This is a genomic window from Halomonas hibernica (genome assembly GCF_013183775.1).
Classification (GTDB): Bacteria; Pseudomonadota; Gammaproteobacteria; order Pseudomonadales; family Halomonadaceae; genus Vreelandella; species Vreelandella citrativorans.
Window position 1 is genome coordinate 1 of sequence record NZ_VIFN01000009.1, and the last position, 114,445, is coordinate 114,445.

General features: G+C 53.2%; 108 protein-coding genes, 2 tRNA genes and 2 pseudogenes (1 of these 112 cut by a window edge). 80 read left to right on the top strand and 32 right to left on the bottom strand.

What is annotated here, in order from left to right:
* Positions 1–12: 12 nt before the first annotated feature.
* Positions 13–402, bottom strand: a complete 390-nt coding sequence (locus FKN99_RS13365; protein ID WP_172118472.1) for a glutaredoxin family protein — start codon at positions 400–402, stop codon at positions 13–15.
* A 290-nt stretch (positions 403–692) separates the two neighbouring features.
* On the opposite strand from FKN99_RS13365, the gene mpl reads away from it, so the two are divergent.
* The 3 genes from mpl to FKN99_RS13380 are packed head-to-tail and all read left to right on the top strand — an operon-like array spanning position 693 to position 3,345.
* Positions 693–2,078 (top strand): UDP-N-acetylmuramate:L-alanyl-gamma-D-glutamyl-meso-diaminopimelate ligase, encoded by a 1,386-nt coding sequence (gene mpl / locus FKN99_RS13370; RefSeq protein ID WP_172118357.1) that lies wholly within the window; start codon positions 693–695, stop codon positions 2,076–2,078.
* On the top strand, positions 2,075–2,728 hold the full coding sequence (locus FKN99_RS13375) for a flavin prenyltransferase UbiX (RefSeq protein ID WP_172118358.1): 654 nt from the start codon (positions 2,075–2,077) through the stop codon (positions 2,726–2,728). Before mpl ends, FKN99_RS13375 begins: the two co-directional genes overlap by 4 nt.
* Positions 2,725–3,345 (top strand): LysE family translocator, encoded by a 621-nt coding sequence (locus FKN99_RS13380; protein ID WP_172118359.1) that lies wholly within the window; start codon positions 2,725–2,727, stop codon positions 3,343–3,345. Before FKN99_RS13375 ends, FKN99_RS13380 begins: the two co-directional genes overlap by 4 nt.
* 5 nt (positions 3,346–3,350) lie before the next feature.
* Here FKN99_RS13380 and FKN99_RS13385 read toward each other — a convergent pair whose 3' ends face one another.
* From FKN99_RS13385 to FKN99_RS13395, 3 genes are read right to left on the bottom strand one after another with little or no spacing between them, the layout of a single operon-like run.
* Positions 3,351–4,748, bottom strand: coding sequence for a bifunctional DedA family/phosphatase PAP2 family protein (locus tag FKN99_RS13385; RefSeq protein ID WP_172118360.1), 1,398 nt, complete (start codon positions 4,746–4,748; stop codon positions 3,351–3,353).
* A 28-nt stretch (positions 4,749–4,776) separates the two neighbouring features.
* The gene (locus tag FKN99_RS13390) at positions 4,777–5,703 is read right to left on the bottom strand and encodes a diguanylate cyclase (protein WP_172118361.1); all 927 of its coding nucleotides are present in this window, start codon (positions 5,701–5,703) and stop codon (positions 4,777–4,779) included.
* Entirely contained in the window at positions 5,700–6,548 is an 849-nt protein-coding gene (locus FKN99_RS13395) for a hypothetical protein (RefSeq protein WP_172118362.1), read from the bottom strand. Before FKN99_RS13395 ends, FKN99_RS13390 begins: the two co-directional genes overlap by 4 nt.
* A 198-nt stretch (positions 6,549–6,746) precedes the next feature.
* Here FKN99_RS13395 and FKN99_RS13400 point away from each other — a divergent pair, with 198 nt between their 5' ends.
* The 11 genes from FKN99_RS13400 to lipB all read left to right on the top strand — a co-directional run bounded on the left by FKN99_RS13400 (position 6,747) and on the right by lipB (position 17,158).
* A complete protein-coding gene (locus FKN99_RS13400; RefSeq protein WP_172118363.1) occupies positions 6,747–8,054 on the top strand; it encodes a glutamate-5-semialdehyde dehydrogenase in 1,308 nt (435 codons plus the stop codon).
* A gap of 46 nt (positions 8,055–8,100) precedes the next feature.
* Positions 8,101–8,760: a nicotinate-nucleotide adenylyltransferase gene (gene nadD, locus FKN99_RS13405; RefSeq protein WP_172118364.1), complete on the top strand. Its 660-nt coding sequence runs from the start codon at positions 8,101–8,103 to the stop codon at positions 8,758–8,760.
* Between the two features lie 86 nt (positions 8,761–8,846).
* Positions 8,847–9,233: a ribosome silencing factor gene (rsfS, locus tag FKN99_RS13410; protein ID WP_172118365.1), complete on the top strand. Its 387-nt coding sequence runs from the start codon at positions 8,847–8,849 to the stop codon at positions 9,231–9,233.
* On the top strand, positions 9,230–9,697 hold the full coding sequence (gene rlmH / locus FKN99_RS13415; RefSeq protein WP_172118366.1) for a 23S rRNA (pseudouridine(1915)-N(3))-methyltransferase RlmH: 468 nt from the start codon (positions 9,230–9,232) through the stop codon (positions 9,695–9,697). Before rsfS ends, rlmH begins: the two co-directional genes overlap by 4 nt.
* 70 nt (positions 9,698–9,767) lie before the next feature.
* The gene (mrdA, locus tag FKN99_RS13420; RefSeq protein WP_172118367.1) at positions 9,768–11,675 is read left to right on the top strand and encodes a penicillin-binding protein 2; all 1,908 of its coding nucleotides are present in this window, start codon (positions 9,768–9,770) and stop codon (positions 11,673–11,675) included.
* 3 nt (positions 11,676–11,678) lie between these two features.
* Positions 11,679–12,839 (top strand): rod shape-determining protein RodA, encoded by a 1,161-nt coding sequence (gene rodA / locus FKN99_RS13425; RefSeq protein ID WP_172118368.1) that lies wholly within the window; start codon positions 11,679–11,681, stop codon positions 12,837–12,839.
* A 103-nt stretch (positions 12,840–12,942) separates the two neighbouring features.
* A complete protein-coding gene (mltB, locus tag FKN99_RS13430) occupies positions 12,943–13,911 on the top strand; it encodes a lytic murein transglycosylase B (RefSeq protein ID WP_172118369.1) in 969 nt (322 codons plus the stop codon).
* Entirely contained in the window at positions 13,908–14,882 is a 975-nt protein-coding gene (locus FKN99_RS13435; RefSeq protein WP_172118370.1) for a septal ring lytic transglycosylase RlpA family protein, read from the top strand. The genes mltB and FKN99_RS13435 overlap by 4 nt, the downstream gene beginning before the upstream one ends.
* 58 nt (positions 14,883–14,940) lie before the next feature.
* Positions 14,941–16,140 carry a D-alanyl-D-alanine carboxypeptidase family protein gene (locus tag FKN99_RS13440; protein WP_172118473.1) on the top strand — a complete coding sequence of 400 codons (1,200 nt, stop codon included), beginning with the start codon at positions 14,941–14,943 and terminating at the stop codon, positions 16,138–16,140.
* 55 nt (positions 16,141–16,195) lie between these two features.
* A complete protein-coding gene (locus tag FKN99_RS13445; RefSeq protein WP_172118371.1) occupies positions 16,196–16,507 on the top strand; it encodes an HP0495 family protein in 312 nt (103 codons plus the stop codon).
* Complete coding sequence (gene lipB, locus FKN99_RS13450; protein ID WP_172118372.1) at positions 16,508–17,158, top strand: lipoyl(octanoyl) transferase LipB; 651 nt, start codon at positions 16,508–16,510, stop codon at positions 17,156–17,158.
* 122 nt (positions 17,159–17,280) lie between these two features.
* Here lipB and lipA read toward each other — a convergent pair whose 3' ends face one another.
* Positions 17,281–18,333, bottom strand: a complete 1,053-nt coding sequence (lipA, locus tag FKN99_RS13455; RefSeq protein WP_172118373.1) for a lipoyl synthase — start codon at positions 18,331–18,333, stop codon at positions 17,281–17,283.
* Positions 18,334–18,500: 167 nt separating this feature from the next.
* A complete protein-coding gene (locus tag FKN99_RS13460; protein ID WP_172118374.1) occupies positions 18,501–19,487 on the bottom strand; it encodes a LysR family transcriptional regulator in 987 nt (328 codons plus the stop codon).
* 237 nt (positions 19,488–19,724) lie between these two features.
* Here FKN99_RS13460 and FKN99_RS13465 point away from each other — a divergent pair, with 237 nt between their 5' ends.
* From FKN99_RS13465 to FKN99_RS13480, 4 genes and pseudogenes are all read left to right on the top strand, one after another.
* Positions 19,725–21,413, top strand: a complete 1,689-nt coding sequence (locus FKN99_RS13465; protein WP_264757787.1) for a DUF3141 domain-containing protein — start codon at positions 19,725–19,727, stop codon at positions 21,411–21,413.
* 78 nt (positions 21,414–21,491) lie between these two features.
* On the top strand, positions 21,492–22,871 hold the full coding sequence (locus FKN99_RS13470) for an IS1380 family transposase (RefSeq protein WP_172118375.1): 1,380 nt from the start codon (positions 21,492–21,494) through the stop codon (positions 22,869–22,871).
* Positions 22,872–23,589: 718 nt separating this feature from the next.
* The gene (gene mgtE / locus FKN99_RS13475; protein WP_081138486.1) at positions 23,590–24,939 is read left to right on the top strand and encodes a magnesium transporter; all 1,350 of its coding nucleotides are present in this window, start codon (positions 23,590–23,592) and stop codon (positions 24,937–24,939) included.
* Between the two features lie 88 nt (positions 24,940–25,027).
* A pseudogene (locus FKN99_RS13480) lies at positions 25,028–25,669 on the top strand (cation diffusion facilitator family transporter); the annotation flags it as partial.
* A 69-nt stretch (positions 25,670–25,738) separates the two neighbouring features.
* On the opposite strand, the pseudogene glmU reads toward FKN99_RS13480, so the two are convergent.
* The 3 genes and pseudogenes from glmU to FKN99_RS13495 all read right to left on the bottom strand — a co-directional run.
* Positions 25,739–26,695 (bottom strand): annotated as a pseudogene (gene glmU, locus FKN99_RS13485) (bifunctional UDP-N-acetylglucosamine diphosphorylase/glucosamine-1-phosphate N-acetyltransferase GlmU); the annotation flags it as partial.
* A 15-nt stretch (positions 26,696–26,710) separates the two neighbouring features.
* A complete protein-coding gene (locus FKN99_RS13490; protein WP_172118376.1) occupies positions 26,711–27,808 on the bottom strand; it encodes an FAD:protein FMN transferase in 1,098 nt (365 codons plus the stop codon).
* A gap of 27 nt (positions 27,809–27,835) precedes the next feature.
* Positions 27,836–28,636 (bottom strand): undecaprenyl-diphosphate phosphatase, encoded by an 801-nt coding sequence (locus tag FKN99_RS13495; RefSeq protein ID WP_081138487.1) that lies wholly within the window; start codon positions 28,634–28,636, stop codon positions 27,836–27,838.
* 192 nt (positions 28,637–28,828) lie between these two features.
* On the opposite strand from FKN99_RS13495, the gene FKN99_RS13500 reads away from it, so the two are divergent.
* The 7 genes from FKN99_RS13500 (at position 28,829) to FKN99_RS13530 (ending at position 36,364) form a co-directional block, all read left to right on the top strand.
* Positions 28,829–30,208 carry an IS1380 family transposase gene (locus FKN99_RS13500; RefSeq protein WP_172118375.1) on the top strand — a complete coding sequence of 460 codons (1,380 nt, stop codon included), beginning with the start codon at positions 28,829–28,831 and terminating at the stop codon, positions 30,206–30,208.
* Between the two features lie 259 nt (positions 30,209–30,467).
* Positions 30,468–31,157, top strand: a complete 690-nt coding sequence (locus FKN99_RS13505) for a DUF3141 domain-containing protein (RefSeq protein ID WP_406565431.1) — start codon at positions 30,468–30,470, stop codon at positions 31,155–31,157.
* A 304-nt stretch (positions 31,158–31,461) separates the two neighbouring features.
* The gene (gene topA / locus FKN99_RS13510) at positions 31,462–34,089 is read left to right on the top strand and encodes a type I DNA topoisomerase (protein ID WP_172118377.1); all 2,628 of its coding nucleotides are present in this window, start codon (positions 31,462–31,464) and stop codon (positions 34,087–34,089) included.
* Positions 34,086–34,547, top strand: a complete 462-nt coding sequence (locus FKN99_RS13515) for a DUF6586 family protein (RefSeq protein WP_172118378.1) — start codon at positions 34,086–34,088, stop codon at positions 34,545–34,547. Before topA ends, FKN99_RS13515 begins: the two co-directional genes overlap by 4 nt.
* A gap of 91 nt (positions 34,548–34,638) precedes the next feature.
* Positions 34,639–35,103, top strand: a complete 465-nt coding sequence (locus FKN99_RS13520) for a ferritin family protein (RefSeq protein ID WP_172118379.1) — start codon at positions 34,639–34,641, stop codon at positions 35,101–35,103.
* Positions 35,104–35,261: 158 nt separating this feature from the next.
* Entirely contained in the window at positions 35,262–35,891 is a 630-nt protein-coding gene (locus FKN99_RS13525) for a L,D-transpeptidase family protein (RefSeq protein WP_172118380.1), read from the top strand.
* A 209-nt stretch (positions 35,892–36,100) separates the two neighbouring features.
* On the top strand, positions 36,101–36,364 hold the full coding sequence (locus tag FKN99_RS13530) for an Lpp/OprI family alanine-zipper lipoprotein (protein WP_087107516.1): 264 nt from the start codon (positions 36,101–36,103) through the stop codon (positions 36,362–36,364).
* 99 nt (positions 36,365–36,463) lie between these two features.
* On the opposite strand, the gene FKN99_RS13535 is transcribed toward FKN99_RS13530, so the two are convergent.
* Both FKN99_RS13535 and mfd read right to left on the bottom strand, forming a co-directional pair.
* Entirely contained in the window at positions 36,464–37,585 is a 1,122-nt protein-coding gene (locus tag FKN99_RS13535; protein ID WP_172118381.1) for a L,D-transpeptidase family protein, read from the bottom strand.
* 82 nt (positions 37,586–37,667) lie between these two features.
* Entirely contained in the window at positions 37,668–41,117 is a 3,450-nt protein-coding gene (mfd, locus tag FKN99_RS13540; protein WP_172118382.1) for a transcription-repair coupling factor, read from the bottom strand.
* Between the two features lie 241 nt (positions 41,118–41,358).
* Between mfd and FKN99_RS13545 the strand changes: the two genes are divergently transcribed.
* From FKN99_RS13545 to sthA, 9 genes are all read left to right on the top strand, one after another.
* Positions 41,359–42,819: a glyceraldehyde-3-phosphate dehydrogenase gene (locus FKN99_RS13545; RefSeq protein WP_172118383.1), complete on the top strand. Its 1,461-nt coding sequence runs from the start codon at positions 41,359–41,361 to the stop codon at positions 42,817–42,819.
* Between the two features lie 311 nt (positions 42,820–43,130).
* Complete coding sequence (locus FKN99_RS13550) at positions 43,131–44,480, top strand: Na(+)-translocating NADH-quinone reductase subunit A (RefSeq protein ID WP_172118384.1); 1,350 nt, start codon at positions 43,131–43,133, stop codon at positions 44,478–44,480.
* A gap of 2 nt (positions 44,481–44,482) precedes the next feature.
* Positions 44,483–45,706, top strand: a complete 1,224-nt coding sequence (locus tag FKN99_RS13555) for an NADH:ubiquinone reductase (Na(+)-transporting) subunit B (protein WP_172118385.1) — start codon at positions 44,483–44,485, stop codon at positions 45,704–45,706.
* Positions 45,706–46,524, top strand: coding sequence for a Na(+)-translocating NADH-quinone reductase subunit C (locus tag FKN99_RS13560; RefSeq protein ID WP_087107504.1), 819 nt, complete (start codon positions 45,706–45,708; stop codon positions 46,522–46,524). The genes FKN99_RS13555 and FKN99_RS13560 overlap by 1 nt, the downstream gene beginning before the upstream one ends.
* Positions 46,525–46,526: 2 nt before the next feature.
* The gene (locus FKN99_RS13565) at positions 46,527–47,195 is read left to right on the top strand and encodes an NADH:ubiquinone reductase (Na(+)-transporting) subunit D (RefSeq protein WP_087107502.1); all 669 of its coding nucleotides are present in this window, start codon (positions 46,527–46,529) and stop codon (positions 47,193–47,195) included.
* Between the two features lies 1 nt (position 47,196).
* Positions 47,197–47,814 (top strand): NADH:ubiquinone reductase (Na(+)-transporting) subunit E, encoded by a 618-nt coding sequence (gene nqrE / locus FKN99_RS13570; RefSeq protein ID WP_087107500.1) that lies wholly within the window; start codon positions 47,197–47,199, stop codon positions 47,812–47,814.
* 71 nt (positions 47,815–47,885) lie between these two features.
* Entirely contained in the window at positions 47,886–49,118 is a 1,233-nt protein-coding gene (gene nqrF / locus FKN99_RS13575; RefSeq protein WP_172118386.1) for an NADH:ubiquinone reductase (Na(+)-transporting) subunit F, read from the top strand.
* 267 nt (positions 49,119–49,385) lie between these two features.
* Positions 49,386–49,640, top strand: a complete 255-nt coding sequence (nqrM, locus tag FKN99_RS13580) for a (Na+)-NQR maturation NqrM (RefSeq protein WP_087107496.1) — start codon at positions 49,386–49,388, stop codon at positions 49,638–49,640.
* Between the two features lie 96 nt (positions 49,641–49,736).
* The gene (sthA, locus tag FKN99_RS13585) at positions 49,737–51,128 is read left to right on the top strand and encodes a Si-specific NAD(P)(+) transhydrogenase (RefSeq protein WP_172118387.1); all 1,392 of its coding nucleotides are present in this window, start codon (positions 49,737–49,739) and stop codon (positions 51,126–51,128) included.
* Between the two features lie 91 nt (positions 51,129–51,219).
* On the opposite strand, the gene FKN99_RS13590 is transcribed toward sthA, so the two are convergent.
* The 5 genes from FKN99_RS13590 to leuS form a co-directional block, all read right to left on the bottom strand.
* Positions 51,220–52,149: a PA2778 family cysteine peptidase gene (locus FKN99_RS13590; RefSeq protein WP_087107492.1), complete on the bottom strand. Its 930-nt coding sequence runs from the start codon at positions 52,147–52,149 to the stop codon at positions 51,220–51,222.
* Between the two features lie 10 nt (positions 52,150–52,159).
* On the bottom strand, positions 52,160–52,564 hold the full coding sequence (locus FKN99_RS13595) for a PA2779 family protein (protein ID WP_087107490.1): 405 nt from the start codon (positions 52,562–52,564) through the stop codon (positions 52,160–52,162).
* Between the two features lie 103 nt (positions 52,565–52,667).
* The gene (gene holA / locus FKN99_RS13600; protein WP_172118388.1) at positions 52,668–53,735 is read right to left on the bottom strand and encodes a DNA polymerase III subunit delta; all 1,068 of its coding nucleotides are present in this window, start codon (positions 53,733–53,735) and stop codon (positions 52,668–52,670) included.
* Entirely contained in the window at positions 53,732–54,226 is a 495-nt protein-coding gene (locus FKN99_RS13605; protein WP_172118389.1) for an LPS-assembly lipoprotein LptE, read from the bottom strand. Before FKN99_RS13605 ends, holA begins: the two co-directional genes overlap by 4 nt.
* Positions 54,223–56,808: a leucine--tRNA ligase gene (gene leuS / locus FKN99_RS13610; protein WP_172118390.1), complete on the bottom strand. Its 2,586-nt coding sequence runs from the start codon at positions 56,806–56,808 to the stop codon at positions 54,223–54,225. The genes FKN99_RS13605 and leuS overlap by 4 nt, the downstream gene beginning before the upstream one ends.
* 160 nt (positions 56,809–56,968) lie before the next feature.
* Here leuS and FKN99_RS13615 point away from each other — a divergent pair, with 160 nt between their 5' ends.
* Positions 56,969–57,490, top strand: coding sequence for a zinc ribbon-containing protein (locus tag FKN99_RS13615; RefSeq protein WP_172118391.1), 522 nt, complete (start codon positions 56,969–56,971; stop codon positions 57,488–57,490).
* Positions 57,491–57,633: 143 nt separating this feature from the next.
* On the opposite strand, the gene FKN99_RS13620 is transcribed toward FKN99_RS13615, so the two are convergent.
* Positions 57,634–58,950, bottom strand: coding sequence for a hypothetical protein (locus FKN99_RS13620; RefSeq protein ID WP_172118392.1), 1,317 nt, complete (start codon positions 58,948–58,950; stop codon positions 57,634–57,636).
* Positions 58,951–59,058: 108 nt separating this feature from the next.
* Here FKN99_RS13620 and FKN99_RS13625 point away from each other — a divergent pair, with 108 nt between their 5' ends.
* From FKN99_RS13625 to FKN99_RS13635, 3 genes are all read left to right on the top strand, one after another.
* Complete coding sequence (locus tag FKN99_RS13625) at positions 59,059–59,517, top strand: GNAT family N-acetyltransferase (protein WP_172118393.1); 459 nt, start codon at positions 59,059–59,061, stop codon at positions 59,515–59,517.
* 13 nt (positions 59,518–59,530) lie between these two features.
* A complete protein-coding gene (locus tag FKN99_RS13630; RefSeq protein WP_172118394.1) occupies positions 59,531–60,037 on the top strand; it encodes a GNAT family N-acetyltransferase in 507 nt (168 codons plus the stop codon).
* Positions 60,038–60,198: 161 nt separating this feature from the next.
* Entirely contained in the window at positions 60,199–60,690 is a 492-nt protein-coding gene (locus tag FKN99_RS13635; RefSeq protein WP_253927053.1) for a nucleotidyltransferase family protein, read from the top strand.
* A 51-nt stretch (positions 60,691–60,741) separates the two neighbouring features.
* On the opposite strand, the gene FKN99_RS13640 is transcribed toward FKN99_RS13635, so the two are convergent.
* The gene (locus FKN99_RS13640) at positions 60,742–61,644 is read right to left on the bottom strand and encodes a LysR family transcriptional regulator (protein WP_172118396.1); all 903 of its coding nucleotides are present in this window, start codon (positions 61,642–61,644) and stop codon (positions 60,742–60,744) included.
* A gap of 174 nt (positions 61,645–61,818) precedes the next feature.
* Here FKN99_RS13640 and leuC point away from each other — a divergent pair, with 174 nt between their 5' ends.
* The 15 genes from leuC (at position 61,819) to FKN99_RS13715 (ending at position 78,584) form a co-directional block, all read left to right on the top strand.
* The gene (gene leuC, locus FKN99_RS13645) at positions 61,819–63,270 is read left to right on the top strand and encodes a 3-isopropylmalate dehydratase large subunit (RefSeq protein WP_172118397.1); all 1,452 of its coding nucleotides are present in this window, start codon (positions 61,819–61,821) and stop codon (positions 63,268–63,270) included.
* Positions 63,271–63,273: 3 nt separating this feature from the next.
* Entirely contained in the window at positions 63,274–63,921 is a 648-nt protein-coding gene (gene leuD, locus FKN99_RS13650; RefSeq protein ID WP_172118398.1) for a 3-isopropylmalate dehydratase small subunit, read from the top strand.
* 116 nt (positions 63,922–64,037) lie between these two features.
* Positions 64,038–65,117: a 3-isopropylmalate dehydrogenase gene (gene leuB / locus FKN99_RS13655; RefSeq protein ID WP_172118399.1), complete on the top strand. Its 1,080-nt coding sequence runs from the start codon at positions 64,038–64,040 to the stop codon at positions 65,115–65,117.
* 127 nt (positions 65,118–65,244) lie between these two features.
* Positions 65,245–66,357: an aspartate-semialdehyde dehydrogenase gene (gene asd, locus FKN99_RS13660; RefSeq protein ID WP_172118400.1), complete on the top strand. Its 1,113-nt coding sequence runs from the start codon at positions 65,245–65,247 to the stop codon at positions 66,355–66,357.
* Between the two features lie 223 nt (positions 66,358–66,580).
* Entirely contained in the window at positions 66,581–68,161 is a 1,581-nt protein-coding gene (locus FKN99_RS13665) for a type IV pilus assembly protein FimV (RefSeq protein WP_172118401.1), read from the top strand.
* A gap of 26 nt (positions 68,162–68,187) precedes the next feature.
* Positions 68,188–69,135, top strand: a complete 948-nt coding sequence (gene truA / locus FKN99_RS13670; RefSeq protein ID WP_172118402.1) for a tRNA pseudouridine(38-40) synthase TruA — start codon at positions 68,188–68,190, stop codon at positions 69,133–69,135.
* Positions 69,122–69,760 carry a phosphoribosylanthranilate isomerase gene (locus FKN99_RS13675; protein ID WP_172118403.1) on the top strand — a complete coding sequence of 213 codons (639 nt, stop codon included), beginning with the start codon at positions 69,122–69,124 and terminating at the stop codon, positions 69,758–69,760. Before truA ends, FKN99_RS13675 begins: the two co-directional genes overlap by 14 nt.
* Positions 69,761–69,940: 180 nt before the next feature.
* A complete protein-coding gene (gene trpB / locus FKN99_RS13680; protein ID WP_172118474.1) occupies positions 69,941–71,128 on the top strand; it encodes a tryptophan synthase subunit beta in 1,188 nt (395 codons plus the stop codon).
* Positions 71,129–71,149: 21 nt separating this feature from the next.
* Positions 71,150–71,953: a tryptophan synthase subunit alpha gene (gene trpA / locus FKN99_RS13685; RefSeq protein ID WP_172118404.1), complete on the top strand. Its 804-nt coding sequence runs from the start codon at positions 71,150–71,152 to the stop codon at positions 71,951–71,953.
* Between the two features lie 92 nt (positions 71,954–72,045).
* Complete coding sequence (gene accD / locus FKN99_RS13690) at positions 72,046–73,050, top strand: acetyl-CoA carboxylase, carboxyltransferase subunit beta (protein WP_172118405.1); 1,005 nt, start codon at positions 72,046–72,048, stop codon at positions 73,048–73,050.
* Positions 73,043–74,329, top strand: a complete 1,287-nt coding sequence (gene folC / locus FKN99_RS13695) for a bifunctional tetrahydrofolate synthase/dihydrofolate synthase (RefSeq protein WP_172118406.1) — start codon at positions 73,043–73,045, stop codon at positions 74,327–74,329. Before accD ends, folC begins: the two co-directional genes overlap by 8 nt.
* Before the next feature lie 27 nt (positions 74,330–74,356).
* Positions 74,357–75,109, top strand: a complete 753-nt coding sequence (locus tag FKN99_RS13700) for an SPOR domain-containing protein (RefSeq protein WP_172118407.1) — start codon at positions 74,357–74,359, stop codon at positions 75,107–75,109.
* Positions 75,110–75,112: 3 nt separating this feature from the next.
* Positions 75,113–75,685: a CvpA family protein gene (locus tag FKN99_RS13705; protein WP_172118408.1), complete on the top strand. Its 573-nt coding sequence runs from the start codon at positions 75,113–75,115 to the stop codon at positions 75,683–75,685.
* A 131-nt stretch (positions 75,686–75,816) separates the two neighbouring features.
* Positions 75,817–77,337, top strand: a complete 1,521-nt coding sequence (gene purF, locus FKN99_RS13710; protein ID WP_172118409.1) for an amidophosphoribosyltransferase — start codon at positions 75,817–75,819, stop codon at positions 77,335–77,337.
* A gap of 41 nt (positions 77,338–77,378) precedes the next feature.
* The gene (locus FKN99_RS13715; protein ID WP_172118410.1) at positions 77,379–78,584 is read left to right on the top strand and encodes an O-succinylhomoserine sulfhydrylase; all 1,206 of its coding nucleotides are present in this window, start codon (positions 77,379–77,381) and stop codon (positions 78,582–78,584) included.
* A gap of 112 nt (positions 78,585–78,696) precedes the next feature.
* Here the strand turns inward: FKN99_RS13715 and FKN99_RS13720 are convergent, their stop codons facing one another.
* Positions 78,697–78,984 (bottom strand): hypothetical protein, encoded by a 288-nt coding sequence (locus tag FKN99_RS13720; RefSeq protein ID WP_172118411.1) that lies wholly within the window; start codon positions 78,982–78,984, stop codon positions 78,697–78,699.
* Between the two features lie 618 nt (positions 78,985–79,602).
* Here FKN99_RS13720 and FKN99_RS13725 point away from each other — a divergent pair.
* The 3 genes from FKN99_RS13725 (at position 79,603) to FKN99_RS13735 (ending at position 82,336) form a co-directional block, all read left to right on the top strand.
* The gene (locus FKN99_RS13725) at positions 79,603–80,160 is read left to right on the top strand and encodes a cytochrome b (protein ID WP_172118412.1); all 558 of its coding nucleotides are present in this window, start codon (positions 79,603–79,605) and stop codon (positions 80,158–80,160) included.
* 161 nt (positions 80,161–80,321) lie between these two features.
* On the top strand, positions 80,322–80,906 hold the full coding sequence (locus tag FKN99_RS13730) for a YceI family protein (RefSeq protein WP_172118475.1): 585 nt from the start codon (positions 80,322–80,324) through the stop codon (positions 80,904–80,906).
* A 143-nt stretch (positions 80,907–81,049) separates the two neighbouring features.
* Positions 81,050–82,336: an MATE family efflux transporter gene (locus tag FKN99_RS13735; protein WP_406565433.1), complete on the top strand. Its 1,287-nt coding sequence runs from the start codon at positions 81,050–81,052 to the stop codon at positions 82,334–82,336.
* Between the two features lie 36 nt (positions 82,337–82,372).
* Here the strand turns inward: FKN99_RS13735 and FKN99_RS13740 are convergent, their stop codons facing one another.
* The 3 genes from FKN99_RS13740 to FKN99_RS13750 all read right to left on the bottom strand — a co-directional run bounded on the left by FKN99_RS13740 (position 82,373) and on the right by FKN99_RS13750 (position 85,608).
* On the bottom strand, positions 82,373–83,857 hold the full coding sequence (locus FKN99_RS13740) for an NCS2 family permease (protein ID WP_172118414.1): 1,485 nt from the start codon (positions 83,855–83,857) through the stop codon (positions 82,373–82,375).
* 221 nt (positions 83,858–84,078) lie between these two features.
* Positions 84,079–85,269, bottom strand: a complete 1,191-nt coding sequence (locus FKN99_RS13745) for an amino acid aminotransferase (protein WP_172118415.1) — start codon at positions 85,267–85,269, stop codon at positions 84,079–84,081.
* Positions 85,270–85,608 carry a 4a-hydroxytetrahydrobiopterin dehydratase gene (locus FKN99_RS13750; protein ID WP_172118416.1) on the bottom strand — a complete coding sequence of 113 codons (339 nt, stop codon included), beginning with the start codon at positions 85,606–85,608 and terminating at the stop codon, positions 85,270–85,272.
* Between the two features lie 126 nt (positions 85,609–85,734).
* On the opposite strand from FKN99_RS13750, the gene cobA reads away from it, so the two are divergent.
* The 4 genes from cobA (at position 85,735) to dcd (ending at position 89,440) form a co-directional block, all read left to right on the top strand.
* On the top strand, positions 85,735–86,514 hold the full coding sequence (gene cobA / locus FKN99_RS13755) for a uroporphyrinogen-III C-methyltransferase (RefSeq protein WP_172118417.1): 780 nt from the start codon (positions 85,735–85,737) through the stop codon (positions 86,512–86,514).
* 286 nt (positions 86,515–86,800) lie between these two features.
* A complete protein-coding gene (locus tag FKN99_RS13760; protein WP_172118418.1) occupies positions 86,801–87,910 on the top strand; it encodes a coiled-coil domain-containing protein in 1,110 nt (369 codons plus the stop codon).
* A gap of 151 nt (positions 87,911–88,061) precedes the next feature.
* Positions 88,062–88,862: an iron-sulfur cluster carrier protein ApbC gene (gene apbC, locus FKN99_RS13765; protein ID WP_172118419.1), complete on the top strand. Its 801-nt coding sequence runs from the start codon at positions 88,062–88,064 to the stop codon at positions 88,860–88,862.
* A gap of 11 nt (positions 88,863–88,873) precedes the next feature.
* On the top strand, positions 88,874–89,440 hold the full coding sequence (gene dcd / locus FKN99_RS13770) for a dCTP deaminase (protein WP_172118420.1): 567 nt from the start codon (positions 88,874–88,876) through the stop codon (positions 89,438–89,440).
* A 111-nt stretch (positions 89,441–89,551) separates the two neighbouring features.
* On the opposite strand, the gene purN is transcribed toward dcd, so the two are convergent.
* Both purN and purM read right to left on the bottom strand, forming a co-directional pair.
* Positions 89,552–90,304, bottom strand: coding sequence for a phosphoribosylglycinamide formyltransferase (purN, locus tag FKN99_RS13775; RefSeq protein WP_172118421.1), 753 nt, complete (start codon positions 90,302–90,304; stop codon positions 89,552–89,554).
* A complete protein-coding gene (gene purM, locus FKN99_RS13780) occupies positions 90,301–91,368 on the bottom strand; it encodes a phosphoribosylformylglycinamidine cyclo-ligase (RefSeq protein ID WP_172118422.1) in 1,068 nt (355 codons plus the stop codon). The genes purN and purM overlap by 4 nt, the downstream gene beginning before the upstream one ends.
* A 199-nt stretch (positions 91,369–91,567) precedes the next feature.
* On the opposite strand from purM, the gene FKN99_RS13785 reads away from it, so the two are divergent.
* The gene (locus FKN99_RS13785) at positions 91,568–92,680 is read left to right on the top strand and encodes an AI-2E family transporter (protein ID WP_172118423.1); all 1,113 of its coding nucleotides are present in this window, start codon (positions 91,568–91,570) and stop codon (positions 92,678–92,680) included.
* Positions 92,677–93,381, top strand: coding sequence for a DnaA regulatory inactivator Hda (gene hda / locus FKN99_RS13790; RefSeq protein ID WP_172118424.1), 705 nt, complete (start codon positions 92,677–92,679; stop codon positions 93,379–93,381). Before FKN99_RS13785 ends, hda begins: the two co-directional genes overlap by 4 nt.
* Positions 93,382–93,443: 62 nt before the next feature.
* Here hda and FKN99_RS13795 read toward each other — a convergent pair whose 3' ends face one another.
* Positions 93,444–93,818 (bottom strand): phasin family protein, encoded by a 375-nt coding sequence (locus FKN99_RS13795; RefSeq protein WP_172118425.1) that lies wholly within the window; start codon positions 93,816–93,818, stop codon positions 93,444–93,446.
* Positions 93,819–94,058: 240 nt separating this feature from the next.
* On the opposite strand from FKN99_RS13795, the gene FKN99_RS13800 reads away from it, so the two are divergent.
* Complete coding sequence (locus FKN99_RS13800) at positions 94,059–95,435, top strand: class II fumarate hydratase (protein ID WP_172118426.1); 1,377 nt, start codon at positions 94,059–94,061, stop codon at positions 95,433–95,435.
* 8 nt (positions 95,436–95,443) lie between these two features.
* On the opposite strand, the gene FKN99_RS13805 is transcribed toward FKN99_RS13800, so the two are convergent.
* Positions 95,444–96,529, bottom strand: a complete 1,086-nt coding sequence (locus FKN99_RS13805; RefSeq protein ID WP_172118427.1) for an endonuclease/exonuclease/phosphatase family protein — start codon at positions 96,527–96,529, stop codon at positions 95,444–95,446.
* Between the two features lie 171 nt (positions 96,530–96,700).
* Here FKN99_RS13805 and FKN99_RS13810 point away from each other — a divergent pair.
* The 3 genes from FKN99_RS13810 to FKN99_RS13820 all read left to right on the top strand — a co-directional run bounded on the left by FKN99_RS13810 (position 96,701) and on the right by FKN99_RS13820 (position 97,445).
* Positions 96,701–96,777: transfer RNA gene (locus FKN99_RS13810), tRNA-Val, on the top strand.
* A 21-nt stretch (positions 96,778–96,798) separates the two neighbouring features.
* Positions 96,799–96,875, top strand: a tRNA-Val gene (locus FKN99_RS13815).
* Positions 96,876–97,169: 294 nt separating this feature from the next.
* Positions 97,170–97,445, top strand: a complete 276-nt coding sequence (locus FKN99_RS13820) for a hypothetical protein (protein WP_172118428.1) — start codon at positions 97,170–97,172, stop codon at positions 97,443–97,445.
* Here the strand turns inward: FKN99_RS13820 and FKN99_RS13825 are convergent.
* The 4 genes from FKN99_RS13825 to FKN99_RS13840 form a co-directional block, all read right to left on the bottom strand.
* The gene (locus FKN99_RS13825) at positions 97,442–97,909 is read right to left on the bottom strand and encodes a GAF domain-containing protein (RefSeq protein ID WP_172118429.1); all 468 of its coding nucleotides are present in this window, start codon (positions 97,907–97,909) and stop codon (positions 97,442–97,444) included. The genes FKN99_RS13820 and FKN99_RS13825 overlap by 4 nt on opposite strands.
* A gap of 67 nt (positions 97,910–97,976) precedes the next feature.
* Entirely contained in the window at positions 97,977–98,768 is a 792-nt protein-coding gene (locus FKN99_RS13830; RefSeq protein ID WP_172118430.1) for a MetQ/NlpA family ABC transporter substrate-binding protein, read from the bottom strand.
* A gap of 105 nt (positions 98,769–98,873) precedes the next feature.
* Positions 98,874–99,527: a methionine ABC transporter permease gene (locus FKN99_RS13835; RefSeq protein WP_087107396.1), complete on the bottom strand. Its 654-nt coding sequence runs from the start codon at positions 99,525–99,527 to the stop codon at positions 98,874–98,876.
* Positions 99,508–100,551 carry a methionine ABC transporter ATP-binding protein gene (locus FKN99_RS13840; RefSeq protein WP_172118431.1) on the bottom strand — a complete coding sequence of 348 codons (1,044 nt, stop codon included), beginning with the start codon at positions 100,549–100,551 and terminating at the stop codon, positions 99,508–99,510. The genes FKN99_RS13835 and FKN99_RS13840 overlap by 20 nt, the downstream gene beginning before the upstream one ends.
* Positions 100,552–101,013: 462 nt before the next feature.
* Between FKN99_RS13840 and FKN99_RS13845 the strand changes: the two genes are divergently transcribed.
* From FKN99_RS13845 to moaE, 10 genes are all read left to right on the top strand, one after another.
* Positions 101,014–101,640, top strand: coding sequence for a riboflavin synthase subunit alpha (locus FKN99_RS13845; RefSeq protein WP_172118432.1), 627 nt, complete (start codon positions 101,014–101,016; stop codon positions 101,638–101,640).
* Between the two features lie 197 nt (positions 101,641–101,837).
* Positions 101,838–103,136 carry an NCS2 family permease gene (locus FKN99_RS13850; RefSeq protein ID WP_172118433.1) on the top strand — a complete coding sequence of 433 codons (1,299 nt, stop codon included), beginning with the start codon at positions 101,838–101,840 and terminating at the stop codon, positions 103,134–103,136.
* Positions 103,137–103,174: 38 nt separating this feature from the next.
* Positions 103,175–103,720, top strand: coding sequence for an adenine phosphoribosyltransferase (locus FKN99_RS13855; RefSeq protein ID WP_172118434.1), 546 nt, complete (start codon positions 103,175–103,177; stop codon positions 103,718–103,720).
* Positions 103,721–103,728: 8 nt separating this feature from the next.
* Positions 103,729–104,217 (top strand): xanthine phosphoribosyltransferase, encoded by a 489-nt coding sequence (gpt, locus tag FKN99_RS13860; RefSeq protein WP_172118435.1) that lies wholly within the window; start codon positions 103,729–103,731, stop codon positions 104,215–104,217.
* Entirely contained in the window at positions 104,210–104,893 is a 684-nt protein-coding gene (gene ung / locus FKN99_RS13865) for a uracil-DNA glycosylase (protein ID WP_172118436.1), read from the top strand. The genes gpt and ung overlap by 8 nt, the downstream gene beginning before the upstream one ends.
* Before the next feature lie 98 nt (positions 104,894–104,991).
* Complete coding sequence (gene upp / locus FKN99_RS13870) at positions 104,992–105,621, top strand: uracil phosphoribosyltransferase (RefSeq protein ID WP_087107382.1); 630 nt, start codon at positions 104,992–104,994, stop codon at positions 105,619–105,621.
* Between the two features lie 87 nt (positions 105,622–105,708).
* Positions 105,709–106,941, top strand: coding sequence for a uracil-xanthine permease family protein (locus FKN99_RS13875; protein ID WP_172118437.1), 1,233 nt, complete (start codon positions 105,709–105,711; stop codon positions 106,939–106,941).
* A 50-nt stretch (positions 106,942–106,991) separates the two neighbouring features.
* Complete coding sequence (gene mobB, locus FKN99_RS13880; RefSeq protein WP_172118438.1) at positions 106,992–107,552, top strand: molybdopterin-guanine dinucleotide biosynthesis protein B; 561 nt, start codon at positions 106,992–106,994, stop codon at positions 107,550–107,552.
* A 5-nt stretch (positions 107,553–107,557) separates the two neighbouring features.
* Positions 107,558–108,358 (top strand): cyclic pyranopterin monophosphate synthase MoaC, encoded by an 801-nt coding sequence (moaC, locus tag FKN99_RS13885; RefSeq protein WP_172118439.1) that lies wholly within the window; start codon positions 107,558–107,560, stop codon positions 108,356–108,358.
* Positions 108,359–108,361: 3 nt separating this feature from the next.
* A complete protein-coding gene (gene moaE / locus FKN99_RS13890; protein ID WP_172118440.1) occupies positions 108,362–108,817 on the top strand; it encodes a molybdopterin synthase catalytic subunit MoaE in 456 nt (151 codons plus the stop codon).
* A 66-nt stretch (positions 108,818–108,883) separates the two neighbouring features.
* On the opposite strand, the gene FKN99_RS13895 is transcribed toward moaE, so the two are convergent.
* A complete protein-coding gene (locus FKN99_RS13895; RefSeq protein ID WP_172118476.1) occupies positions 108,884–110,461 on the bottom strand; it encodes a ribonuclease J in 1,578 nt (525 codons plus the stop codon).
* Between the two features lie 320 nt (positions 110,462–110,781).
* Here FKN99_RS13895 and purU point away from each other — a divergent pair, with 320 nt between their 5' ends.
* Positions 110,782–111,636, top strand: a complete 855-nt coding sequence (gene purU / locus FKN99_RS13900) for a formyltetrahydrofolate deformylase (protein WP_172118441.1) — start codon at positions 110,782–110,784, stop codon at positions 111,634–111,636.
* A gap of 107 nt (positions 111,637–111,743) precedes the next feature.
* On the opposite strand, the gene lexA is transcribed toward purU, so the two are convergent.
* Complete coding sequence (gene lexA, locus FKN99_RS13905; protein WP_172118442.1) at positions 111,744–112,421, bottom strand: transcriptional repressor LexA; 678 nt, start codon at positions 112,419–112,421, stop codon at positions 111,744–111,746.
* Positions 112,422–112,686: 265 nt separating this feature from the next.
* Here lexA and FKN99_RS13910 point away from each other — a divergent pair, with 265 nt between their 5' ends.
* The 3 genes from FKN99_RS13910 to nagZ all read left to right on the top strand — a co-directional run.
* Positions 112,687–113,364 carry a TetR/AcrR family transcriptional regulator gene (locus FKN99_RS13910; protein WP_172118443.1) on the top strand — a complete coding sequence of 226 codons (678 nt, stop codon included), beginning with the start codon at positions 112,687–112,689 and terminating at the stop codon, positions 113,362–113,364.
* Positions 113,342–113,869 carry a L,D-transpeptidase gene (locus FKN99_RS13915; RefSeq protein ID WP_172118444.1) on the top strand — a complete coding sequence of 176 codons (528 nt, stop codon included), beginning with the start codon at positions 113,342–113,344 and terminating at the stop codon, positions 113,867–113,869. Before FKN99_RS13910 ends, FKN99_RS13915 begins: the two co-directional genes overlap by 23 nt.
* 77 nt (positions 113,870–113,946) lie before the next feature.
* On the top strand, positions 113,947–114,445 hold the beginning of the coding sequence (nagZ, locus tag FKN99_RS13920; RefSeq protein ID WP_172118445.1) for a beta-N-acetylhexosaminidase. Its footprint extends 527 nt past the window's final position; 499 of the gene's 1,026 nt are visible here — the first part of the coding sequence; the start codon lies at positions 113,947–113,949; the stop codon falls past the right edge of the window.

Below are 114,445 nucleotides of genomic sequence, written 5' to 3' on the forward strand. Positions count from 1 at the left end.
ACAAGCACGGTTTTAAGCTCCAAATTGCTGATGCAGCCATGCATTAATATCATCAGACTCATACAGCCACTCTTCGCGACCATCTTCGTAGTGAATCTTTAAGCAAGGCACTTTGGTTTTGCCGCCGCCTTCAAGGAGGTCCTGCTTATGTGTGGGGTCATGCTGAACATCGCGCAGCTCAATGGTTAGTCCTAAGCGGGCAATTTCTTTACGCACCTTAATGCAGAAAGGGCAGGTACGGAATTGATAAAGGGCCAGGCGTTGGCAAGCCTGGTCGACGCGCGCTTGATCGGCGGGGGCACGCTCAATCGCGTTAGGCGTTGAGAGTTTTTCACTGATAAGCATGACCGGTGCCAGCACCAAGCGAACACCACGGAAAAAATAGCGAATTAATACACGCATAATAAACTCCATCGCTAACCCTGGGGCATGGGTCAGCGTTCTTAGAAAAAGTACGTCATTGTAAACAGCGATGCGACGCGCCAACAGGTAGGCTTTAAATAAGCGTGCGCGCATCCTGCAATAATCGAACGCATTTGTCACTTGGCTACGCTCGCTATACGTATATTGGGGCATTTTCTAACCACCACGTGTGCTTAAACCCTTGCTTCTGGGTGAGTAAACAAGCCGAGCATGCTAGTCTTTTCAGCTATTTTAAGCTGTGTTTATTACGTTGTTCAGGGACAGAAACCATGCATCTCCATATTATCGGTATCTGCGGCACCTTTATGGGTAGTCTTGCGCTGCTCGCGCGCGAGCAGGGCCATCAGGTTAGCGGGTCAGATGCAAACGTCTATCCTCCGATGAGCACTCAGCTTGCTGAAGCAGGCATTACGTTAATGGAAGGTTATCGAGCAGAGCACCTTGGTGCTTCGATTGACCTGGTGGTAGTGGGGAATGCGCTGTCACGCGGAAATCCTGAAGTAGAGGCGCTCCTTAATAGCGGTTTGCCGTATACCTCAGGAGCGCAGTGGCTTGCTGAGCATGTGTTACCAGGGCGGCGGGTAATTGCTATCGCCGGTACCCATGGTAAAACCACCACCGCCAGTTTACTGGCCTGGCTATTGGAGAGCGCGGGCCAAGTACCGGGCTTTTTAATTGGCGGTGTGCCGCGTAACTTTGGTGTTTCCGCTCGGCTGGGTGATCCTCAGGGGCCTTTTATTGTTGAAGCAGATGAGTACGATACGGCCTTTTTTGATAAACGCTCCAAATTTGTACACTATCGCCCCGATATTGCTGTGCTCAATAATCTTGAGTTTGATCATGCGGATATCTTTCCGGATTTAGCTGCTATTGAACGCCAGTTCCATCACCTTGTGCGCACCGTACCCAGCCAAGGGTGCCTGCTAGTAGCCGATGAACAGCCAGCGCTAGAGCGCGTCATAGCGATGGGAGCCTGGACACCCATTAAGCACTTTGGTGAGCAGTCCCAAAGTGCGTGGCAGCTCTGCCTTGAGCGCCCTGATGCCAGCCGTTTTCAGGTGATTCACCGCACAGACCGGGGCGAAGAGGATAGCGTCGTCGAGTGGTTGTTAAGCGGCGTTCACAACGCGCGAAATGCCTTGGCAGCGTTGGCGGCTGCCCACGAGTGCGGAGTTGATTTAGCCCGGGCGTGCGCAGCACTAGCGCGTTTCGAAACGCCACGCCGACGCCAGGAAGTGCGTGGAGAAGTGGGGGGCGTTCAAGTCATTGACGACTTTGCCCATCACCCCACGGCGATTGCGGCGACCTTGCAAGGCTTGCGTGCCACAACGACCAAAGGGCGCTTGCTGGCGGTCATTGAGCCTCGCTCCAACACCATGCGGTTAGGTGCGCTACGTGATCGACTCAACGACAGCATCGCTGATGCGGATCAGGTGTATTGGTATCAACCTGCCGGTATTGATTGGTCGATGGAGGCGCTGGTAGCTGAGCAAGGTGCTAAAGCTCATCTTTATCAGCAGATTGAAACGCTGGTAGAGGCGGTTGTTCGCCATGCCGAACCACTGGATCGGATTGTGGTGATGTCCAACGGTGGCTTTGAGGGCGTACATGAACGTCTACTAAATGCCTTAACGGCCAAGGAATTGAACGCGTGAGTACAGATTCTCTGTTCAAAAAGCCGATCACCGTGGCATTAACGGGCGCTTCTGGGGCGCAGTATGGCCTGCGGCTGATAGACGTATTGGTAGAGGCAGGCTATGAAGTGTGGGTCATGATCTCCAAAGCGTCACACATGGTGATTGCCACGGAAACCGACATTAGCCTGCCTGCTCAGCCAGAACGGCTGGCTGCTGCATTGAGAGAGCGTAGCGGCGCCGCGCCTGGCCAAATCCGCTGCTTTGGGCGAGAGGACTGGATGGCGCCTGTTGCCTCCGGGTCTGGAGCGGCCTCGGCTATGGTGGTGTGCCCATGCTCGACGGGAACGCTCTCGGCTATTGCCACTGGGGCAAGTAACAACCTGATTGAGCGGGCGGCCGATGTCGCGATTAAAGAGCGTCGAACGCTAGTGCTGGTGCCCCGAGAGAGTCCATTTTCGCCTATCCATTTGGAACATATGCTGGGGCTAAGCCGCATGGGGGTTGTCATTTTACCTGCCGCCCCCGGATTTTATCACCGCCCGCAATCCATTGATGATCTCATTGATTTTATTGTGGCACGCATTCTTAATCAGTTGGGCATTCAGCATACCTTGATGCCTCGCTGGGGCGAGGATGAAGCCGATAACATGTCTAAGGATAAGCAATGAACTGGGCCACGCTCTCTATATTTGTACCCACGTTTTTATTTGTGTCACTCACGCCGGGTATGTGCATGACGCTTGCCATGGTGCTGGGCATGACCCAAGGCGTGAAACGTACGCTGTGGATGATGATGGGAGAGCTGGTTGGCGTAGGGCTGGTAGCTGCAGCAGCAGGCGCTGGGGTAGCCGCCTTAATGCTCCGTCAGCCTGAACTCTTCACGGTGTTCAAGTGGGTGGGCGGCGCTTATTTGGCCTATTTGGGCATTATGATGTGGCGCTCTCGTGGGCGTATGGCGATACCCAGTGAACTAAATGCGGGGCCTGCCGCCGGGCGGCTAACACTTGCCATGCAAGGGTTTGTCACCGCTGTGGCTAACCCGAAGGGGTGGGCATTTTTTATGGTGCTGCTGCCCCCCTTTTTGGATAGCAGTCGCCCGCTGGGTAGCCAACTGGTTCTGCTGATTGTGGTTATTTTGTTGATCGAGTTTGCCAGCCTGTTGGTGTATGCCGTCGGCGGTAAAACGCTGCGTAAAACGCTGGGAAAAAGCGGCAATGTTCGTTTACTTAACCGCATTGCCGGCACGTTAATGATGGGCGTTGGATTATGGCTGGCGCTAGGCTAGGCCGCCTACACTGGTGGGAAGAAAACCACACGAAGGCTGATTAATACCAGCGAGGCCGACCCCAACAGCAGCCAAGGGCAGGGCGTTAATGGCTTTCGAGGATAGCGCTGCCAGCTTAGACAAACCAGCGCACAGATCATCAGCCCAAGCAGAGCGCCGCCGACCAGGTCACTAAACCAGTGCACGCCAATAACGAGCCGTGACAGTGCCATTGGCACCGCCAAAGCAATCGCCACCCAATAGATCCAGATACGTTTTTGGAGAGGTAGCTCCGAGGCAATAAACGCGGCGGCCAGGCCCAATACGACAACCGAGGTTGACGTATGGGCACTCGGATAAGAGAGCGAGCCGGTCAGGTAATCGGGGGTGTCAGGTCGAGCACGCCCGAAAATGGCTTTACCCAGCGTGTTAAGAAGCGCTACGCCTCCCACCGCCGCTCCCCAATGCAGCAAGGCATCCCATCTTCTATAAAAAATCATCCATAGTGCCCACGGCAGCAACAGGACAGCAATGCCCAACTTGTCGCCAATCTTGGCAAATACGGCACCAATAGCGATAAGGGTGTCGCTTTGCAGCCAGCTAAAGAGCCGTTGGATATAGAGGTCGAGCGTCAGTGGACCGTTGTGATGCACAACCAGCAGTGTCCAACCCGAAAGGCAGGTTAAGGCAATAATAAATAGCAGCAGCGAAGCGAGAGGAACTTCGCCAGATTGGCTCATGACAAGCCAGGGGCGGCGCATAAACGGAATACGACGTGCTAAACGGGCGGTAGCAAGGTAGAGGCGTCCATGACGGCCCACCTGTGCTCGCCCCCAGGAGAACACTACCGCGAGTACCACCACGCTGGCGGCTATTATGAGCAATGCTGTTTCAATGCCCGGGGGTAAATCAAGGTGTTCTTGCCATGTTCGTCCGAGCAAATAGCCTGGCAGTACATAGGCAGGTGCCCACAGTGCGGCAGATGTGATATTTGCCCATAAAAAATTACGGGGTGGCATCCGCATCATGCCCGCTATGAGCGGAATGACGGGTCTTACCGGGCCAACAAATCGGCCAATAAAGACCGAGTAAAGACCATAACGATCAAAAAAGCGGGAGCCTCTGCCTAGCCATTCCGGATGTAGGGAAAGTGGCCAGCGTTGAGTGATTTGTGCATGGTGGCGATAACCAAGCCTGAAACTAATGCCGTCGCCGATCACCGCGCCTAAAAAGGCGGCCATTACTAACCACACTATCCCGATCGACTCATGCCCCGCGAGGGAGGCCACTGCCGTAATCAGCACCACGCCGGGCACCAACAGGCCCACTAATGCTAACGATTCTGCAAGCGAAATGAGCAGCATTAGCAGAAGAAGCATGAAAGGCGAGAGCGAGAGCTGTTGAAAGATTTCGACTAAAGACACGAGGGACTCCTTGAAGGGCGATACGCTGTCATCCGTTTGCCAGCGCATGAGCACGGGCGTGCAGGCGTTGTATATAGCGCTCGAAGCTCTCTTTATGAGGCAAACAAGCTGCAATGCGGGCTTCAAGATGACCGGTTTCAACCAATACACACTGGGAAAGTGCATGCTGTAGCCGCTCACGAACCAGCAGCGCACCGCTTTCACTGGTGTCGGGCAGCACCAGCCAGAAGGTGGCCTCGCCAGCGCGCCCCAATATGTCATGATCACGGCAGCGACCTATCACTTCGCTACACAGTGTATCAAGTAGCGCGATTTTAGCTCGAGAGCCGAACTGCTCTTCGGCCATATCCAGCTGTGGCAGGTGAATGACCAGTACCGCTAAGCGCTTGTTAAGCATGGCAGCACGCTGAAATTCGTTGTTTAAGCGCTCCTTTAGCGTTTCGTAGTTGTAGGCGCGACAGTGACAATCACAGGGGTCGGTGGCCTGTAATAATGCGCGGCGGCGAGCATGCTCCCATCGAGGGAGAGCCAGCAGTAAAAGCAAAATAACATAGCCGAGATAGAAGGGTGGCTCAGGTGTCGGGTGAGAGATAAACAACCAGACAAGGGGGCCAAGCCCCCCTGTAAGCACCAAGGCAAGCCAAAGGGGTAAGAGTATAAAAGCAGAGGTGATGGGTAGGCCAAGCCAGATGGCTGATGCGTTAGAGATAGAAAGCGTACTTAATACCGTGAGGTAGGTGCTGCCTACCAGCAGTATTTGAGATATGTATCCCTTTAATCCCTGCCCTAAATGCATCAGTAGGGCCGCTAATAGCACCAGGGTAACAAACGCGGGTACCCATAAGCTCCGGTAGTTGCCCATTTTATAAAGCCATAACGCGTACCCCATCATTACTACCAAGCTGGTACTGTAAGTGATGATCATTAGCCGCTTGGAAAATGGATAGCTGTTCATGAAGAACCCAGCGTTGTGGGGGTATTGCAGAGATGTTCAAGCGTTAAGGTTGAGGGCTCAATATCCATTAGCGGCTCATGATGGCTCACAACATTTTCAGGGAGCGCAGCCTGGAGCTGCGTGCGACGGCGTGTGGCTTCTTGTGGCGAGCGAGAAAGCATCAAGGCGGCAAGCGTTGTGCTATTCAGACGATAGGTGTTCTCAAAGGAGTAGGTTAGCTCACAAAGCTTTTTTGCGGTGGGCCAAAGCTGGCGCCGCTTAACCTGCAATATAAATAGCTCTGCGTAGATAGCCTCGCGCTCAGAACGGGTTTGCTCACGAGGAAGATCGCGCAGCAACTGTTCGCCAGCCCAAAGATTAACCTTTGGGATAAGCCGCAAACGCTGGCCGATAGCCCCATTCATATCAACCAATTGGCGTGCGCTAGAAACCGCCAGTAAGCACAGTATGCCCAATAACAGCACTATTAGCCCCCCGGCTGGAAAGGACAATTGTGGCGCTATTAAGGCGCCGCTAAGTAGTGCGGCCATGGCATTAAGTACAAGAATCCAGCGCGCCTGGGGTAGCATGAATATGGCCGCCCACGCCCAGATCAACATATCATGCTGTTCTGGTGCGCTGGCAATTAATCCCAGCAGTAATAAGCCCGGCAGCACTTGCCAGGGCAGCCCTCTGGAGTGACGATGACTAAAGTCCAGAAGCAGAGCTGTAATGCAAAGCCAACTGACGGAGAGCCAAAGCAGCAGGATGGCCATGGGCTGTGCGCCCAACGTCCAGAACGCTAGTGCAGCCGCTGCGGCGAGTAAATTGGCTCTAAGCAAGTGAATTTTGTATTTGCTTTGCATGGTGGCTTACTATTCACCTTCACGAACTCCATGTACGTTCCCCGTCGTCTAATCAGCGGTGACAGGACCAAGTGTGAAACTTAAAATGCTCATTATAACGTTTAAGTAGCGTAATATATTGCCTACTACTGGACACAATTACGACGCGCCTGACCAGATAAAATGATGGCGGCGTGCATGATGATAAAGGGAGACAGCATGAGCGTTTCAACGCCCTTGCAAGATGAGGCTCAACAGCAACTCACCGCCGGTGATGTTCCCGCATACATGCAGGCGCTTGGAAAGGCAGCTCGTTCAGCCGCAAGTGAGCTACGTCGTGCCGATACCGGCATTAAAAATCGTGCCCTTGAGTCAATAGCGCAGCAGCTGATGACGGCTCGCGCGCGTATTTTAGACGCCAACGCTCAGGATATGCAGCGCGGTAAGGAAAATGGTCTGGATAGTGCGTTACTTGACCGCTTGGCGCTTGATGACGCCCGTTTTGATGCGATGATTGAAGGGCTGCGTCAAGTGGCCGCCTTGCCTGACCCGGTGGGTGAGATAGACGATATGAGCTACCGTCCAAGCGGCATCCAGGTAGGCAAAATGCGCGTGCCTTTGGGGGTCATTGGCATCATTTACGAATCACGCCCCAATGTAACGCTTGAAGCGGCCAGTTTGTGCTTAAAATCGGGCAATGCCTGCATTTTACGCGGCGGGTCAGAGGCGAGCGCGTCCAATCAAGCCATTGGCGAATGCATTACGCAAGGACTGCTGAATGTGGGGCTGCCTGCTAACTGCGTTCAGGTGGTGGCGACGACCGACCGTGCCGCTGTCGGCGCATTGATCAGCATGCCTGATTACGTGGATGTCATTATTCCGCGTGGTGGGAAATCGCTGATTGAGCGAATCTCGCGTGACGCTACAGTGCCCGTTATCAAGCACCTTGATGGTGTTTGTCACGTCTATATTGATACCACGGCGGATCCAGCTAAAGCCTTGGCTATCGCGGTCAATGCTAAAACGCACCGTTACGGCACCTGCAATACCATGGAAACACTTCTGGTTGATGCGCCGGTGGCTGATTTGCTGTTGCCAGAGCTGGCGCGGGCTTACGCAGGACATGAGGTTGAGCTACGAGGCTGTGAACGCACTCAAGCGCTGCTTCCTCAGGCCTTGGCGGCATCCGAGGAAGATTGGTACGCCGAATATCTTGCTCCGGTATTAGCGATCAAAATAGTGGATGGCGTGGAAGAGGCGATTGCGCATATTGAGCGCTATGGCTCGCACCATACCGACGCTATTGTGACCCAGGACTACTCTCTGGCGCGCCGTTTCATGGCCGAGGTGGACTCAAGCTCTGTGATTGTGAATGCCTCAACCCGCTTTGCCGATGGGTTCGAGTATGGGTTAGGTGCTGAAATTGGCATTTCGACCGATAAGCTGCATGCGCGAGGGCCGGTGGGCTTGGAAGGCCTTACCACGCGTAAATACGTTGTATTCGGCGATGGCCAGGTTCGCCAATAAGGCGTGTACGCTATGAGTTTTGCAGCGCTATGAGTGGTAGGTCGATATGAACTCAGTACCCATAAAAGCAGGCATGCTGGGAGGGACATTTGACCCTATTCACCATGGCCATTTGCGCAGTGCTTTGGAAGTGCGAGAAGCATTGGGCCTTGACCAGTTGCATATGATACCGGCGCCAAAGCCGCCTTTACGTGGTGCACCACAAGTGTCGGCAGAGCAACGAATGGCGTTGTTACAAGCCGGGATTGGCACTACGCCCGGGCTTTACGCGGATAACCGTGAGCTGCGCCGCGAAGGGCCATCCTACAGCGTTGATACGCTTGCTGAACTGAGGGCTGAATATGGTGAACAGGCACGTTTAGTCATGGTGATTGGGTTTGATGCCTTTTTACGCCTTCCTCAGTGGCGGCAGGTTGACACGTTGTTTTCCCTCGCTCACTTGGTCGTGATGGCCAGGCCTGGCTATCAAACACCCTGGTCTGATGAATTAAGGGAACTGGTAGGACAACGTGAAGTCGAAGGCGTGCACTCGCTGATGCAGCGCCCCAGTGGTGGCGTTTTATTGCTGTCGCTCCCTTCGATGATGGCAATTTCAGCGACCTATATTCGTCAGCGGCTGCGTGAGGGAAAAAGCGTTCGGTATTTGCTCCCGGAAGCGGTTGAAGAGGCCATTTTACATAAAGGCTTTTACCAGGACGTTGAATAGCGCTGGTAGTCACGCAAGAAGCCGTTACAATGGCCCGCTTTGCTAGCCGAACACCAGAACACCATACGAGGTTATCTGCAGGAGTCATGCACATCGATACACTGAAAAGCCTAGCGCTTGATGCGTTAGAAGACCTTAAGGCACGCGATATCACTCAACTGGACGTTTCCAGCTTAACTGAGGTTACCGACCTTATGTTGATTGCTAGTGGTACGTCTACCCGGCATGTTGCGGCACTTGCGCAAAACGTCGTAGAAAAAGCCAAGGCAGCCGGTCTTGCGCCGCGCGGTGTTGAAGGCGGTGATAATGCGGATTGGGTATTGGTCGACCTGGGTGACATTGTTGTTCATATCATGATGCCGGAAGCCCGTACACTTTATGACCTTGAACGCCTCTGGGCAGACCTGCCTAGCGATGCAAGCATGACGGATGAGGCACGCACGCTTTTTGAAGAGCGAGCCACGATGTCATGAAAATAAGGCTGTTGGCGGTAGGTACGAAAATGCCTGCTTGGGTTGAAGAGGGCATTGAAACCTACCGTAAACGGCTCCCTCGGGATTTCAGCCTTGAAATAGAAGAAATCCCGCTTGGCCAGCGCGGTAAAAATGCAGATATTGCCAAAGCGCGTGCTCAAGAGGCTCAACGCATTCGCGATAAACTGCGGGGTGATGAGTATCTGGTTGCGCTGGAAGTAAAAGGCAAACCCTGGACAACCGAACAACTGGCCCAGGAAGCGGATAGCTGGCGTATGGAGGGCCGCGATATCGTATTGCTGGTCGGTGGGCCTGATGGTCTTGAACCCTCCCTCTCTGCGATAGCCGATAAAGCGTGGTCATTGTCACCGTTAACGCTGCCGCACCCGTTAGTTCGTATCATGCTGGCCGAGCAGCTTTATCGTGCCTGGACGCTATTAGTTGGTCACCCCTACCACCGTTAACGGCTCAAAAGGTGGTGGTATTTGTTGGCTGTGTTGCGTCAATCGTCTGATTTGAGAGTCATCTGTTGCCATGCCCCAGCGCCGTGACACGCTAAAAAATTCTGAGCAAGAGTTGCGCATTTTTCGTGTCAGAACACTTCTTGCCGTTCTGGTCGTTATAACGCTTACCGGTCTGCTGGTAGGGCGTTTAGGCTACTTACAAATTGTTCAACATGAAATTTACACCACGCGGTCAGAAAAAAACCGTGTGCGTGTTGAGCCGCTGCCACCTAATCGAGGTTTGATTTATGACCGAAATGGTGTGCTGTTAGCTGAAAACCGGCCTACTTATAACCTGACGCTGGTGCGTGAGCGTGTTGATGACCTTGATGCAACGCTGGCCCTGTTAGTGGAGTTGCTGGAACTGCCAGAAGAAGATATCGAGGCCTTTAACGTACGTTCACGCCAGCGACAGCGTCCTTTCCAACCTGCGCTCTTAATGAGCGATCTGAGTGAAGCCCAAATTGCTCGGCTCGCGATTAATCGCCACCGCCTGCCAGGCGTTGAAGTCGAAGCCCAACTGCTACGTTACTATCCCGATTCAAACGTTATGGCCCATACGCTGGGCTATGTAGGGCGTATTAATGTTGATGAGCTGCAAAATTTGGATGCCGGCCGTTATGCCGGCACCCACTTTATTGGTAAAACCGGCATTGAACGCTTCTATGAAGAGGAGCTTCATGGCGAAGCAGGTCTGCGTAAAGTCGAAACCAACGCCCGAGGTCGAGTATTAAGAGAGCTGGGCCGCACCGATCCAGTGCCTGGGAAGAACATAACGCTGACAATTGATAAGTCGCTACAAACGCTTGCCTATGAATTAATGGATGGGCGGCGTGGGTCAATCGTCGCTATTGTGCCTGCAACGGGCGAGATTCTGGCCATGGTGTCGACGCCTGGATTTGACAGCAACCAGTTTGTGACCGGGATCGACGTCGCCTCCTATCGCGGCTTGCAGAACGACCTGGATTTACCTCTTTTTAACCGCTCTATTCGTGGTCACTATCCACCTGGTTCGACCATTAAACCCTTTTTAGCCCTCGCGGGACTGGCTGGGGGGGTTATTACCCCAGACAGCACGATTAGCGACCCAGGCTATTATCAACTGCCTAATGACTCCCGGCGTTACCGGAACTGGTTGCGCTGGGGGCATGGCCGTGTGGATTTAGAGCGTTCATTAGCTGTGTCTAATAATACTTACTACTACACATTGGCTCATGATTTAGGTATCGATAATCTGCATGAGCGGATGAATGGGTTCGGATTCGGGCGACGAGTCGCCTACGATGTTCAGGGGGAAAGCACTGGGCTGATGCCGTCTCGCGAATGGAAACGGGAGCGTTTTAACCAGCCGTGGTACCCCGGCGAAACCTTGTCAGTAGGTATTGGCCAAGGTTACTGGCAAGTAACGCCGTTGCAACTGGCAAGTGCAACGGCAACGCTTGCCAACCGGGGCCACTGGGTAAAACCCCGCTTAGCTCTCCAGGTGGGCGATACGCTGCTTCGTGAAGATTTACCCGACACGCTGGACGATATTCAGCTGGAAAATGATGCCTGGTGGGACCGGGTGTTTAGCGGTATGGAGAAAGTGCTCACCGGTAGCGAAGGCACTGCACGGCGGACTGGCGTTGGCCTTGAGTATCGAATGGGCGGCAAATCGGGAACGGCTCAGGTGTTTTCTTTGGGTCAGGACCAGCGCTATAACGCCGATGAGCTTGAGGAACGCCTGAGAGATCACGCCTTGTTTGTAGCGTTTGCGCCGGTTGATTCCCCCCAAATTGCCGTGTCGGTTATCGTTGAAAATGCGGGCGGCGGCAGTACCCATGCAGCGCATTTGGCGCGCGCCATGACCGATGCATGGCTTTTAAAAGATGAAGCGCCTGACGCAGATGATGTACGCGACGTGTTGGAAGAAGATACCGCTCAAGTGGAGGGGAACTGACCTATGCCTTGGCAGACGCTTACCCGCCCATTGCGTCGTTATCCCGTTCGACCGCCCGATAGCGGTATCGCGCGACGTAAAAGTATTTGGGAACGCATCCATATTGACCCTTGGTTATTAGGCCTTTTATTGGTCTTAATGGTGGGTGGCCTACTGGTTTTATATAGTGCGTCTGGCCAGCGTATTGAGTCGGTAATCGCTCAGGCGATGCGGTTTGGCGTTGCGCTGGCAGTGATGGCATTATTGGCGCAGCTGTCACCGACCACGTTTTTACGCTGGGCACCCTTTGCCTATGGCGCAGGGGTCATCATGTTATTGGCAGTGGAAATTGCCGGTGATATTGGCATGGGGGCTAAGCGCTGGCTTGAGATCCCGGGCGTTATCCGATTTCAGCCCTCAGAGATGATGAAGCTAGCGGTTCCGTTAATGGTGGCTGCCTATTTGAATCGTTGCCAGCTTCCACCGCGATTAAAGGATATTGTGGTGTGCGCGGTGATCATTGGTGTGCCGGTTGTATTGACCGCTATTCAGCCGGACTTGGGTACATCGTTACTGGTGGCCAGTGCGGCTGTCATCGTGGTTTTGCTCGCGGGTCTTTCATGGCGCTTGATTGGATTTGTTGGTGGATTGTTGGCTGCGTGCGTGCCGCTCTTGTGGATGAACATGCACAATTACCAACGTCAGAGGGTATTAACCTTTCTTGATCCAGAAAGCGACCCACTAGGCTCGGGTTGGAATATTATCCAGTCAACCACGGCCATTGGTAGTGGAGGGCTATGGGGGAAGGGGTGGCTGGGGGGGACGCAGTCGCAGCTTGAGTTCCTGCCTGAGCGGCATACTGATTTTATTATTGCCGTATTGGGTGAAGAGTTTGGGCTTATCGGGATGCTGGTTTTATTGGCGCTTTACTTGATGATCGTAGGTCGCGGTATTTGGTTGGCGGCTTCTTCACAGGATACGTTTGGACGTCTTTTTGCCGGTAGTATCATTCTCACCTTTTTCATTTATGTGTTTGTCAACGTGGGGATGGTTAGCGGCATTTTACCCGTAGTAGGCGTGCCGCTGCCCTTGGTGAGTTATGGTGGCACCTCTAGCGTGACCTTGTTGGCAGGGTTCGGTATTCTCATGTCTATTCATGCCCATCGTCGGCTATTGCCACGTTAGTATTTCAGTCAGGACGGTGTGTTTTCAAAGGAGTGGTGAGTTGATAAAAAGGGCCCGAAATAAAGCTGGCAGTTGCCTTGTTGCCGCGCTAATAGCGTGTTCGATGCCTGCCGTATTCGCTGAGGAGCACTCGGCGGAAGGGGTGGACCTGCAACATAATGAACGCACCCAGATATTGGTAGATGAGTTAATCGCCCAAGGCATACCGGAAGCGTGGTTACGTGAGGCTTTCTCTCAAGCCGTATATTCTCAAGCGGTGCTGGATGCCATGGAAGGCGCGGCAGAGCGCCGCTTAAAGTGGCACGAGTATCGCGATATATTTCTAACGGAGCAGCGTATCGAAGAGGGCGCTGCCTTTATGCAAGCGCACGCTGAGACCCTGGCGCGTGCGGAAGATGTTTATGGCGTGCCGGGTAATGTTATTACCGCCATTATTGGCGTAGAGACGTACTATGGCCGCCATAAAGGGCGCCATCGCGTGCTGGATTCACTGGCTACGCTGGCGTTTTATCACCCCAGTCGAGGGGATTTTTTCCGTGGTGAGCTAGCTGCCTTTTTGCAGATCGCCCATGAGCAGAAGGTCGACCCGGCTGAACTTTATGGCTCGTATGCAGGCGCAATGGGATATCCTCAATTTATTCCCACTAGTTACCAGGCCTATGCCGTTGATTTTGACGATGACGGCATTCGTGATTTATGGGAAAACCCAGTGGATGCCATCGGTAGCGTCGCGAATTATTTTGCTGAGCATGGCTGGCGGTATGATGGTGCCATTTATCATGAAGCAACGGGACCGGAAGTGTTGCCCCAAGCGCTGACGTTTAACCAAACGTCTTCGCCGACCATGAGTGTGGCTGAGACAGCCAAGCAAGGGATTGAGCCGCAAGAAGCGCTTAACGATACTTTGCTTGTAATGCCCTTGGTGTTTGAGACGGATGATGGACAGCTACGCTATCGGCTGGGTGAAAACAATTTTTATGTTATTACACGCTATAACCACAGTCATTTATACGCCATGGCAGTGACAGAGTTAGCTGAGGCCATTCAACAGCAGGCTGAGGAACAAGGATGAACATGTTGCAATCAAGGACCTGGCAAGTAGGCAGTATGATCGCCTTGATAATATTGATAAGCGGCTGCGCGAATCGTGAAGCTCAGCGCGTTGCTACGCCAACTCAAACTCAACCTGACGCTGCACCCGCCGCAAGTACTACTGCCAGTGGCGGTGGGCGCTATGCCATGCATGGGGATGCGTATCCTGTTGCGCCGCCGGATGTATCCACCGTGCCGGATGCTGTACCACGTAATGAACCGCGTTCTGCGGGAGGCAACCGCCCAACCTATGAAGTATGGGGTGAAAAGTACCATGTAATGCCGGATGCTTCTGGCTATGCCAAGCAAGGTTTGGCCTCGTGGTACGGCGAAAAATTTCATGGCTATGCGACCTCAAATGGCGAGATTTACGACATGTATAAAATGTCGGCGGCGCATCGCTCGCTACCGTTGCCCACCTTTGCACGCGTTACCAGCCTGGACAGCGGGCAGTCGGTGATTGTCCGTGTTAACGACCGTGGTCCCTTTCATAGCGATAGAGAAATAGATCTTTCTTACGCAGCCGCCGCCCGGTTGGGTATATTGGATAATGGAACAGGACGAGTAAAAGTCGAGGCCATTGAGCCTGACCGTTGGCTAGCTGAGCGCGGCGGAGCGCCCGCGAGTACTGCGCCGAACGCGGATGCGCCCGTTGCCGAGCCCGCGCCAGCCGCATCTGTACCTCAAGCAGCCCCGTCTGTGGCCTCTAATAACCCCGCTGAGGGTGAGGTGTCAGGCGGCTATTACCTTCAGATTGCTGCGCTGGGAAGCGCTGATAGCGCTCGTAAGCTTAGCCAGCGATTGACAGACGAATTGCCTCACAGCGTTCGTGTAATGAATGAGGCTAATGTGCATCGTGTGCAGGTGGGGCCAGTAACACCGGCTCAAGAGACCCAGGCTCGGGAAGCACTTCGTCAAGCGGGGTTTCCTCAAGTTTTTATCGTGAGATAATTCATTTTTTATATTCTTTGGTGCTTAGCGCCACTTTCTTGCAAGTGAGATGTTAGTGATGAATGTATTCGTGTCGATTCGCCGCTCTGCCCAATTATGTTTGTTTGCGGCCATGACGGCTGTTGCGTTGCCGGCTGCGGCTCAAGTCATACCTCAGCCGCAAACGATTATTCCAGCCGCTCCGCAGCTTGCTGCTAGTTCCTGGATTTTAATGGATGCCAATAGCGGACGAATTCTGGTTGAGCACAACTCAGACGAACGCTTGGCGCCAGCAAGCTTGACCAAGCTCATGACGGCCTATCTGGTAGAGCGCGAGTTAGACCGCGGTACCATTCAAGAGGACGATTTGGTTAACGTCAGTGAAAATGCTTGGCGTACCGGCGGTTCGAAAATGTTTATCGAAGTGGGCAATCAGGTCCGCGTGGATGATCTACTGCACGGTATTGTTATTGTATCCGGTAATGATGCCAGCGTGGCCATGGCTGAGCACTTGGCAGGTGGGGAAGCCCCTTTTGCTGATCTAATGAACCAGCATGCGGCACGTTTGGGAATGGAAAATACCCATTTTGAGAATGCAACCGGCCTTCCCGACGAGAACCACTACTCGACGGCTCACGATATGGCGCGACTTTCACGTTATATTATTAATGATTACCCTGAGCACTATGCGATCTACTCGCAGCGCCACTTTTCCTATGGTGGAATTGATCAGCCCAACCGTAACCGCCTGTTGTGGCGTGACCCGTCAGTAGATGGTTTGAAAACGGGTTGGACAGATGCTGCGGGCTACTGCCTGGTGTCGTCAGCTGAGCGCGATGGCATGCGGCTTATTTCGGTTGTGATGGGCACCAATTCGGATGAAGCGCGCGCACAGGAAACTCAGAAGCTTTTAAGCTATGGTTTTCGTTTCTACGAAACCATGAACCTCTACGAGCGTGGTGCTGTGCTTGCAACGCCGCGTGTTTGGGGTGGTGACATTAACGAATTGCGTGTGGGGGTGGATGAAGAAGTGTTTATGACCCTTCCGCGTAACCGTAATGAAGAGCTGCGTGCTCGTCTTAATCTACACTCTGATTTACAAGCACCTATTGCGGTAGGTGATGATGTGGGCACGCTAGAGGTCTACTTGGGTGAAGAGATGGTTGGCGAGCGCCAGTTGGTAGCGCTTGAAAATGTGGAAGAGGGCGGGCTGTTTAAACGCCTTTTTGATCAGGTTCAGCGCTTCTTCAGCGGTTTAATTGCGAACTTCACTGATTAAGTGATTCGGCTCAGGTGCGTCCTGGGCCTTTTTTACCTTCAATAAAAGGCGCGTTATGACTAAGGATACGAAAAAGGGATTCCGAGACCTGCGCGAGCCGGTGGCAGAAGAAACCCCCAGGATCACTTTTCCTTGTGACTACTCTTTAAAAATAGTGGGTGATGCTGCTGAGGATTTTACGGCTTGTGTTTGTCAAATCGTGGTGCGTCACGCACCGGATTTTGATGAATCGACGCTGCAAGTGGTGGATAGTCGAAACGGTCGTTTTCAATCCGTTCGCATAACGATTAATGCGACCAGCGAGCAGCAAATTAGCCAGCTGTTTGAAGAGCTAAAAGCCACTGGCCGTGTTCATATGGTGGTGTGAGTGAGTCGTTCTGCACCTGTTGAGCTGCACTGCTTGGGTCGCAGGCCGTATCTGCCCGTTTGGGAAGAAATGCGCGCCTTGACGGATTCTCGTGACAGTGAGACGCCGGATCAGTTCTGGCTGGTAGAGCATGACGCTGTCTTCACCCAAGGGCAGGCAGGCAAACCTGAACATCTATTGATGCCAGGCGACATACCGGTGGTGCAAACCGACCGTGGTGGGCAAGTAACGTATCATGGCCCAGGGCAGATAGTGCTGTATCCGTTATTGGATGTTCGGCGCAGTAAAATAGGCGTGCGTGACTTGGTGTCTGCACTGGAAAATGCAGTCATTACGGTGTTAGCCGACTATGGCGTCAGTGCACATGCGCGCCCAGATGCACCGGGTGTTTATGTCAAAAGCCCGATGGGCGAGGCCAAAATAGCGTCGTTGGGTTTGCGAATTCGGCGGGGAGCCAGTTACCACGGCGTCGCGTTGAATGTGGATGGAGACCTTTCTGCTTTTCAGCGCATCAATCCCTGTGGCTACGCAGGTATGGCGGTCACTCGCTTGTCTGATCTTGTTGCTTTGCCTAATGAGCATCACGTAGGCCAGCAGCTGGCATCTGCACTGGCACTAAAGCTAAACAGAGAGCTGGTGACTATCGGCTAATCGCAGTGGTTTCCGTAGAGCAGGCGATGGCAGTACATAAAAAGAAGCCGCCGCGATAGTTAATATTCGCGGCGGCTTCTTGTTTTAAACTTACTCTGATCAAGCCCGTGCTTAATTCTGTTTCAGCCTACATTTAGGACGGGAATAATATTAGGGTCAGACTCCTGGCCGGGGATCGCTGCCGGTGAGGCCAGCCCGAGGTTGTTCTTTTCGAACACTCGGTCAGCGCGATAGCTTGAACGAACCAGCGGGCCGGAAGGCACTTCCATAAAGCCTTTTTCAAGCCCTAACACACGGTAGCGATCAAACTCTTCAGGGCTTACCCAGCGCTCAACCGGGAGATGGTTTTTCGTGGGGCGCAGGTACTGGCCGAGTGTCACAATATCGACACCAATTTCACGAAGATCATCAAATGTTTGCAGGATCTCCTCATCGGTTTCGCCAAGGCCCAGCATAATACTGGTTTTGGTAATGACATCGGGGCGATGCTGTTTCGCGTAGGCCAAAACGTCGAGTGTTTTGCGATAGCCTGCACGGGGGTCGCGAACCCGGCTGGTCAGGCGTTCAACGGTTTCGACATTCTGCGCAAACACTTCAAGGCCCGAATCCACAACGCTCTCAATAGCTGCGTGTTCACCATCGAAATCAGGCGTCAGCGCTTCAACGACCACGTCTGGTGTACGCGCTTTAATAGCACGGATACAGCTTGCGTAATGGCTTGCACCGCCATCGTCCAGATCATCGCGATCAACCGATGTTAGGACGATATAGCGAAGCCCCATTAATTCGACGGACTTGGCGGTGTTTTCGGGCTCTTCGTGGTCCAGCCAGCCTTTGGGGTTTCCCGTATCAACGGCGCAGAAACGGCATGCGCGGGTACACACAGACCCCATCAGCATGATGGTGGCAGTTCCATTGCTCCAACACTCGCCCATGTTAGGGCAGTGTGATTCAGCACAGACGGTACTTAGACGATGCTCAGAGACATTGCGCTTAACGGCTTCAAAGCGCTCGCCACCGGGAATTTGAGCGCGCAGCCATTTGGGCTTGCGTTCAAGAGATGGGGCTTCAGCCTGCGCGCTGCGCACCTTCATGCCATCCTTGATCGCCGTTGTGCCGTGTTCATTACGGAATTTCTGGCCGCTGGGTACACGCTGTGTGGGGTTGTTGCTCATAGGAATAGAGCCTCTCTACTGTGCGGCAGGCAAGGCTTATCATTGAAGCGTAAGCGCTTGCCCCCCAATCATGCCGATTAATACGTTGCCAATTAACAGATTACTAATTAATACATAGGTAGTAGGTGTAATGTAACATATCTGGTGATTAACAAGACACCGTCAACTTAGCTTACAGGCATGGGCAAACAGGCAACACCGTGGCTTGGTAAGGGGCTAGGAGATGCTGCAAAGTAGTCTTGATACTCAGTGACATGCTCGCGAATAAACCGCATGAAAAGCTCAGCCACAGGTGTGGGAAAGCGTTCAAGGCGATAAACCGTGCACCATGCTCGGCGAATGGGAAAATCCGGTAGCGGAAGTTCAAACAAAAGACCCTGCTCAAGCTCTAGCTGTACGGCAAGCCGTGGCAGCACGGCCACGCCTAAATGCGCCATAACCCCTTGCTTGATGGCTTCGTTAGTACCGAGTTCAATACGATGCGGAAGCGCGACTTTTTGATAAGCAGCAAGCTGTTCAAAGGCATTGCGCACGCCGGAGCCTGGCTCGCGCATTAACACATAATGGCGGGAAAAATCAGCCAGAGTAGGCGTCAGCATGGCGAGTAAAGGGTGGTCAGGCCATACCACTGCTATTAGTTCATTATCGATGATGGGCGTCACGACTAAGCGATCATCCTCGGGCACCATGGCCATAATCACCAAGTCATCTTGCTGTTCGGCCAAGCGCTCAAGCGCCTGGCTACGGTTACACACCTTTAAGCGCACATGAATATCAGGGTAGCTTGCGCGAAAGCGGGCCAGTATATACGGCACGATATACTGCGCTGACGACACGGCGGCCAGGTTGAGCTCCCCGGAAATTTTTCCATTGATGTCTGACAGGTTCATCTGCAACCGGGAGAGCTGGCTAAAGATTTCTCTTGTTGATAGCGCCAGCGTATCGGCGGCAGGCAGCACATGCAGCGTTTTTCCCGCATATTTAAACAGCGGCTGGCCAAGTGCCTGCTCCAGTTGGCGTATCTGAGCGCTGACGGCGGGTTGGGTAAGCCCTAGCTGTTCTGCTGCGCGTGAGTAAGAGCGTTGGCGATATACCGCCTGGAAGACTTGTAATTGACGAAACGTTAGGCGATTGAGCAGCTTAGGGGATGACATAACAACCTCAAGAGAATTGCCCTCCGGCGGCGAATAATACGGCGAGCGTTACGAATTACTAACGCTACCTAAAAATGCTACCACTGTTTATGCCTGCCGTGTCGCTAGTTTGCAGCGCTTGCGGTAAATCAGTGGTGTTACCCATCGACGTCTGTTGAGAAGTGGCTTAAGCTATATTGCATCGCAGCATCATGGTTTTTAGGTTGATCGCCAGCGCATTCACCCTAGGGAGACCCTATGAATTTTCTCGCCAACCCTTTGCTTACCGCTAACTCATTAACACGTACCTGTTGGGGACAGTCAAACGATTCCTCCACGTTGCTACCGGGCAGTGAGACGCTGTCCTCTTTCATGGACCCCTTTGGGTTTGGGCGTGCCGCGGCCGATTACTGGCGAGATAGCGTTGAGCGTAGCGTGCTCTATTGGGATGTAATGCGCGAGCGTGGCAACCAGTACCTGGAGCACATGGAACAAACCAAGCCGAGTGTGCTTGGGTTCAAAACCGAAGTGCTGCTTGATGGTCGCACGCTTGCCCAGCCTACCAACTATGAATTGCTGCGTGTATTGCCCCCTGAAGATACCGTCGCTGACCCCCGCAAGCGCCCGTTCGTGGTGGTTGACCCGCGTGCAGGGCACGGCCCTGGTATTGGTGGCTTTAAGCCTGACAGTGAGTTAGGCGTGGCATTAAAAGCAGGGCATCCTTGTTACTTTATTGGCTTCTTGCCCTTCCCTGAGCCGGGGCAAACGGTTGAGGACGTTGTCGAGGCAGAAGTTGCTTTTCTACGCCATGTGATTGAGCTGCATCCTGATATAAGTGAAAAGCCCATGGTGGTAGGCAATTGCCAAGCGGGCTGGCAGTTGATGATGGCAGCCGCACTTGAGCCGGACGTTTTTGGGCCTATCTTGATCGCGGGGGCGCCACTCTCTTACTGGGCGGGGGAGCATGGCAATGCGCCCATGCGTTATACCGGCGGCATGACGGGGGGGAGCTGGATCACGGCATTCACCAGTGATATGGGTAACGGCTTATTCGATGGCGCTTGGCTGGTGCAAAACTTTGAGCGCTTGAATCCTGCCAATACGTACTGGAAAAAGCAGTACCACCTGTACGCTAACATCGACACAGAAACTGAGCGTTATCTTGATTTTGAGCGCTGGTGGGGCGGGCACGTGGTTCTGGGTGGCGAAGAAATCCAGTACATCGTCGATAATTTATTTGTCGGTAACCGGTTGTCGACGGCCCAACTGGTAACCCGTGACGGGCGGCGGATTGATCTGCGTAATCTACGTTCACCGGTGGTGGTGTTCTGTTCGCGCGGTGACGACATTACCCCGCCCCCTCAGGCGCTGGGCTGGATTCGTGATTTATACGAAGATACCGATGATATCATCGCCAACGACCAAACCATCGTCTACTGCATGCATGATACGACCGGCCATTTGGGGATCTTCGTATCCGGCAGCGTATCCCGCAAAGAGCACTCTGAATTTACTGCCAATATGGACTACATCGATGTGCTGCCACCGGGGCTGTATGAAACCTCGGTTACCGAGGCGCCAGAGGGTAGCGATGCCGCGTTGTATGAGCGTGACTACTTATTGGAATTTACGCCGCGTAACTTTGAAGAGCTGGATTGTGAAGTACACCATGATGCGGACGATGACCGGCGTTTCGCGACGGTTGCCCGAATTTCCGAGATAAATTTGGGCTTGTATCGTTTGTATGTGCAGCCCTGGTTGCGGGCCATAATGACGCCAGAAGCAGCGCGCTTTATTCGGCGTATGCATCCTATCCGCTTGGGCTACAAGCTGCTGTCGGACCGCAATCCTTTATCTGTCGCCCTGCCGGTAATGGCGGAAGCAATACGCAAGAACCGTCAGGAAATTGGTCCAGATAATCCCGCCTTATTCATGAGGCGGGCCTGAAAACGAAGATAGCGGATGGTATCCTCTTGAAAAATCAGAACGTTCCGGAAAGAACCTGATTCCAGAGGACCATCCGCTATGGGTGAAAGCATATCCACCTGGACGCCCTCGTGCAACGGCTCTGTCCGTGTCGAGCTGAGCGGCCAGCGCACCACCAGCGACAGCGGCGCTCTGCTGCTGCGTGAAGCCCTCGACAACAGCGGCGTGATTGAGGCGCTCGAAGACAACCTGGTCGATCCGCGTCACCCGCTGCGTATCCGCCACTCGCTGGCCAGTCAGCTACGCACCCTGGTGCTGCAGCGCGCGATGGGCTGGATCGACCTCAGCGATACCGACACGCTGCGTCGTGACCCGCTCTGGCAGCTGGCCTGCAGCGATGCGCGCGGGACGACGCCATTGGCGCAGGACAGGCCGTCTCAAGCCACGCTGTCGCGGCTGCTGACCTGCCTCGGCCGAGACGACAACATCGATGCCGTGCACGAAGGCCTGCTGCGACTGGTGGTCTGGCGCCTGACCTCGCTGCAGAACGGCGAGCGCCCCAGGCAGCTGACCCTGGACATCGACGGCCTGCCAATCGAGGTCCACGGACATCAGGGCGGCTCGGCGTATCATGGCCTTTACGGTGCGCGGATCTACTCACCGCTGGTCGCCTCGCTAGCCGAAACCGGCGATATGGTCGGCGGGCTACTGCGAGAGGGTAACGCCGGCCCGGCAGAGAACGCCGACACCTGGATCCCGCATCTGGTACGACGACTCAACGAGAGCACCGGCGCCCAGGTTCGGGTGCGCATCGACGCCGGTTTCACCGACAACGCGACGCTTGAGGCCCTGGAAGAGCGCAACATCGAGTACCTGGGCCGACTGCGCAGTCACTCCGGCCTGCAGAAGCTGGCGGCACCGCACCTGAAGCGGCCACCCGGCCGGCCACCCGAGCAGCCTCGCGAGTGGTGCCACGATCTGGAGTATCAAGCGGGCTCTTGGTCGGCACCGCGTCGCGTGGTGCTGGTGGTGCAGGAACGCCCCGATGACCTGCTGCTGCATGCCTTCTTCCTGGTCACCAACCTCGGCAAGTTCGACTGGCCGCCGGAGAAGGTCCTGGCGCTCTACCGCAAGCGCGGCAGCGCCGAGGCGCACATGGGCGAGGTGAAGTCGGCGCTCGACCTGCACCTCTCGTCGACGGATCGCGGCGCCTCCACCGTTCAGGACGTGATGGCCCGCAACGAGGTGAGCCTGCTGCTCAGCCTCTACGCCTACCAGGTCCTGCATGGCCTGCGCTGCCTGCTGGAGCGGCAGACCCGGCAAGGCTGGAGCCTCAGCCGGATGCGCGAGCAGGTGCTGAAGGTCGCCGCCACGCTGAGGCTGCACGCTCGGCGAATCACCGTTCATCTGGGGGCCGCCGCCGACAAGTGGTGGCTGACGCTGCTGAAGGGGTTGCCGAAGCTGACCGCACTGAGCTGACGCTCCTGCGAGACCACCACAGCATCAGAAAGCGAGCGATCGGAGCGGCGGTCGGCGATCACGGCTGCTTGGCCGGTCGCCATTGATTCCAAAGAGCTATAAGTAAGTAGGAAAAGGGCTGCGTTCTGGCATTACTCAACGGCCATTCGCGCTGAAGAAGCCGATCCTGATAAGCAATGCCAACAGCCAGTACCTTCAGACCGCTCAATCAGCGCCCTCGTGAATAAGGCGGGATTCTGTGATTGACAATCATGAAAACGCCTCCTAGGATGGCGCCGTGTTCAAGCGCCCTACCTGTGGTCCATGAATGCGATACAACTCCTTATCTTTCCCTTAAAAGAGGTTCCGAGAGCAGCCCATAGAAGATCCCAGTAGTCGATTATGTATGCGTGAAGCAGCCATGAAGTTTGGCTCGCTAGTGCACACGACCCGCCGGTAAGCTTTCTGCTCTCCAAGCCGTTGTGGCCTGGCCCTCTATACCCCCGCCTCTCTTCATAGCTCTTTCGCGCCATGCGCGAGTCGTTGTCGTCAACTCGCCACATTAGTCGTTCACTATGCACACAAGTACTTTGTCGACCGTGTGTCCCTGACTCATGTCAGGCCACTTTGGCCAGAAAACCTTGTGTGCGTGGATTATATGCGTGTTGGTGCGTCGTTATGAACGCTGCCTTCACATCGGGTTGTCTCGCCTTGATTCCGCCATTGCCGGAGGCGAACAATGAGCTATGCCGTACTAGCCGCTTCACTAAGAAGCGCCATGCAGCGCAACGATCACACCGCGATTTCTCATATCGTCGCGGAAATGCAGCCTGCCGATATTGCCGATTTTGCCCGTTACGAGCCCGCCTATACGGTGTTGGCGTTGCTCATGCAGCTTCCCGAAGCGCAGCGTGGCCCTACGTTCGGCTACCTGGAAACGGAGCAACAGCGGGACATCGGTGAAAAAATGACCGATGAAGAACTCGCAAAACTGGCTGCCACGATGGATGCAGACGAGCGCGCTGACCTGTTCCACCTGGTGGCGCCAGGCAGGCAGCCTGCCATCCTGCGCCAACTATCGCAAAAAGAGCGCGATGACTTAACCAAGCTGGCCAGCTATGCCGAAGGCACGGCAGGGGCCGTCATGACCTCCGAGTATGTTTCCGTGCCGGTCACCATCGACGTGGCGGAAGCCTTGAGCCTGCTACGCGCCAGCGCGCCTGACGCCGAAACCATCTACCAGGTGTATTGCGTCGATAAAGAAGGCCGTTTGCAGGGCACCGTATCGCTACGCCAGCTGATTCTTGCGGCCCCCCACCAACGCGTGGAAGAACTAATGGTCTCGGAAGTGGTGTTTGCCTCCGTGGAAACGCCGCAGGAAGAAGTCAGTCGGCTGATTGCCCATTACGACTTGCTGGCACTTCCCGTGATCAATGGTGGTGACCGCCTGGTGGGCATCGTGACCTACGACGACGCCATGGACGTGGCCGCAGAAGAAGCCACCGAAGACATGCACAAGGGGGTGTCGGTGGGCAAGCTGGAGGGCAGCCTGCGTTCGGTCAGCCTGTTCGAGCTCTACCGCAAGCGTGTGGTGTGGCTGGTATTGCTGGTATTCGCCAATATCTTCTCGGGTGCCGGTATCGCCTATTTCGAAGAAACCATCGAAGCCTACATTGCGCTGGTGTTCTTCCTGCCCCTGCTGGTGGATAGCGGTGGCAACGCAGGCTCTCAGGCGGCCACCCTGATGGTACGCGGCATGGCCACCGGCGATGTACGTACCCGCGATTGGGCCAAGCTGCTGGGTCGTGAAGTCGGCGTCGCCTTGGCGCTGGGGCTGACCATGGCACTGGCGGTGTCCGTGGTGGGTATTTTCCGCGCGGGCAGCGAAATAGCACTGGTCGTCGCGCTATCAATGGTGCTGATCGTCACGGTAGGTAGTCTAATCGGGATGATTCTGCCGTTCATTCTGCAGCGCTTCAAGCTAGATCCGGCGACCGCCTCGGCACCGCTGGTGACCTCGATTGCCGATGCGTCAGGCGTACTGATCTACTTTGCACTGGCAACGGCTATTTTGGGGCTTCCTGTATAGACAATGCAGTCAATCAGGTGAGCCTCTCACCTCAGTACGCTACAATGAGGCCTTTATATAGCGTGTACGCCATCGGGTAACGCAAGCCATGAAGATAGAGCAACTGACGGCCACTCCAGACGATTCATCACACATCCATCATAGCCAGGAAGCCAAGCGCGTCACGTACATTGGTGCCTGGCTGGATGGGCTGCTGAGTGTCGTCAAGGTGGTGGTGGGGTTTCTGGTTGGCTCGGCAGCCTTGATTGCCGATGGCATTCACTCCCTGTCTGACCTTGTCACCGATGGCTTTGTTCTGGCCGCCATTCATTATGGCCGTCAGGAACCGGATAACGACCACCATTATGGCCATGGCCGTATCGAGACGCTGACCACGCTACTGCTGGGCAGTGTGCTGATCTTTGTGGCCGGCGGTATCGCCTGGTCGAGCATCGACCGTCTGTTGAGCGGTACCGAAGTAGGCGCGCCCGGCGCTTTTGCCATCGCGGTGACGGTGCTGGCCCTGATCAGCAAGGAGTGGATATTCCGCTACACCATGCGGGTCGCCAAACGGGTCAAGTCCAAGCTGCTGGAAGCCAATGCCTGGCACTCCCGCAGCGATGCCCTCTCAACGGCCGTGGTGCTGGTAGCGCTGGTGGGTGCCCAGTATGGGATGGGGTGGCTGGACGCCGTGGCCGCAATCATCGTGGGGCTGCTGGTAGGTAAGGTCGGCATCGACCTGCTGTGGGAGTCCGCCAGAGAACTGGTGGATACCGCCTTGCCCGAAGACGTGCAGCAGCAGATGCATGATGTGGCCTGCAGCGGCCACCGTGGAGTCGATGACGCTGTGGCTATCGATGACGCTTTCAGCACCGAGGGTGCTGTTCTTGATCACGCAATAAGGGCCAACGCGCACGCCTTCGCCCAGCTCCACGTTCCCTTCGAAGACGCAGCCCACGTCGATGAACACATCGTGGCCACAGGTTAGCGTGCCGCGTACATCGATTCTCGCCGGGTCTGCCAGGGCAACGCCCTGAGCCATCAACGCTTCCGCCGTCTGCTGCTGGTAAGCACGCTCCAGACGGGCCATCTGCGCACGGTTGTTGACCCCTTCCACCTCGGTAGCATCGTGGGGCTGCGCCGTGGCCACCTTGATACCTTCGCTGGCAGCCATGGCGATGACGTCGGTCAGATAGTACTCACCCTGGGCATTCTCTGCCGAGAGCTGGGGCAACCAGCGCTTCAGTTGAGCGCTGGTCATGGCCATGATGCCGGTATTGCACTCGGTGATGCTCAGTTGCTCGTCGTTGGCATCTTTTTGCTCGACAATCGCCACGGCCTGCCCGTCACTATCGCGCACGATGCGCCCGTAACCGCCAGGGTCGTCCAGCGTGACCGTCAACAGGCCCATATGCTGCTCATCCACCTGAGTCAGCAGGTTGGCCAACGTGTCACGGCGAATCAGCGGCACATCGCCGTAAAGCACCAGCACGATGCCGTTGCCCAGACGAGCCTGGGCCTGGGCCACGGCATGGCCCGTCCCCTTTTGCTCTTCCTGCAGCGCAAACAGAACGTCATGCTCTGCCAGCGCGTCACGCAGTTGGTCAGCGCCGTGACCGATCACCACGTGGGTCCGTGCCGGATTCAGCGCCTGAGCGGTCTCCAGCACGTGCTGCACCATGGGTTTGCCTGCCAGGGTATGCAGCACTTTCGGCAAGGGAGAGCGCATCCGCGTACCTTTACCGGCCGCCAGAATGACGATGTCGAGATCATGCATGTTCAGTACCTACCGTTATTGGGCCGCTGCCGGTGTCCAGGCATCGATGCCCAGCTCTTCCAGCAGCGTATCACCAAAATAGTCCTTGAATGCTGGGCTGGCGATGCTGCGCCAGCGGTCGCCGTCGCGCACCAGCAGCAGTACGTTCAAGTCGTGTTCCAGGGCCAGCGCCATGCCCTCTTCCGTACCAACCACCAGCAGTGCCGTGGCCCAGGCATCCGCCCATGCATTGGAAGGGTGGAAGACCGACACCGATACCAGGTCATGGGTAATCGGTTTGCCGTCACGAGGATTGATGGTATGCGAGTAGCGCTGCCCGTCGACTTCGAAGTAATTGCGGTAGTCGCCTGAGGTCGCCACCGACAAGTTGCTGAGCGGCACGATATGCTGAGCCCTTTGCTCACCGTCTTCCGGCACTTCGATACCTACACGCCAAGCCAGTTCATCGTCGGGCTCCCGGTAACCACGGGCGATCATGTCTCCCCCCAGGTTCACCAGATAGTGCTCGATCCCCTGCTGGTCCAGATATGCACCCACTCGATCGACGGCATGACCTTTCGCCACGCCAGAAAGATCGACAAAGATATCCCGCGTGCGTCGCGCCTGCATCTGCTGGGTATCCACTTCCAGGGCGTCATACCCGACGGTCGAAAGGCGTTCGGCAAGGGCTTCATCGCTGGGCACTTCTTCTGGCCTCGCCTCTGGCCCGAAACCCCACAGATTCACCAGGCCGCCCACCGTCACGTCGAAGGCACCATCGCTATCTGTCGCAATGGCTTGGCTGACGGCCAATACCTCGATCAGCTCATTGGACAGCGGCTGCCACTCATTCAGCGGCGCATGATTGAAGGTCACCAACTCGGCATCATCTCGGTAGGTCGACATGGAGCGGTCCACGCTTTCGAGTTCGGCCAAAAAACCCTCTTCCAGCGCCTGTGCTTGCCCTTGGGTCAGCGGGTCCATCACCGTTACCTGATAGAAAGAGCCAAACACCCCGCCTTCAAACCGGGTGGGGGGTTCCAGAGGGCGATCACTCTCCGAACAGCCTGCCATCAGGGGCAGCAGGGTGAGTAAACCAAGGCCAGCTAAAAAGGGACGATAGCCGATGTTCATCGCATTTTCCTTGAAGTTTGCACGAGATTAGAAGTGGAAGAACCACAGCAGCCAGAGACCGAATACCACGCGGTAAATCACGAATGGCTGCATGCCCAACTTCTTGATGACGACCAGAAAATAGTGAATACAGAGATAGGCACTAATACCAGAGAGAAGCGTACCCACGATCATGGCGGGCCAGTCGATGGCTTGGGGATCACTGAGCAAGCCAACGGCCTCCAGACCTCCGGCCAGCACAATCACGGGGATCGACAGTAGAAACGAGAAGCGCGCAGCGCCCTCCCGGCTCATGCCTACCAGCAGGGCTGCCGTGATGGTGATACCGGAACGGGATGTACCCGGAATTAGCGCCAGTGCCTGCGCAAAACCAATGATCAGCACATCCTTCAGATTCATGCTGTACTCGCTGCGGGTGCCGCGCTTTTTCCAGTCGGCATAGCCCAGCAGTAAACCAAAAGCGACCAGGCTCAGCCCGATGATCAGGGTCGAGCGCATGTGATCGGCAATCAGATCACGACCCAAAAAGCCGATAATACACACCGGCAAAGTGGCCAATGCGACCCAGAACCCTAGCCTGGCATCCTCATCGACGCCTTTGCCCCGTAGCGCGGCCACGCTGCTGACGACCATGCGTATGATTTCATGACGAAAGTAGAGGATGACGGCACTCAAGCTACCCAGATGGAGTGCCACATCGAATGCCAACCCCTGATCTTCCCAGGGCGTAAATACGGGCACGAGAATAAGATGTGCGGAACTGGAAATCGGCAGGAACTCGGTTATTCCCTGAACCACTGCCAAAATCACGACCTGTAGCCAATCCATAGATTCATCCTAGCGTCAGTTGAGAGGCGTTCTGAAAAGCCACAAGGATACACGTGCGATTCCATGATGTCCGCCTGCAAATATTCTCCCGCCTTATTCATGAGGCGGGCCTGAAAACGAAGATAGCGGATGGTATCCTCTTGAAAAATCAGAACGTTCCGGAAAGAACCTGATTCCAGAGGACCATCCGCTATGGGTGAAAGCATATCCACCTGGACGCCCTCGTGCAACGGCTCTGTCCGTGTCGAGCTGAGCGGCCAGCGCACCACCAGCGACAGCGGCGCTCTGCTGCTGCGTGAAGCCCTCGACAACAGCGGCGTGATTGAGGCGCTCGAAGACAACCTGGTCGATCCGCGTCACCCGCTGCGTATCCGCCACTCGCTGGCCAGTCAGCTACGCACCCTGGTGCTGCAGCGCGCGATGGGCTGGATCGACCTCAGCGATACCGACACGCTGCGTCGTGACCCGCTCTGGCAGCTGGCCTGCAGCGATGCGCGCGGGACGACGCCATTGGCGCAGGACAGGCCGTCTCAAGCCACGCTGTCGCGGCTGCTGACCTGCCTCGGCCGAGACGACAACATCGATGCCGTGCACGAAGGCCTGCTGCGACTGGTGGTCTGGCGCCTGACCTCGCTGCAGAACGGCGAGCGCCCCAGGCAGCTGACCCTGGACATCGACGGCCTGCCAATCGAGGTCCACGGACATCAGGGCGGCTCGGCGTATCATGGCCTTTACGGTGCGCGGATCTACTCACCGCTGGTCGCCTCGCTAGCCGAAACCGGCGATATGGTCGGCGGGCTACTGCGAGAGGGTAACGCCGGCCCGGCAGAGAACGCCGACACCTGGATCCCGCATCTGGTACGACGACTCAACGAGAGCACCGGCGCCCAGGTTCGGGTGCGCATCGACGCCGGTTTCACCGACAACGCGACGCTTGAGGCCCTGGAAGAGCGCAACATCGAGTACCTGGGCCGACTGCGCAGTCACTCCGGCCTGCAGAAGCTGGCGGCACCGCACCTGAAGCGGCCACCCGGCCGGCCACCCGAGCAGCCTCGCGAGTGGTGCCACGATCTGGAGTATCAAGCGGGCTCTTGGTCGGCACCGCGTCGCGTGGTGCTGGTGGTGCAGGAACGCCCCGATGACCTGCTGCTGCATGCCTTCTTCCTGGTCACCAACCTCGGCAAGTTCGACTGGCCGCCGGAGAAGGTCCTGGCGCTCTACCGCAAGCGCGGCAGCGCCGAGGCGCACATGGGCGAGGTGAAGTCGGCGCTCGACCTGCACCTCTCGTCGACGGATCGCGGCGCCTCCACCGTTCAGGACGTGATGGCCCGCAACGAGGTGAGCCTGCTGCTCAGCCTCTACGCCTACCAGGTCCTGCATGGCCTGCGCTGCCTGCTGGAGCGGCAGACCCGGCAAGGCTGGAGCCTCAGCCGGATGCGCGAGCAGGTGCTGAAGGTCGCCGCCACGCTGAGGCTGCACGCTCGGCGAATCACCGTTCATCTGGGGGCCGCCGCCGACAAGTGGTGGCTGACGCTGCTGAAGGGGTTGCCGAAGCTGACCGCACTGAGCTGACGCTCCTGCGAGACCACCACAGCATCAGAAAGCGAGCGATCGGAGCGGCGGTCGGCGATCACGGCTGCTTGGCCGGTCGCCATTGATTCCAAAGAGCTATAAGTAAGTAGGAAAAGGGCTGCGTTCTGGCATTACTCAACGGCCATTCGCGCTGAAGAAGCCGATCCTGATAAGCAATGCCAACAGCCAGTACCTTCAGACCGCTCAATCAGCGCCCTCGTGAATAAGGCGGGATAATCTCTTTAAAGCGCTAGAGACGATGCATTCTGACCAGATCGTAGCCGCCTTGAATGCCTGGCGGGATCTGCGTGATAGCAGTACAGAGCGTCTGTTTATGGATGTCTATGGCCAGCCACTGCTACAGGCGGCTGTCGGACTTTATGGTGATGCGCATGTACACCGCAGGAGGCCGGGCGCTGAGCCTGAGCATCGTCGCTTCCTGGCGCGGCGCCGGGAAGAGTTAGGTGAGCGCATTGCCCAAGGGGGCGCGCATGAAGCGATTATGCGCTCATTAATCTACGTGTTGGGTGGAGCACCCTCCACCGATGAGCGCAACTTCAAGCAGTTACGTGCCACAAGGACGAAGCTTGAGTCAGACATCGAGCTTTGCGAATTCAAGCGGTTGGTGCGCGAGCAATTTTTTATTTTAAAACTTGATCGTGAAAGGGCGCTGAATACGCTACCTGAGTTACTGGCCGGTGAAAGCAACAGTGCGATTGATGGCTATATTAAAAACCTGGAGCAGGTGTTTGCAGCAAGCGGTGAGCTTACTGAACACGCGGCAGAACGTTTTGTACAGGTAAAAGCGTTGTTTGATAAAGCGCGCCCGGCCAAGCCTGCGGTCAAAAAAACGGCCGTCAATAAGGCAACCACGGTTGAGAGCCCACCGGGTGAGGCCAAAAAGACCGACACGCCAGTGAGTCAAGGCAAGGGTCCCCGCAAACGTTAATCGATCCTGATTGAAAAAGAACGCCTCTACTTTACCGTAGGGGCGTTCTGCTTATGAAAGAAATAGTAGGTTGCTGATCTCGTAACGTCAGTCTAGTGTCTAGCTACTTCGGTATAAAAAAGTAAGCTTTTCTCACTACTGTTCGGTTGACACTGGCGCTAAGTGAAGGCCTGGGGTAGGGTAGGCGCATTTTTTCATCCGTATGTTTGTCTCGGCGAGTGAAATAACGCCGCAAACTCAAAACCATGCGGTACCGTATTCAGAGCGCGGGCTCTCGGCCCAAGCAATAGAAAAGTGGAGCACTATGGGCAAGTCACTGGTCATCGTCGAGTCGCCAGCGAAAGCGAAGACGATTAATAAGTATCTCGGCAACGATTTCATCGTCAAGTCGAGCGTGGGTCACATTCGTGACCTGCCGACCAGCGGCTCGGGCAAGGCTGCTTCCGACCCCAAGGAGCGCGCTCGCCAAGCCGCGGCAACACGTAAAATGTCGGCGGAAGAGAAGGCAGAGTATAAAAAGCGCAAGAGCCACGATCAGTTAATTCGGCGTATGGGTATTGATCCCAACAACGGCTGGGAAGCCCAGTATGAAGTGCTACCGGGCAAAGAAAAGGTAGTGGCTGAGTTAAAGAAACTTGCTGAAAAGGCAGATGCCGTTTATCTGGCAACGGATTTGGACCGCGAAGGGGAAGCCATTGCGTGGCACTTGCGGGAAACCATTGGTGGAGACGACAGCCGTTATAAGCGTGTGGTCTTTAACGAAATCACTAAAAATGCGATCCAGGATGCGTTTAAAGCCCCTGGTGCGCTCAATATTCCTCGTGTAGAAGCTCAGCAGGCGCGGCGGTTCTTGGACCGCGTGGTGGGCTTTATGCTGTCGCCGCTGCTGTGGGCCAAAGTGGCCCGTGGCCTCTCCGCTGGCCGCGTTCAATCTGTCGCAGTACGTCTTATTGTTGAGCGCGAGCGGGATATTCGCGCGTTTATCCCTGAGGAATTTTGGGATGTGCACGCGGATTTAGTCTCACCAGACGGCGAACTGGTGCGCTTTGCACTCGCCAAGCAGGATGGTAAGGCCTTCAAGCCGACGTCTGAGCAAGACACGATGTCGCGTATTGCGGCGTTGCGTAATGCAAAGCTTGCGATTACCTCGCGCGAAGATAAGCCGACCAGCTCCAAACCAACGGCGCCGTTTATTACCTCTACGTTGCAGCAGGCGGCCAGTGGGCGCCTGGGCTTCTCGGTCAAGAAAACCATGACTATGGCCCAGCGGTTGTATGAAGCGGGCTATATCACCTATATGCGTACCGACTCTACCAACCTCTCGAAGGATGCGGTTGAAAGTGCGCGTGAGTTTATTGGCAGCGAGTACGGTGAACGCTACCTGCCCGAGACGCCCAATCGCTATAGCAGCAAAGAGAGTGCTCAGGAAGCTCACGAAGCGATTCGCCCATCCAGCGTTGAGCGCAAGGCAACCGATTTAGCGGCTATGGAACGCGATGCTGAGCGTTTGTATGAGTTGATCTGGCGTCAGTTCGTCGCCTGCCAGATGACGCCGGCCGAATATCTGTCGAGCACATTGAGCGTGGAAGTGGATGGCTACGATCTACGCGCTAAAGGGCGTGTTCTGAAGTTTGACGGCTATACGCGGGTCATGAAACCGAGCGGTAAAAACGAAGACCAGACGCTGCCCGATTTGCCCAAAGGCACGCCGATGGCGATGGAAACGCTGGACCCTCAGCAGCACTTTACCAAGCCCCCGGCGCGTTATACCGAGGCAAGCCTGGTTAAAGAGCTTGAAAAACAAGGGATTGGTCGTCCTTCTACCTACGCGTCGATAATTTCGACGATCCAGGATCGCGGCTACGTGCAGTTGGAAAATCGGCGTTTTTATGCCGAGAAACTGGGGGATATCGTTACCGAGCGCCTGAAAGAGTCGTTTCCTGACTTGATGGACTTCTCTTTTACCGCACGTATGGAAGATAGCCTGGATGAGGTCGCTGAAGGCGAACGCAACTGGCGAGCGCTACTCGATGCCTTCTATGGTGAATTTCGTGAAGAGCTTGCCAAGGCAGAAAGCGATGATGGGATGCGTCCCAACCAGCCCGTGCCAACCGATATTGACTGCCCCTCGTGTGGCCGCAAGATGCAGATTCGTACTGCATCTACCGGCGTTTTTTTAGGTTGCAGTGGCTATAACCTGCCGCCCAAAGAGCGCTGCAAAACCACGATCGATTTGATTCCGGGTGAGGAAGCAGTAGCGGCGGATGCCGGTGAAGAGGCCGAAACCAACGCCTTGCGTGCCAAACATCGGTGCCATAAGTGCGGCACGGCAATGGATAACTACCTGATTGATGAAACCCGCAAGCTGCATATCTGCGGTAATAGCCCTGACTGTGATGGTTATGAGATAGAGCAGGGCAAGTTCAAGATCAAAGGCTACGATGGCCCGGTTATCGAATGCGATAAGTGCGGTTCACAAATGCAGCTCAAGTCCGGCCGCTTTGGCAAGTACTTTGGCTGTACCAATAGCGAGTGTAAGAACACTCGCAAGCTATTGAAAAATGGTGAAGTGGCGCCGCCCAAGATGGACCCGATTCCGATGCCGGAACTTGCCTGTCAGAAAGTGGATGACCACTACGTATTGCGCGATGGGGCAAGCGGCCTGTTTTTAGCAGCCAGTAAGTTCCCTAAAAATCGTGAAACGCGTCCGCCGTTGGTGAAGGAGCTGAAAGCTCATGCTGACGAGCTACCTGAGAAGTATCACTTCATTCTCAAAGCGCCCAGCGAAGACCCGGATGGTCGTCCAGCTCAAATTCGTTTTTCGCGTAAAAGCAAAGAGCAGTACGTGATGACCGATGAAGAAGGCAAAGCCACGGGATGGAAAGCAACGTTTGATGCAGGCAAGTGGCACGTAGAGGACAAGCGTAAATGAGCGACCGCTCCCGTACTAATCAACTGCTCTATCAGGCCGAGCTGCTGGTAAGTATGCCTGTTGGTGAGGATGAGCATGCGGTCGCTCGTCAAATGGCGCTCGAAGAGAGCGCCTTGGCTCTGTTTGAATTAGCGTTGTGTTCGCTGCTTAAAGAAGTCACCGAACATGCTCGTCTGGAAAACCATGCCTGGCGTGAGTTATTAGCCCTTGATGGTCCGCCCATGGCAGAGCTTCAGCGGCTGCGTGATGTGATGCGTGAACCGGGTAGTTGGCTAAACTGGCTGGCGTTCAAATTAGAGCAGTTGCACAGCAGCGACGGGGCTGCACGGCGCACCGTCACTAATCCCGCCATGATCGCCATGGGGAGTCAGAAACGCTTGGGAGAGCAATTGCTTGATTACATAAGCGATGCCAAGCAGGAAATAGCCGCCCTAAGGGAGACAAGCCAGGAGTGGTGAGCTGTCACATGACGAATCTATCCTGACCGGCTACGCTCATAAAGCAGCATACTGTTACCGAGATGATAGAACGACTGAAAAGGAGACACGGATGCGCTACAACCAGGTCAAGGACTTAGTCGTATGGGCTGAAGGTTTTCACAAGCGTATGGCTCGTCAGTACAGCGAGGCGGCCGATAAGACAGATAACGAGCGTTTGACCATGGTGCTGACTTATCTAGCCAGCCGAGAGCTTCGAATGCAGCAGGGGCTTGATGACTTGTTTCATGATGGTTCTGATCATAGAGACGTATTGGAGACCTGGTTTGATGAGTCAAGTGAGTTTCCTCAGCCGCCTGAGCTTGAGCGCCTTACGGAAAAGTCTGAATGGAATTCAGTCGATGAAATAGCGCGCATGGCCGTTGAGTCCAATCGAAAGCTTCAAGCGCTCTATGAGCATCGCGCTTCCAGAGCCGCTATACCGCCAGAAGCGGAGTTTTTTAATGCGCTGGCAGAGGGGCACGAAGCAGAAATTCGTAAGCTGGTCAGCAGCATGCAAAAGTTTGACGATATTTAGCGCTGCGTTGACTAGCGGTTCATTGGCAGGGCTTGGCGTGTCCACATGGTTAAATTGTTCTCAAAATCGCTGACAGACGCGGTGTATATAAGGTATAACACCTTCAAGAAATGCTTAGTTGGCCAGTGCTGAGCTAACCTGTTTTTGAGAGCTAACCTATGCCTTTAAACCGTCGCCGCTTTTTAGCGCTGGCGCTTGGCTGGCCAGTAGTTGCCAGCGCTGCTACGTCAAATGCTACGCTAAACTCACAGCCGATAGACCTGGTTGAGACGTTGCTGTCCCGGGCTCATTTGCCCCGCTACAGCAACGAAGTATGGTTATTGATAAATGATCAAGAATCTACACTTAGCGTGTATCGTGGCGATACGCTGGTGGAGCTTTTTAGCCCGGTTTCGCTGGGTCGCTCAGGTGCGAAAACGCAGCGGGTAAGGGGGGATAACGTTACGCCACTGGGCGAATTTCGTATTAATCGTTTTAATTACGAAAGTCGATGGCATATCTTTATCGGTATCGATTATCCTACGCCGGCCCATGCGCGGATGGCGTTAGAAAATGGCATATACTCGCAAAGCGATTATGAAGCCTATTTCGACTATTACCGCCGTTATGGCCATCCCCCGCAAAATACGGCGCTGGGTGGAGCCATTGGTGTTCATGGTATCGGCAGTGCAGACCCTGATGTTCATAGCCGTTACCACTGGACTCAAGGGTGCGTGGCGGTAACAAATGAGCAAATTGAGCGAGTTGTGCAGCTTGTTGATATTGGCACTCGCGTCGTGATCGGCTAGTCTTATGTTGTTGAAGGAAGTAAGAGGTTTTCTACAAGTGGCTATAGACAAGCGTTGTGGTCTATTATAAAACAGCGTTTGACTAGCGTGCTCATGCACAAGTCACTGAAAAGAACCTGCACCGCAGGTAGACAAAGCGCAGCTAAGCAATTAGCCTAGGTTTGTCATACCCTTAACGTTGTACCCAAGGAAGACTCAAGGAGAACATTATGACTTTGAAAACGACTCTGAAAATGACCGCCGCTGCCGCTTCTCTGGCAATCCTGGCTGGCTGTGCTTCTACCAGCGCTCTGGAAGAAGTTCGCATGACTGCTGAATCTGCACAGGCTGATGCCGCAGAAGCACGCAGCATGGCTTCACAAGCTCTGAACACTGCAAACCAGGCACAGCGTGACGCGAATGCTGCACTGCAGATGACTGAGCAAAACCGTGAAGAAATGAACCGCATGTTCCAGCGCTCCATGCAGAAGTAATTCTGCTTGGACCACTGGGTTGATGTTTGACTCAGCGGTTGCTGAAGATGTAAAAAAACCCCGCCTCGGCGGGGTTTTTTATTGCTTGTCTATTTTAGATTAAGCATCTTCTTCAGTCGCTTGTAGGTGGCTAAGTTCTACCTCCTCAAGCAGGCTGTTACGGCTGGCAGGCTCCTCTTCTACGGTTGACTGTGCCTGAGGGCCATAAAGGGCTACAAAACGGCCGTTAGGTGATTCTACGGCGCTTTTTACTTTGGCATAGTCGACAGCTACCTGGTCCTCCGTTAGTGCATCAACGCGATCAATGGCATCCAGGAGCGGTTCAAAGTCACCCACGTTCTCTTCAAGCTGCGGGTAGGACTGCACGAATAGCGTGCCATCCGCTGCCCAGCCAGCTTTAAAAGGCGCATCCATCAGGTTTACTTGCGTACCGCTTGGCAGGCGCTCGTAGAGTGACTTAATGTCTTCAGGGTACATACGAATGCAGCCGCGGCTGGCGCGCATGCCAACGCCATCAGGGCGGTTGGTGCCATGAATCAAGTAGCTCGGCATGGCAAGCAGGATGGCATGTTCGCCCAAAGGATTGTCCGGCCCAGCAGGCACTACGGAGGGCGCTGGCTCGCCGCGAGCGGCCGCTTCACGACGCATGGAGGCAGGAGGGGCCCACGCCGGGTCTTTTACTTTAATGGTCGTGCGTGTAATGCCAACGGGGGTTGCAAACTCTTCACGGCCCACGCTCACCGGATACGTTTCAACGATGCCCGGGTTGTCGGCAGGGTAGTAATACAGACGCAGTTCGGAAAGGTTAACAACAACCCCTTCACGTGGTGCAGGCGGTAAAATATATTGGGCTGGAATAACGATTTCCGTTCCTTCGCCAGGCACCCACATGCTGACGCCGGGGTTGGCCATGCGAATTTCTTCGTAGCCGATATTATGACGACGAGCGATATCAATGAGAGTCTCAGCGGGGTCGTCAACCGTGATGGTATACGACTCACCGATAATGTCGCCTTGGTCAGGGAGTCGAAAATGCCCGCGGGGGAGTTCACGCGTGTCGGCAACCTGCTCAGCGCTTGCCACGGATTCATCGGCGATCGCGGGCGCGTTTTCTGCTTGTTCAGATGCGGTTTGCGCATAAGCAGGGCCAGTAAGGGAGGCTGCCAACAATACTGCCAGGCTGGTAGGACCCCAAAGGTTGAATTTGTGACGAATGTTCATGATCTTTCCTAATAAGTTAGTGCACTGCTAGTACGCGTAAACGGGCAAACAATGGTTGCTTGCCGTCAGTTTGCCCCAAGGTTCACGCCGCCGCTACTTTTTGATTAAGGGTCGTTATAAGTGCTTCAACTTGCTCGAAACGCTGATCGCTGTTTTCCATGGTAAATTCAAACCGCAAGGTGTCTGAACCATCCAGGCGATAGTGCTTGGGCGATGTTTGAATCAACGTAACCAGGGTGAGTGGGTCGACCTTCGTTGTGCCATCAAACAGCACCCGGCCACGGCTTTCGCCTGCTTCAATACGGCTAATACCCAGCTGCTCTGCGCGTTGGCGTAGCTTTGTTTGACGTATCAGGTTCTTCAACGGCTGTGGCAGGAGGCCGAAGCGGTCAATGAGCTCGACCTGTAGTTCTTTAAGCTCACTATCGCTTTGTGTATTGGCAATGCGCTTATACATAACAAGCCGCTGCTGTACATCATGAATATAGTCATCTGGAATCAGTGCTGGCAGGTTCAGGCTAATTTCTACGCCAGTATTGAAGGGCGCCTCAATATTAGGTGTTTTGCCAGCACGGATTGCTTTCACTGCTCGATCCAGCATTTCCATATAAAGAGTATAGCCAATAGTTTCCATTTGGCCGCTTTGTTCATCTCCTAGTAGCTCACCTGCGCCACGAATTTCCATGTCGTGGCTTGCCAGAGTAAACCCAGCGCCAAGGTCATCAGAGGCGCTTATAGCCTCAAGGCGTTTAACCGCATCGCGCGTGATGGCCTTGGGGGGAGGCGTAAGCAGGTAAGCATAGGCCTGGTGGTGGCTGCGGCCTACGCGTCCTCGTAGTTGGTGCAGCTGCGCCAGGCCAAACTTGTCGGCTCGTTCTATGAGAATGGTATTGGCGCTGGGTACGTCAATGCCGGTTTCAATGATCGTTGAGCATACCAATACATTAAAACGGCGATGGTAAAAGTCCGACATTACGCGTTCAAGGCTGCGTTCAGGGAGCTGGCCATGCGCCACGGCTACGCGAGCTTCTGGCACCAGTTCGCGGATCTGTTGAGCCGCGTTTTCAATCGTCTTTACTTCGTTGTGAAGGAAGTAGACCTGACCACCGCGAAGTATTTCCCGTAGCAGGGCTTCTTTAATAATGCTGTTATCACGCTGCTGTACAAATGTTTTAACTGACAAGCGGCGAGCGGGCGGTGTCGCAATAATAGAAAGATCCCGAATGCCGCTCATCGCCATATTAAGTGTACGCGGGATAGGGGTGGCGGTGAGGGTGAGAATATCAATCTCTGCACGCAGGGTTTTAAGCTTTTCTTTCTGTGCAACGCCAAAGCGGTGCTCTTCATCGATAATTAGTAGACCCATTTGAGGTAGCTCAACACTTTTGGAGAGCAGCTTATGGGTGCCAATCACGATATCGGTTTGACCGTTTTTGATGCTTTCGAGCGTCTGGGTCATCTCTTTGCCCGCCGTAAAGCGCGAGATCAAACGGATATTGACGGCCGTATCGGCAAAGCGGTCACGGAAGTTTTCAAAGTGCTGGCGGGCGAGCAGCGTGGTCGGCACGAGAACGACGACCTGGCGACCTGACTGCACGGCCAGAAACGCGGCACGCATGGCCACTTCGGTTTTGCCAAACCCAACATCACCACATACCACGCGGTCCATGGGCTGCGGAGAAACCATGTCCTCAATGACGGCTTCAATGGCCGCTTGTTGATCAGGCGTTTCTTCAAACGGAAAGCTAGCGGAAAAGCGCACGTACTCATCGCTTGGCGCTTCATAGACAACCCCTTGCTGGGCTTCTCGTCTTGCGTAAACATCCAGCAATTCAGCGGCAGTATCGCGAATCTTTTCGGCCGCTTTACGGCGCGCCTTTTCCCATTGATCAGAACCCAGCTTATGCAGCGGTGCCAGCTCATCATCAGCGCCGCTGTAGCGTGAAATAAGGTGAAGGCTGTCAACGGGTACATAAAGCTTGGCGCCATCGGCGTAAGAGAGGGCTAAAAATTCGTTGGCCTGACCGCCGGCCGCGAGGGTTTCTAGCCCCAGGTAACGTCCTACCCCATGCGCCTGATGAACAACGGGTGCCCCTTCGCGAAGTTCTGAAAGGTGGCGAACCGCTAATTCATTGTCATCAGTGACTTTTTCACGCCGTCGGCTTTGGCGAACGACTTCGCCAAACAGTTCCGTTTCGCTAATAATGGCAAGGCTAGGGTCAGTAAGCCATAAGCCGCTATCTACCAGGCTTTCCGTGATCGCGAAGGGGTGTTGGCTTTTAAGAAATGACTGAAAGCTATCAACATAAGGCAGTGACAGGGTGAGCGGTGCAAGCACTTCCTCTAATGCTTCGCGCCGCCCGCGTGATTCAGCGACAAACAGGACCCGTGTATCAGGTTCGTTATTTAAAAAACCTTCCAATTCACTCAGTGGCTGTTTGGCTCGTGCATTAATGGCCAGCGGCGGGAGCGCTTTTGCTTCTGGCATTAAGGCATGACGATGCGCTTCGTCTTCAGTGAGTTCAATACGAGGGCGTGATTTGATCGCCGAAAATACATCGCTAACCGGGAAAAATGCCCGGCGAGGCGGCAGTAGTGGGCGGGTAGGGTCAACGCCCAAATTGATGTAGCGCGCTTCAATGGATTGCCAGTGCTGTTCGGCGGCTTGGAAAACGCCGGGTAGCAGCGCCACCCGCGTATCATCGGTTACGTGATCAAACAAAGACGCCGTTTCGTCAAAAAATAGCGGCAAATAGTGCTCGAGCCCAGGCGAAGGTATGGCTTTAAGAGCGTCGTTATAGAGCGGGCACTGACGAGGGTCGACATCGAACAGGGTTTCAAACTGCTCGCGAAAGCAGGCGATTGCGCTGCGGCTAAGCGAGTACTCATGGGCAGGAAGTAGTTCCAGCGTGTCTATCTTGCCCGTTGAGCGTTGACTGCCAGGGTCAAAATGACGAAGTGTGTCGATCTCATCATCAAATAAGTCGATACGAATCGGCTCATCCATCCCCATCGCAAAAAGATCAATTAGTGCGCCGCGTATGGCGTATTCGCCAGGCTCGTACACGGTTTCAACGGCGCGATACCCTGCCCGGGTAAGCGACTCCCTAAAGGTATCCCGGTTAAGCTTGGCGCCCGCGTTCAGCGTCATTACACGCCCCGCGATATACGAGACCGGGGGAAGGCGCTGCATTAATGTATTAATAGGCACCAATACAATGCCGCGAACACCGTCTTGTAGCTGGCGTAACGTGCGCAAGCGGGCCGAGACGATATCCTGATGCGGAGAAAAACTGTCGTAGGGGAGGGTTTCCCAATCAGGGAATGGCAGTACTGGGACATCGCTGTAGAACGCCAGGTCTTGTTCCAGACGTTGAGCGCTGGCCGTGTTGGGTGTAATTACCAGCAGCGGGGCGCTAGAAGCTACCTGGGTTAACGCCAGTGCAGACGCACTACCCGGGGGCGCTGTCCAGAAAAGCGTGTCGCGAGCCCCGTGTGGCTGAGGCGGTTCGAGCAGAGAGAATGAAGGCATAGTCAGGTATCATTTTGCGCTGAAACGGATACTGGATCATACACGATCGCCTCTTTCAGTTAGAGGGCCAAAACATTACTGTTAGTGTGAGAGCCTATTTTGTGTTTGTAGTCAAACCTCTATTCCTGTAATACCCCTACAACGTGTGCGACCATCCTTCCATTGCGAGTAGCTAATAAGGCCGGGATAATGCGCCTGAAACCTTTTATCACTACCTTATCATTACCCAATGAGGCCGCATGTGAGTCAGCAAGCTCTCGAAAACGTTTTTGAGGAATGGCAGAACAACCAGGCTCTGGCCGAACAGATGATCCCGCTTGTTGGGCGCCTTTATCGGCATAACAATGTTGTGGCTACCATGTATGGGCGCTCGCTGATCAACCAGTCCGTTATTCGTATCCTGAAAGATCATCGGTTTGTGCGCAAAATTGAAGGAACAGAACTGTCGGTTGAGGACACCTTCCCCATCGTTGAAGCGATGAGCGCGCTTAATCTGAGGCCTGCTCATGTTGATGTGGGTAAGCTGGCGGTCATGTTTAAAAAGCAGGGCGGTGGTGATTTAAGCGCATTCTTGCATAACGAACTGCAGGATATCATTGGCGGTTATCAGCCGGGAGCCAGTAAAGGCGAGCCGCAGGACGTTGTACTTTACGGTTTTGGGCGCATTGGTCGTCTGCTGGCGCGCGTGCTGGTTGAAAAAGCCGGTGGCGGAAACCTGTTGCGTTTGCGCGCGATTGTGGTGCGTGGGCGTGGCGATGTGGGTAAAGACCTTGAAAAGCGTGCCAGCTTACTGCGTCGTGACTCGGTGCATGGCCCGTTTGAAGGCACTATTTCTGTTGATGCCGAAGCGCGTACGCTTACTGTAAATGGCAATGTGGTTCAGGTTATTTACGCTGACTCACCCAGCGAAATCGATTACACCACTTATGGCATCAAAAACGCGGTCATTGTTGATAATACCGGTATTTGGCGCGATGAGGCTGGCTTGGGTCAGCACCTGGAGTGTAAAGGCGTGGCCAAGGCGCTACTAACGGCGCCAGGTAAGGGCGATATTAAAAATATCGTTTACGGTGTTAACCACGCGACCATTGGTGAGAATGACCGTATTGTATCGGCGGCTTCCTGTACCACCAATGCCATTGTGCCCGTTCTAAAGGTGCTCAATGATCAGTACGGGGTCACCACCGGTCATGTGGAAACTGTTCATGCTTACACCAACGACCAGAACCTGATTGATAACTATCATAAGGGTGATCGTCGTGGCCGCAGTGCGGCGCTTAACATGGTGTTAACCGAAACGGGTGCGGCCAAAGCCGCAGCAAAAGCGCTACCTGAATTGGAAGGCAAGCTAACGGGCAATGCGATTCGCGTGCCGACGCCGAACGTTTCGATGGCCATTTTGAATCTGACATTAGATAAGCCAACCGATGCTGCCGCGCTGAATGACTATTTGCGCCGTATGTCCATTGATTCGTCTTATCAGAAGCAGATTGATTACGTGGACTCTGCTGAAGTGGTTTCATCGGACTTCGTTGGCAACCGCCATGCTGGCATCGTGGACGCAAAAGCAACGATTGCTAACGGTAATCACGTGGTTGTGTACGTATGGTACGACAATGAGTTTGGCTACAGCTGCCAGGTTATTCGTATCCTGCAGCAAATGTCGAACGTACAGTTTTTAAAACTGCCACGCCACGCATAGTGCCTCTATGCCGGTGAATTAGCTGCGGAATAGCTTTTTCCATCGCGTCTGGATTGCTTAACGCCACCTTCGGGTGGCGTTTTTAATTGTAAAATCAAGTGTCATGGATGGCATGTAACACTTTATGTGGGCATCAGGGATGTGGTCATTGTCCGCGCTTATCTTTATAATGTTGTAGATTTTTCGGGGTGGTTCAAGCGTGCTTGGGCCTGACTGGTAACGATCTGACAGAAAACAACAATTCACTGAACAGAAAATAAGCATTCGAACCCCTTACCTTCGTATATCCGATCCATCAACTGGGCGAGACTATGATCGAAGTCAAAAAAGGCCTGGATCTCCCCATCACGGGAGCGCCCGAGCAGCGTATTGAAGATGCGCAGCCTGTGCGTTACGTGGCAATCCTGGGCACTGACTACGTTGGCATGAAGCCAACCATGGAAGTTCAGGAAGGGGATAAGGTCAAACTGGGCCAGCTGCTCTTTACCGATAAAAAAATTGAGGGTGTCCGTTTTACGGCACCTGCAAGCGGTGAAGTAGTATCCATTAACCGTGGCGAAAAGCGTCGCCTGCTATCTGTCGTTATTAAAGTTGACGAGAATGAAGAAGCGATGGCATTTGCTTCTCATGATCGCGCTTCTTTAGCGCAGCTTGACCGACAGTTGGTCGTTGACCAGCTCGTTGAGTCGGGACTTTGGACAGCGTTACGCACACGTCCTTTCTCTCGCACGCCAGCTATTGATAGCATTCCTGCTGATATCTTTGTAACGGCCGTGGATACCCACCCGTTAAGCGCTGATCCAGCAATTGTCATCAATGAAGAAAACCAGGCATTTGAAGACGGCCTCAAGGTGCTAACACGCCTGACCGAGGGCAACGTTTTTCTGTGCACGGGGGCTGATGCCAATATCCCTGGCGGGGATATTGACGGTGTGAAAACCGAAAGTTTTGCCGGTCCGCATCCTGCGGGTCTGGTGGGTACGCATATCCATTATCTTTCGCCAGTCGCGCTGCACAAACAAGTCTGGCATATCGGTTATCAGGATGTGATCGCGTTTGGTAAGCTCTTTGCCGAAGGCAAACTGCATACAGCTCGTGTTGTCGCTGTTGGCGGCCCACGCGCTGAAAAACCTCGTCTTCTGCGGACCCGCTTGGGAGCAAGTACCCAAGAGTTTTTGGCAGATGAAGTCATCAAACCCGATGACACCCGAGTAATTTCCGGTTCGGTTTTTTCGGGTTTCTCGGCGGAAGGGCACCTGACCTACCTGGGGCGTTTCAGCAATCAGATTAGCTTGCTTGAAGAGGGCAACAAGCGTGCCTTGTTAGGCTGGCTTTCTCTTGGGGCCGATCGTCACTCGATTCTGGGTATTTACCTCTCGCGTATTAAAGGCCTGCGTAACTACGCGCCTACCACGTCGACCAATGGCTCTGAACGTGCCATGGTGCCGATTGGTACTTACGAGACGGTAATGCCGCTGGATATCATGCCGACTCAGCTGCTGCGCTCGCTGATCGTGGGCGACATTGAAGTTGCCATGCAACTTGGGTGTCTGGAGCTAGACGAAGAGGATCTGGCGCTGTGCACATACGTTTGCCCCGGCAAATATGAGTATGGCCCTATCCTGCGTGACAACCTCGCCATGATCGAGAAAGAGGCCTGATAATGGGTATTCGACAAACACTCGATAATCTCGAGCCGCATTTCCATAAAGGCGGTAAGTACGAAAAGTTCTACCCGCTTTATGAAGCCGTAGATACGATTTTCTACTCCCCCCCAAGCGTTGCCAAAACAACGTCGTTCGTGCGCGATGGTATCGACCTGAAGCGCATTATGATCACCGTTTGGCTGTGTACTTTCCCGGCAATGTTCTTTGGTATGTGGAACGCGGGTTGGCAAGCCAACGTGGCTATTGATGCAGGCTATGCCTCCATGGGTGGCTGGCGTGAAGCGATCCTGATGACCTTGGCTGGCGGGCATGATGCGGGTAACTTGTGGTCCAACTTTGTTCTTGGCGCCACGTACTTCCTGCCTATCTACCTGGTCACTTTTGCCATTGGTGGTTTCTGGGAAGTACTGTTTGCCATCAAGCGTGGCCATGAAGTTAATGAAGGTTTCTTCGTTACTTCGGTGCTCTTTGCGCTGATTCTTCCGGCAACTATTCCGCTTTGGCAGGTAGCGCTGGGTATCACCTTTGGTGTCGTGATCGGTAAGGAAATTTTTGGCGGTACTGGCAAAAACTTCCTGAACCCGGCGCTTACTGGTCGTGCCTTCCTCTACTTCGCCTATCCTGCGCAAATTTCCGGCGACGCCATTTGGGTGCCCGCTGATGGTTATACGGGTGCAACGGTACTTTCGATGGCGTTCCAGGACGGCATGGGTGCAGTCACTAATGCGTTTAGCTGGTGGGATGCCTTTATTGGCTTTATTCCAGGCTCAGTAGGCGAGGTGTCGACGCTTGCGATCCTTGTCGGGGCATTGGTGCTGCTGTACACGCGTATTGCCTCGTGGCGAATAATGCTTGGCGTGTTCCTTGGGATGGTAGCCACCAGTACGTTGTTTAATCTGATTGGTTCCGATACCAACCCCATGTTTGCCATGCCGTGGTATTGGCACTTCGTGATAGGTGGGTTTGCATTCGGTATGGTCTTTATGGCTACTGACCCCGTCTCTGCTTCCATGACGACCCAGGGCCGTTTGATATTTGGTGTGCTAATTGGTGTACTGACGGTACTGATTCGCGTGGTTAACCCCGCCTTCCCCGAAGGCATCATGTTGGCAATTCTCTTTGCTAACCTGTTTGCACCATTGATTGACCACTTCTTCGTCCAGGCCAATATAAAACGCCGTATCAAGCGTACTGGCGTTCCGGCCGAGGAGACTGCCTAATGGCACAAGGTAATAACTCAATCAAGAAGGTCCTGATTGTAGCGTTTTCATTGTGTATCGTGTGTTCGGTGATTGTTTCGACGGCCGCCGTGGCGCTACGCCCTGCTCAACAGCTCAACCAGGAATTAGACCGTAAAACCAATATCCTTAACGTGGCGCGTTTATACGAGCCGGGTACGGATGTCGAGGAAGCGTTCCGGACCCAAATCACATCACGTGTGGTTGAGCTTGAAACCGGTGAGTATACCGATGAGTTTGACCCTGAAACCTTTGATGGGTTTGAAGCAGCGCGTGACCCGGCAACCGGCCGCACGTTGTCCGGAGACCGTGACATTGCGGGGCTTTCTCGGGTTGAAAATTACGCGACGGTTTATCTAGTCGGTGATGCAGGCGACCCAGACCAAATCGTTTTGCCGATTCGTGGACAAGGCCTGTGGGGCCGGATGATGGGCTTTTTGTCGATCGAAGGTGACGGTAATACTATTATCAGTATTACCTACTATGACCACAGTGAAACGCCGGGCTTGGGCGGTGAAGTGAACAACCCACGTTGGCAGGCTCAGTGGGAAGGTAAAGAGATTTACGATGAAGAGGGCGACCTCTCACCGGCCATCCGCCTGAGCAAAAGCGCTAGTGGTGAAAATGAAGTAGACGCGTTATCCGGTGCAACGCTCACCAGTAATGGTGTGACCAACATGCTGCAGTTTTGGTTGAGCGAAGAAGGTTTCGGTCCATACCTTGCGAAATTCCGCAGTGGTACTGAGCTGGAAGACGCCGATAACACCGATACCGACTTCGAAGACGGTGAGGGGGCTTAATCATGGCGGACGTAAATGCAAAAAGCGTTTTAATAGCGCCTATTTTTCAGAACAACCCCATTGCACTTCAGATATTGGGGATCTGTTCTGCGCTGGCAGTAACGACCAGCATGAGCGTGTCGTTGGTAATGGCGTTAGCTGTTATTTTCGTCACATCGCTCTCAAGCTTTTTCGTATCACTGATTCGGAATCATATTCCTTCTTCGATCCGTATTATTGTGCAGATGACGATTATTGCTTCATTGGTAATCGTGGTTGACCAGATCCTCAAAGCCTATGCTTATGAAATGTCCAAGCAGCTGTCGGTATTTGTGGGTCTGATCATTACCAACTGCATTGTAATGGGTCGTGCGGAAGGCTTTGCCATGTCCAACACCCCCGGCATGTCTTTCCTGGACGGTATCGGGAATGGCTTGGGCTATGGGTTCGTGTTGCTGGTGGTTGGCTTCTTCCGTGAACTATTGGGTGCAGGTAGTGTGTTCGGTTTTACTATCCTGCCTACCGTTCAAGATGGTGGCTGGTATGTGCCTAACGGTCTGCTGCTGTTGCCTCCGTCCGCCTTCTTTATTATCGGCCTGATGATTTGGGTTATGCGCTCAATCGATCCAGGGCAGGTAGAAGAGACGGAGTTCAAGATGAAGGAAAACTCCAAGCCACAGGAGGCTGTGTAAAATGGAACACTATTTAAGCCTTTTCGTCGCTTCGGTTTTTGTTGAAAACCTGGCCTTGGCATTCTTTCTGGGGATGTGTACTTTTCTCGCGGTCTCCAAGAAGGTTTCCTCCGCGTTTGGCCTGGGCATCGCGGTTATTGTCGTCCTGACTATTTCAGTGCCTGTTAATAACCTGGTATTCAACCTTCTACTTGCGCAAGGTGCACTTTCCTGGACCGGTATTAGCGGTGCTGAGAATATTGACCTCTCATTCCTTGGGTTATTGAGCTATATCGGCGTCATTGCAGCACTAGTGCAAATTCTTGAAATGTTCTTGGATAAGTACGTGCCTGCACTGTACAACGCGCTTGGCGTATTCCTGCCGCTTATTACCGTCAACTGTGCCATCCTGGGTGGCGTGCTGTTCATGGTTGAGCGTAACTACAACTTCGGTGAATCCCTCGTTTATGGTTTTGGATCCGGTGTTGGTTGGGCGTTGGCTATTACGGCCTTGGCAGGTATCCGTGAAAGGCTGAAATACAGCGATGTGCCTGGTGGCTTGCAAGGGCTGGGTATTACTTTCATCACCGTAGGTCTGATGTCGTTGGGCTTTATGTCCTTCTCGGGCATTCAGCTCTAAACGGAGCCGGTTTTTCCCGGCGGCGTTCTGCGCTGCCGGGTTACAGGAAACCTCAGCAATAGGAAACCGACATGGTTGATACATCTGTCATCTTGCTCGGTGTTGTCATGTTCACGATCATCGTTATTAGCTTAACGGCGATCATTCTGGCAGCGCGCAGCAAGCTTGTGAGTAGCGGGGACGTGACGATTGAAGTTAATCACGACCCTGAGCACACCTTGACGACTCAGGCCGGTGGTAAGCTTTTAAACACCTTGGCGGCAAATGGTATTTTCCTCTCCTCGGCATGTGGCGGCGGTGGTTCATGCGCCCAATGTAAATGCCGTGTGGAAGAGGGTGGTGGTTCCATTCTGCCGACTGAAGAGTCGCATTTCACCATGCGTGAAAAGAAAGAGGGCTGGCGGCTCTCTTGCCAGGTGCCCGTTAAGCAAGACATGAAGATCGAAGTACCTGAGGAAGTGTTCGGCGTTAAAAAGTGGGAAACCGAAGTTATCGCTAACCCTAACGTCGCGACCTTCATCAAGGAGCTGAACCTAAAACTGCCTGAAGGCGAAGAAGTTGCCTTCCGCGCGGGTGGTTATGTTCAGCTGGTTGCACCGCCTTACGATATTAAATTCTCCGATTTTGATATCGAGGAAGAGTATCGCGGCGATTGGGACAAGTTTGGAATTTTCAAGGTTGCCCACAAGAACAATGAGGAAGTGATTCGCGCCTACTCTATGGCGAACTACCCGGAAGAGAAGGGTATCCTCAAGTTCAACATTCGTATTGCTACACCGCCCCCAGGCAGCAGTCATCCGCCGGGCCTAATGTCTACCTACGTCTTCAACTTGAAACCTGGTGACAAGGTGACCGTAATGGGTCCGTTTGGTGAGTTCTTCGCCAAGGATACCGACGCCGAAATGATCTTTATCGGTGGTGGTGCGGGTATGGCGCCGATGCGTAGCCATATCTTCGATCAGCTTAAGCGTCTTAAGTCTAAGCGTAAAATGTCTTTCTGGTACGGTGCACGCTCTTGGCGTGAAACCTTCTACAACGAAGAGTACGATCAGTTGGCAGAAGAGTTCCCGAATTTTGAATGGCATCTGGCGCTTTCTGATCCGCAGCCTGAAGATAATTGGGAAGGGCCGACGGGCTTTATCCATAATGTACTGTATGAAAACTATCTGAAGGACCATCCGGCGCCTGAAGATTGTGAATACTACATGTGTGGGCCGCCCATGATGAATGCTTCCGTGATTAAGCTGCTGCTTGATCTCGGGGTTGAGCCTGAAAATATCATGCTGGATGACTTCGGCGGGTAAGTGCTCACGTAATCGAAAGTAGCCTTCGGGCACATTTGGGGCTGGCCGTAAGGTTGGCCCCATTTGTTTTGAATAGACCCAAGCCTACGCTACCTTCGCTAATAGGTGCTGAGCATTTAATAAGTGCTTGGCAGTTATAAGTACGTGGCAGCTAATAAGTACGTGTCAGCTAAGGTACAATTAAGGTATAGCAAGTATCTGGAAGGCACTAATTGCCTAAGCTGTTGTCGGTAGGTGGTGCATCCATAGCAATGCAGGGAGATTAACATGGCGATTTGGCTACTGGTATTTGGCTTTATGGCGTTGATAATGTGCGCGATGGCGGTTGGCGTTTTGATGGGTCGTAAGCCTATAGCAGGTTCATGTGGCGGTTTAAATCAGATTGGTATGAAAGACGGCTGCGATATTTGTGGCGGTAAAGATGACGTATGTGAAGAGGAGAACCGCAAGCGAGGAAATGTGCGTCGCCGCAGTGATGAAAGCCGCGGAGCGGACTTGGGCTACGACGCTACACGGCGCTAGCACAATCCGTAACAGTATCGGTAAGAGAAATAGTGCAGGGCGCAGCCGAGTGATCAGCTGCGCCTTATTATTGGGGAACGAGGAGACGCAGAAAGTATGGCGGTTCACAATTACGATGTCGTGGTTATTGGTACAGGCCCTGCAGGTGAAAGCGCGGCTATTAACGCCGCCAAGCACGGTAAGCGTGTAGCGATTATCGAAAAGCAGGCACAGGTAGGCGGTAACTGTACCCATTGGGGCACTATTCCCTCCAAAGCGTTGCGCCACCAGGTTAAGCAAATCATGGCGTTTAACACCAACCGAATGTTTCGCGATATTGGTGAGCCGCGCTGGTTTTCTTTCCCTAAAGTGATGGAGCGTTCGCGCGGCACGATTGATAAACAGGTAGAAATGCGTACTACCTTTTATGCTCGTAACCGAATCGACTTGTTTCATGGTATTGCGCGCTTTAAAGATGCGCATACCGTGGTTGTGCGCGACCAGCATGAAGGAATGGAAGAGCTGGTCGCCAAAAAAATTGTGATTGCCACCGGATCACGGCCCTATCGGCCCGCGGACATTAACTTCCGCCACCCACGAATCTACTGCTCTGACACCATTCTAAGCCTTTCTCATACGCCGCGTACGTTAGTGATTTTTGGCGCAGGCGTTATCGGCTGTGAGTATGCGTCAATTTTCTCAGGATTAGGCCTTAAGGTAGATCTCATCAACAACCGTGACAGCTTGCTTTCATTTCTTGATGATGAAATCAGTGATGCGCTCTCTTACCACCTGCGTAAACATGGTGTATTGATTCGTCATAACGAGGAATACGCGAGTGTAGAAGGCGATGAGTCTGGCGTTGTCGTGCATCTTAAGTCGGGCAAAAAGATCCGCGCAGATGCGTTCTTATGGGCCAATGGTCGCACGGGCAATACCGATAGCCTGGGACTTGAGAATATTGGATTAGAAGCCAATGGGCGTGGCCAACTCAGCGTTGATGAACACTACCGTACGACAATTCCGCATATTTATGCCGCCGGTGACGTGATCGGTTGGCCGAGCCTTGCCAGTGCCGCGTATGACCAAGGGCTAAACCTTTGCAATGAGTTGCTCGATAAAGAGTATCGCTTCGTCAACGATGTACCCACCGGCATTTACACTATTCCTGAAATTAGTTCGTTTGGTCCTAACGAGCGCGAGTTGACTGAAGCCAAAGTGCCCTATGAAGTCGGAAAAGCGTTCTTTAAAGATACCGCGCGTGCACAAATAACCGGCGATGTCGTGGGCATGCTGAAGATTCTCTTCCATCAGGATACGTTGGAAATCCTGGGGATCCACTGTTTTGGTGACCAGGCCTCCGAGATTCTACATATCGGCCAGGCCATTATGCAGCAGCCGGGCGAAGCCAATACGCTTAAGTACTTTGTGAACACAACCTTTAACTATCCAACGATGGCAGAAGCGTACCGAGTGGCAGCACAAAATGGTTTGAACAGAGTGTTTTAACGCGCTTTGGGTAGCGTAAAGCGCAGGTGTAGTGTCATACATCGCTGTGTAAAAGGGGCCACCAGAAAATTGCGTGGCCCTTTTTGTATACTTAATATTCGCCCAGTAACTGCTGCGCGCGTGCCTGCCAACTGCCGTCTATTGATGCTGCCTGCATCAAGGCGTTGCGTGCTTCGTCGGGCTTATCCTGTTGCAGCAGCAAAATCCCCAGGTTGAGCCAAGCGGCCCCCATGTGTGCATCGTGCTGGGTCGCTGCATCAAAGGCTGTCATCGCTTCCTTGGGCCGGCTGTCGGCATACAGCGCGTTGCCCAGCGCAAACTGCGCCAGTGGGTCAGTTGGGTAGCGGTTAACCAGGGCTTGCCAACTGCTTAGAGCTTCTTTGGGGCCGTGAGCTTCTTCGTAAGCGCTAATAGCCTCCAGTGCATTGCGGGCACTAATGTCTTCCGGCAGAGTGCCGGGGTTGGCCACAATAAATCCCCAGCGACCACTGCGCGCCCAGGTCGCATCAAAGCGGCTAAACGACAACGTATGTCGCTCACGTTCACCACTGCGCAGGATGAGCGTTTCATCAGGCAAATCAAATCCGATAGCCACCGCGTAGTGCCACATGGGATAAATAGGCAGTGACAGGTTCTGCATCACCACGACTGGGTCGCCGTTAGCCAAATGATTTAACAGTGCATCCATGGTACCGCGAATGGGGTAGGCAAGCTGTTGGTGGCGGCGAACGGTGGACAGCATTTCAGGTTGAACGCTACCGTCACGCCCTGGCAAGAATACTTGCGGAATCAGCTGGTCAACGCCCACCTCAACGCCTTGGTAGTTCAACACCATGGCAAGCGTTGCCGGGCCACACTGGTACTCGCTTTGGGCAAAAAACGGCACGGCACGATTTTCTACCTGAGGGGTCAAGGCTTCGTAGGTGCTGTCGAGTAAAATGGGGCTGCGGGCACAGGCAGAAAGCAGTAGGGCGAGCATAAAAACGCCCGCAAAGCGGGCGTAGGGTAACAATGTTTTCATAGTGACTGGCTTAGCGGGTAAACGGATAAACGTCGGTTAAACCGAGAATATCAGTAATCAGCAAAATGATGAAAACGGCAAACAGGGCACCGATAACACCGCCGCCTGCACCGGCAGGCAACTGATCAAGCTGCTGAGCCATTTGCTGTGCTTCGGCATCGCTCAGAGCGGCAACGCGGGCGTCTACCTCATCAAGATCCACACCCTGCTTTAGCAGTTGGTCCTGTACATCGGCACGGGCCAGAATTTCGTTTATCCGCTCACGGTCAGCGCCGACACGATCACCTGCTAAAACAGACTGAGTTGAAACTAAATCCATGGATTGGGGGGCGGCAGGCGCAGCAGCGACGGGCAGGCTGGTGATCACTAGCGCCGCGATCAAGAGGGTAGAGAGGTAAGCGCGCAATGTTTTCATCGTCTTCTTCCTTAGAGACTGGTCAGGGGTGTCGAGCATTGTGCTGCTCTAATCACTAGTATAGGAATAAAGAGGACAGGCTTTAAGTCTATTGTCCAATATGCTAATTATTTGCACTAATGCGATAGGTCCAGGCTGTTTCAGCAAGAATACCTTTTCCGCCTGCCATGGTCATCGCCAAGTCATGAAGGCCTGGCCATAAGGGCACGTTAGCGGCCCCTTTAACGGCTAAGTCCAGCCGTTGAGCCATCAAAAGCAGCTTGTGCAAACGCTTCATGGGAAGACGCTTTATGGCCTTTTGATAAGCGGGGCGGCGCTTGTCAAAAATCATTGGCTTTTGGGTTTTGCAGGCGTGCTCAAAACTTTGGCCTTGATCCAGGTGCTGATGCAAAGAGAGTAGCGTGCGCAACTCACGGCTTAATGCCCATAGCACAATGGGTGCTTCGACCCCTTCACTACGCAGCCCCTGCACTATGCGTGAGGCACGGCTAACCTCACCTTTTAAGCAGGCATCCGCCAGGTTGAACACATCAAAGCGCGAGCTATCCTCTACGCCCTGGGCGATGCTCTCAACGTTTAAGCGGGTACCTTGCGGATGAATCAGCGAGAGTTTTTGAAGCTCCTGATCAGCGGCCAGCAGGTTACCCTCAGTGCGTTCACCCAGTAGGCGCGCAGCCTCAAGGTCAATCTGCAAGCCATGCATTGATGCTCGATCACGTAGCCAGTAGCCCAGGCGAGCATTATCTACGGGCCATACGGGGACAAACAGGCCGTGCTTATCAAGGGCTTTAAACCAGGCACTTTTCTGCTGTTTGCCATCCAGCTTACCCATGCTGAGTAGCAGTAGGTCGTCGCTGTTTGCGATGGTTTCAGCGTACTGCGCTAGTGCTTTGCTGCCTTCCTGGCCCAGTTTATGGGTGCCCAAGCGAACTTCCATCAACTTGCTGGTTGCAAATAATGAAAGGTTGCTGGCGGCCTCCAGTAAGCGGCCCCAGGCAAAGTTGGCATCTACGTCCAGTACTTCGCGCTCTTCAATACCGGCCTGGCGTGCGGCGGCACGTACCGCATCACAGGCATCGCGGTGCTGGAGCGGCTCATCGCCCGCTACGATGACGACCTTAGGCAGCGCTTTACTTAAGGCACCCGGCAATTGGTCGGCAAAAACCTTCACTCAACACCCTTAATGTTAACCAAGCGCTCCACAATACGTTGTGCTAGCTCCCGGGCAAGCGATCGCTCTGCTTCGTTGAACAAGGTTTCACGATTGAGCAAATCATCATCGTTAACACGGATGGTTCTGCTGACAGATACGTTACTGCTGTTAAGCGCATAGGCATTGGTCTGACGCTGCTGTACCGAGAGCGTTGTGCTCAGCACCAGCTCGTGTTCACGGCTGGCGCGACTATCGCTACCAATACGTCGCTCCAGTAAGGAAGGGGTGCCTAACGTGACGCGCCAAGGCGCGTCAGGTCTAATCTCGGTTCCTAACTGTGTCAGGCGTGCACGTAGTTGCTGGGCCGTGGTGCTATTAATGTCTCCTTCCAGCGTCAGTGCGGGCAGGCTGGGCATAGCGCTATGGCCGCGCAGATGAAAGCCACAACCGCTGAGTAGCACCGCCGCTGAAGCGGCGATGCTGGTTGTCAAAAATGTGCGTCGATTCATCCGCTTACCACAATGTTTACCAGCTTGCCTGGCACGACGATCACTTTACGGACCGTTTTGTCTTCCAGGTGGCGCTGGACGTTTTCGTTTTCCATCGCCAGTTTCTCGATGGCTGCTTTATCTGCACTAGCCGGTGCTTCCAGGCGTGCACGCAACTTACCGTTTACTTGCACGACAAGTTCAATGCTATCGCGAGTAAGCGCTGCTTCATCAAGCACTGGCCACTGCACTTCAATAGCGGGTTCTGCATGCCCCAGGTTCTGCCACAACTGATGGCACACGTGCGGAGTGATTGGGGAAAGCAGCAAGATACATGCTTCCAGCGTTTCACGGCTTACCGCTAAACCAAGCTCAGAGGTGTCATCAAACTTGCCAAGCGCGTTGGAAAGCTCCATGACTGCCGCGATAGCGGTATTAAAGGTGGTGCGGCGGCCAATATCGTCGCTGGCTTTCTTGATGGTTTCATGCGTTTTCCGACGCAGTGCTTTTTGGTCATCATTAAGCGCATCAACCTTCAGCTCACCCGGTGTGCCGGCTTCAAGATGCTCGCTCACCTGGCGCCAAATGCGCTTGATGAAGCGGTGCGCACCTTCAACACCTGAGTCAGACCATTCCAGCGACTGCTCGGGCGGGGCCGCAAACATCATGAACAAGCGGACAGTATCAGCACCGAACTTGTCGATCATCGACTGCGGATCAACGCCGTTATTTTTCGACTTGGACATTTTTTCGATGCCGCCCATCTCAACCGGCTGGCCATCACTTATCAGGATAGCGCTTAGCGGACGGCCTTTCTCATCACGCTGAACGTCGACATCGTCCGGGTTGAACCACTGTTTACCGCCGTTATCGGTATGGCGATAGTAGGTTTCCGCGATGACCATGCCTTGGGTAAGCAACTGCTGGAAGGGCTCATCAGAATCCACCAGGCCAAAGTCGCGCATCAGCTTATGGAAGAAACGTGCGTATAGCAGGTGCAAAATGGCGTGCTCGATACCGCCGATATAAAGATCAACCGGTAACCAGTAGTTGGCGCGATCATCCAGCATGGCGTCATGGTTATCGGCGCAGCAGAAGCGCGCAAAGTACCAAGAGGATTCCATAAAGGTGTCAAACGTATCGGTTTCACGTACCCAGCCATCGCCCAGGTCGGAAAACTCAGGCATTTTCTTGAGCGGTGAGCCGGAGGCGTCAACCGTCACTTCCATGGGCAGTGATACCGGGAGCTCTTCATCGGTCAGCGGAACGGTCTGGCCTTCCGGGCCGTATTTAACCGGAATAGGCGCCCCCCAATACCGCTGGCGGGCAACCCCCCAATCGCGCAGGCGATAGTTGGTTTTAACCTCGCCACGGCCCATTTCGGCAAGTTTTGCGGCAATCGCGTCAAAGGCCTGCTCAAACTCCAAGCCATCGAACTCACCGGAGTTGATCAGCGCGCCATGCTCAATATACGCGGCTTCGGAAAGGTCGGGCGTATTGCCGTTTTCATCGGCAATAACAGGTTTAATATCGACACCGTACTTGGTGGCGAACTCCCAGTCGCGCTGGTCGTGGGCAGGTACTGCCATGACAGCGCCGGTGCCGAACTCCATAAGTACAAAGTTGGCCACAAACACCGGGACTTTAGCGCCGCTAAGCGGGTGAATGGCGACATGACCGGTGGCCATGCCAAGTTTCTCTTTAGTGGCCATTTCAGCTTCTGAGGTGCCGCCTTTGGCGCACTCTTCACAGAAGGCTGCCAGCTCTGTGTTTTGTTCTGCCGCCTGTTTGGCAAGTGGGTGGCCAGCGGCTACCGCGACGTAGGTAACCCCTGACAGCGTATCCGGGCGAGTGGTGTAAACGGCTAGTGGTTCAGCCGCGCTACCGTCTGCCGCTTCGATATCAAACGTCAGCTCAACACCACGCGATTTACCAATCCAGTTGCGCTGCATGGTTTTGACCTGCTCAGGCCATTCTACTTTGTCCAGGTCGGTCAAAAGCTCATCGGCGTAGTCGGTGATCTTCAAGAACCACAGCGGAATTTCCTTACGCTCAACCAGCGCACCTGAGCGCCAGCCGCGGCCGTCAATGACCTGCTCATTGGCAAGTACGGTCTGGTCAACCGGGTCCCAGTTCACTGTGGACATCTTCTTGTAAACCAGGCCTTTCTCGACCAATTTGGTAAAGAACCACTGCTCCCAGCGATAGTAGCTGGTATCGCAGGTGGCGAATTCGCGGCTCCAGTCGTAGGCAAAGCCTAGCGCCTTCAACTGGTTGCGCATGTAATCAATGTTTTGATACGTCCATTCCGCAGGCGGTACCTGGTTTTGGATCGCTGCGTTTTCCGCAGGCATGCCAAACGCGTCCCAGCCCATGGGCTGCATCACATTTTTACCCTGCATGCGCTGGAAACGTGAAACGACGTCACCGATAGTATAGTTACGCACATGGCCCATATGCAGCTTGCCGCTGGGGTAGGGGAACATGGATAGGCAGTAAAACTTCTCGCGGTTCGCGTCTTCTACTGCTTTGAAGCACTGATGTTTGTCCCAGTACTGCTGGGCGTCACGTTCAATTTCACGAGGGCTATAGTGTGCGTCCATCGGTTTTTTTAATGCCTTGGCGTATTCGCCCAATAGGGCGCAAAGTGAATGGTAGATGACGACTGTCAGATAAGTAGTGTCGATTGTATCCTATGAAGGGGTATCCTTGAACGGCAAGCTGATGATAGGAAACACCTGCGTCGACAAAAGGAGAGGCATCATGAGTGAACAACACAATGACCACCGCTTGCGCGAAGGCTATGAGCGCTTGCTGGAGCGCATGCAGCATGGCGCAAATGACTTAACCTGGGACAACCTGCAAAAGGATTTAGACGACGCAGTCGCTTTTGAAGCGGAGCTTGAAGAGTACACGAAAGATGAGCTGGCCCTGCTGCGTGCTTGGGTTGAGCGCGACTTAAAAGATATGCGCCACTACCTGGCAGATACCGGGATGCAGGTCGCTACCTGGTTGGGTGTCGATATCAGTGGGCTTTCACGTCGCGTTGCGGAGTCACTACTTTCCATCGCAGATCGAAGCATTGTAGAGCGTGAGCGCTTTGATGACGATCTTGAGGCGGCTCGGGCAGATTACTGCGAAGGTGAAATGGCAGCACCTGGCTTGATGGCCTGTGTCCATTGTGATGCCCAGGTAATGCTGCCCCATGTGGCGCGCCTTGAGCCTTGCCATCAATGTGGTCATCGCTACTTTTATCGGTTTCCCAGTAAGATTATCGAAACCTGAGCATCTCTCTAACCGCTGACAAACGGTGTGGGCAGGGGGCGTCAGTAGCTCAATCTAGTCAGTTGGGTGGTCAGAGCAGGGGCTCGCCGAAGGGGGCTGCCCCTGTTGTGTTGGTAATTCCGTGTGATGCAGCAGGCCGTGAGCTACGTCACCAGATAGCTCATCGCCGTGATTGAGGCTAGCGAAAGTAGACTCATCACCGCTGCATAAAGAAGATTGTTCTTCATCATGTGGTAACCGTTGATCCCGTAGCGGCCCTGAAGGCTTAGGTTAATCCCTGATAAAGGCCCGACGCTGGTGCCTACGGCCCATGAACATAAACAGACAAACGCAAACAGAGTGTGCTCTCCACCGTGCAAACTTACGATAGAGGCCAGCACCGATACCCCAATAATTGGGTGGAGCCCCACTAGCGCACTCAGCACAATGCTGAGAAAACTGATCATGCCTTGTTGCGCGCCAAAGGTTTCGAATAGCGTCCAATCGTTGCCCGCTACGGCAGCCACAAGCGCTGAAAGCCCCAGCGTAAAAAGCCCAGCCGCTAAAAACAGTGAAACTTCTCCTCGCATGGCCGGGAGCCGTGTGGTGGTGTGTTGGCGAACACGCCACAACGTATAGCCGATGCCTTCGCGCAGGTTATAGATCAAGGCAACGGCCGGGATCAAAAAAGTAATAATGCCAACGATTGAGAGCCTGGGCGTTAGCCAGAAATGAAACACCATGACCAGCAAGGCCATGATCACGGGCATTAGCAGGCTACGCGGTGCCAGAGAAAAGCCATACACCTCACGTAAATCAAATCGACGGCCAAGTTCAAGCGTCGTTAGCAACCCGGAAATCATTGCTAATGGGAATCCAAAGAGTGCCACGTAGGAGTACTGCATCTGCGGTGCGAGTGCGATCACTATTCCCATGGAAGCAAAAAACGGTGACCATAGCGCGGCACTTGAAAGCCCTCGATTCAATGCCAGGTACTGTGGAATCGTTAAAGGAGCCGTTCGTGCCAATCGGTCACCGACCATAATAACGGTTGATATATTCAAAATCGTGCCCAGAAAATGCACGCCAAGCCAGGTACGTAATACGCCGCCACTGCCCGTTAAGCGTTTGCCTGGTGCTTTTTTTCGCCCTTGCTGTTTACCTACCAGGGAAATAAAGCTGACGCCTACCAGCATGGCCACTACAAAGGCATTGCCCTGCAGCATAGCGGGCCAATCTACGTGGTTATGGTAATAAAAACGCGCCACCAGCAGCGTTAATATGCCCAAAACCATCAACACGCCGGCCTGAAAACGTGAGCGTTTGGGAATGTCCTTCCACAGCAATATCACGGCGAGCCACAACACATAGCTCACTGCGTGCGCCGTGTTTATCAGGCCGGTAAACCCAAGAATCTGCGCGATCAACCCAAGCAGAATCAGCACACCCGCCAAGCGCTGCCGAAAAGTCGTTTCTTGCATGCTAAACCCTTAAAGTGAATTAGCAGGCTAATAGGGTTGGCACTGAAAGGCTAGTCGCAGCCGATATGCTTCAATAAATCGATGAGGTTTTTAATGAAAATAAGGTCAATGAACATCGCTGATTTGGATGAAGCTGCAAACGTTCATTCACTGGCATTCCCTCGCCAAACGCATTCGTATGAATGGTTGAAATGCAGTCTCAGTGCCTCTCCTCGATTTCTTTGCTTTGTCGTAGAGGAGGAGTGTAGCGTTATTGGATATATTGTTTGGATGCAAAAGAGCGGCTTCCGTCCTGAGGCGGTTCTGGAGTTAGAGCAATTGGCAGTATTGCCAAATCGTCAAGGTAAAGGGGTTGGGAAACAATTAATCGAAAATTCACTCCCTTTGGTTAAAGAGCAGCTGGCAAAACAGGGTTCCACGTTAAAGCACGTATTGGTCACCACTAGAGCGGATAACGTTGCTCAACGATTATATAGATCCACATTAGGTGCTGAGATTGAAGCCACTATTAGTAATTTATATTCATCGGACGAAGTGTTGATGATTGCGCGTATGGGTAGAGTATAAGGGTCACTATTAAATGCAGTTAATACGTCCAAACGTAGAGTATGAGCAAAGCTATCGAACGTATATTCAAGAGCTTGGCGATGAGGAGCGATATCCTTTTCCTCTGGATTTTGATCACACTGATTTTAAGGGGCTGTTAGCCAAGCTGGAAACATTCAGAAACGGCACTGATCTTCCAGAGGGAGTTGTGCCGTCTAGCACCTACTGGTTGGTAGGTAAAAAAGAGCTCTTGGGAGTGTCTAACCTCCGACATCATCTTAATGACCGAATACGGCATGTCGGTGGCCATGTTGGGCTTGGTATAAGGCCTTCCCAACGAGGAGGCGGGCTTGGGAATCAGCTTCTTGCGCTTACGTTGAGTAAGGCTTTTGAGCGAGGCATTCATCCCGTGCATATCCACTGTTATAAACACAACGTGGCTTCTTCAAAAATAATCATTGCAAATGGTGGCTGTTTGGAATCGGAAATTAACGACGGTGGAAAGGTTGTTCAACGATACGCAGCCAATACCCCTTGGTAGTCGCTATCACGTTAATCAGTGGTACTTGATATTGCTTCGTGGTGCCGCGGTTTGGCAGGAAAAAGCACGCGCACACCTACTAAATGCTTATTCGGAAAGTTACTTAAGTAATGGGCTATCACACACAGCTTAAACAATGGATCGTTCAGGATAAAAAGCGTATGGAGGCGCTATTCGCGGCGGCTCAATTGAGGCTGCCTGACGGATGTCTCGCTGCAGGTTTTGTGCGTAATCTTGCTTGGGACAAAATGCATGAATATTCGCGTCCTACCGTGCTTAACGATATTGATTTGATTTATTTTGATGAAAGCGATATTTCTGAAACAAAAGATCACGATATTGAACAACAGCTTAAAAGCGTTTCAGATTTCCCATGGTCGGTAAAAAATCAGGCAAGAATGCATATGCGAAACCTGGATCCGCCCTACACCTCAACGGCGGATGCCATGAGCTACTGGGTGGAGATTCAAACCGCCGTGGGCGCACAACTTGATGGTGACGTGATGATTATCGCACCGTTGGGTATTGAGTCTTTATTTGATTTTACGATCACCCTAAATGCTAAAAGACCTAAACCAGCCGATTTTAGGCAGCGTGTTGCTGAAAAACGCTGGCTGGAAATTTGGCCCCGACTGATAGTCAACAGCGATTAATCACAGGTAACACAAGGTTTATTAGTGTTTGCTAAAAACTGATTGCCCAGATTATACAGTGAATGTTTTAGTTAATGTGGATACTGTTTTCGTCGCCTCCAGTGCCTCAATCATTTTTATCGCGGCGTTGGAAAGTGTCCGATTGGTATGCACCAAATAGCCGAGCGGCCTATAGATGGGCGGTGTATCTATTTTTAGCTCGACCAGCTCACTATTAATCATCCCCTCAGGCAGTAGGCTCCACCCAAGCCCAACACTGCACATCATCTTTAATGTTTCCAAATAGTTGGTAGCCATACTGATCTGTAGAGACAGGCCCGCTTTGGCAAAACGTTGCTCAATCAATGTACGGGTAAATGTTTTGGCGCTAGGTAGAACACATTTATAGTGACAAAGTGCTTCAAGGCTAAGGATAGCGGCTTGAGCTAGCGGGTGGTCGGGCGCGCAAACAAAACATAGCCGGTCATGCCAAAGGTTCACCACGTTTAATTGCTCAACAGGGTGGGGGGCGAGCGTCACCACGGCCATTTCCAGGGTGCCATCCTGCACGCCCTGGTAGGCAAACTCTGAATCCAGAAAATGCAGATCCAATTCTACTTCTGGATGGCGCTGGGTGTAGTTTTTTAACACAGGTGGCAGGCGGTGTAAGCCAATGTGATGGCTGGTAGCCAGCGTTAATTGGCCACCCACCTGGCCAGAAAGATTCGCGAGTGCTCGGCGGCTATCTTCTACCGCTAACAGAATTCGCTTGGCTTGTGGCAGTAATAAATGGCCTGCCTCGGTAAGTGAAATACGCCTGCCAATACGGTCAAACAGCCGCGTGCCCACCAGCGACTCCAGCGTGGCAATGCGTTTGCTAACCGCTGGCTGAGTGAGATAAAGCTGCTCGGCGGCGCGCGAGAAGCTTTGTGTTTCAGCAACGGCTAAAAACGCTTGTAGGCTCTGGGTGTCCACGTGGTGCTCACTATTGTGTGGTTAGTATTGGTGTATTCCAGTATGGAATCATACCTATAAATAACATGAATTGCTTTTATGGTCGCTACGCGTAACACTGGCTGCATCGTCACATTAAGCAGCACGTAGAGGCTGCGATACCGAACTAGCAGGGCGCTTGCCCAGGAGAGCCGCATGTCAGGTCAAACCCTTTACGACAAACTCTGGAACCAGCACTTGGTGAAGCAGCGCGATGACGGCACGGCGCTGATCTACATTGACCGCCAACTGCTTCACGAAGTGACCTCTCCGCAAGCGTTTGAAGGGTTGCGCTTGGCCAAACGTATGCCGTGGCGCCTGGATGCAAACCTGGCAACGCCGGATCATAACGTCCCAACGACGACGAAAGAGCGCGCCGAAGGTAATAGCGGCATTAAAGACCCGGTGTCGTTGATTCAGGTTCAGACGCTTGACGACAACTGCGTTGAGTACGGAATTGAAGAGTTTAAAATTAACGACCCCCGCCAGGGAATCGTGCACGTGGTTGGGCCAGAGCAGGGCGCCACGTTGCCCGGTATGACCGTCGTTTGCGGTGACTCCCATACGGCCACTCACGGTGCTTTTGGCGCGCTGGCGCACGGTATCGGCACGTCTGAAGTTGAGCACGTATTGGCGACGCAATGCCTGTTGGCACAAAAAATGAAGAACATGCAGGTGCGCGTTGAGGGGGAGCTTGGCCTCGGCGTGACCGCCAAAGATGTGGTACTGGCCATTATCGGCAAGATCGGCACAGCAGGTGGTACGGGCTACGCTATCGAATTTGCGGGCAGCGCTATCGGATCGCTCTCCATGGAAGGCCGTATGACCGTGTGTAATATGGCGATTGAAGCGGGTGCCCGGGTCGGGTTGATTGCGGTGGACAACACGACGATTGATTACCTGGCCAAGCGCCCCTTTGCGCCGACCGCCGAGCAGTGGGAAGCCGCGGTGGCTGACTGGCGTCAACTGGTATCAGATGACGATGCCGCGTTCGACAAAGTGGTGACTCTGAAGGCCGAAGATATCGAGCCGCAGGTCAGTTGGGGAACCAGCCCCGAGATGGTGACAGGTATTTCCGGGCGCGTGCCAGACCCGCAAGCCTCGCAGGATGAAACCGTGCAGCGCAGCCATGCTCGCGCGCTTGAATATATGGGCTTGCACGCTAACCAAAAAATTACCGATATCAAGCTCGATAAAGTGTTTATTGGTTCGTGTACTAACTCACGTATCGAGGATTTGCGTGAGGCTGCCAAAGTGGCTCAAGGCAATAAAGTGGCAGGTTCCATTAAACTTGCCATGGTGGTGCCGGGTTCTGGCCTTGTGAAACGCCAGGCAGAAAAGGAAGGGCTGGATAAAATCTTCATCGACGCTGGTTTCGAGTGGCGCGAGCCGGGCTGCTCCATGTGTCTGGCCATGAATGCTGATAAATTGGGCGCAGGCGAGCACTGCGCATCGACCTCCAACCGCAACTTCGAAGGACGCCAAGGGTACGGTGGTCGTACGCACCTGGTGAGCCCTGCCATGGCGGCAGCGGCTGCGATTGCTGGCCACTTTGTTGATGTACGCAGTTTATCCGCCAACGATGCTACCCACGCCCAGGAGGCTTAACCCATGAAAAAGTTCACTCGTTTTGAAGGCGTGGTTGCCCCGCTTGATCGCGCTAATGTCGATACCGATTTAATTATTCCCAAGCAGTTCTTGAAATCGATCAAGCGGACCGGCTTCGGTGTGAATCTGTTTGATGAACTGCGCTATTTGGATGAAGGGCAGCCGGGGCAGGATTGTTCCAGTCGCCCGCTGAACCCTGATTTCGTGCTCAACCAGCCGCGTTTTAAGGGGGCTGAGGTGTTGCTGGCTCGGCGCAACTTTGGCTGTGGAAGCTCGCGGGAACACGCGCCGTGGGCACTGGAAGATTTTGGTTTTAAAGTAGTGATTGCGCCAAGCTTTGCAGATATTTTTTACAATAACGCGTTTAAAAACGGCATCTTGCTGATCACGTTAAGCGAAGAAGAAGTGGATCGCTTGTTTACAGGCGTTGATGCTAATGAAGGCTATCAGCTGGATATCGACTTGGAGAACCAGCGGGTCATCACGCCGAGCGGCGAAATTCTTGAGTTTGAAGTGGACGCGTTCCGCAAGCACTGCCTGCTCAATGGACTGGACGATATCGGCATCACGCTACAGGACGAAGATGCGATCCGTGCCTTTGAGCAAAAACACAAAGATGCTCGACCCTGGTTGTTCCGTCAGCCAGCCTGATACAGCCGCATAAGCGTCATTCAGAATAGTTAAAAAGACACACATAGCGCAGTGCAACCCCATTGCACTGCGCTAAGCGGCGGTAAGCCGTGCTGACTCTCTATTAAGGATTTAACATGACCCATAAGGTGCTTCTATTACCCGGCGACGGTATTGGCCCAGAGATTGCTGCTCAAGCTGCGCGTTTGCTAAAAGCGTGCCAGGAAGCGGGTTTGGATATTGACGTTGAAGAAGCGCTGGTCGGCGGCTCGGCTTACGACGTGCATGGCGACCCACTGCCTGCTGAAACGCTTGAAAAAGCCAAGGCGGCCAGTGCGATTCTGCTCGCTGCGGTGGGTGGCCCCAAATGGGACAAAATCGAAGACCTTTCCAAGCGCCCTGAAAAAGGTTTGTTGGGCCTGCGCAAGAACCTGGGACTGTTTGGTAACCTGCGCCCGGCCATGCTTTACCCGCAACTGGCCAGCGCCTCCAGCCTGAAACCTGAATTGGTGGCAGGCCTGGATATCATGATTGTGCGTGAATTGACCGGCGGCATTTACTTCGGCCAGCCGCGGGGTATTGAGGAGCGTAACGGGGAGCGTGTGGGCTATAATACCTACATTTATTCCGAAAGTGAGATTGAGCGCATCGGCCGCGTCGCGTTTGAAATGGCCCAAAAGCGTGGCAAAAAACTCTGCTCGGTAGATAAGGCTAACGTGCTGGAAGTTACCATTTTGTGGCGTGAAGTGATGGAGCGTTTGGCACCAGAGTACCCGGACGTCGAGCTTTCGCATATGTACGTGGATAACGCCGCGATGCAGCTGGTACGTGCCCCGAAACAGTTTGATGTCGTTGTGACCGGCAATATGTTTGGCGATATTCTGTCTGACGCCGCCGCCATGCTTACCGGCTCCATCGGTATGCTGCCTTCGGCCTCGCTGAACGAAAGCGGCCAAGGCATGTATGAGCCTTGCCACGGAAGCGCGCCGGATATCGCTGGGCAAAACATTGCCAACCCGCTCGCCATGATGCTGTCGGTTGCCATGATGCTGCGCTACTCGCTCAATGAAACGGCCATGGCCGAGCGCATTGAAACCGCGGTGGGTAGCGTTCTGGATAACGGCCTGCGCACGGCGGATATCGCCGCAGAAGGAACTCGCCGTGTTTCGACGGTCGAAATGGGCGATGCGGTACTGGCGGCCTTTGCAAAAAGTTAAATGCGCTATAAAGCGTGCTAACTATTTGATATGAAAAGTGTGATGCCTCGGCCACTCAAAGAGTGGCCGACGTTATTTATAAGTTTTGTGTATAATATATGTCTCATTCTTTGCTGGAGGACTTCGCATGTTGAAAGTCGGTTTCGTAGGATGGCGTGGCATGGTGGGTTCTGTGCTGATGCAGCGCATGCAGGAAGATGGTGATTTTAACGGCATTGAGCCGGTCTTTTTCACCACCTCCCAAGTAGGCCAGCCTGGTCCCGACATCGGCGTAGACGTACCTGCGTTAAAAGACGCGTTTGCTCTTGAAGAATTGAAAGCGTTGGATGTTGTTATTACCTGCCAAGGCGGTGACTACACCAAGCAAGTTTATGGTGACCTGCGTAAAAATGGCTGGCAGGGTTACTGGATTGATGCCGCCAGCACGCTGCGCATGGAGGATGAAGCTACCATCGTGCTTGACCCGGTTAACCGTAAGGTCATTGATGCGCAGCTTGCCAAAGGTGCCAAGACCTTTGTCGGCGGTAACTGCACCGTTAGCCTCATGCTGATGGGCTTGGGCGGCCTGTTTGAAGCCGATATGGTTGAGTGGATGACCTCCATGACCTATCAGGCGGCTTCCGGTTCTGGCGCCAAGCACATGCGCGAACTGCTCAATCAAATGGGTCAACTGCGCGACAGCGTTAGTAGCGAACTGGCTGATCCCTCCAGCGCGATTTTGGAAATTGACCGCAAGGTAACGGCGGCCATGCGCGGTGGCGACTTCCTGACCGATAACTTCGGCGCACCGCTTGCCGGTAGCCTACTGCCGTGGATTGATACCAAGCTTGAGAGCGGCCAGAGCCGTGAAGAGTGGAAAGGCTTTGTTGAGACCAATAAAATTCTGGGTCTTGGTGATAATCCTGTGCCGATTGATGGTCTTTGCGTGCGTATTGGTGCCATGCGTTCTCACAGCCAAGCGTTCACCATCAAGCTGAAACATGATGTGCCGCTGGATGAGATTGAAGAGCGGATCGCTCAGCATAATGAGTGGGTCAAGCTGATCCCCAACGAGAAAGAGGCCACCATTGCAGGTTTAACGCCTGCCGCCGCTACTGGCACATTGGATATTCCGGTGGGGCGTTTGCGTAAGCTGAACATGGGCGGTGAATACCTTTCGGCATTTAGCGTTGGCGACCAACTGCTGTGGGGCGCTGCCGAGCCGCTTAAGCGCATGCTCAAAATTTTGCGCGAACAGTAAAACAACGCAGTACGTCAGCCAAAACCGGGGCGCTTTTAGCGCGCCGGTTTTTTTGTAAGTGTTTTAAATTAAATTAAGTAACCCGCCTCCATGCGTTACCTGCTTATTTGTGTTAATTATAATTTGCGTTCTGTGTTGGCATGTACCGCACTTGCTAGCGCGGCTTCCATAAAAAAACGGATTGGGTAACGTGGCGAAAAAATATTCAAATTATCGCGTTTTCTTGAAAACGATCACACTGCTGTTGATTGTTGGGGTGCCGTCTTTTGTGCAGGCAATTGAAGCCGGACCTGCCGAGGTGGAATCCTGGCTGGAAGCCCCGCTAAATGCCTCGTTACCGTTGCTTGACTCAAACGCCTACGCGCTAGACGAGCTAAGCGTACAGGTTGCTGATGAACCATCATTTGTCGCCTCTGGGCTTGAGTGGATGCCTTTGGCTCGTCAGGTGCATGCCGAGATTCAAGAGCAAGCGGGCAGCCGGCGCATTATTCTGCGCTCATCACAGGCGGTAACAACGCCCTGGTTGGATTTGCTACTGGTCATTGATTCGCCGGAGGGGCAGCAACAGCACGCGGTCACGTTGCTTTTTGACCCAGCTGACTACGCTAATTACCCATTGAACCAGGCGGAAGCTGATGGCGTCGTGTCAAGCTCAAGCTCAGGCTCGGAAACAGCGGAGCATCTTCCACGTACCGAGGTAAGGGTGCAAGAGGGTGATACGTTGTGGCGTATTGCCTCGCGTAGTAAACCTGAGCGCGCGAGCATTCAGCAGATGATGCTGGCACTGGTAGCGGTGAATCCTGAGTTCTTTCCCGAAGGCAATATTAATAGTTTGCGGACGGGCCAGGCACTGCGCTTGCCCGCAGAAGGGCAGGTGCAGCTACGTTCAGCCGATGAGGCGGCTCACGCTGTCCAGGTCATGGTGGCAGGCGAGCAGCGCGCCAATACAGCAGTGCCTCAGAGTATTCCAGTGGACGTTGAGGTTGAGGCGCCACCTGCGCCTGAGCTGGCTACTGCCCAGATAGAAGCCGAGCTGACTCGTACCATGGCCAGGTTTTCAGAGCAGCTGGAGCAAAGCCAGGCAAGCTTACTGGCGGCTAATGAAGAGCGTGAGCAGCTTCGTCTTGAACTCAGCGAACTGCGTCATAATCTCAGTCAATTCATCGAGAATAGCGTGTTGGTAGAAGCGTCTCCTCCGATGCCATTAATGGTTGAGGCGAATGCTGCGGCACAGCCAATCGCTGACGTACACGATGCGCCATCAAGTGGTGTTTTGCGTAGTATTGAGCGTTATCGATGGCCACTCATTGCCCTTGGGCTGGTACTGCTGTTGACGGGATTAATATGGCGCAGAAAGCGGCGCGAGGCTGAAGAGCCGGTTGCTCAAGCGCATTTGAGGAGCGCGTCGCTTGCCGAGCCTCAGGTGTTCAAACCATCGCCACCCGTTAGTAGTGACCTGCAAGCGTCTACACATAATATACCGTTATCTTCCGGGGCTCGTACAAGCAGTGCCGCATCAGACCATTTCAGCAGTTCCGCAAGTGACACGGTAATACCCGAGAGAGGTGATGCTTTTGGCGCTAGCTACGCTAAAAGTCAGGCAGCAGGTTTGGCAGGCCATGGCAGCCGACGGTATCCGCAAGAAGATGCGCTGTTATTAAAGGGCATGGACTTTAAGCGGGTTGAAGCGCCCGAGCTGACACCGTCTGAAACGCTGAAAAAAGTAAGCACGGCTCGCCCGATAGGCACAGAGTGGGAAATTGAAGAGGTAGCATTCAAGCCGCTGGGTCGGGATAATGGCTAACCTTTCAAACTTTGTGACGTGGCTTGATGACCCAGTTTTACCACTTTGATGAAACCCGGCCGCTGAAAGGCCGTTTGGCAATAGGCATTGAATATGATGGCACGCGTTTTTGCGGCTTTCAGCGTTTAAAGCATGCTGCTTCTGTTCAAGGCGCCGTAGAGGATGCTTTGGCAAAAGTGGCCGGTGCCCCCGTTCAGATACATGCCAGCGGACGTACGGACTCAGGCGTTCACGCCACGCGTCAAATAGCGCATTTTGACCCACCTACCGAGCGGACTGAGAAAGCCTGGATTTTTGGTGCCAACACCAACTTGCCGCGCGATGTAGCCGTGCGCTGGGTAAAGCCTGTCTCGGATGATTTTCATTCCCGGTTGGGCGCGCTTGGCAGGCGTTACCGTTATTTACTGCTCAATCAAATCAGTCGCCCTGTGCTTGAACGCACGAACGTAACGTGGTGCCGCGATCCTCTGGATGCAGATGCCATGCATCGCGCTGCGCAGGCTCTGATTGGCGAACATGACTTTTCAAGTTTTCGTGCTGCAGGCTGCCAATCCAAAACGCCATGGCGGCAAATGCATTTTGTCGAGGTGAAGCGGTTTGGCCCGCTGGTGGTCATTGATATTCAGGGCAATGCGTTTTTACATCACATGATTCGCAATATCGCTGGCGCCCTGGTTAGCGTAGGTCGTGGGACGCAGGACGAAGGTTATATTGAACGATTGCTGGCGCTAAGGAATCGTAAGAAAGGTGATGTAACCGCTCCCGCGTGTGGGCTGCATTTTGTTGATTCAATTTACGACGAGCGGTTTGATTTGCCCATGGAGCCGGTAGGACCTAACCTGCTCGCTTTTACCGGGGAGTGGACAGGCGAACGAGAACTGCCAGACACCCCCAGAATAGCGGCGCGGCGTAAACTGACATTTGCTAAAACAACGTCTGACCCCGCTCAGGAGGCGCTAGATGAAGACGCTTAGCCTCATGCGTACACGGGTCAAGTTCTGTGGGCTTACCCGCAGTGATGATATTAAAAGAGCCGTAATGCTGGGGGCAGATGCGCTGGGTTTTGTCATGTGGCCGAAAAGCGCGCGCAGCATTACGCTTGAGCAACTTGAAACGCTTTCGGGTGAAGTACCTGCTTTTGTTACCCGGGTAGGGTTGTTTGTTGATCAATCCGTTGACGTGATTCAGCAGTGCTTACCGTACCTGGACATGATTCAGTTCCACGGTGATGAGTCTCCTGCGTTTTGCGCACAGTTTGGACGTCCCTGGATTAAAGCGCTGCGAATGCGTGACGATATCGATTTATCTCAGGCAGCTGCTGACTATCATCAGGCACAGGCGCTGCTGTTGGACGCCTATCGGCCGGGCACACCAGGTGGCACAGGAGAGGTCTTTGATTGGTCGAGAATCCCCGCAAAACTGGCAAAACCTGTTATCCTCGCAGGCGGGTTAACGGTTGATAATATCGCCTCTGCCGTTCAACAAGTGGCGCCTTATGCCGTTGATGTGTCGGGTGGGATTGAAGCAGCGCATGGCCGTAAAGACGTTGAAAAAATGACACTGTTTATTCAGCAAGTCGCGTTAGCCGACGCTCGTTAAATACGCCGCGCAGTCTGTTTTTTATGACGCTGCGCTCTATGTCCGCTTATTCAATTGTTGCCTGTTCTGGCAATCTTGTGAGGTATCCCTGTGACTGTCTCAGCAACTGGTGGCGCTAATACCGTTCCTGGAACCGTTTCTGACACGGCTTCCAAGACCAGATTCAGCGACCTGACCCGAATGCCGGATGCCCGCGGTCATTTTGGCCCTTATGGCGGCCGGTTTGTATCCGAAACATTAAGCTACGCCCTGGAAGATCTTGAGAAAATTTACGTAAGCCTGCGTGATGATCCTGCTTTTCAGGCCGAGTTTGATAATGATCTTGTCCACTACGTAGGTCGCCCGTCGCCGCTTTATCATGCCAAGCGATGGTCCGAGACGCTCGGTGGTGCGCAAATATGGTTAAAGCGCGAAGATTTAAATCATACCGGCGCGCATAAGGTAAACAACACCATCGGCCAGGCACTGCTTGCCAAAAAAACCGGCAAACCACGGGTCATCGCTGAAACCGGTGCCGGGCAGCACGGCGTGGCGACGGCAACGGTTGCCGCGCGCCTGGGTCTTGAATGCGATGTGTATATGGGCGCTGAAGACGTGCAGCGCCAAAAGTTGAATGTCTATCGTATGCGTTTATTGGGCGCACGAGTGATTCCGGTAGAATCGGGCACGCGCACCCTTAAAGATGCCATGAATGAAGCGCTGCGCGACTGGGTAACGAACGTTGATAACACGTTTTACATTATCGGCACGGTAGCAGGGCCACATCCATACCCTGAGCTTGTGCGCGACTTTAATGCGGTAGTGGGGCGTGAAGCACGCCGCCAGTCGCTGGAACAAATCGGCCGCTTGCCGGATGCGCTGATCGCGTGTGTCGGTGGTGGGTCCAACGCGATTGGGCTATTTTATCCGTTTGTTGAAGACGATGCCGTCGCGATGTATGGGGTTGAGGCCGGAGGTGATGGTGTTGAGACGGGCCGCCATGCTGCACCGCTTTCATCGAATGCCCCGCGTGGTGTGCTTCACGGAAACCGTACTTACTTGATGTCTGATGAAGCGGGGCAGGTCGCCGATACACACTCCATTTCAGCCGGGCTTGATTATCCGGGCGTTGGCCCTGAGCACGCGCTTTGGAAAGACGTTGGTCGTGTTAGCTACGTCACCGCTAATGACAGCGCTGTGCTGGAAGCGTTTCGAGAACTGACACAGATGGAGGGTATAATGCCTGCCTTGGAGTCAGCCCACGCGCTGGCGCATGCCAAGGTGCTGGCGCCTACTATGCGCCCTGACCAGCATATCGTCGTTAATCTTTCAGGCCGTGGTGATAAAGATATTATGACCGTAGCCAACATTGACGGTATCGAATTTTAAGGCCCGCTTTTAAGGACAAGCATGAACCGTATCGATCAGCGCTTTTCTGAACTCAAGCAACAGGGTCGCAAGGCTCTGATACCTTATATTACGGCGGGCGACCCGGCGCCACAGTACACCGTTGGCTTTATGCATGCGCTGGTAGAAGCGGGTGCGGATGTCATTGAACTTGGTGTGCCGTTTTCTGATCCAATGGCGGACGGCCCGGTTATTCAAAAAGCCTGTGAACGCGCTTTAAAGCAGGGCACCCGCTTGGTCGACTTGCTGGATATGGTGGCTGAATTCCGTCAGGCCGATGCCACAACCCCGGTTGTGTTAATGGGGTATCTAAATCCTATTGAGCGTATTGGCTACGAGGCCTTCGCTGAGCAGGCTGAAAAAGTGGGCGTTGATGGTGTGCTAGTGGTCGATATGCCGCCTGAAGAGGCCGATGAATTGGGTCCGCTGTTAAAAGCGCATAATTTAGCAGCAATTTTCCTTGTGGCGCCTACCACTTCACCTACGCGAGCCGCTACAATATGCGCCCAGGGTGAGGGGTACCTTTACTACGTTTCGCTAAAAGGCGTTACTGGTGCGGCAACCTTAAATGCAAGTGACGTCGCTGAACGCCTGGCACCGCTACGTGAAATGACCGACCTGCCGCTATGTGTTGGTTTCGGTATCCGCGATGGCGTAACGGCTGCTGAAGTGGCTAACGTAGCGGATGGAGTGATTATCGGTAGTGCGTTAGTAAACCGTATTGCCGAAAATGTAGAAACGCCCGAAATTATCGCTGGTCAGCTTAGAAGCGTGCTAGCAGAGATGCGCACCGCAATGGACGCCTAACGCTGCCCCTCATCGTCTATACTGAAGTTGATTGACGACACTCATCAAGCTTGGCGCTGCCAGGCATGACGTAAAACGGAAGCCTTTTTGATATGAGCTGGTTAGACAAGATAGTGCCCTCCATGGGGCGTATCCAGCGTAAAGACCGTCGTGCCAGTGTGCCCGACGGCCTCTGGCGTAAATGTCCCAAGTGTGAAGCCGTTCTCTATCTTCCTGAGTTAGAGAAACACCATAGTGTTTGTCCGAAATGTGACCATCACTTACGGCTGACTGCGCGGAAACGCTTGGACTGGTTCCTGGATAAAGAAGGTCGTGAAGAAGTCGCGGCAGAGCTTGAACCTGTTGATCGCCTGAAATTCCGCGACTCTAAAAAGTACAAGGACCGCTTGGCGGCCGCGCAAAAGGACACCGGCGAGAAAGATGCGCTGATTGCTATGCGTGGTACGTTGGACGGTTTGCCGGTCATTGCGGTTGCTTTCGAGTTCACCTTTATGGGCGGGTCGATGGGGGCCGTAGTGGGTGAGAAGTTTGCCCGAGCGGCGACTATCGCGCTTGACGAAGGTGTTCCGCTGGTTTGCTTTGCGGCTTCCGGTGGTGCGCGCATGCAGGAAGCGCTTTTCTCACTGATGCAAATGGCCAAAACATCGGCGGCACTTGAGCGACTCAAGCAGGCCGGTGTGCCCTATATCTCGGTGCTTACCGATCCGGTGTTTGGGGGTGTATCCGCTTCGCTCGCCATGCTGGGCGACTTGAATATTGCTGAGCCCAATGCATTGATTGGTTTTGCTGGTCCGCGTGTTATTGAACAGACCGTCCGCGAAACGCTGCCAGAAGGTTTCCAGCGCAGCGAGTTCCTGTTGGAGCATGGTACGGTCGATATGATTGTACATCGCCAGGAAATGCGTACCCGTGTGGGCGGCGTTCTACGCAAGCTGACTCATCAGGAGGCGCTTTCGTTAGCCAGTGAATTGGCGGATGATGAAGCCATCGCTGAGCCAGTGGTTGATGAAGCACACATCGCCGATACTGACGTAACGGTTGACGAGACAGGTCCGGATTCTATTGACAAGAGCCATGAACCACACCGCAATGCCTAAGTCGTTAGCAGAGTGGCTTCAGCATCTGGAAACCCTGCACCCTGTCGGGATTGATTTAGGCCTGGAGCGTGTGTCACGTGTTGCTGAGCGTATGGGGCTATTTAAACGCCCCATTGCCAATTGCGTTGTCATTGTGGCGGGCACCAATGGTAAAGGCTCGACGGTTGCCATGGTTGACGCGGTGGCTCGCGCACATGGTTGGCATGTGGGTACGTACTCCTCGCCTCATCTATTGCGTTACAACGAGCGGGTGCGTATCAACGGCCAAGAAGCTAACGATGCGTGCCTGGTCGAGGGGTTTGAACGTGTCGAACAGGCTCGCCAGGAAGCACCGGAAATTAGCCTGACCTATTTTGAAGCGGGTACATTGTGCGCGCTCTGGTGTTTGGCTCAAGCTGAACTGGATCTTGCGGTACTTGAGGTGGGCTTGGGCGGTCGCTTGGATGCCGTCAATATCATTAATGCGGATGTTGCGGTCGTCACTACGATAGCCCAAGACCATGCGAGCTTTTTGGGAACCGATATTTCGCAAATCGGCCTTGAGAAAGCGGGTATATTTCGCCCATTGCGGCCAGCGGTATTGGGCAGTGAGTCACTTCCCTGTAGCGTGGCCGATGCGGCTATTGCCTTGGCGGCGCCGGTTTACCGGTTAGGATTAGCGTTTAACCACAGTGCCGAGGAAAGCAGCCATTTACCCTGGTGCTGGAGTGGGTTGACGGCAACGGGGGAGACGCTTTCTCTGGATGCGCTGCCTGATCCTGGTCTGCCTGTCGATAATGCCGCAACTGCACTACAAGCGCTGGCGCTTACGGGGCTGACGCTAACGCTAAAAGCCACGCAAAATGCATTAGCCAGTGTTAATCTGCCAGGCCGGATGCAGTGGATAGGGCAGTGGTGCCTGGATGTGGGGCATAATCCTCATGCGGCGACCTATGTTGCTCGCCATTTGCCAGTACCGCCTGATACAGGACGGCAGTGGGCAGTGATAGGTATGCTCAATGATAAAGACGTTGATGGTGTTATTGCGGCGTTAGCACCGCGTATTACTGACTGGGTCTGTGTAACGCTTGATGGCGAGCGCGGCCACACGGCCAATGAACTCGCTGAGCGTATTAAAGCCCATGGTGGCTGTGTGCGGCTTTGTGCAGACTCGCCTGAAGCCGGTGTTGATGCCATGGCTGAGATGCTCACTGACAAGGATCGCATTTTGGTAACGGGTTCCTTTTTTACCGTCGCCGCTCTGTTAGCTCGATCACTGCCACAAGCCAGCCGTTCTTAAGGCGTAGTCCCGCTAGAGGGAGATGATATGAAATATGGTAAAACAGAGCGCATTAGCGGTGTTGTGATTCTGCTTGCGCTACTCGCAATCGTTGTCCCTTGGCTGATGAGTGACCCGGCGCCGCGTGAGGAGCGACAGCAACCAACGTTCATTATTGAACAGCCCATAGAAACGGCGCGCCATGATGTAGACGCTCCCCAAATGCCCTCTACCATTAACCCTCAGCCATCTTCAAATGTGGCAAGCAATGATGGGGTTAATGCACCGATAGATGCATCTCCGAGATTACCTGATACTTCTCAAATTGATGCGCCCAGTGGAACGGAAACCGTCGCACAAGCGCCTACGTCATCTTCAAACACTGACGCTCCCCAAAATGACCCCATTGCCGACCTGGTAGCCTCGAATAGCACGTCGACATCCAGCAGCCAAAGCGCTGCAGGTTCTTCAAGTGCTAATTCTTCAAGTACAGGTTCTTCAAGTACAGGCTCTTCTAGTTCAGGTTCATCAGGGGCGGGTTCATCGAGTGCTGGACCAGCGTCTACACAGCAAGGTGGGTGGGCGGTTCAGGTGGGTAGTTTTGGCGATGCCGCGAATGCTCAGCGACTAGGTAGCCAGCTTACAGGCGAAGGATTTAGTGTTTTCCAACGCCAGCGCGACAATAACTTGACCACAGTGCTCGTGGGGCCTTACGCATCATCAGAGGATGGCGAAGCGGCGATGGCCTTAATTAAACAGCGCGCAAACGTGCAAGGTCTGTTAGTGCGAGTAAGAGATTAAACGATGGCGCTAACGTGGATTGATGCTGTATTTCTTGCCGTGCTGGCGCTTTCGATGCTGGCCGGCTTTGTCCGTGGTTTTGTTAGAGAAGCGTTAGGGCTTGGGGCATGGGTGGTTGCGTTAATGGTCGCCCGCGTTTTGGCAGAGCCAGTCGCTGAGTTAATGAGCGGGTTTATCGAAAGTTTTGACGCTCGACTTGTATTGGCCTTTGCACTGGTTATTTTCGCGGTGATCTTGCTTTGCGGCATTGTTATTCGCTTGGTGCATGCGGCCATTGTATGGGTAGGCATGGGGCTTTTGAACCGTTTTGCGGGAGCTGTGTTTGGTATCGCGCGTGGCACGATCATCTTGCTGGTGGCCACGGTCGTTATTACGCTCACGCCGCTTGCCGAGCTTCAGGCATGGCAGCAAGCCTCGTTACGGCCCACCTTTATCGAGTTGCGCGATTGGGCGGTTAGCCAGTTGGATCAGTGGGAGCGTGAGCTGCCAGAAGCGCCCGCCTCTTTACGCGATATATCACTGCCTGAGATTCGCCCGCATGGCAGTTTTGCGCCGCAGCCCATGGATAGTCAATAACGCCTAACAGCGTATTTTGCGCTTGCCTAACCGCTTGACGGGTACCGGTTAAACGCAAACGTATTAAAATGAGTTTTAAGAACGTACGGGCTTGTTTTGGCAAGCCATGGCACTAAAGCGAGGTAACTTGAATGTGCGGTATAGTGGGCCTTCTGGCCAAGCAGGCGGTAAATCAGGGAATCTACGATGCCCTGACCGTACTTCAGCATCGCGGCCAGGACGCTGCCGGTATGATGACCTGGAGCGAGGGACGCTTCTTACTGCGCAAGAGCAATGGGCTAGTGCGCGACGTCTTCCACACTCGCCATATGGCTCGCCTTAAGGGCAACCTGGGCATTGGTCACGTACGTTATCCTACCGCTGGTTCATCCAGCGAAGCGGAATCTCAGCCGTTTTATGTCAACTCGCCTTACGGTATTGCGTTGGCCCATAACGGTAACCTGACCAACTCTGAACAGTTGAAGCAGGAGCTTTTCTCAACCGATTTACGGCATATCAATACCAGCTCCGACTCTGAAGTGTTGCTTAACGTGTTTGCCCATGAGCTGGGTAAGCAAGGCCTGCATCTGGAAGCGGAAGATATTTTTGATGCGGTACGTAGAGTGCACCGGCGCTGCAAAGGCGGCTACGCGGCGGTCGCGATCATTAACGGTTTTGGTATGGTGGCATTTCGTGATCCTCACGGCATTCGTCCAGTGGTGTTTGGTACTCGCCAAACGGACGAAGGGCAGGATGTCATGATTGCGTCTGAGTCGGTCGCGCTAGACGTGGGCGGCTTTGAGCTTGAGCGTGACCTGTCACCCGGCGAAGCGATATTTGTGGATATGCAGGGCCAGTGTCATACGCAAGTATGTGCTGACCGCCCGGAACTGCGCTCGTGTATTTTCGAGCATGTATATCTGGCACGCCCTGACTCCATTCTGGACGGTGCCTACGTCTATGGCACGCGCATGCAAATGGGGCGCAAGCTGGGCGACCGAATTCTGAACGAATGGCCTGATCACGATATTGATGTTGTGATCCCCATTCCGGATACGTCCCGTACCTCCGCGCTGGAAATGGCCCAGCACCTTGGGGTGACGTATCGCGAAGGCTTTATGAAGAACCGCTATATTGGCCGTACGTTTATCATGCCTGGCCAAACGCAGCGTAAGAAATCGGTACGCCAAAAACTCAACGCCATCGACATTGAGTTCAAAGGCAAGAACGTGCTGCTGGTGGATGACTCGATTGTACGTGGCACGACCTGTAAGCAGATTATTCAGATGGCCCGAGATGCGGGTGCACGTAAGGTTTACTTTGCTTCCGCCGCGCCGCCTGTGCGCTACCCTAATGTGTACGGTATCGACATGCCTGCGGCGGTGGAGTTAATCGCCCATGGCCGCACTGAAGATGAAGTAGGCGAGCTGATTGGTGCTGACCGAATTTTCTACCAGGATCTGGAAGACCTGAAAGATGCCTGTCGTGAAGTAAACCCGGAAATGGAAGCCTTCGACTGCTCGGTCTTTGATGGCAAGTATGTCACGGGGGATATCGATGAAGCGTATCTGGCTGTGCTTGAAGCCAGCCGGAACGATGCCGCGAAAGATCAAAGTGCGGGTGATCATGCGTTGGTCGATATGCACAATCAGGATGATGACCTCGACGACTAACGACAGGTCACTGATGCTTACTGAAAATAAGGGGTACGTCCATGCACAATGACAGCCAACAGGATGAGTGGTCGTTAGAGACGCTGGCGATCCGTGCAGGCCATCATCGCACCTTCGAGCAAGAGCATGCGGAGCCTATTTTTCCGACCTCTAGCTTTGTCTATGAAAGCGCTGCGGAAGCAGCGCGTAAGTTTGGTGGGCAAGAGCCTGGTAACGTTTATTCGCGTTTTACGAACCCCACTGTACATACTTTCGAGCGCCGCTTGGCAGCACTTGAAGGTGGGGAACGCTGTGTGGCAACGAGCTCGGGTATGTCGGCCATTTTATCGACGGCGCTTGCGTTATTGTCTGCCGGCGATGAAATCGTGGCATCGCGTTCGCTCTTTGGCTCGACCGTCAGCCTGTTCGATAAATACCTCGGCAAGTTTGGCATCACCACCCGCTACGTTGAACTCTCTAATGTAGAAGCGTGGGAAGCGGCTATTACGCCCAAAACGCGGCTCCTGTTTGCAGAAACGCCCTCAAACCCGCTTTCCGAGATTGCCGATATCCCGGCGCTTGCTGCCATAGCAAAACGTAATAATGCCCTTTTGGCCATTGATAACTGCTTTTTGACACCTGCGCTGCAGCAGCCTCTTGCGTTGGGTGCCGACCTCGTCATCCACTCCGCGACCAAGTACCTGGACGGTCAAGGGCGGGCCATCGGTGGTGCTGTCGTGGGTAAGCATGATGCACTGGAAGAAGTCTTCGGTGTGGTTCGTACCTGCGGCCCTTGTCTCAGTCCCTTTAATGCCTGGATATTTACCAAAGGGCTAGAAACACTCTCACTACGAATGAAAGCTCATTGTGAAAATGCGCTCACGCTGGCGCGCTGGCTGGAACAACATCCTGCAGTAAGCAACGTGCATTACAGCGGTTTGGAAGCGCATCCGCAGCATATGCTTGCCAAGCAGCAACAGAAGGGCTTTGGCGCTGTGCTTGGGTTTGAGGTTGTTAATGGGCAGGAGGGCGCTTGGCAGGTGATTGATGCGACTCGTCTATTATCCATCACCGGTAACCTGGGGGATGTAAAAACGACGATCACTCATCCCGCGACGACCACGCATGGACGCTTATCCGATGCGCAAAAAGAGGCAGCGAGCATTGTTCCTGGGTTGATTCGTGTGGCGGTGGGACTGGAAAGCCAGCAGGACATTCAGCGTGATTTAGCGCGTGGCCTCGATGCGCTAGCAGCGGAACAAGGCTGACAATATAAGCTCTGTTTTATCGTTAGGCTTGCTTTATTGGCATAAAAAACCCCACGTGCGTGGGGTTTTTTGCGACAGATCTGCTTTCTAGAAGCTGTCAGTATTGCCTGCCTTACGAGTTAAGGCTGTGCAGGTCATTACCTTTAATTGTCCGGTCTGCTACTGTTTGCTGGCTTTCGTCGAAAGAGGCATCAAGTACCTTGTTTTGAGCCTGGCCGCCATTGATCGCAGGTAAGTCCGATGGGGACATAGTGAGGTCTTCCTGGCTGTAATGGGCAGTCGATGTTGGAATCATCACGGTGTTCAGTTTCTCTGAACCACGCTCAGCCAGTGCAGCTGCTGAAAAGGTAGTGGCAGATAAAGCGACGGCAATAGCGGCGACAGTAGTAAATTTTTTCATGATATAAACCTCATTAGTGTGTGGTTGTTCTCCCATGCATGGTGTGCTTTTTGCCAAGTCACTCGAGAACATGACGATATTGTAAGCCTGCAAACTAGATAATAAAATTGATTAAAAGTACGCGAAACATTCTAAAAAATTGAATTAATTTCAATAACATTACCGGGAGTGTTTTTTTCTTGTTTTTTTCAATGCTCCTTGCCTCTGTTTTTTAAATTCTCCATACCTATCAGTAGGAACCGCTTACTGGTTGCTGATTGTGCGGTCCATGAAAGCTGTTAGCATGTTAATCAATGGTTTTTACGAATGCTGTATTCTGCTTTTTTCAGCAGTCTTTTAAAGCGCCAGCCAGTATGCTCCTGATATTCATAGCGGTAGCCGAGAAAGAGCCGCTTTTTCGGCGGCTTGAGAAACCGCAGGTCGTTTTGATATTTGATGATAGTATTCAGCTGAGTGCTTTGATGGGGGCTCCGCTGAGATTAACGGGCGCTTTCGCACTGTCTTGACTTCATAAGAGCAGGCCTGCGATAGCCAAGAGCGAAATGCCAACACTTGGGCATGCTTGACAGAAAGGCGAGTCAGCATAGCGTTTGTTTGGTAGTAACGAGGAAGAAAATAATGTGGCGGAACACGCAGCACACTTGGGGTCTCGTGAGTATTCTGTTTCATTGGCTTAGCGCCATAGCAATTATTGGCCTGTTTATATTGGGCTGGTGGATGACGGGGCTTGGCTACTACGATAGCTGGTACAATCAGGGGCCATGGGTGCATCGCTCGATTGGCATGCTACTGTTGATAGCCACGGTTGCACGCATAGCGTGGCGCTTACTGCAGCCGACGCCGGAAGGTGAAGGCAGCCGCTTCGAAGTCCTGGCAGCCCATCTGGGCCATATCGCGCTCTACATCGTTTTGCTTCTTGTCATGCTTAGCGGCTATATGATTTCTACGGCTAATGGCCGGGGTATTAGCGTTTTCGGTTGGTTTGATGTGCCTGCATTACTGCATGGCCTTCCTAATCAAGCCAGCATCGCTGGTGATATTCATTGGTACAGCGCATTAGCATTGGTAGTTTTGGCTGCAGGACATGCGTTAGCTGCATTTAAACATCACTGGATTGATCGACACGCTACACTGGTGCGTATGGTTAATCCGGTGCGCCGATCTGAGCATTTATAAGCAATAAATGCTAATACATAAGTGCTAATTAAAAAGTACTGGTTAAAACGTGCGTCGAGCTTGGTGAGCAAGCTCGTAAATACTGACTGGAATCGCGTTTTCGAGCATGGAGTAAATAAAAATTCTCTGTGTCTATTAAGGAAAGAGAGGAGATAACCATGATGTTGAAGAAAAGTGTCGTTGCATCTGCTATTGCCGCGGCTGCATTAGTGCCATTAAGCCAGGCTCAGGCAGCTGATTATAACGTTGACACCGAAGGCCAGCACGCTTTCGTACAGTTTAAAATTAACCATCTTGGCATGTCTTATATTCTGGGTAGTTTTGAAGAATTTGATGGCCAGCTCTCTTACGATGAAGATGATGTAGACGCTTCTGCTGTTGAGTTCGAGGTTCAGGTGAATAGCTTGAACTCTAACCACGCTGAGCGTGACCGTCACATTCTGAGCAGTGATTTCCTGAATGCAAGCGAATATCCAACCGCTTCATTTGTCTCGACCGGCTTTGAATCAACAGGCGACAACGAAGGTGTTGTGACGGGTGATTTAACGTTACACGGCGAGACGCAAGAAATTGAAATGCCCGTGACGTTAATCGGTCAAGGTGAGGACCCATGGGGTAATTACCGTGCCGGTTTTGAAGGCAGCACAATGCTTAACTTGGGCGATTTTGGCATCGATATGAGCGACTTCCCCGAGCCCATGCACGAGCTAGAGCTTTATGTGACGTTTGAAGGTATCCGTCAGTAAGTTATCCGTGTTAAAAAGCGCCACCGCCCCAAGGGGCGGTGGCGCTTTTGGTTATAAACATTGCAAATTAAGGAGTTACCGGTTTGAGCACTATATTGAGTCAGCGCAAGTTGGCAATAACTCTATGGCGCCAAACCTGGCCGATGGCCATCGGGGTACTGGCGTTATTGGGTTTTCAACTTGTTGATAGTGCTTTTGTCGCTCGCCTTGGCACTGCTCCTTTGGCAGCGCAATCGTTCACCTTCCCACTCTCTTTCTTAATTATTGGGATCCAAGTGGGTATGGGCATTGCCATTGCAGCGCTTATTTCGCGGGCCTTGGGAGCTGATGAGCATGCGAGAGCAAAGCGCTTAACCAGCCTGGTACTGCTTGCTGGGGGGGCCGTGATTGGTGTGCTGGGTATAGGCTTATGGCTTTTCCATGAGCCTGTTTTTCGTCTGTTAGGCGCAGATAACACGGCACTTTCTTACATCCGTATTTATTGGGGGCCGCAACTTTTTTCAGCATGGCTGGGTGCGGTGCTTTATTTTATCTATAGCGTATTTCGTGCCCACGGCAATACCAAGCTACCGGGTAAAATGATGGTGCTTAGTAGTGTAGCCAACCTGGTGCTCGATCCACTGCTGATCTTTGGTGTTGGCTCCTGGGAGGGCTTGGGGTTGCCAGGGGCTGCCTGGGCAACGTGTATCGCATTCGCTTTGGGGTTAGTGATTACGTGCCAGGCGCTGATACGTAAGCAATGGGTGTCTAACGTTGGACTCTTGGATGAGGCCAAACACTCCTGGCGCCCTTATGTAGGCATTGCCGCTCCCGCGATGGTGAGCCAATTGATGCCACCTCTTGCCAGCATGTTAACCATTGCCGTTGTCGCTGGGCTTGGCGATACCCAAGTAGCAGCGTGGGGGCTGGCAAGCCGCCTGGAAACGCTTTCGCTGATGGTCATACTGGCGATGACCATGTCACTTCCGCCTTGGTTGGGACGCTGTTATGGGGCTGGGGATTGGGGGCAAATTCAGCAGTTAATACGCTTGGCGCTTAAAGTGGCTGTTATATGGCAGCTGGGTCTTGGCGTGATACTTGCCTTGGGTGCGCCTTGGCTCGCGATGGTTCTGGCGGGAACGCCTAATGTGCAAAGCGAGCTGACACTACTGATTCGCTTCTTGCTGCCAAGTTATGCTGCGCTAGGGGTATGTATGTTGGTGGTATCGGCGGGAAATGCGTTGGGCTGGCCGCTGCGCGCCATGCTGCTTTCCAGTGCGCGCCTCTTTGTCTGCTACTTGCCTTGCCTGTGGGTAGGCTCTCTGCTCTTTGGCTGGTGGGGCTTGGCGGCAGGGGCAGCGATAGGAAATTTGTTATCGGGTTTAACTGCGTGGGTCGTATTGGTACGTATATTATCCCGCCCGCAACGGCAGGCGGGATACAACGCCTAAAGTAATTAATAAATGGGGTAATTAACACATAGTCAATTAACGCTTGTGTGGCGCTTGCTGGAATGAGAAATAGGCAAATAGCAGCGCCATTGCCAAGTAGCCGAGCACAAATTGTGGCGCGGCGTTCAATGCAAGTTGAGGCGCGTGCATTAAACCGACAAATGAAAAGCCTGCTGCAATCAAGGCAAATACGGCAGCGCGCCGAAACTGATGATCAATCACCGACACCGTCATGGCGCCCAACAAAATAGCCATAAACATGGCGCCTTGGCCCATTACCACAATGGCACTGGAAATATCGCTCACCACTTCGCCTGCGCCACGGCTAAAGCGCGTCATTATATAGTTAGCAAAGTAGGGCAGCATGGCGAGTGCGACGGCGGGATAATAGCGCGTATCGTTGGCCTGGAATGCCGTGGCAATCATCGACATGCCCACAAAGACTAATATGGGCGCTACCACGGAGACGGGAATAATGGCTGCCAGGGCGGCAATTAATCCTGTCATGGTGGCCAGCGCATAAACAGCACCGTTCAATAAGCTGTAACCGCGCCCGGCGCCCATCCACTTTGCGCCTACCGTGGCGATATACACGGTAGTAGGAAAAACGCCGCCAAACAGTGCGCCGATCATGGTACCTACGCCGTCAACCGCCTGACATTCGCGGACGTCGTATTTGTCGCCAGCTGCCTCCATCGCTTCAACATTGTTCATGGTCTCAATGGCGTTATAAAGCGTAATAGGAAGAACAACGGTTAGAACAGCGAGCATACCGGTGAATAGTAAGCCTAAACCTTCAAACCAGGCCAAATTGGGAAGCAGCGGGTAAAAGCCCAGGTGCGTAAATGCATCGCTGAAGCGCTCACTGCCGGCATCGCCAATCAAGTAAGCCATCGCCGTGCCGACAATAATCGCGAACAGCGAGGTAGGTAGCTTAAAGGGCATGCTGACCCGGGCTACCAGGCCAACGATAATAATAGCCAGCACGAGAAGGCCAATAATCGGTACTTCCAGTGTTTTAAACAGCATCTCACCGGCAATAAACGTGAGTGCTACCCCCGCGACAGCCCCCAGCATGGCAGCCCGTGGCAGATGATACTGCACCCATCGGCCAATCAGGCTAATCGCCGCTTCAATAGCGCCACTAATAAAGCAGGCAGCCACCGCAACCTTCCAGGCCAACTCGGTATCACCGGTCAGTTGCTTGGCGGGTAACAGTACGCCAAATAAAAATACAAACATAACCGGAGTAGAAATGCCGTATGAAAGGGCGGTAACGTCGGTACGGTTCTCTTTCCTGGCTAAGCGTGCAGCGCTCCAGGCGTAATAGAAATTGCCGACCATAACGGCAACGGCCGCTCCTGGCAGCACCTGACCATAGACGATCGAGGCAGGGAAGCCCATGCCCAGCATGGTAATCGCGATAACGATAAAGTTGGCGATATTATTTTGGAAGAGAGCAAAGAAGGCATCGGTGTCTTCTTTTTTATACCAAGGGTAGTGTGTGCTGGCTGCCGCCATGGAAAGCCTCGTTAATAAAAGAGTTTAACAGTGCAAACCGTTAGGCAGATAGACCCAGGTGGGGTTGACTGATCGGTCAGGTTGGCGCTGAACAGGACGCCGCACGGGCGGCCTTGGCTCTGGCGGCAAGCGCGCAATTGTACACAACAATACAACCATTCCCAAGATACAAAAACGCCCAGGCAAAGCCTGGGCGCTGAGTAAAGCGTTAGGCAATGCGGTTAGTCGTTAACCGCTGCAATTGCTTTGGCAAGGTAAGGGAGATTTTCATGAGAGAAGCCCGCAACGTTGGCGCGTCCAGAGCGGACCATGTAAATGCCAAACTCATCGCGTAAGCGATCTACCTGGTCAGGCGTTAGCCCGGTGTAGGAGAACATGCCGCGCTGTTCAGCAACACAAGCATATTTCTGATCCAGGCCGTAGGGTTTCAGGGCTTCCACAAAATCACGGCGCAGCGTATTAATACGGTCACGCATTTCGGTGAGTTCTTCACGCCACATGGTGGTCAGTTCGGCATCGTTTAAAATTTCGCTTACGATGGCGCCGCCGTGAGCAGGCGGGTTGGAGTAGTTTTCCCGAGCCACAATGGCCACCTGAGAACGCACATTCTCCATCTGCTCCGCGTCTTTAGCGACCATGATAAGGCAGCCAGTGCGCTCGCAGTAGATACCGAAATTCTTCGAGCAGGAGCTGGTGATAATCACTTCGTCCAGCTGTTCGGCTAGTAGGCGTACGCCGTAGGCATCTTCATCAAGCCCTTCACCAAACCCTTGGTAGGCGAAGTCAACGAGCGGTAGGAGCTTACGTTCACGTAGAACGACCAGCACTTCCTGCCACTGCTCTTGGGATAGATCAAAACCGGTCGGGTTATGGCAGCACGCATGCAGCACCACGACGTCGCCTTCAGGAATTTTTTTCAGCGCGGCCAGCATGCCTGAAAAATCGAGGCGGTTATCAGCATCTACATACGGATATTTATGCAGCGCTATGCCCGCAGACGTAAAAATACCGTGGTGATTGGGCCACGTCGGGTCGCTTACCCAAATACCTTTATGGGGTAGCTGAGTCGCAATAAAGTCAGCCGCTAAGCGTAACGCACCGGTACCGCCGGGGGATTGAGTAGCGCTGGCGCGTTTGGCTTCCAGTACGGGGGAGTCGCTACCCAGCACCATGGGCAATACGACATTGCTGTAGGCGGGCGCCCCGTGCGAACCGATATAGGTTTTGGTGGCTTCATTCTTGAGCAGGCGAGCTTCAGCTTCTTTGACTGCGCGCATTACCGGTGTAGTACCCTTTGAATCGCGGTAAACCCCTACGCCCAAATCAACCTTTTGCGGATTGGTATCTTTTTTGAAAGCTTCGATCAGCCCGAGAATGGCATCTCCAGGGACTCGCTCAATATGCTCAAACATTTACTCAGCTACCTCGTCGGTTCTGGCGGCAAGAATGAAATCATTAAGATGCAGGCCATTAATACGATGTGTCCACCACATTACGGTGGTTTTACCCCATTCGGTGATTAACATGGGGTGGTGTCCGGCCTGCTCTGCTATTTCGCCAACACGCTGGGTAAATGTCAGCGCCTTGGCAAAGTCATAAAACGAAAAGCTTCGTGACAGCTTTATGATGCCATCGTGCTCGACAATCCGCCACTCCGGTAATTGCTCAAGATAAGCCTGACACTCGCTTTTATCTAGCGGCGGGGTATCTTTCGAGCAGGGCTCACAGATAGTTTGTGCAAGCCTGAGCATATACATTCCCTCATAAAATCGGCATAACACTGGTCATGAAAGCAGACAAACGCAAACACGGCCAATTATCATTGGCATGATTACGCGTAAGCAACAATATAGGTATGAATTTTGTCAGGAGGTCGAATGAGTGGTTTTGTTAGCCTGGTGGGCGCAGGTCCTGGCGATGCAGAGTTATTAACCTTAAAAGCCTACAAGCGCCTCCAGCAAGCAGATGTCGTGCTTTACGACCGCTTGGTTAGTAGCGCTATTTTGGCGCTACTGCCGAGCAATACGCAGCGCTTCTATGTTGGAAAGGTCCGGTCGCAGCATAGCGTTCCTCAACAGGAGATTAATCAACGCTTGGTCGACTGGGCCATTGAGGGCAAAAGCGTCGTAAGGCTTAAAGGCGGTGACCCGTTCATCTTTGGTCGCGGCGGTGAAGAGTTGGAGGCGCTAATCACTCATGGGGTAGCGGTGGAGGTTATTCCCGGTATCACCGCCGCCTCAGGATGCTCCGCTTATGCTGGCATTCCGCTTACCCATCGTGATCATGCACAGGCTGTCCATTTTGTGACGGGGCATTGGGCGGATGATGAGCAGGCAGTGGAGTGGGAAGCGTTAGCAAAGCCAAACCAAACACTGGTTTTCTATATGGGGCTAAACAGCGTTGGTGTGATTAGCCAAAAGTTGGTGGCGTATGGGATGTCGCGTGATACGCCTCTGGCGTTGATTGAGCAAGGGACGATGGCTGAACAGCAAATCCATACGGGAACATTGGCCTCGCTGCCTGAGGCCTTGACGACAGGTGGTATTCAATCACCGGCGCTTTTAATTATTGGTGGTGTGGTTTCACTGCATACAAAGCTTGCGTGGTTCAAAAATGCGCATCCAAGCGAAGCTCCCGCTCATAATGATCTACAGTAGAAGGTGGGCTTGGCTAGGGTCTGTCTGAAAAGTCGACGAGCGAAGACAAGACAAGGCAAAAATTGGCGAAAAAACGGAGTTTACATGTGTAAATGAGTATTTTGAGCCAATTTTTAACGCCGTATTGTCGAGCGCAGACACTTTTCAGACAGAGCCTAATGCATTGAATCTGCTAGTGGACTGGCTAGATGCCATTTGCTGTGTATGCTTGTAATGGACGATATGCGCTAAACGCATCTTTAACGCTGCTGATATCGGTAGCCTGGTAGAGAGAGAGGGACGCAGAATGTCAGAAGAAAACCATTCGGATCATCAGACGCCTGCGAGCAGGCTGGATGCCAAAACACTATTTAAAGATAACCGAGTCAGGGCTATCGCGGGTATCGCCGCCATTGCCGTTATTTGGGCGATCATGGCGCAGTCCAACGCAGGGACTCATAAAGAGCGTGTTGAAGTGCTTGAAGGGCAGCTTGCAAGTGCTGAACAGGACAATCGTCGTTATAGCCGTCGTATCCAGGAAATAGATCAGGCAGAAACCAATTTAGCGGACATGCAGGAAGAGGTGGCACAGCTTGAAGAGCAGCGCAATGAAGCCAGTTCTGCGTTGGAAAGCGCACAGAATGACGTGGCTACTATTCAGACGCGCCTTGAAGCATTAGAAACTCAACGAGATGAACTTCAAAATGAAGTGGATGCTTTAAACCAGGAGCTGGAAAACGCCCAGGGTGATATGCAGTCACTACGCGATGAGCGCGATGAAATCACAACGACCCGTGATAATGCTGAAGCGACACTTCAGCAGATAGAAGAAGCCCAGCAGAGCGCTGATGAAGCGCGGCAAGAGGCTGAAACCGCACGCCAACAGGCTGAAGAGCAGCGTCAGCAAGCGGTTGAAGCACTAAGTAGCGCTGAAGATGATTTTGCTGAACTTGAAGAGCAGAGCCGTCAAGCGAATGAAGCGCTCTCTGGCCTTGAGGAGCAGGTGGCTTCGGCACAAAGTGAACTGGATGAGTTGGAAAATACCCGTGACTCCCTCACCTCTGAGCGTGATGAGCTTCAAAACGAAGTCGATTCATTGGTTGAGCTTCGTGAAGAGGAGTCGCAGAGCCTGGAGCAGGTGCGTGGCGAAATGGAAGACTTGATGGTTGCGCTTGATCTTGGTCGTAATGAAGTTGCTAACATTAATAGCGATATTGAAGCGCGTGAAGAAACCTTATCTCAACTGGAGTCTCAGCTAAGTAGTTGGCGAGATGAGCTTTCTTCCCTTGATCAGCGTTTAGGTAGCGTCGATGATGCAGCAAATGACGCCTCATCCGAGGGTGGCGCAACGGATCAGGCACCTGCCAACGAAAACGATAACAACCAATCACAGAGCCAACAGCAAAGCAATAATTAAGCGTATTCGTCTGAATCAACCAGACGAATTGACAGGCGGATGCTGGTAGCCCCAGCATCCGTTTTTGTTTGTTGGTTTATGAATACGTGGTCACAGAGTATCATTTGGCACAACGTGAATAGTTTTTGCCTGGATTATAGGAGCGCGACTAATGGACGGCGTTAAACATATTGTCGCAGTGGCCTCGGGAAAAGGTGGGGTTGGTAAATCGACCGTCACCGTTAACCTGGCGCTGGCACTGTCTGCTCAGGGTTATCGTGTGGGCGTACTGGATGCGGATATTTATGGTCCAAGCCAGGCGCAAATGCTTGGTGTGAAGGAGGGTGTCCGCCCCGAGGCGACTGACAACAACCAGTTTTTACCGTTGAATGCCCATGGCCTTCAAGCCATGTCGATGGCCTTTTTGGTCAATACGCGTGAAGCGATGGTCTGGCGGGGGCCAATGGTGGTGGGGGCTTTTCAGCAAATGCTCACACAAACACAGTGGGATAATCTTGATTTCCTACTGATTGACATGCCCCCAGGCACCGGCGATATACAGCTGACACTGGCGCAAAAAGTGCCAGTAACGGGAGCGGTTATTGTGACCACCCCGCAAGATATCGCGCTGTTGGATGCGCGTAAAGGTATCGAAATGTTCCGCAAGGTGAATGTTCCGGTGCTTGGTGTGGTTGAAAACATGAGCCTTTACCACTGTGAAAACTGTGGTCATGAGGCCGCAATTTTTGGTACAGGAGGAGGGGATAGCATTGCCGAAGAGTACCAGACAACCGTGCTGGGACGGCTGCCATTGACGTTGTCCATTCGAGAGCTAGCAGACTCGGGTACTCCAAGCGTTATCTCAGAGCCTGATAGCTCGGTAAGCCAAGCGTTTGCAGAGATTGCCAGGCAAGTTGCCCAGTCAGTAAATGGCAGCGAAAGCGATGGGCCCACTATTTCTTTTAGCGAGTGATGAAGTAACACATGAGTATCAAATCAGATAAGTGGATTCGTCGCATGGCACAAAGTGATGCCATGATTGAACCGTTTGAAGCAGAGCAGGTTCGCTATGTTAATGATCAGCGAGTGATCTCTTACGGCACATCCAGCTATGGCTACGATGTCCGCTGTGCCGATGAATTTAAGGTGTTTACCAACATTCACTCGGCCATCGTTGATCCTAAAGCGTTTGACGAAAAAAGCTTTGTGGACGTAAAAGGTGATGTTTGCATTATTCCGCCTAACTCGTTTGCGTTAGCTAGAACGGTTGAGTATTTTCGTATTCCGCGCAGCGTGCTGACTATTTGCCTGGGTAAATCAACCTATGCGCGTTGCGGTATTATCGTGAACGTCACGCCGCTTGAGCCGGAATGGGAAGGGCACGTAACGCTTGAGTTCTCTAACACGACCAATTTGCCCGCCAAGATTTATGCTCACGAAGGTGTGGCGCAAATGCTGTTTTTAGAGTCCGACGAGGAGTGCGAAACGTCGTATAAAGACCGAGGCGGGAAATACATGGGGCAGCGTGGTGTTACGTTGCCGCGCACGTAATCGATACGCCTGTTAAGTAGCCCTAAAAGTAAGGCCTTACGGTTTCCCGTAAGGCCTTGCTTTCTATTTACTGTGCGCGTTTCTGCGAACAGTAGCCGACAGGTCGGTCAACTACACGTCGCTGTCTTCATCCAACTCTTCATCAAGCTCTTCAGCGGCATCGGCATGAGAAAGACGCATACCATGTTCAGGCAGAAGATGGCCGTCCATTTTAGCGCCTTCCGCGCTGTACTGTAGCCGCCCCTCTAAAAACCACTGTACGGCGATTGGGTAAATCAGGTGCTCGCGGGCGTGGACCTTCTCTTTAAGTGTCTCTGCGTTATCCTCAGGAGTGACCGCTAATTCTGCTTGCAGAACTACGGGGCCGCCATCCAGCTCTTCGGTAACAAAATGCACGCTGCAACCATGACTGGTTACTTTGTCGGCCAACGCCCGTGCATGGGTATTTAACCCTTGGTACTCGGGCAGTAGTGAGGGGTGAATATTCAGCATCCGGCCCAAAAAGCGTTGTACAAAGCGCGGCGTTAAAATACGCATAAAGCCAGCCAGCACAATCACGTCGGGTTCATGACGCTCAATCACCTTAATCAGTGCGCCGTCGTAAGCCTCGCGGTTGTCATATTCACGATGAGGCAGGGCGACGGCCTCGATGCCGGCCTCGTGGGCGCGCTTCAAACCATAAGCGTCAGCCACGTTGGAGATCACCGCCACAATCTCGCCGCCTAAACGGTCATGCGACTGCGCATCAATCAACGCTTGAAGATTACTGCCACTGCCTGAAATCAGCACAACGACCCGCCGTGGCCCGGTAGGTTCTGGTGTCATGTCGGTCATCGTGTCGCTGGGATATTCGGTACCACTCATGCTGACAGGTTCTCCAGCACCACCGCCTCTTCCTGACGTTGGGTAATATGCCCGATACGATAAACCGTTTCACCTTGAGCTTGAAGATGAGCCATGGCCTGGTCAGCTTCAGCCGCAGGAATCACCAGTACCATACCGATGCCGCAGTTAAGCACGCGGTGCATTTCGACTTCGTTAACATTGCCTTGGGCCTGAAGCCAATCGAAAACTGCGGGGCGCTGCCACGTATTAATATCAATATGTGCTGCTAGCGTATCAGGCAGTACGCGCGGAATGTTTTCCAGCAGGCCGCCGCCGGTAATATGGGAAAGCGCATGAACCGGAATAGAGGTGCCGCGCATTAGTGAAAGTAATGATTTGACGTAGATACGAGTCGGCGCCAGTAATGCATCACCCAGTGGGGCATTATCTACCTGGGTGTCGAGAGAGGCATTGCTGACGTCAAGGATCTTACGAATCAGGGAGTAGCCATTGGAGTGAGGGCCTGAGGAGGCAAGCCCAAGAAGAACATCGCCTTCTGCCACTTTACTGCCATCAAGAATTTCGGATTTTTCCACCACACCAACGCAAAAACCGGCTAGATCATAGTCGCTGCCTTCGTACATGCCCGGCATTTCGGCGGTTTCACCACCCACCAGAGCGCAGCCTGCCAGTTCACACCCCGCACCAATACCCGTGACAACATCTGCCGCGATATCCACATCCAGCTTGCCCGTGGCATAGTAGTCAAGGAATAACAGCGGCTCAGCACCTGCAACAATCAAATCGTTAACGCACATGGCTACCAGGTCGATGCCGATAGTGTCATGTTTGCCAAGGTCCATGGCGAGACGTAGCTTGGTGCCTACGCCATCGGTGCCAGACACCAGTACAGGCTGCTTGTAACCTGCTGGCAGCTCGCATAGTGCGCCAAAGCCGCCTAACCCGCCCATTACTTCGGGGCGTGTGGTACGTTTGGCAACGTGTTTAATGCGGTCAACTAGGGCATTTCCGGCATCAATATCGACACCTGCATCTTTATAGCTGAGTGAAGGAGTAGCCGGAGAAGTGGAAGTCTCGGTCATGACAGTTCCTGTGAAGCCTATAGCAGTACGGGGTAGTGCTGGCGAAATGGCCAGTGCTGGGCAATAACTGCAGAAGATTGTAACACCCAGCGGCGTGGGTCGCATCGCCGGTATACATGTTGGGTCAGTGTTCCTCCAACTTTTGTTATTATTAAGCGTACAAAGCGCTATTGATGGATCCAGGAAGGAGAGTCATGTAATGCGAAATTCATGGTTAGGGGTTGGCCTGCTCGCGATTTTCGTTGGGCTGGTGTATGTACTTAATTCGGTGTTGATGCCCTTTATTGCCAGCATGGTATTGGCCTATTTAGCTGACCCGCTGACTAACTACTTTCAGCGGCTGGGAATGAAGCGACCTTTCGCCGTGAGCCTGGTGTTTCTGGTGCTGCTTATTGTATTAACGGCGAGTCTATTGATTTTTATTCCGCTGGTGATTCAACAAATCAAGCAGCTAGGGGAAGTGATGCCTGACATGTTCATGTGGATTGAGAATGTGCTGGCGCCACAGGTTCAGGAGTGGACGGGCTACGATTTGCGTGCCGAGTTAATCAATGTGCGTGAAGTATTGGTGGAAAACTGGCGTGATGCGGGAGGGTATTTGGCTCAAGCGCTAGGCCAAATTGGCCGCTCAGGTATGGCCTTTATGACATGGATTACTTATATCGCTTTGATTCCTGTCGTGACGTTTTATTTGCTCCTCGACTGGAAACGGATGCTGCGCAATCTTGCAAGCCTGGTGCCAAGGCAATGGGCTGATGATACGTTTCGCTTAGCGCGGCGTTGCGATGAAGTGCTGTCCTCTTTTTTACGCGGCCAGCTTTTGGTGATGTTGTGCCTGGGCGTTATTTACGCGACCGGTCTTACCGTGATGGGGCTTAATTTTGGTTTGTTGATAGGGTTTGTTGCCGGCCTGGTAAGTTTCGTACCCTTTTTGGGGTTTATTGTTGGCATTGCCGTCGCCTTAATTGTTGCATTATTTCAATTCGGTACGTGGTGGGCGGTGCTCGGTGTGATCGTGGTATTTAGTATCGGTCAAGCTGCAGAAAGTGTCATACTGCAGCCCAAACTATTGGGCGATAAAATTGGTTTGCATCCTGTCGCCGTTATTTTTGCTGTACTGGCGGGTGGAAATTTATTTGGGTTTACCGGTGTGCTGTTAGCGTTACCCGTTGCAGCTGTTTTTATGGTGCTGCTTAGAGAGCTTAATGATCGTTATAAACACAGCACCTTTTATAATGCAGAACAAGGCTCGCTAACGCCTTTAAATCACCATAATGAGCTGGGGCGTCACGACGAAAGGGAGTCACCATGAGCCGAGTGCCGGCACAGCTGCCGTTAGGAGTAGGGTTGCGCGATGATGCAACCTTCAATAACTATTACGCTTCAGGCGCGAATGCTCCACTGGTTGAACATCTGACACAACAATTTCAGCCGAATGCAGAGCCGTTTATCTATTTATGGGGTGCGCAAGGCAGCGGCAAAAGCCACCTACTTCAGGCCGCCTGCCATGCGGCTTCCGATGCGGATATGCGGGCCTTGTATTTACCGTTAGCTGACCTGGGGCATTTTCCGCCCCTGATGCTTGAAGATATAGAGCGATTGGATTTAGTCGCGATTGATGATCTTGAGTATGTCGTTGGCCGAAAACGGTGGGAAGAAGCCCTGTTTCATGCGTTTAATCGCTTGCGCGATGCTGGCAAACAGCTTGTTATCGCCTCTAACACACCTCCGCGCCAGCTTGAGGTTGTGCTTCCGGACCTTGCTTCACGCCTTACCTGGGGAGTGACGTTTCATTTACACCCTTTGGATGACGAAAGCCGTTTGGCCGCGCTTAGGCTGCGCGCCAATGTCAGGGGAATGCAGCTACCCGATGACGTAGGGCGCTATATTTTGCACCGCGGACCTCGCGAATTAGGCGATTTATGTAAGGCGATTGAAACTCTGGATCAGGCTTCCTTGTCGGCTAAGCGTAAACTGACAATCCCGTTTGTTAAGTCTGCACTTGGCTGGTAAGCAAAAGCCCGCTGAGTGGATCAGCGGGCATCTAATGATTAAGTGTTCAGAACTTAAAAAAATCAGGTCGTTTGACGCATCTTGCCAGCAGCAGCCTGTGCTTGTTTCACGTTTTCTTTGGTTAGTTTTTGGCTTTTCTTGAAATAATCTTGCTGAAGCGAAACCACTTTATCGGCATCGCCTTTCACGCGTTCCGCTAGCTGCTTAACAACCTGCTGTTGGCCTTCCATATAATTACGCAATCCTTGCGGATCTTTAACGCTGGTTAGCTGGCGCAATTGATTAATACCCGTCTCAGCATAAGCCTGGTTTGCTTCCACCTGAGCGTTCAGCATCTTTTCGGCATAATCAATCGTTAGCGCAGCATAAGCGCGTGCAGGGGCCATAAAGACGTTATCAAACTGCTGGTTCATTTCATTTGTGTTGAATGCATTCATTATGAAACTCCTGCCTGAACAATAAAAATGTCATTAGTTTAGCGTTTCTGCAGTGCAGCATAGCAGTCGTTTTTGTGCGCTGCAATATAAAGAGGCAGGCTTAATGTGAGCATGATGGGACATGACGGTTTACCTGGCCGGTTGGAGCGTCTAGTTTGAATAACGGCAGCGGTTGAGAAGGGATTTGCCCACGTGATCGCTTGTAGATAAGGTTGATTACCACTCAAAGGAGAGAATCATATGGATACTCGTATCGAGCGCGATAGCATGGGTGAGCTTGAAGTGCCTTCTTCCGCGCTTTATGGCGCTCAAACGCAGCGGGCCATTAATAATTTTCCGGTGTCTCACACCCCTATGCCCCCCGCGTTTATCCATTCCGTAGCGCGGATAAAGCTGGCTGCAGCGCGGGCTAACCAGCAGTTGGGCCTGTTGGATGATGCTAGAGCCAAGGCTATTCAAAACGCAGCACAGGCTGTGATTAACGGGCAGCACGACGACCAGTTCCCGATCGACATTTTTCAAACGGGCTCGGGCACTTCTACCAATATGAACGTGAATGAAGTATTGGCTACCTTGGCAAGTCGTGAAGGTGTCGATGTGACGCCTAATGATCACGTGAATATGGGGCAATCAAGTAATGACGTCATCCCAACCGCCATACATGTGTCAGCAGCGATTGCGGTTAATGAGTCTCTCAAGCCAGCACTTGAGCATTTAAAGACCTGTATTGATCAGCGTGCCGAGGAGCTAAAAGATGTTGTCAAAACGGGACGCACCCATTTAATGGATGCGATGCCGTTACGTATGGACCAGGAACTCGGGGCCTGGTCGAGTCAATTAGGGCAGGCTATTGAGCGATTCGACAGCGCGATGAGCAGGCTATGCCGCTTGGCGCAGGGTGGGACAGCGGTTGGTACGGGTATTAATGCACCTGAGGGATTCGCTGAGCAGGTAGCCAAAGAGCTAAGCGAGCAAACCGGGCTTAATTTTGCACCCAACGATAGTTTTTTTGCCAGTCTTTCATCTCAGGATGCCGCCGTTGAACTATCCGGGCAGTTAAAAGGCCTCGCGTGCGTCATTATGAAGATTGCCAACGACTTACGCTGGATGAACTCAGGCCCCTTGGCTGGGCTCGGCGAAATTGAGCTTGAGGCGCTTCAGCCGGGTAGTTCCATCATGCCGGGCAAAGTTAATCCTGTGATTCCTGAGTCGGCAGCGCAGGCGTCAGCCCAGGTGATTGGGTTGGATGCCGCCATTACCGTGGCAGGCCAGAGCGGTAATTTTCAGTTGAACGTCATGCTGCCACTGGTGGCAACGAATTTGCTCACGGCGATTACGCTAATGAGTAATACGTCACGGCTACTGGCGGATAGAGCAATTGCAACGTTCAAGGTGCGAGAAGATAACTTGCAAGTCCCCTTGGCTCGAAATCCAATTCTGGTGACCGCGCTTAATGGCGTGATTGGCTATAATGCCGCGGCGGCAGTGGCTAAAAAAGCCTACCAGGCAGGTAGGCCTATCATTGATGTTGCTGAGGAAGAGACGGATCTGGACCGTAAAACGCTGGAACGCCTTTTGGATCCAAGCGTATTGACCCAGGGAGGCGTTCCGGAGTAACCCGTCGATCAGGTTAGTTGCTTCTCGGTTTTGCCTTTTTGAATCGTTTCGCTGGCTTGTTGATGCTCTTCGCTGTCTGCTTCGGGTCGCTCCTGCTCATTTTGGCGAGAGGGCTGATAGCATAGGGTGGCGAGAATAGGAAAGTGGTCAGACCCAAAGGCATCAAGGCGCTGCATGTTGACCAGGGTGAAGTGGTTGGTTACAAAAATGTGATCAAGAGGCCAGCGTAATAAGGGGTTCTTGGCGTGGAAGGTACTAAACATGCCCCGTCCGCGCCTGGGGTCAAGCATGCCGCTAACCCTGCAAAATAGTCGAGTGGTGCGTGACCAGGCGACGTCATTCAGATCGCCGGCGACCAGGGTGGGCTGGGGCGTTTGGTGCACCTCTTGGCCCACCCATAAAAGCTCGGCATCACGCCATAACGACTTTTCGCTTTCTGATGGCGCAGGTGGGCGAGGGTGGACGGCATATAGGCGAATATAATCGCCGCTTTCAAGCTGCACTTGGGTGTGAATGGAAGGAATGTCCTCCTGAATTAGCCATTTAACGGAGGTGTCTTTCAGCGGCAAGCGCGAATAAAGATGCATGCCGTACAAGTTATCTAAAGGCACTTTAACGTTATATTTCCAGCGTTCTGCTAACTCGGGGTCGAGCTTATCCTGCCACCACTGATCTGACTCAAGGGTTAAAATGATATCCGGCTGGTGTTGCTGGATCATCCCCAATAATCCTTCCGTGTGCCGATTAGGCGTCAGCACATTGGCAATTAAAAGCGTAATGTGCTGTTTGCTGGAAGACTGTTTGGATGCGTTTTTAACGTCCACTGACCATAGCCGAGTCCAAGGCAAGATATATTGGCTTTGTAAAGCGACGGTGATGAGAACGATAATCCAAGTCGCGGTACGCCAATTGCCAGGCGATAGAAAGACGAGAGCGGATACCCCACAAAGCAGCGACAGAGTTGCTATTTGAACGCGAGGGAATTCAAAGCAGCGGACCCACCACCAGCGAAGAGGGATACGTGCAATCAGTGTTGCAAGCAGAGGTATTAACGCTATGCACGCAAGGAGGGGGGTAAGGAGAGGGGCGAGCATTATTGGTTTCCTGCTTTAGAAAGAGGGGTGGACGGTTTAAAACGCTGAAAATTTAAATACTCACTTACGTAGCGATTTTATAGCGAGATGGGCGTGAGTGGGTTGTTCAGAAAGAAAAAATTAGCTTGCAATGCAGTGATAAATAAGTAGAATACGCATCCGTTGCACGACAGGACCATAGCTCAGTTGGTTAGAGCGCCACGTTGACATCGTGGAGGTCGGCGGTTCAAATCCGCCTGGTCCTACCATCATCGCAACCTTTTCTATTTAGGACCATAGCTCAGTTGGTTAGAGCGCCACGTTGACATCGTGGAGGTCGGCGGTTCAAATCCGCCTGGTCCTACCAAATTGTTAGCCCCGTGCTTTTTAAAGCACGGGGTTTTTTTGTTTGGCGTCGTTCTCATGCCGTGCACGTTTATTGCGCGCAGCATTGCTATTCAGACACAGCTTACCTTGTCGGGTGTAACGCCCAGTGATCAGGAGGTTGGTACGCTGTGTCTTTTTGCGTGAGATGGTATCTGTCACGATAACGTCATGCTTCATAAAGTACAATATGTGTATAGCTATCGGCGTGGCGCTATGCGGGAATTCGCGCTGTGATGAACAACTCTCTCCATGAACATGATTCAAGGATGAAGATATGTATCTTAATTTATTGCCCCGTTGGGCCTCAGTTTTTGGTGGCTTAAAGTTAGGCCGTAAATCTGCAAATAAACCGCCGCTAGTGAGCGATAATCGTGAGAGTGTGGAGCTTGATGAATATTTTCATACGGCTCAAGAGCTAGGGTTGAGCCGCTATAAGGCAGAAGAAATATTCAATCAAACGCTAAGAAAAGCGCGCCGCCGCTCTGAGCTATCCATGAGCGACGTTATTTTTCGCGCTTACTGCACCATTCATCTACATGCTTACCACTAGCGGGTCGGTAGATCTGTTTGGCGCTGAAAAGTCGCTATTAGCGCTTCGATTCCTGCCTGATCGTCTGCGGTAAAGCGCGCAGGTAGTGGGCTGTCCAGGTCTAGAACGCCCCATAGAAAGCCTTCTATCACGATGGGAATGACCAGCTCGGAACGTGAGTCGGCATCGCAGGCAATATGGTCTGCGACGGCGTGTACATCATCGACCCGCTGTGTCTGCTGCTGGCGCGCTGCGGCTCCGCATACGCCTTTGCTAAAAGGGATGGGGTGGCAGGCGGGCTTGCCCTGAAAAGGCCCTAACCCTAGGGTCTCGGGTTGACGCTGAAGATAAAACCCCACCCAGTTTAGGTCAGGTACTTCCTGCTGAATAAACGCGCACATTTGAGCGCTGTTGGTAAGCCAGTCGCGTGTATCAAGCAGGGCTTCGAGCTGGCGGTTGAGTAGCGCGTAATTAATGGTTGGCATCATTATCTCATCATAAACGCATCAGGCCGACGCTAAGGCCGGCCTGATGAGGTGCTTGCTGAAGGGGTTATTCAGTCCAGCCCGGCACGGCAGCGCCTTTAAACAGCTCTTCTGCTTTGGCTGCTACTTCGTCGCGCTGATAGGCATCCACTAGTTGGCGAATATCTTCACGCTCTTCATCACCGCCGCGTACGGCAATAAGGTTCACGTAGGGAGACTCAGGCCCTTCTTTGATCAGGGCATCGTCAAGCTTCAAGCCAGCTGGCTGGGCGAACGTGTTGTTGATAAACGCCATGTCGACATCGCGCAATACACGGGGCAACTGGGCAGCTTCAATTTCACGGAAGCGGAAGTTGCGCGGATTCTCGGCGATATCGATCGGCGTGGCTTCCAGATACTCCGGGTCGTTTAGTGTGATCAGGCCTTCGTTATGCATCAAAATCAACGCACGACCTTCATTGGAAGGGTCGTTGGGCAGTGCAATCTGCGCGCCGTCGGGCAGATCTTCAATGCTATCGAATTTTTCTGAATAAGCACCGATCGGATAAACAAAGGTATAGCCTGCAACGGCAAGGTCATAGCCGCGATCGCTAACCATGGCATTCAAGTAAGGAGCGTGCTGGTAGGCGTTGGCATCAAGGCTACCGTCGGCCAGTGCAACGTTGGGCGTTACGTAGTCGGTAAATTCGATAATTTCGACATTAAGGTCGTACTCTTCTTTGGCAATCCGCGCCGCCACTTCCATTACTTCAGTTTCGGGGCCGGCAACGGTACCCATTTTCAGCGTGCGGGTTTCTGCGTTTGCAACGTTAACGGCCAGTGCCAAGGCTGTCAGGCTACCAATTATTAGTTTTTGCATGATAAGTCTCCTAATACGTTGTATCGTCATTTTTTAATAGTATTGGAATAAGAAAAATAATTCTAATGTTTTTTTGTTATAAGCAGGCATGGCCAATTGCGATCACTATTTACGATCACTTTTGCGCACCAGATAGTCGCCCAGGCTTTGAAAGCCTTGCACCATGACCACCAAAATAATCACGGTAATCAGCATAATAGTGGGGTTAAAACGGTTGTATCCATAACGGATGCCCAGGTCCCCCAAGCCGCCACCACCTACCGCACCCGCCATCGCGGAGTAACTGACTAGCGTTACCAGCGTAATGGTTAAGCCTGTAATGATGCCGCCTCGCGCCTCTGGTACAAGTACCTTGCGAATAATCTGCCACGGGGTTGCGCCCATGGACTGAGCAGATTCTACCAGGCCAGGCGACACCTCATTGAGTGCGCCCTCTATCAGACGCGCCACAAAAGGGATGGCCGCAATGGTTAGGGGAACTGATGCGGCGTTGATGCCTATCGACGTGCCTACCAGCATACGTGTGAACGGGATGATGGCTACCATCAAAATAATGAAAGGAATCGAGCGGCCAATATTAGTAATAATGCTCAATACCTGATTAAGCACTGGCTGGGCTAGAATTTGCCTTGGCCGTGTCGCGTACAACAATACGCCTAATGGTAGGCCGAGCAGTGTCGAAATGACGCCAGAGATGGCCACCATATACAGCGTATCCAGCGTGGCCTGTAAAATAAGGTCAAACATTGCGCTGGACATAACCAAGTACCTCGACTTCTAACTGGTGAGACTGAAGATAATCCATTGCCTGTTGCGTCTGCTCTGTCGTGCCAAGCAGTTCTGCAATCATAAGCCCTAAGGTGCGGTCCTGAATGGACTCGACTTTGGCCTGTAAAATGCTGACATCCACATTGCACTCGCGGGCCAGGCGGGAGATAAGCGGTGTGGAGACGGCATCGCCAGAAAACGTTAGGCGTACGACGGGGTGAGTGGCCTCTCCTGGCGTATCGCTTAAGCGTTCGATCAGCTCTTTAGGGGGGCTAAGCTGGAGAAAATCGTTCAAAAATTCGCGGCCAAGCTGAGTGCTGGGGGCCGTGAAAAAGTCGCCGACTTCTGCGTCTTCCACGAGTGTGCCGTTGGAAATAAGGCTTACGCGGTGGCAAATTGACTTAACCACTTCCATTTCATGGGTAATCAACAAAATAGTGATACCCAACTGGTGATTAATATCACGCAGCAACTCAAGAATAGAGCCGGTAGTTTGTGGATCTAATGCCGATGTTGCTTCATCACACAGCAGCACATTGGGTTGGCTGGCCAGAGCGCGGGCGATAGCAACACGCTGCTTTTGGCCACCCGAGAGCTGCGCGGGATACTGTTTGGCTTTGTCCGCCAGCCCGACCATTTCCAGTAGCGGAAGTACGCGGTGTTGAATGGCGCTACGTTTTTCACCCATCAGTTCAAGCGGCAGAGCAACGTTATCAAACACGTTCCGCGTAGTAAGCAAGTTGAAGTGCTGGAAAATCATGCCAATGCGGTGACGTGCCTGGTTTAGGGCGCCGCCGTTTAAGCGAGTCATCTCTTGGCCATCCACGGTCACGCTGCCACTGGTTGGCCGCTCAAGTAAGTTAACGCAACGGATTAGCGTGGATTTTCCAGCGCCGGATAGGCCGATAACGCCGTGAATAGCGCCTCTAGGTACGTGCAAATTAACATCTTTCAAGGCGTGAACGGCGTTATTGCCGCTGCCATAAGTTTTACTGACGTTGCTAAGTTCAATCATAGCGTCTGCCTTAATAGGAGGCCAAAGACGGAGTGCAAGGGAGCAAGCGTAGGGCGAGGAATAAAAAAAAGGCCACCCTTTCGGGTGGCCATCAACGCTGGACACACCCTTTTAGCTGCACTTCACCAAACCTGTGGCTTGGTGGGCGCCCGCAATATGGGTACAAATCGGCGCCATTACATGGGCCGAAAGTCTAAGCAGCCCCTTCCTCTTTGTCAATTGAAACCGGCTGCTTTACGCGTGTGGTCGCTTGATTAGGCGCAGTCGTGCGTTTTTAAACGTTTTTAGGCGTACTGCACTTTGCTTTGCGTCCATCAAGGCATTTGATTAGCGTCACGCATGCTGCTCATCATACTTTCCCGGTTGCGGTGTGCGCATTGTTAACTTCTCACGGATAAACTTGCGCCGGGTTGATTTCGTGTTTGAATAGGCGTTTTCACAGCGACGTAGTAAGGGTGGATTATGTTTACCGGCATCGTACAGGGCACCGCAAGTATAGTAGAGGTGCATGAACTTGACGCGTTTCGAACCCATGTAGTGGCATTGCCACCCGAAATGCGTGAGGGGTTGGAAATTGGTGCGTCAGTGGCCCATAACGGCGTGTGTTTAACAGTTACTGCTATTGAAGGCGATAACGTTAGCTTTGATTTGATGCGAGAAACCCTGCGCTTGACTAATCTTGGTGCACTTGAACCGGGTGGGCGCGTCAATATAGAGCGTGCTGCACGGTTTGGCGACGAGATTGGGGGGCATTCGATGTCCGGCCATATTATCTGTATGGCCAGCGTCGTCGCGATAGAAGAAGCTCCCAATAACCGTCGGCTTTGGTTTTCTCTACCCGACACGATTGGCCGCTTTGTGTTTGAAAAGGGGTATATCGGTGTTGATGGCATCAGTTTGACGGTCGGAGATGTACGGCGCGCGGCAGATGATGGCGGCTTTGAGTTCAGTGTGAATCTGATACCCGAAACGCTCTCACGCACCATGCTCAAAGAGCGTCTGCCTGGCGATAAGGTCAATATTGAAATTGATCCGCAAACGCAGGTGATTGTCGAAACGGTCGAGCGCGTGCTGGCTAAACGATTATAAGAAAGCAGCGGGTGGTTGGCTGACCTGTTGGTTCGCTGATGGCCTGAAGATTGCTAGCGTTAGTGTCAGTGGAGGTGGCTCCGCTTAAACCGGCTGTGCGTTAGGTACTCGCATCGCGCGGGAGCTTTCGGTAATATGTGCGGCTTTTCTCGCTCCAAGGGGACGCATACTGCGTTTGCGCGAAGGATAAAACATACATGAAACTTCTGGATAAGTATTTCAAGCTCACTGAGCTAAATACGAATGTGAAAACAGAGGTGGTCGCCGGGATCACAACGTTCCTGACGATGGCTTATATCATTTTCGTAAACCCTAGCATCCTGTCGGAAGCGGGTATGGACTACGGTGCCGTCTTTGTCGCGACTTGCGTGGCGGCAGCGATTGGCTGCTTCGTGATGGGCATTTGGGCTAATTACCCCATTGCGCAAGCACCGGGGATGGGGCTTAACGCCTTCTTCACTTACGGCGTGGTGCTAGGTATGGGATATACCTGGGAAGCCGCGCTTGGTGCGGTCTTCTTCTCGGGTTTGATATTCTTCGTATTGAGTGTTTTTAAAGTCCGTGAGTGGATTATCAACTCGATACCACTCTCGCTACGCTTAGGGATTGCGGCAGGGATAGGGCTTTTTCTGGCCATGATTGCGCTTAAAAACGCAGGTATTGTGGTGGCTAATCCGGCGACTCTGGTCGCGATGGGAGATCTTTCACAGCCAGCGGCTCTTTATTCATTGCTGGGCTTTTTTGTGATTACGGCGTTGGCGTACCTGCGGGTCAAGGGCGCGGTATTAATTGGTATCCTGGGCATTACTCTCATTTCGATGCTGTTGGGGCATAATGCATACAACGGTGTGATGTCGATGCCGCCCTCTATCGCGCCTACCTTTATGGCGATGGATCTGGTGGGCGCCCTTGATGTGGCGATGCTCAGCGTTATTTTTGCGTTCCTGTTTGTTGATCTGTTCGATACCTCCGGCACGCTGGTAGGGGTTGCTCATCGGGGTAACCTGCTCGACAAGGATGGCAAACTGCCTCGTATCGGGCGCGCCATGATGGCCGATAGCACAGCATCCATGGCAGGCGCGGCACTCGGCACCTCAACCACCACGAGCTATATTGAATCAACGGCGGGTATTGCATCGGGTGGGCGAACAGGCCTAACAGCCGTCGTGGTCGGTGTACTGTTTTTAATCAGTCTTTTCTTTGCGCCGTTAGCAGGCTCTATCCCGGCTTATGCCACTGCCGGTGCGCTGCTGTACGTTGCGGTACTCATGGCGGGCAGTTTATCCCATGCGAACTGGGAAGACCCAACCGATGCTGCTCCGGTATTAATTGCAGCATTGGCAATGCCGCTGACGTTTTCAATTGCTGACGGTATTGCCTTGGGCTTTATTAGCTTTGTAGGAATTAAAACGCTTTCAGGCCGGTTTAGCGACCTGAATCCTGCTGTCGTGATTCTGGCCTTGCTGTTTGCAGCGAAGTTTCTATTCCTGGGTTAATTATCCAGGCTATTTATTATTAATCTATGAGAGACGCGATGAGCATCTACGGTGACTACATTAAGTCGGTTATTCGCACCGTTCCTGATTGGCCTGAGCAGGGGGTGAACTTTCGTGATATCACTCCGTTATTACAAAACAGTGCGGCGTTTCGCAAACTAATTGATAGTTTCGTGCATCGCTATCAGGAAATGAACCTGGATGCCATCGCCGCGATTGATGCGCGTGGTTTCATTATCGGTGCACCGCTCGCCTATGAGCTAGGTTGTAGCTTTGTACCGGTGCGCAAAAAAGGCAAACTGCCTTTTAAAACGATCAGTGAAACCTACAAGCTGGAATACGGTCATTCGGAAGTAGAACTACATTCTGACGCTTTTCAGGAAGGTGACCGGATCCTGCTGATGGATGACCTGATTGCCACCGGTGGCACCATGTTGGCCGCCGCCAACCTTATTCAGCGTTCTGGCGGGCATGTCGTAGAAACCGCCACTATTATTGACCTACCCGAGTTGGGCGGTTCTCAGAAAATTCGCGATGCTGGCTTCAGCGTATTCGCGGTATGTTCTTTCAACGAAGACGAGTAACGCCTCTCATGAGCAGCGAACGCTATCACCAACACTTCACTATTTCCTGGGACCAGCTGCACCGAGATGTGCGTCAGCTTTGCCACCAAATGATGGAGCGGGACTTCAAGGGTATTGTGGCGATTACCCGTGGCGGGTTAATCCCGGCGGCACTTATTGCACGTGAGCTTAACGTGCGCCTGATTGATACGATCTGTATTAAAAGCTATGACCATATGGATCAGGGCGGTCTGAATATCATGAAGGGCGTTGACCATGATGGCGAAGGTTGGCTGTTGGTCGATGATCTGGTGGATACCGGTAAAACCGCGCGTGCGGTACGTGAAATGATGCCTAAAGCGCATTTTGTCACTATCTATGCCAAGCCAGAAGGGCGCCCTTTGGTTGACCAATATCTCACTGAAGTGGCTCAGCAGTGCTGGATTCAATTCCCTTGGGATATGGGAGTTGCCTATGTTGAGCCTCTCGTTGATCAAGTTAAAAGGACTTATGACTAATCCATTAACGAACGGCTGGGGCCGGTGGCTCGGTGATGAATTTCAAGCCGACTATATGAAGGCGTTGAAACAGTTCTTGGCTCAGGAAAAAGCGGCTAAAAAGGTTATTTACCCTCACTCTTCTGATTGGTTTCGTGCGTTTGAACTGACGCCATTGGAAGAGGTGAAAGTCGTTATTCTAGGTCAGGACCCGTACCACGGCCCCCGTCAAGCGCATGGGTTAAGCTTTTCTGTGCAGCCGGGGGTGAAAATTCCCCCGTCGCTTGCCAATATTTATAAAGAACTGGCAAACGATGTGGGCGTTAAACCGGTGCCGCATGGCAGCCTGGTTAGCTGGGCCAAACAAGGCGTTTTGCTGTTAAACACGGCGTTAACCGTTGAGCAAGGCAATGCCGCGTCGCATCGCGGCAAAGGTTGGGAGCCGTTTACCGATCGAGCAATCGAAACGGTAAGCCAGCATGCTCCGCCGTGCGTGTTTTTGTTATGGGGTAGTCATGCGCGCCAGAAAAAAGCGCTGATTGATCAGCGGCGCCATTTAGTGCTGGAATCGCCCCATCCTTCGCCGCTGTCTGCCCATCGGGGCTTTTTTGGCAATCACCAGTTTTCTCAAGCGAACCAGTTCCTGCTGGGGCAAGGACGTTCGCCCGTTGAATGGCAACTGCCCGAAAGCGCTTAACCTGATGGACAGATGCAGGTAGAATGCGCGCAATTTTGTATGCCTGAAGATGCGGCCTGAGTCGTTATCCTGATATCACACTGCAGTGAGGAAGCCCCATGAGTGTCTACGCCATTAACCATCCGCTTGTTCAACATAAGCTGGGACTGATGCGCGAAGTTGATTTGAGCACCAAGAGCTTTCGTGAACTGGCAGGTGAAGTGGCCAAGCTCTTGACTTACGAGGCCACGAAAGGCCTGGAGCTTGAGGATCACGAAATTCAAGGTTGGAACGGCGAGCCTATCGCCACACGCCGACTTAAAGGTAAAAAAGTAACGGTTGTGCCCATTCTGCGGGCTGGTTTAGGCATGCTGGAAGGCGTTACGGATTTGATTCCCAGCGCGCGCGTCAGCGTTGTCGGCCTTTATCGCGATGAAGAAACGCTGCAGCCTGTGCCGTATTTTGCGAAATTCGCCAACGATATTGAAGAGCGCATGGCGTTGGTGATTGACCCGATGTTGGCAACCGGTGGTTCCATGATCGCCACACTGGACATGCTGCGTGAGCGGGGCTGTGAGCATATGAAGATCATTGTTCTTGTCGCTGCTCCCGAAGGCATCAAGCGTGTGCAGGATGCTTACCCAGACGTGGAAATTTATACGGCCTCGGTAGACGATCGGCTCGATGAGAATAGTTATATCGTGCCGGGATTGGGAGATGCCGGCGATAAGATATTTGGAACGCGTTAAGCGTTTTGCCTAACGGTGCCCCTTACGCTTTGCGTTGGGGGCATTTTTTTGCCTTTTCGATATAAATTGATTCCTGGGAGTTGAGTGATGAGTAATGCTGGCAGCCGGTCCGAGTCTTGGCCGAAGGTACTGCTGACCGGAGCACAAATGCTGTTTGTCGCATTTGGCGCGTTGGTACTGGTTCCACTGTTAACGGGCCTGGATCCAAGTGTTGCACTTTTTACTGCCGGTGCGGGAACGTTAATATTTCATGCGGTTACTAAGCAGTCGGTGCCGGTATTTTTGGCGTCCTCGTTTGCGTTTATCGCGCCTATCCAGGGGTCTATTGCCAGTTTCGGTGTTTCCGCGACGCTTGGCGGTTTAATGGTAGCCGGTCTTGTGTATGTCATTATTTCCCAGATCATACGCGTACGCGGTATCGGTTGGCTAAATCGTTTATTACCGGCGGTGGTGGTTGGCCCGGTCATCATGGTGATTGGCCTGGCGTTAGCGCCGGTGGCCGTTAGCATGGCAACCGGGGAAACCAGCGACAATATCAGCTATGGTCAAGCGATCTTTTTATCCATGGCCAGCCTGCTGGTGACGCTGGTATTAGCGGTATTTGGGCGTGGCCTGCTGCGCTTGATTCCCATTATGGGGGGTATTGTTACCGGTTATGCACTCTCCCTGGTGATGGGGGTTGTCGATTTTACACCGGTACATGAAGCGGCCTGGCTTGGAATACCCAGTTTTACGGCGCCTAGCTTTCATTGGGCGGCTATTTTATTCATGATTCCTGTGGCCATTGCGCCTGCGGTTGAGCATATCGGAGATATGGTAGCGATTGGTTCGGTAACGCGTAAAAATTATCTCGAAAAACCGGGCCTGCACCGTACATTGCTGGGCGATGGTTTGGCGACTATGGCGGCGGCACTGTTTGGCGGCCCACCCAACACGACGTATTCCGAAGTAACCGGTGCCGTAACACTGACGCGGGCGTTTAACCCTGTTTATATGATTGTCGCGGCGATTATCGCCATTCTGCTGGCCTTTATTTCCAAGCTGGGTGCACTGTTGCAAACGATTCCAGGTCCGGTAATGGGCGGCATTATGACGCTGCTGTTTGGCTCGATTGCTGTCGTCGGAATGAATACGCTAGTACGTGCGGGTCAGTCGCTAACTGCGCCACGCAATCTGGTGGTGGTGTCGTTGATTTTAGTGTTTGGTATTGGCGGCATGCAATTTGGGGGAGGCCAATTTACCCTGCAGGGCGTAAGCTTGGCGGCTCTCGTAGGTATCGTACTGAATTGGCTATTGCCTCGTGAGCGCGAAGGGGAGTAACAGCTCCCTCGTCCTTATCAGGATTCATTACCAGGGAAGGAGACATGTATATGGTAAGTAATGTAGCCACTGCATTTCCCGTACTCGGCGTTGTCGCTTGGAGTGGAACGGGAAAAACGACGCTACTAACGCAGTTGCTGCCACGGTTGCGCCAGGCAGGGCTAAAGGTAGCTGTCATAAAGCATGCCCATCACAGTTTTGAAGTGGATAAACCCGGTAAAGATAGCTATGAGCTGCGTAGCGCCGGGGCGGCACCGATGCTGGTCGCCTCACGGGAACGCTTTGCGCTAATGCAGGAAACGCCGGGTCAGGATGAGCCAGACCTGGCAGCGTTGCTGGCGATGATGGCTTACCATGAGCCAGACCTTGTGATTGTCGAAGGATTCAAAGCATGGCCCATTCCCAAGCTCGTACTGTATCGTAAGGGAATTGGAGAGCCGTCTATTCTTCATGATGCGACGATTCAGGCGGTGGCGCTTGATGATCAACCACCGGTTGAGCTTGACCCCCGGATTACCCCGCTAAACCTTAATGATATCGATGCAATTACTCACTGGGTGCGTACGTGGGCTAGCACTCAACCCAATGGCACATTTTTAAAACATAGGTGATAAACATGCAGCTAACCCACCTCAATACGCGTGGTGAAGCTAATATGGTCGATGTGGGTGATAAGCACGAAACACGTCGTGAGGCCGTCGCCTCGGGGCGGATTTTAATGCAGCCAGAAACGCTGAAGCTGCTAAGTGATGGCGAGTTACCCAAGGGCGATGTCATTGCAACGGCCCGTATTGCCGGTATTCAGGCCGCGAAGCGTACCCATGAATTGATTCCCTTATGTCATTCGTTGGCGCTTTCCAAAGTCTCCATTGAATTTGATATCGACCCTGCGCAGGGCTGTGTCCACGTGACGGCACTGTGTCGATTAAATGGGCGTACGGGTGTTGAGATGGAGGCGCTTACCGCGGTGTCGGTCGCGTGTTTAACGCTCTACGATATGTGTAAAGCCGTCGATAAGGATATGTGTATCGACGCTGTTCAGCTTGAAAGCAAACGCGGTGGCGTACGTGGCGATTATCAGCGCAGTGCTCGCCCGCAAGCCCCTATTGTGACGGGGGAGGGGACGGCAGGCGAAGTGACATTAGGCGAACGCTGCGCCTCGCCCTGTGTTCGGGTGAAGTTTTTAGCCGAGCTGCGTGAACGTGTCGGTGTGAGTGATACGGTGCTTGATCTGGACCAGGTGCCGAGCCGTGATATTGCGGGTTTGAAGGCTGCGCTGAGCCAGCGTGATACGCGATTTAGCGTGCTCACCGACCAGCGGACGCTGTGTGCGATTAACCAGGTGATGGCCAACGATAGCGCACGGATTACTGACGAGGATGAAGTCGCCTTTTTTCCACCCGTGACAGGGGGCTAAACGATGAATATCCAGGTCCGAGTCCAGTCAGCGCCTTTTTCATTAGGCGATGGCTATGCGTCGACGCTCGCCCAGCGAACCGATATTGGCGCGGTTGTCAGTTTTACAGGGTTGGTTCGGGACTTTAACGAGTCGCCTGATGTCACCGGGCTTACCCTGGAACATTACCCCGGCATGACAGAGCGTACGCTGGAGCAGATAGGCGAACAGGCGTGGCAGCGCTGGGCGCTTCAAGCGGTTTATATTGTTCATCGGGTGGGCTACCTGGCGCCGGGGGATCCCATCGTTAGGGTGCTGGTGGCGAGCGCTCACCGGCGCGAAGCATTTGAAGCGTGTGACTTTATTATGGATTTTTTAAAAACCCAAGCGCCGTTCTGGAAAAAGGAGCATTCCACCAAGGGTGAGTATTGGGTGAAAGAGCGCGCTACCGATTGGCAAGATGCCGAGCGCTGGTCATAAGGCTATTACGGTACCCGCCTGGCGAGTGCGCTGCGTTCTACAGGATTCGGTTACGCCTCGTTGCGTTTATAGAGGCGCTTCTGCGGCCATTATTTGTAAGTGGACCTCAGGCATGTGCTGCATGTGGTCCGCCAACCAATGAATCAAGCGTGGCTGTAGCGCAAGGCGCAAATCAGCCAGCGTATCCGCTTTAATCTCCTCCAGCTGATTGTCCAGCCATTCGCTAAAGCTATCTTCGTCGAGCGGGCTGGCGCTGCTGCTATCCAGCATCAAGCGACCGATGCGCCACCATCCGGTATCGCTGGCCGCGACAGGCAGGGCGAGAAATAAACTGCCTCGGCGCGTCGTGGTTTTGGTGGCCTCCAGGCCTGGATGCGGCACAACGCTATTTTGATTAACGATACAGGGCGGTTGAGGGTGGCGGGCTTCGCAGCGCAGCCCCAAGTGGTCCATAACGATCATGTCGCCATTAACGGGTGCTAAAGGTGCGCTGATGCCCAAGGAGTCTGCAATCGCTTGGTGGGCCTGCTGGTGGCGCGCTTCGCCGTGCACGGGGATCAAATATTTGGGCCTGATCCACTGGTAGAATGTGATGAGTTCTTCTTGCGCAGGGTGGCCTGTGGCGTGCAGCTCTGGATGATTAACCTCATCAAAGATCGTGACCCCAAGTTGGACCAAGCGTTTTTTGAGCTGCTCAATGGGGCGTTCATTGCCGGGGATAGCTTTGGCAGAGAAAATGACGTTATCGCCAGGCTCAAGGTCAATAAACGGGTGGCGCCCTTGGGCCAGTCGTTGCAGTGCTGCACGAGGCTCACCCTGGCTACCTGTGGCGATAATCACCACTTCATCGGGGGGCAAATAGCCTAAATCATGGGGGGGAACAAGCGCTGGGAAGTCATCCATGTAGCCAAGCCCACGTGCAATGCTCACCATGCGCTCCATGGATCGTCCCATCAAACTGACCCGACGGCCGCATTGATGAGCCGCCCGGCCAATGGCCAGTACGCGTGCAAGGTTGCTTGCAAAACAGGAGACCACGACGCGGCCCTTGCATTCCTTCAGGCTTTTAGCCAGCGCTTTAGCCACATCGCCTTCACTGCTGGAGTGGCCAGGCAGAGGGGCATTGGTTGAATCACCTACTACTAAATCAATCGGGGCAAGCGCTCGAAAGTGCGCCGCGTTAATGGGCGTGCCAATCAGCGGCTCTGGGTCCAGCTTCCAATCCCCTGTGTGCATTATGCGGTAGTCGCCCATCACGATGACCAGCGCGCAGCTTTCAGGGATCGAATGGGTAACCGGCAAATAGCGCACCGAAAAGGGCGCCGTTTCCATTGCTTCGCCCGGCTCGATGATCTTAATCGCGGCGCTACTTAGCTGGTGTTCAGCGAATTTCGCGCGTAAGAGGCCTGCCGCAAGTGGGGTGGCATAGATAGGGCAGTTCCACTTGGGCCATAACCAGGCAACCGCGCCAATGTGATCTTCATGTCCATGCGTTATAAATAACGCTTGGGGCGTTATGTTCAGTGCCTCGGCGGTGCCCAGGTTAGGTACCTGAAGGGGCGAGTTAGGCAAATCCTGGCGAATCATCATGCCGCAGTCGACCGCGATCCAGTGATCGTCGTATCCATACAGCGTTAGATTCATGCCGATTTCACCACACCCACCCAGCGGCAGTAGGCGCAGAGGTGGGCGGCGGCGAGGACGAAGTTGAACGCGTGGTGGATGCATCGGTTATGAAAAGCCTAAAAAGTAATGCCTTAACTATACGGGAAGGCAGGGGCGGCTAACAATGACCCCCGACATTAGATAACGGTGCTTCGTTAATAGGGTTCCGGTACACTAGGCAGCCGTTATTTACGGCGTCGCTATTTAGCCGCGGTTTGCGGCGCCGTTGCACTATGCCAATAGACGATGCCAATAGTGGTTTGTCATTTGTATTTCGTAGGTCGTCAAGAGTACTTCACATGTCTCATTATTACCGTTTAGTCGTTTCCTGCCCCGATCAGGTGGGTATTGTTGCCCGTGTGTCTGGATTTATTGCTCAACAAGGCGGCTCTATCACCGAGGCCAGTCAGCATTCTGACTTGCAAACGGGCCGCTTTTTTATGCGTTATGAGATATTGGCCGATTCGCTTGGCATGTCCGTTGAAACATTACGCAGCGCCTTTGAGCCAATTGCTCAAGAGTTTTCCATGCAGTGGGCGCTAATGGATACTCAAAAGCGTCGGCGCGTCATCCTCATGGTCTCCCGTGAGTCTCACTGCCTGGTGGATTTACTTTACCGTTGGCAGGCAGGTGAGCTGGATTGTGATATCGCCGGTGTGATTTCTAATCACGAAGACATGCGCTCAATCGCTGAGTGGTACGGTATTCCTTATCACCATGTGCCGGTGGACCCGAATAATAAGGAAGAGTCGTTTACTCAGGTGCAGGAGCTTATTGATAACGCGCGAGCGGACTGTATTGTATTGGCGCGCTATATGCAGATTCTGCCCCCGTCGTTGTGTGAGCGCTATGCTGGACAGGTAATTAATATTCACCACAGCTTCTTGCCTTCATTTGCTGGCGCCAAGCCTTACCATCAGGCTTATGAGCGCGGCGTAAAGCTAATTGGCGCGACGTGCCACTACGTGACGGAGGAATTGGATGCCGGGCCGATTATTGAGCAGGATATTCATCGTGTGAGCCATTGCCATACGCCAACCGACCTGGTTCGCTTTGGGCGCGATGTAGAAAAAGCCGTATTGGCGCGAGGCCTGCGCTGGCATCTGGAGGACCGCGTTTTGATCCACGGCAATAAGACCGTTGTCTTTAGCTAAGCGTTTTAAAAACTGTTTAAGCTGAACCAGTAGCAAAACAAGGGGGTGGCCATGAAAATGGCCACCCCCTTGATGCTTTTAAAAACCGATTTTACGCAAACGGCTTATTAGCCTAGCGCTTGGCCATTACCGCCACGGATGACGCCTACACCTACGCCTTCAATATCCAGGGATTGGGTTCGCAGGTCGATTTCAATCGGTGCAAAATCAGCGTTTTCCGCAATCAGCATGACCTGGTGCCCTTGGCGTTGAAAGCGTTTTACGGTGACTTCATCTTCCAGCCGCGCAACGACGATTTGCCCGTCACGTACACGATCAGTGCGGTGCACCGCCAGTAAATCGCCTTCCAGGATGCCCACATCCTTCATGGATAAACCGCGTACCCGCAGGAGGTAGTCGGCTTTAGGGGTGAAATATTCCGCGGGTAGCGGGCAGTAACGGTCAATATGCTCCGCTGCAAGGATCGGGCTGCCAGCGGCCACTTCACCAATAACTGGCAAGCCCATCGGCGGAAGATCATTGCTGTTGGCTGCAACGGTGGCGGGTAATTCGCTAACGTCCTGAGCTTCCTGGTTGGGGAGGCGAATCCCCCGCGACGTATTGCGAATAATCCGGATAACGCCTTTACGCTCAAGAGCACGTAAATGCTCTTCAGCGGCATTGGGGGATTTAAAGCCCAAGGCCTTGGCAATTTCGGCGCGGGTGGGAGGGTAGCCGAATTCACCCATGGTTTTTACTATAAAATCAAAAACATGTTGCTGACGTGCTGTGAGTGGCCGCGACATACCAAACTCCATAAACAATAAAAGACAGTCGGTATCTGTCTGCTTGATCAGTATGTGTTTAAGTATACAGTATGTTGCTCTATCCAGTACATGGTTAAAAAAGCAGCTTGTTAAAACACTGTCTGTGAGCGGTAAGACGTTTGAATTAACGCTAATGCGCAGGGTAGCCAAATAAAAAAAACGGTGAATAAGGGTGATTGAGCCTGATTAAGATATGACTTACTATTCTGGCATGTTTTAAACACTCGTTTCTCCGGAGGCCATAATGGCACAATCTGACACGGTGTCACGCATTCTGGATACCGCTGAGGTGCTGTTTGCAGAGCGTGGCTTTGCTGAAACGTCACTGCGTAACATTACCAGTAAAGCGCGAGTAAACCTGGCGGCTGTTAATTATCATTTTGGTTCCAAGAAAGCCCTTATCCAAGCCGTATTCTCACGCTATCTAGACCCGTTTACTCAGCGTTTTCATGGTGCGCTCGATGAGCTTGAAGCCCACTATGCCGATCGCGCCATCCCCCTGGAAGAGCTGCTTGAAACAATGGCCACCACGGTGCTGGCAGTGCCTGCTGAACGGGATAGTTTGAAAGTCTTCATGCGCTTATTGGGGTTAGCCTATAGCCAAGCGCAAGGGCATTTACGGCGCCATATTCAAGAGCAATATGGGGATGTGTTTACCCGCTTTACCGGGCTTGTGCGTAAGGCGACCCCTGATTTACCCGATGCCGAGCGTTTTTGGCGGCTGCACTTTATGTTGGGTACGGTCATTTTCACCTTGTCGGGGCTGGATGCGCTACGTGATATCGCCTCCAAGGATTATCAGGAGCAGGTGACTGTGCGTGATTTAGTGCGACGCTTGCGCCCTGTGGTCGTTGCCGCCATGAATGCTCCACTGCCGCAAGAGGTTGAAGGAGCGCAGCATGCGAACGCCCCTGTTAGCTGAGTTGCCACCTAAAAAAGACGGCTGGATCGAAATTGATACCGGCGCACAAATCCTGCGCTGGTGGCAGGGTCAAACACCAGACTTTGAGTGCGCTATCTCTACTGGACGCGCTGGCGTTGGCCAGCAAGAAGGAAGTGGCCAAACGCCGCATGGCTGGCACTATGTTCGCGCGGCAATTGGCCATGAACAGCCGGTCAATGCCGTATTTAGAGGCAGGCGTTTTACCGGTGAAATTTTCTCAAGTGACTTGGCCGACGCTCATCCGACACGTGACTGGATTTTGACGCGTATTTTATGGCTGTGTGGGTTAGAGCGAGGATTTAACCGTGCAGGCACGGTTGACTCTCAGCGCCGCTATATTTATGTACACGGAACGCCGCCCGATCAACCGATGGGCAAACCTGCTTCACATGGCTGTGTTCGTATGCGCAACGAGGACCTGCTTTATATCTTTGAGCGTGCCGTGCCTGGAACGCCTGTTTGGCTACATGGCAGCCATCTGTAACGGCCTTACGCAGAGCCTTTTTTGACTCTGTGCGTTGATCGTCTAAAATCATCGGCCCTTTTGTTGGATCCCTGCTAATGACTCAACCTATTGGCCCGGTCATGCTCGACCTGGAAGGGCCTGAATTATCCAATGCTGAAAAGCGCTTGCTGCTTGAACCCGCTGTCGGTGGCGTGATTTTGTTTGCCCGTAATGTGGAAGACGCCTACCAGGTGCGCAAGCTGTGTAGCGATATAAGGCGTATACGGGGCGATCTTTTATTGGCGGTTGACCAAGAGGGTGGCCGTGTACAGCGTATCAAAAAAGGGCTTACCCGCTTACCGGCCATGGCCCGGATTGGCGAGCGTTATGCTCAAGACCCTGAAGAAGGCCGCTCTCTCGCCATGGACGCAGGTTGGTTGCTTGGCATGGAAATGGCCGCCTGTGGGCTGGATTTAAGCTTTGCACCAGTGCTTGATGTGGATAGCGGGATTTCTAGCGTCATCGGCGACCGTAGTTTCAGTGGTGACCCTGAGCACGTTGCTCAATTAGGCGCCGCTTTTGTTGAGGGCTTACATCAGGCGGGCATGGGCGCTG

Bases quoted from the DNA above. Each gene is read 5' to 3' on its own strand.
- rlmH (WP_172118366.1), top strand. From the start codon at position 9,230: ATGAAAATAAGGCTGTTGGCGGTAGGTACGAAAATGCCTGCTTGGGTT.
- FKN99_RS13735 (WP_406565433.1), top strand. From the start codon at position 81,050: ATGGCCATCGGGGTACTGGCGTTATTGGGTTTTCAACTTGTTGATAGT.
- folC (WP_172118406.1), top strand. From the start codon at position 73,043: ATGCCTAAGTCGTTAGCAGAGTGGCTTCAGCATCTGGAAACCCTGCAC.
- rodA (WP_172118368.1), top strand. From the start codon at position 11,679: ATGCCTTGGCAGACGCTTACCCGCCCATTGCGTCGTTATCCCGTTCGA.
- FKN99_RS13615 (WP_172118391.1), top strand. From the start codon at position 56,969: ATGAGTGAACAACACAATGACCACCGCTTGCGCGAAGGCTATGAGCGC.
- FKN99_RS13795 (WP_172118425.1), bottom strand. From the start codon at position 93,818: ATGAATGCATTCAACACAAATGAAATGAACCAGCAGTTTGATAACGTC.
- FKN99_RS13855 (WP_172118434.1), top strand. From the start codon at position 103,175: ATGAGCATCTACGGTGACTACATTAAGTCGGTTATTCGCACCGTTCCT.
- FKN99_RS13530 (WP_087107516.1), top strand. From the start codon at position 36,101: ATGACTTTGAAAACGACTCTGAAAATGACCGCCGCTGCCGCTTCTCTG.
- FKN99_RS13500 (WP_172118375.1), top strand. From the start codon at position 28,829: ATGGGTGAAAGCATATCCACCTGGACGCCCTCGTGCAACGGCTCTGTC.
- FKN99_RS13445 (WP_172118371.1), top strand. From the start codon at position 16,196: ATGACTAAGGATACGAAAAAGGGATTCCGAGACCTGCGCGAGCCGGTG.
- rsfS (WP_172118365.1), top strand. From the start codon at position 8,847: ATGCACATCGATACACTGAAAAGCCTAGCGCTTGATGCGTTAGAAGAC.
- mfd (WP_172118382.1), bottom strand. From the start codon at position 41,117: ATGCCTTCATTCTCTCTGCTCGAACCGCCTCAGCCACACGGGGCTCGC.
- FKN99_RS13595 (WP_087107490.1), bottom strand. From the start codon at position 52,564: ATGAAAACATTGCGCGCTTACCTCTCTACCCTCTTGATCGCGGCGCTA.
- FKN99_RS13525 (WP_172118380.1), top strand. From the start codon at position 35,262: ATGCCTTTAAACCGTCGCCGCTTTTTAGCGCTGGCGCTTGGCTGGCCA.
- FKN99_RS13470 (WP_172118375.1), top strand. From the start codon at position 21,492: ATGGGTGAAAGCATATCCACCTGGACGCCCTCGTGCAACGGCTCTGTC.
- FKN99_RS13550 (WP_172118384.1), top strand. From the start codon at position 43,131: ATGATCGAAGTCAAAAAAGGCCTGGATCTCCCCATCACGGGAGCGCCC.
- FKN99_RS13675 (WP_172118403.1), top strand. From the start codon at position 69,122: ATGAAGACGCTTAGCCTCATGCGTACACGGGTCAAGTTCTGTGGGCTT.
- moaC (WP_172118439.1), top strand. From the start codon at position 107,558: ATGCAGCTAACCCACCTCAATACGCGTGGTGAAGCTAATATGGTCGAT.
- FKN99_RS13750 (WP_172118416.1), bottom strand. From the start codon at position 85,608: ATGCTCAGGCTTGCACAAACTATCTGTGAGCCCTGCTCGAAAGATACC.
- nqrF (WP_172118386.1), top strand. From the start codon at position 47,886: ATGGTTGATACATCTGTCATCTTGCTCGGTGTTGTCATGTTCACGATC.
- FKN99_RS13440 (WP_172118473.1), top strand. From the start codon at position 14,941: ATGAATGTATTCGTGTCGATTCGCCGCTCTGCCCAATTATGTTTGTTT.
- FKN99_RS13365 (WP_172118472.1), bottom strand. From the start codon at position 402: ATGCGTGTATTAATTCGCTATTTTTTCCGTGGTGTTCGCTTGGTGCTG.
- nadD (WP_172118364.1), top strand. From the start codon at position 8,101: ATGAACTCAGTACCCATAAAAGCAGGCATGCTGGGAGGGACATTTGAC.
- nqrE (WP_087107500.1), top strand. From the start codon at position 47,197: ATGGAACACTATTTAAGCCTTTTCGTCGCTTCGGTTTTTGTTGAAAAC.
- FKN99_RS13395 (WP_172118362.1), bottom strand. From the start codon at position 6,548: ATGCAAAGCAAATACAAAATTCACTTGCTTAGAGCCAATTTACTCGCC.
- FKN99_RS13505 (WP_406565431.1), top strand. From the start codon at position 30,468: ATGCATTCTGACCAGATCGTAGCCGCCTTGAATGCCTGGCGGGATCTG.
- FKN99_RS13820 (WP_172118428.1), top strand. From the start codon at position 97,170: ATGTATCTTAATTTATTGCCCCGTTGGGCCTCAGTTTTTGGTGGCTTA.
- FKN99_RS13800 (WP_172118426.1), top strand. From the start codon at position 94,059: ATGGATACTCGTATCGAGCGCGATAGCATGGGTGAGCTTGAAGTGCCT.
- FKN99_RS13520 (WP_172118379.1), top strand. From the start codon at position 34,639: ATGCGCTACAACCAGGTCAAGGACTTAGTCGTATGGGCTGAAGGTTTT.
- FKN99_RS13625 (WP_172118393.1), top strand. From the start codon at position 59,059: ATGAACATCGCTGATTTGGATGAAGCTGCAAACGTTCATTCACTGGCA.
- FKN99_RS13380 (WP_172118359.1), top strand. From the start codon at position 2,725: ATGAACTGGGCCACGCTCTCTATATTTGTACCCACGTTTTTATTTGTG.
- FKN99_RS13845 (WP_172118432.1), top strand. From the start codon at position 101,014: ATGTTTACCGGCATCGTACAGGGCACCGCAAGTATAGTAGAGGTGCAT.
- gpt (WP_172118435.1), top strand. From the start codon at position 103,729: ATGAGCAGCGAACGCTATCACCAACACTTCACTATTTCCTGGGACCAG.
- lipA (WP_172118373.1), bottom strand. From the start codon at position 18,333: ATGAGCAACAACCCCACACAGCGTGTACCCAGCGGCCAGAAATTCCGT.
- sthA (WP_172118387.1), top strand. From the start codon at position 49,737: ATGGCGGTTCACAATTACGATGTCGTGGTTATTGGTACAGGCCCTGCA.
- mgtE (WP_081138486.1), top strand. From the start codon at position 23,590: ATGAGCTATGCCGTACTAGCCGCTTCACTAAGAAGCGCCATGCAGCGC.
- FKN99_RS13400 (WP_172118363.1), top strand. From the start codon at position 6,747: ATGAGCGTTTCAACGCCCTTGCAAGATGAGGCTCAACAGCAACTCACC.
- leuS (WP_172118390.1), bottom strand. From the start codon at position 56,808: ATGGACGCACACTATAGCCCTCGTGAAATTGAACGTGACGCCCAGCAG.
- trpA (WP_172118404.1), top strand. From the start codon at position 71,150: ATGAACCGTATCGATCAGCGCTTTTCTGAACTCAAGCAACAGGGTCGC.
- FKN99_RS13555 (WP_172118385.1), top strand. From the start codon at position 44,483: ATGGGTATTCGACAAACACTCGATAATCTCGAGCCGCATTTCCATAAA.
- FKN99_RS13910 (WP_172118443.1), top strand. From the start codon at position 112,687: ATGGCACAATCTGACACGGTGTCACGCATTCTGGATACCGCTGAGGTG.
- FKN99_RS13635 (WP_253927053.1), top strand. From the start codon at position 60,199: ATGGAGGCGCTATTCGCGGCGGCTCAATTGAGGCTGCCTGACGGATGT.
- FKN99_RS13435 (WP_172118370.1), top strand. From the start codon at position 13,908: ATGAACATGTTGCAATCAAGGACCTGGCAAGTAGGCAGTATGATCGCC.
- nqrM (WP_087107496.1), top strand. From the start codon at position 49,386: ATGGCGATTTGGCTACTGGTATTTGGCTTTATGGCGTTGATAATGTGC.
- FKN99_RS13840 (WP_172118431.1), bottom strand. From the start codon at position 100,551: ATGATTGAACTTAGCAACGTCAGTAAAACTTATGGCAGCGGCAATAAC.
- FKN99_RS13895 (WP_172118476.1), bottom strand. From the start codon at position 110,461: ATGAATCTAACGCTGTATGGATACGACGATCACTGGATCGCGGTCGAC.
- FKN99_RS13825 (WP_172118429.1), bottom strand. From the start codon at position 97,909: ATGCCAACCATTAATTACGCGCTACTCAACCGCCAGCTCGAAGCCCTG.
- FKN99_RS13560 (WP_087107504.1), top strand. From the start codon at position 45,706: ATGGCACAAGGTAATAACTCAATCAAGAAGGTCCTGATTGTAGCGTTT.
- FKN99_RS13495 (WP_081138487.1), bottom strand. From the start codon at position 28,636: ATGGATTGGCTACAGGTCGTGATTTTGGCAGTGGTTCAGGGAATAACC.
- FKN99_RS13620 (WP_172118392.1), bottom strand. From the start codon at position 58,950: ATGCAAGAAACGACTTTTCGGCAGCGCTTGGCGGGTGTGCTGATTCTG.
- FKN99_RS13490 (WP_172118376.1), bottom strand. From the start codon at position 27,808: ATGAACATCGGCTATCGTCCCTTTTTAGCTGGCCTTGGTTTACTCACC.
- mrdA (WP_172118367.1), top strand. From the start codon at position 9,768: ATGCCCCAGCGCCGTGACACGCTAAAAAATTCTGAGCAAGAGTTGCGC.
- FKN99_RS13740 (WP_172118414.1), bottom strand. From the start codon at position 83,857: ATGGCGGCAGCCAGCACACACTACCCTTGGTATAAAAAAGAAGACACC.
- FKN99_RS13875 (WP_172118437.1), top strand. From the start codon at position 105,709: ATGAGTAATGCTGGCAGCCGGTCCGAGTCTTGGCCGAAGGTACTGCTG.
- cobA (WP_172118417.1), top strand. From the start codon at position 85,735: ATGAGTGGTTTTGTTAGCCTGGTGGGCGCAGGTCCTGGCGATGCAGAG.
- purM (WP_172118422.1), bottom strand. From the start codon at position 91,368: ATGACCGAGACTTCCACTTCTCCGGCTACTCCTTCACTCAGCTATAAA.
- FKN99_RS13830 (WP_172118430.1), bottom strand. From the start codon at position 98,768: ATGCAAAAACTAATAATTGGTAGCCTGACAGCCTTGGCACTGGCCGTT.
- dcd (WP_172118420.1), top strand. From the start codon at position 88,874: ATGAGTATCAAATCAGATAAGTGGATTCGTCGCATGGCACAAAGTGAT.
- upp (WP_087107382.1), top strand. From the start codon at position 104,992: ATGAGTGTCTACGCCATTAACCATCCGCTTGTTCAACATAAGCTGGGA.
- FKN99_RS13915 (WP_172118444.1), top strand. From the start codon at position 113,342: ATGCGAACGCCCCTGTTAGCTGAGTTGCCACCTAAAAAAGACGGCTGG.
- topA (WP_172118377.1), top strand. From the start codon at position 31,462: ATGGGCAAGTCACTGGTCATCGTCGAGTCGCCAGCGAAAGCGAAGACG.
- apbC (WP_172118419.1), top strand. From the start codon at position 88,062: ATGGACGGCGTTAAACATATTGTCGCAGTGGCCTCGGGAAAAGGTGGG.
- FKN99_RS13605 (WP_172118389.1), bottom strand. From the start codon at position 54,226: ATGAATCGACGCACATTTTTGACAACCAGCATCGCCGCTTCAGCGGCG.
- hda (WP_172118424.1), top strand. From the start codon at position 92,677: ATGAGCCGAGTGCCGGCACAGCTGCCGTTAGGAGTAGGGTTGCGCGAT.
- mobB (WP_172118438.1), top strand. From the start codon at position 106,992: ATGGTAAGTAATGTAGCCACTGCATTTCCCGTACTCGGCGTTGTCGCT.
- truA (WP_172118402.1), top strand. From the start codon at position 68,188: ATGACCCAGTTTTACCACTTTGATGAAACCCGGCCGCTGAAAGGCCGT.
- FKN99_RS13850 (WP_172118433.1), top strand. From the start codon at position 101,838: ATGAAACTTCTGGATAAGTATTTCAAGCTCACTGAGCTAAATACGAAT.
- lexA (WP_172118442.1), bottom strand. From the start codon at position 112,421: ATGTCGCGGCCACTCACAGCACGTCAGCAACATGTTTTTGATTTTATA.
- FKN99_RS13460 (WP_172118374.1), bottom strand. From the start codon at position 19,487: ATGTCATCCCCTAAGCTGCTCAATCGCCTAACGTTTCGTCAATTACAA.
- FKN99_RS13705 (WP_172118408.1), top strand. From the start codon at position 75,113: ATGGCGCTAACGTGGATTGATGCTGTATTTCTTGCCGTGCTGGCGCTT.
- FKN99_RS13760 (WP_172118418.1), top strand. From the start codon at position 86,801: ATGTCAGAAGAAAACCATTCGGATCATCAGACGCCTGCGAGCAGGCTG.
- ung (WP_172118436.1), top strand. From the start codon at position 104,210: ATGACTAATCCATTAACGAACGGCTGGGGCCGGTGGCTCGGTGATGAA.
- FKN99_RS13730 (WP_172118475.1), top strand. From the start codon at position 80,322: ATGTTGAAGAAAAGTGTCGTTGCATCTGCTATTGCCGCGGCTGCATTA.
- FKN99_RS13785 (WP_172118423.1), top strand. From the start codon at position 91,568: ATGCGAAATTCATGGTTAGGGGTTGGCCTGCTCGCGATTTTCGTTGGG.
- FKN99_RS13720 (WP_172118411.1), bottom strand. From the start codon at position 78,984: ATGAAAAAATTTACTACTGTCGCCGCTATTGCCGTCGCTTTATCTGCC.
- FKN99_RS13565 (WP_087107502.1), top strand. From the start codon at position 46,527: ATGGCGGACGTAAATGCAAAAAGCGTTTTAATAGCGCCTATTTTTCAG.
- FKN99_RS13535 (WP_172118381.1), bottom strand. From the start codon at position 37,585: ATGAACATTCGTCACAAATTCAACCTTTGGGGTCCTACCAGCCTGGCA.
- FKN99_RS13745 (WP_172118415.1), bottom strand. From the start codon at position 85,269: ATGTTTGAGCATATTGAGCGAGTCCCTGGAGATGCCATTCTCGGGCTG.
- FKN99_RS13805 (WP_172118427.1), bottom strand. From the start codon at position 96,529: ATGCTCGCCCCTCTCCTTACCCCCCTCCTTGCGTGCATAGCGTTAATA.
- FKN99_RS13390 (WP_172118361.1), bottom strand. From the start codon at position 5,703: ATGAACAGCTATCCATTTTCCAAGCGGCTAATGATCATCACTTACAGT.
- leuB (WP_172118399.1), top strand. From the start codon at position 64,038: ATGACCCATAAGGTGCTTCTATTACCCGGCGACGGTATTGGCCCAGAG.
- moaE (WP_172118440.1), top strand. From the start codon at position 108,362: ATGAATATCCAGGTCCGAGTCCAGTCAGCGCCTTTTTCATTAGGCGAT.
- FKN99_RS13630 (WP_172118394.1), top strand. From the start codon at position 59,531: ATGCAGTTAATACGTCCAAACGTAGAGTATGAGCAAAGCTATCGAACG.
- FKN99_RS13515 (WP_172118378.1), top strand. From the start codon at position 34,086: ATGAGCGACCGCTCCCGTACTAATCAACTGCTCTATCAGGCCGAGCTG.
- purN (WP_172118421.1), bottom strand. From the start codon at position 90,304: ATGAGTGGTACCGAATATCCCAGCGACACGATGACCGACATGACACCA.
- FKN99_RS13725 (WP_172118412.1), top strand. From the start codon at position 79,603: ATGTGGCGGAACACGCAGCACACTTGGGGTCTCGTGAGTATTCTGTTT.
- asd (WP_172118400.1), top strand. From the start codon at position 65,245: ATGTTGAAAGTCGGTTTCGTAGGATGGCGTGGCATGGTGGGTTCTGTG.
- purU (WP_172118441.1), top strand. From the start codon at position 110,782: ATGTCTCATTATTACCGTTTAGTCGTTTCCTGCCCCGATCAGGTGGGT.
- FKN99_RS13835 (WP_087107396.1), bottom strand. From the start codon at position 99,527: ATGTCCAGCGCAATGTTTGACCTTATTTTACAGGCCACGCTGGATACG.
- leuD (WP_172118398.1), top strand. From the start codon at position 63,274: ATGAAAAAGTTCACTCGTTTTGAAGGCGTGGTTGCCCCGCTTGATCGC.
- FKN99_RS13590 (WP_087107492.1), bottom strand. From the start codon at position 52,149: ATGAAAACATTGTTACCCTACGCCCGCTTTGCGGGCGTTTTTATGCTC.
- purF (WP_172118409.1), top strand. From the start codon at position 75,817: ATGTGCGGTATAGTGGGCCTTCTGGCCAAGCAGGCGGTAAATCAGGGA.
- mltB (WP_172118369.1), top strand. From the start codon at position 12,943: ATGCCTGCCGTATTCGCTGAGGAGCACTCGGCGGAAGGGGTGGACCTG.
- accD (WP_172118405.1), top strand. From the start codon at position 72,046: ATGAGCTGGTTAGACAAGATAGTGCCCTCCATGGGGCGTATCCAGCGT.
- mpl (WP_172118357.1), top strand. From the start codon at position 693: ATGCATCTCCATATTATCGGTATCTGCGGCACCTTTATGGGTAGTCTT.
- FKN99_RS13715 (WP_172118410.1), top strand. From the start codon at position 77,379: ATGCACAATGACAGCCAACAGGATGAGTGGTCGTTAGAGACGCTGGCG.
- FKN99_RS13465 (WP_264757787.1), top strand. From the start codon at position 19,725: ATGAATTTTCTCGCCAACCCTTTGCTTACCGCTAACTCATTAACACGT.
- leuC (WP_172118397.1), top strand. From the start codon at position 61,819: ATGTCAGGTCAAACCCTTTACGACAAACTCTGGAACCAGCACTTGGTG.
- FKN99_RS13700 (WP_172118407.1), top strand. From the start codon at position 74,357: ATGAAATATGGTAAAACAGAGCGCATTAGCGGTGTTGTGATTCTGCTT.
- trpB (WP_172118474.1), top strand. From the start codon at position 69,941: ATGCCGGATGCCCGCGGTCATTTTGGCCCTTATGGCGGCCGGTTTGTA.